Annotated in this window: 83 protein-coding genes (1 of these 83 running past the window's edge); 47 read left to right on the top strand and 36 right to left on the bottom strand. The window is 64.0% G+C overall.

What is annotated here, in order from left to right; all coding sequences use genetic code 11:
• The 5 genes from RBA41_RS08245 to RBA41_RS08225 form a co-directional block, all read left to right on the top strand.
• Positions 1–116: the final stretch of an RHS repeat domain-containing protein gene (locus RBA41_RS08245; RefSeq protein WP_306622939.1), read on the top strand. 1102 nt of this gene lie to the left of the window's left edge; the window shows 116 of its 1218 coding nt (coding positions 1103–1218); its start codon lies beyond the left edge, outside the window; it ends in the stop codon at positions 114–116.
• Between the two features lie 2 nt (positions 117–118).
• The gene (locus RBA41_RS08240; protein ID WP_306622937.1) at positions 119–439 is read left to right on the top strand and encodes a hypothetical protein; all 321 of its coding nucleotides are present in this window, start codon (positions 119–121) and stop codon (positions 437–439) included.
• A 341-nt stretch (positions 440–780) separates the two neighbouring features.
• Positions 781–993, top strand: coding sequence for a hypothetical protein (locus RBA41_RS08235; RefSeq protein ID WP_306622935.1), 213 nt, complete (start codon positions 781–783; stop codon positions 991–993).
• Positions 994–1676: 683 nt separating this feature from the next.
• Positions 1677–11261 carry a polymorphic toxin-type HINT domain-containing protein gene (locus RBA41_RS08230; RefSeq protein ID WP_306622933.1) on the top strand — a complete coding sequence of 3195 codons (9585 nt, stop codon included), beginning with the start codon at positions 1677–1679 and terminating at the stop codon, positions 11259–11261.
• A gap of 17 nt (positions 11262–11278) precedes the next feature.
• Positions 11279–11830, top strand: a complete 552-nt coding sequence (locus RBA41_RS08225) for a CPCC family cysteine-rich protein (protein ID WP_306622930.1) — start codon at positions 11279–11281, stop codon at positions 11828–11830.
• Between the two features lie 55 nt (positions 11831–11885).
• On the opposite strand, the gene RBA41_RS33455 is transcribed toward RBA41_RS08225, so the two are convergent.
• Positions 11886–12284: a transposase gene (locus RBA41_RS33455; protein ID WP_374709506.1), complete on the bottom strand. Its 399-nt coding sequence runs from the start codon at positions 12282–12284 to the stop codon at positions 11886–11888.
• 372 nt (positions 12285–12656) lie between these two features.
• Between RBA41_RS33455 and RBA41_RS08220 the strand changes: the two genes are divergently transcribed.
• From RBA41_RS08220 to RBA41_RS08205, 4 genes are all read left to right on the top strand, one after another.
• Positions 12657–21836, top strand: coding sequence for an Ig-like domain-containing protein (locus RBA41_RS08220; RefSeq protein WP_306622928.1), 9180 nt, complete (start codon positions 12657–12659; stop codon positions 21834–21836).
• Positions 21837–22799: 963 nt separating this feature from the next.
• A complete protein-coding gene (locus RBA41_RS08215) occupies positions 22800–23246 on the top strand; it encodes a hypothetical protein (RefSeq protein ID WP_306622925.1) in 447 nt (148 codons plus the stop codon).
• A 292-nt stretch (positions 23247–23538) separates the two neighbouring features.
• Positions 23539–24054 (top strand): hypothetical protein, encoded by a 516-nt coding sequence (locus RBA41_RS08210; RefSeq protein WP_306622923.1) that lies wholly within the window; start codon positions 23539–23541, stop codon positions 24052–24054.
• A 215-nt stretch (positions 24055–24269) separates the two neighbouring features.
• Positions 24270–24875, top strand: coding sequence for a hypothetical protein (locus RBA41_RS08205; protein WP_306622921.1), 606 nt, complete (start codon positions 24270–24272; stop codon positions 24873–24875).
• 33 nt (positions 24876–24908) lie between these two features.
• On the opposite strand, the gene RBA41_RS08200 is transcribed toward RBA41_RS08205, so the two are convergent.
• Complete coding sequence (locus RBA41_RS08200; protein WP_306622919.1) at positions 24909–25724, bottom strand: hypothetical protein; 816 nt, start codon at positions 25722–25724, stop codon at positions 24909–24911.
• Between the two features lie 423 nt (positions 25725–26147).
• Here RBA41_RS08200 and msrA point away from each other — a divergent pair, with 423 nt between their 5' ends.
• Positions 26148–26660, top strand: a complete 513-nt coding sequence (msrA, locus tag RBA41_RS08195) for a peptide-methionine (S)-S-oxide reductase MsrA (protein WP_306622918.1) — start codon at positions 26148–26150, stop codon at positions 26658–26660.
• Positions 26661–26713: 53 nt separating this feature from the next.
• Here msrA and RBA41_RS08190 read toward each other — a convergent pair whose 3' ends face one another.
• Positions 26714–27760, bottom strand: coding sequence for a DUF4349 domain-containing protein (locus RBA41_RS08190; RefSeq protein ID WP_306622915.1), 1047 nt, complete (start codon positions 27758–27760; stop codon positions 26714–26716).
• A 200-nt stretch (positions 27761–27960) separates the two neighbouring features.
• Complete coding sequence (locus tag RBA41_RS08185; RefSeq protein ID WP_306622913.1) at positions 27961–28653, bottom strand: hypothetical protein; 693 nt, start codon at positions 28651–28653, stop codon at positions 27961–27963.
• A 197-nt stretch (positions 28654–28850) separates the two neighbouring features.
• Here RBA41_RS08185 and RBA41_RS08180 point away from each other — a divergent pair, with 197 nt between their 5' ends.
• Positions 28851–29366 (top strand): lysozyme inhibitor LprI family protein, encoded by a 516-nt coding sequence (locus RBA41_RS08180; RefSeq protein WP_306622911.1) that lies wholly within the window; start codon positions 28851–28853, stop codon positions 29364–29366.
• Positions 29367–29491: 125 nt separating this feature from the next.
• Here the strand turns inward: RBA41_RS08180 and RBA41_RS08175 are convergent, their stop codons facing one another.
• The 4 genes from RBA41_RS08175 to RBA41_RS08160 all read right to left on the bottom strand — a co-directional run bounded on the left by RBA41_RS08175 (position 29492) and on the right by RBA41_RS08160 (position 33612).
• Positions 29492–29818 carry a cupin domain-containing protein gene (locus tag RBA41_RS08175; protein WP_306622909.1) on the bottom strand — a complete coding sequence of 109 codons (327 nt, stop codon included), beginning with the start codon at positions 29816–29818 and terminating at the stop codon, positions 29492–29494.
• 17 nt (positions 29819–29835) lie between these two features.
• Positions 29836–30315 (bottom strand): DUF2569 domain-containing protein, encoded by a 480-nt coding sequence (locus RBA41_RS08170; protein WP_306622907.1) that lies wholly within the window; start codon positions 30313–30315, stop codon positions 29836–29838.
• A gap of 237 nt (positions 30316–30552) precedes the next feature.
• Positions 30553–32823 carry a hypothetical protein gene (locus RBA41_RS08165; RefSeq protein WP_306622904.1) on the bottom strand — a complete coding sequence of 757 codons (2271 nt, stop codon included), beginning with the start codon at positions 32821–32823 and terminating at the stop codon, positions 30553–30555.
• Between the two features lie 3 nt (positions 32824–32826).
• Complete coding sequence (locus tag RBA41_RS08160; protein WP_306622902.1) at positions 32827–33612, bottom strand: hypothetical protein; 786 nt, start codon at positions 33610–33612, stop codon at positions 32827–32829.
• A 174-nt stretch (positions 33613–33786) separates the two neighbouring features.
• Between RBA41_RS08160 and RBA41_RS08155 the strand changes: the two genes are divergently transcribed.
• From RBA41_RS08155 to RBA41_RS08130, 6 genes are all read left to right on the top strand, one after another.
• Positions 33787–33981, top strand: coding sequence for a DUF3606 domain-containing protein (locus tag RBA41_RS08155; protein WP_306622900.1), 195 nt, complete (start codon positions 33787–33789; stop codon positions 33979–33981).
• Positions 33982–34285: 304 nt separating this feature from the next.
• Positions 34286–44743 (top strand): Ig-like domain-containing protein, encoded by a 10458-nt coding sequence (locus RBA41_RS08150; RefSeq protein WP_306622897.1) that lies wholly within the window; start codon positions 34286–34288, stop codon positions 44741–44743.
• 51 nt (positions 44744–44794) lie between these two features.
• Positions 44795–46306 carry a TolC family protein gene (locus RBA41_RS08145; protein WP_306622895.1) on the top strand — a complete coding sequence of 504 codons (1512 nt, stop codon included), beginning with the start codon at positions 44795–44797 and terminating at the stop codon, positions 46304–46306.
• A 59-nt stretch (positions 46307–46365) separates the two neighbouring features.
• Positions 46366–47064 carry an efflux RND transporter periplasmic adaptor subunit gene (locus RBA41_RS08140; RefSeq protein WP_306622893.1) on the top strand — a complete coding sequence of 233 codons (699 nt, stop codon included), beginning with the start codon at positions 46366–46368 and terminating at the stop codon, positions 47062–47064.
• The gene (locus RBA41_RS08135; RefSeq protein ID WP_306622891.1) at positions 47054–48406 is read left to right on the top strand and encodes an efflux RND transporter periplasmic adaptor subunit; all 1353 of its coding nucleotides are present in this window, start codon (positions 47054–47056) and stop codon (positions 48404–48406) included. The genes RBA41_RS08140 and RBA41_RS08135 overlap by 11 nt, the downstream gene beginning before the upstream one ends.
• Position 48407: 1 nt before the next feature.
• On the top strand, positions 48408–50513 hold the full coding sequence (locus tag RBA41_RS08130) for a site-2 protease family protein (RefSeq protein ID WP_306622889.1): 2106 nt from the start codon (positions 48408–48410) through the stop codon (positions 50511–50513).
• Here the strand turns inward: RBA41_RS08130 and RBA41_RS08125 are convergent.
• Positions 50510–51127, bottom strand: a complete 618-nt coding sequence (locus RBA41_RS08125; protein ID WP_306622887.1) for a LysE family translocator — start codon at positions 51125–51127, stop codon at positions 50510–50512. The genes RBA41_RS08130 and RBA41_RS08125 overlap by 4 nt on opposite strands.
• A gap of 109 nt (positions 51128–51236) precedes the next feature.
• On the opposite strand from RBA41_RS08125, the gene RBA41_RS08120 reads away from it, so the two are divergent.
• A complete protein-coding gene (locus RBA41_RS08120; protein WP_306623345.1) occupies positions 51237–51614 on the top strand; it encodes a carboxymuconolactone decarboxylase family protein in 378 nt (125 codons plus the stop codon).
• A 14-nt stretch (positions 51615–51628) separates the two neighbouring features.
• Here the strand turns inward: RBA41_RS08120 and RBA41_RS08115 are convergent, their stop codons facing one another.
• The 5 genes from RBA41_RS08115 to RBA41_RS08095 all read right to left on the bottom strand — a co-directional run bounded on the left by RBA41_RS08115 (position 51629) and on the right by RBA41_RS08095 (position 56209).
• Positions 51629–52459, bottom strand: a complete 831-nt coding sequence (locus RBA41_RS08115; protein WP_374709504.1) for a LytR/AlgR family response regulator transcription factor — start codon at positions 52457–52459, stop codon at positions 51629–51631.
• Positions 52387–53553 (bottom strand): sensor histidine kinase, encoded by a 1167-nt coding sequence (locus RBA41_RS08110; protein WP_306622885.1) that lies wholly within the window; start codon positions 53551–53553, stop codon positions 52387–52389. Before RBA41_RS08110 ends, RBA41_RS08115 begins: the two co-directional genes overlap by 73 nt.
• On the bottom strand, positions 53553–55049 hold the full coding sequence (locus RBA41_RS08105) for a carotenoid oxygenase family protein (protein WP_306622883.1): 1497 nt from the start codon (positions 55047–55049) through the stop codon (positions 53553–53555). Before RBA41_RS08105 ends, RBA41_RS08110 begins: the two co-directional genes overlap by 1 nt.
• Positions 55050–55062: 13 nt before the next feature.
• Positions 55063–55485, bottom strand: coding sequence for a DUF2141 domain-containing protein (locus RBA41_RS08100; protein WP_306622881.1), 423 nt, complete (start codon positions 55483–55485; stop codon positions 55063–55065).
• A gap of 163 nt (positions 55486–55648) precedes the next feature.
• Positions 55649–56209, bottom strand: coding sequence for a DUF2799 domain-containing protein (locus RBA41_RS08095; protein ID WP_306622879.1), 561 nt, complete (start codon positions 56207–56209; stop codon positions 55649–55651).
• Between RBA41_RS08095 and RBA41_RS08090 the strand changes: the two genes are divergently transcribed.
• Together RBA41_RS08090 and RBA41_RS08085 are read left to right on the top strand one after the other, a co-directional pair.
• Entirely contained in the window at positions 56208–56408 is a 201-nt protein-coding gene (locus RBA41_RS08090; protein WP_306622877.1) for a hypothetical protein, read from the top strand. The two genes, RBA41_RS08095 and RBA41_RS08090, sit on opposite strands and share 2 nt — an antisense overlap.
• Before the next feature lie 255 nt (positions 56409–56663).
• Positions 56664–57224, top strand: coding sequence for a hypothetical protein (locus RBA41_RS08085; protein WP_306622875.1), 561 nt, complete (start codon positions 56664–56666; stop codon positions 57222–57224).
• A gap of 74 nt (positions 57225–57298) precedes the next feature.
• Here the strand turns inward: RBA41_RS08085 and RBA41_RS08080 are convergent, their stop codons facing one another.
• Both RBA41_RS08080 and RBA41_RS08075 read right to left on the bottom strand, forming a co-directional pair.
• On the bottom strand, positions 57299–58792 hold the full coding sequence (locus tag RBA41_RS08080) for a DUF4832 domain-containing protein (protein ID WP_306622873.1): 1494 nt from the start codon (positions 58790–58792) through the stop codon (positions 57299–57301).
• A gap of 94 nt (positions 58793–58886) precedes the next feature.
• Entirely contained in the window at positions 58887–60185 is a 1299-nt protein-coding gene (locus RBA41_RS08075) for an NAD(P)/FAD-dependent oxidoreductase (protein ID WP_306622871.1), read from the bottom strand.
• 310 nt (positions 60186–60495) lie between these two features.
• Here RBA41_RS08075 and RBA41_RS08070 point away from each other — a divergent pair, with 310 nt between their 5' ends.
• The 3 genes from RBA41_RS08070 to RBA41_RS08060 all read left to right on the top strand — a co-directional run bounded on the left by RBA41_RS08070 (position 60496) and on the right by RBA41_RS08060 (position 63338).
• A complete protein-coding gene (locus tag RBA41_RS08070; RefSeq protein WP_306622869.1) occupies positions 60496–61293 on the top strand; it encodes a MipA/OmpV family protein in 798 nt (265 codons plus the stop codon).
• An 81-nt stretch (positions 61294–61374) separates the two neighbouring features.
• Positions 61375–62313 (top strand): LysR family transcriptional regulator, encoded by a 939-nt coding sequence (locus RBA41_RS08065; RefSeq protein ID WP_306622867.1) that lies wholly within the window; start codon positions 61375–61377, stop codon positions 62311–62313.
• Between the two features lie 653 nt (positions 62314–62966).
• Entirely contained in the window at positions 62967–63338 is a 372-nt protein-coding gene (locus RBA41_RS08060) for a hypothetical protein (RefSeq protein ID WP_306622865.1), read from the top strand.
• A gap of 86 nt (positions 63339–63424) precedes the next feature.
• Here the strand turns inward: RBA41_RS08060 and RBA41_RS08055 are convergent, their stop codons facing one another.
• Together RBA41_RS08055 and RBA41_RS08050 are read right to left on the bottom strand one after the other, a co-directional pair.
• Entirely contained in the window at positions 63425–64789 is a 1365-nt protein-coding gene (locus RBA41_RS08055) for a sensor histidine kinase (RefSeq protein WP_306622863.1), read from the bottom strand.
• Complete coding sequence (locus RBA41_RS08050; RefSeq protein WP_306622860.1) at positions 64783–65442, bottom strand: response regulator; 660 nt, start codon at positions 65440–65442, stop codon at positions 64783–64785. Before RBA41_RS08050 ends, RBA41_RS08055 begins: the two co-directional genes overlap by 7 nt.
• Positions 65443–65530: 88 nt before the next feature.
• On the opposite strand from RBA41_RS08050, the gene RBA41_RS08045 reads away from it, so the two are divergent.
• The 4 genes from RBA41_RS08045 to RBA41_RS08030 all read left to right on the top strand — a co-directional run bounded on the left by RBA41_RS08045 (position 65531) and on the right by RBA41_RS08030 (position 70660).
• Positions 65531–66760, top strand: a complete 1230-nt coding sequence (locus tag RBA41_RS08045; RefSeq protein ID WP_306622858.1) for a serine hydrolase domain-containing protein — start codon at positions 65531–65533, stop codon at positions 66758–66760.
• A 22-nt stretch (positions 66761–66782) separates the two neighbouring features.
• Positions 66783–67136, top strand: coding sequence for a PDDEXK nuclease domain-containing protein (locus RBA41_RS08040; RefSeq protein ID WP_306622856.1), 354 nt, complete (start codon positions 66783–66785; stop codon positions 67134–67136).
• A gap of 161 nt (positions 67137–67297) precedes the next feature.
• A complete protein-coding gene (locus tag RBA41_RS08035) occupies positions 67298–69349 on the top strand; it encodes a hypothetical protein (protein ID WP_306622854.1) in 2052 nt (683 codons plus the stop codon).
• 12 nt (positions 69350–69361) lie between these two features.
• A complete protein-coding gene (locus RBA41_RS08030) occupies positions 69362–70660 on the top strand; it encodes a membrane dipeptidase (RefSeq protein ID WP_306622852.1) in 1299 nt (432 codons plus the stop codon).
• A gap of 168 nt (positions 70661–70828) precedes the next feature.
• Here the strand turns inward: RBA41_RS08030 and RBA41_RS08025 are convergent, their stop codons facing one another.
• On the bottom strand, positions 70829–73279 hold the full coding sequence (locus RBA41_RS08025; protein ID WP_306622850.1) for a TonB-dependent receptor plug domain-containing protein: 2451 nt from the start codon (positions 73277–73279) through the stop codon (positions 70829–70831).
• A 579-nt stretch (positions 73280–73858) separates the two neighbouring features.
• Positions 73859–75040 carry a PepSY-associated TM helix domain-containing protein gene (locus RBA41_RS08020; protein WP_306622847.1) on the bottom strand — a complete coding sequence of 394 codons (1182 nt, stop codon included), beginning with the start codon at positions 75038–75040 and terminating at the stop codon, positions 73859–73861.
• Positions 75041–75169: 129 nt separating this feature from the next.
• Here RBA41_RS08020 and RBA41_RS08015 point away from each other — a divergent pair, with 129 nt between their 5' ends.
• Complete coding sequence (locus tag RBA41_RS08015; protein WP_306622845.1) at positions 75170–77308, top strand: TonB-dependent receptor; 2139 nt, start codon at positions 75170–75172, stop codon at positions 77306–77308.
• 48 nt (positions 77309–77356) lie between these two features.
• On the opposite strand, the gene RBA41_RS08010 is transcribed toward RBA41_RS08015, so the two are convergent.
• Positions 77357–78517 (bottom strand): glycerophosphodiester phosphodiesterase, encoded by a 1161-nt coding sequence (locus tag RBA41_RS08010; protein ID WP_306622843.1) that lies wholly within the window; start codon positions 78515–78517, stop codon positions 77357–77359.
• Positions 78518–78723: 206 nt separating this feature from the next.
• On the opposite strand from RBA41_RS08010, the gene RBA41_RS08005 reads away from it, so the two are divergent.
• Positions 78724–80478 carry a M4 family metallopeptidase gene (locus RBA41_RS08005; RefSeq protein ID WP_306622840.1) on the top strand — a complete coding sequence of 585 codons (1755 nt, stop codon included), beginning with the start codon at positions 78724–78726 and terminating at the stop codon, positions 80476–80478.
• 134 nt (positions 80479–80612) lie between these two features.
• The gene (locus tag RBA41_RS08000; protein WP_306622839.1) at positions 80613–81740 is read left to right on the top strand and encodes a hypothetical protein; all 1128 of its coding nucleotides are present in this window, start codon (positions 80613–80615) and stop codon (positions 81738–81740) included.
• On the opposite strand, the gene RBA41_RS07995 is transcribed toward RBA41_RS08000, so the two are convergent.
• Together RBA41_RS07995 and RBA41_RS07990 are read right to left on the bottom strand one after the other, a co-directional pair.
• Complete coding sequence (locus RBA41_RS07995) at positions 81741–82457, bottom strand: M23 family metallopeptidase (protein ID WP_306622837.1); 717 nt, start codon at positions 82455–82457, stop codon at positions 81741–81743.
• A 52-nt stretch (positions 82458–82509) separates the two neighbouring features.
• Positions 82510–83535: a L,D-transpeptidase family protein gene (locus RBA41_RS07990; protein WP_306622833.1), complete on the bottom strand. Its 1026-nt coding sequence runs from the start codon at positions 83533–83535 to the stop codon at positions 82510–82512.
• A 110-nt stretch (positions 83536–83645) separates the two neighbouring features.
• Between RBA41_RS07990 and RBA41_RS07985 the strand changes: the two genes are divergently transcribed.
• Positions 83646–83942 (top strand): 2Fe-2S iron-sulfur cluster-binding protein, encoded by a 297-nt coding sequence (locus tag RBA41_RS07985; protein WP_306622830.1) that lies wholly within the window; start codon positions 83646–83648, stop codon positions 83940–83942.
• On the opposite strand, the gene RBA41_RS07980 is transcribed toward RBA41_RS07985, so the two are convergent.
• Together RBA41_RS07980 and RBA41_RS07975 are read right to left on the bottom strand one after the other, a co-directional pair.
• On the bottom strand, positions 83929–85065 hold the full coding sequence (locus RBA41_RS07980; protein ID WP_306622828.1) for an MCP four helix bundle domain-containing protein: 1137 nt from the start codon (positions 85063–85065) through the stop codon (positions 83929–83931). The genes RBA41_RS07985 and RBA41_RS07980 overlap by 14 nt on opposite strands.
• Before the next feature lie 215 nt (positions 85066–85280).
• Positions 85281–86189 carry an alpha/beta hydrolase gene (locus RBA41_RS07975; protein ID WP_306622826.1) on the bottom strand — a complete coding sequence of 303 codons (909 nt, stop codon included), beginning with the start codon at positions 86187–86189 and terminating at the stop codon, positions 85281–85283.
• A 137-nt stretch (positions 86190–86326) separates the two neighbouring features.
• On the opposite strand from RBA41_RS07975, the gene RBA41_RS07970 reads away from it, so the two are divergent.
• Positions 86327–86599 carry a hypothetical protein gene (locus tag RBA41_RS07970; protein WP_306622824.1) on the top strand — a complete coding sequence of 91 codons (273 nt, stop codon included), beginning with the start codon at positions 86327–86329 and terminating at the stop codon, positions 86597–86599.
• A gap of 28 nt (positions 86600–86627) precedes the next feature.
• Here RBA41_RS07970 and RBA41_RS07965 read toward each other — a convergent pair whose 3' ends face one another.
• Positions 86628–87311 carry an SOS response-associated peptidase family protein gene (locus RBA41_RS07965; RefSeq protein WP_306622821.1) on the bottom strand — a complete coding sequence of 228 codons (684 nt, stop codon included), beginning with the start codon at positions 87309–87311 and terminating at the stop codon, positions 86628–86630.
• Between the two features lie 160 nt (positions 87312–87471).
• Here RBA41_RS07965 and RBA41_RS07960 point away from each other — a divergent pair, with 160 nt between their 5' ends.
• Positions 87472–87645, top strand: coding sequence for a hypothetical protein (locus RBA41_RS07960; RefSeq protein WP_306622819.1), 174 nt, complete (start codon positions 87472–87474; stop codon positions 87643–87645).
• Between the two features lie 81 nt (positions 87646–87726).
• Here RBA41_RS07960 and RBA41_RS07955 read toward each other — a convergent pair whose 3' ends face one another.
• Complete coding sequence (locus RBA41_RS07955) at positions 87727–88029, bottom strand: hypothetical protein (protein ID WP_306622817.1); 303 nt, start codon at positions 88027–88029, stop codon at positions 87727–87729.
• Between the two features lie 223 nt (positions 88030–88252).
• On the opposite strand from RBA41_RS07955, the gene RBA41_RS07950 reads away from it, so the two are divergent.
• Both RBA41_RS07950 and RBA41_RS07945 read left to right on the top strand, forming a co-directional pair.
• Positions 88253–88390 (top strand): hypothetical protein, encoded by a 138-nt coding sequence (locus tag RBA41_RS07950; RefSeq protein WP_167399967.1) that lies wholly within the window; start codon positions 88253–88255, stop codon positions 88388–88390.
• 97 nt (positions 88391–88487) lie between these two features.
• Entirely contained in the window at positions 88488–88838 is a 351-nt protein-coding gene (locus RBA41_RS07945) for a hypothetical protein (protein ID WP_306622814.1), read from the top strand.
• 377 nt (positions 88839–89215) lie between these two features.
• Here the strand turns inward: RBA41_RS07945 and RBA41_RS07940 are convergent, their stop codons facing one another.
• From RBA41_RS07940 to RBA41_RS07930, 3 genes are all read right to left on the bottom strand, one after another.
• On the bottom strand, positions 89216–89437 hold the full coding sequence (locus RBA41_RS07940) for a hypothetical protein (protein ID WP_306622812.1): 222 nt from the start codon (positions 89435–89437) through the stop codon (positions 89216–89218).
• A gap of 92 nt (positions 89438–89529) precedes the next feature.
• The gene (locus tag RBA41_RS07935) at positions 89530–92424 is read right to left on the bottom strand and encodes a bifunctional diguanylate cyclase/phosphodiesterase (RefSeq protein ID WP_306622810.1); all 2895 of its coding nucleotides are present in this window, start codon (positions 92422–92424) and stop codon (positions 89530–89532) included.
• 127 nt (positions 92425–92551) lie between these two features.
• Positions 92552–93388, bottom strand: a complete 837-nt coding sequence (locus RBA41_RS07930; protein ID WP_306622808.1) for a fused MFS/spermidine synthase — start codon at positions 93386–93388, stop codon at positions 92552–92554.
• A gap of 209 nt (positions 93389–93597) precedes the next feature.
• On the opposite strand from RBA41_RS07930, the gene RBA41_RS07925 reads away from it, so the two are divergent.
• The 6 genes from RBA41_RS07925 (at position 93598) to RBA41_RS07900 (ending at position 102300) form a co-directional block, all read left to right on the top strand.
• A complete protein-coding gene (locus RBA41_RS07925) occupies positions 93598–93873 on the top strand; it encodes a hypothetical protein (RefSeq protein WP_306622806.1) in 276 nt (91 codons plus the stop codon).
• Positions 93874–93890: 17 nt separating this feature from the next.
• Positions 93891–95087 (top strand): GGDEF domain-containing protein, encoded by a 1197-nt coding sequence (locus tag RBA41_RS07920; RefSeq protein ID WP_306622804.1) that lies wholly within the window; start codon positions 93891–93893, stop codon positions 95085–95087.
• 120 nt (positions 95088–95207) lie between these two features.
• Positions 95208–96677: a Ppx/GppA phosphatase family protein gene (locus RBA41_RS07915; protein ID WP_306622802.1), complete on the top strand. Its 1470-nt coding sequence runs from the start codon at positions 95208–95210 to the stop codon at positions 96675–96677.
• 116 nt (positions 96678–96793) lie between these two features.
• Positions 96794–100504, top strand: coding sequence for an ATP-binding protein (locus RBA41_RS07910; protein ID WP_306622800.1), 3711 nt, complete (start codon positions 96794–96796; stop codon positions 100502–100504).
• A 223-nt stretch (positions 100505–100727) separates the two neighbouring features.
• Positions 100728–101447, top strand: a complete 720-nt coding sequence (locus RBA41_RS07905) for a hypothetical protein (RefSeq protein ID WP_306622799.1) — start codon at positions 100728–100730, stop codon at positions 101445–101447.
• Between the two features lie 97 nt (positions 101448–101544).
• Positions 101545–102300 carry a GNAT family N-acetyltransferase gene (locus RBA41_RS07900; RefSeq protein ID WP_306622796.1) on the top strand — a complete coding sequence of 252 codons (756 nt, stop codon included), beginning with the start codon at positions 101545–101547 and terminating at the stop codon, positions 102298–102300.
• Positions 102301–102391: 91 nt separating this feature from the next.
• Here RBA41_RS07900 and RBA41_RS07895 read toward each other — a convergent pair whose 3' ends face one another.
• The 6 genes from RBA41_RS07895 to RBA41_RS07870 form a co-directional block, all read right to left on the bottom strand.
• Positions 102392–102679, bottom strand: a complete 288-nt coding sequence (locus RBA41_RS07895) for a hypothetical protein (protein ID WP_054263205.1) — start codon at positions 102677–102679, stop codon at positions 102392–102394.
• A gap of 175 nt (positions 102680–102854) precedes the next feature.
• Positions 102855–103511: an ABC transporter ATP-binding protein gene (locus tag RBA41_RS07890; RefSeq protein WP_306622792.1), complete on the bottom strand. Its 657-nt coding sequence runs from the start codon at positions 103509–103511 to the stop codon at positions 102855–102857.
• 39 nt (positions 103512–103550) lie between these two features.
• Entirely contained in the window at positions 103551–104345 is a 795-nt protein-coding gene (gene phnE, locus RBA41_RS07885; protein WP_306622787.1) for a phosphonate ABC transporter, permease protein PhnE, read from the bottom strand.
• Entirely contained in the window at positions 104342–105172 is an 831-nt protein-coding gene (locus RBA41_RS07880) for a PhnE/PtxC family ABC transporter permease (RefSeq protein ID WP_306622785.1), read from the bottom strand. The genes phnE and RBA41_RS07880 overlap by 4 nt, the downstream gene beginning before the upstream one ends.
• A gap of 3 nt (positions 105173–105175) precedes the next feature.
• Positions 105176–105991, bottom strand: a complete 816-nt coding sequence (locus RBA41_RS07875) for a phosphonate ABC transporter ATP-binding protein (protein WP_306622782.1) — start codon at positions 105989–105991, stop codon at positions 105176–105178.
• A 15-nt stretch (positions 105992–106006) separates the two neighbouring features.
• The gene (locus RBA41_RS07870) at positions 106007–106894 is read right to left on the bottom strand and encodes a putative selenate ABC transporter substrate-binding protein (protein ID WP_099880653.1); all 888 of its coding nucleotides are present in this window, start codon (positions 106892–106894) and stop codon (positions 106007–106009) included.
• Between the two features lie 136 nt (positions 106895–107030).
• On the opposite strand from RBA41_RS07870, the gene egtD reads away from it, so the two are divergent.
• From egtD to RBA41_RS07840, 6 genes are all read left to right on the top strand, one after another.
• On the top strand, positions 107031–107996 hold the full coding sequence (gene egtD / locus RBA41_RS07865; protein WP_306622778.1) for an L-histidine N(alpha)-methyltransferase: 966 nt from the start codon (positions 107031–107033) through the stop codon (positions 107994–107996).
• Positions 107997–107998: 2 nt separating this feature from the next.
• A complete protein-coding gene (gene egtB, locus RBA41_RS07860; protein WP_374709503.1) occupies positions 107999–109204 on the top strand; it encodes an ergothioneine biosynthesis protein EgtB in 1206 nt (401 codons plus the stop codon).
• Positions 109201–110136, top strand: a complete 936-nt coding sequence (locus RBA41_RS07855; protein ID WP_306622772.1) for a YihY/virulence factor BrkB family protein — start codon at positions 109201–109203, stop codon at positions 110134–110136. The genes egtB and RBA41_RS07855 overlap by 4 nt, the downstream gene beginning before the upstream one ends.
• A 589-nt stretch (positions 110137–110725) precedes the next feature.
• On the top strand, positions 110726–113035 hold the full coding sequence (locus tag RBA41_RS07850) for a type VI secretion system Vgr family protein (RefSeq protein ID WP_306622769.1): 2310 nt from the start codon (positions 110726–110728) through the stop codon (positions 113033–113035).
• Positions 113036–113095: 60 nt separating this feature from the next.
• Complete coding sequence (locus RBA41_RS07845; RefSeq protein ID WP_306622766.1) at positions 113096–114286, top strand: DUF2169 family type VI secretion system accessory protein; 1191 nt, start codon at positions 113096–113098, stop codon at positions 114284–114286.
• A 14-nt stretch (positions 114287–114300) separates the two neighbouring features.
• A partial coding sequence (locus tag RBA41_RS07840) for a PAAR domain-containing protein (RefSeq protein ID WP_510184549.1) occupies positions 114301–115343 on the top strand: 1043 nt, incomplete at its 3' end.

Here is a 115343-nt window from a genome sequence, read left to right as displayed (position 1 = left end):
AGCCGGATGTTGGACATGTTCCTGGGCAGCCAGTATGGATGCCGCCGCGCCCCGGGGTTACAGTACGTAATGAGCAAGCGGTTATCGCTTGCTCAGTAGTAAAGATCGGATGTTAAATATGGAAAATTTTGTTACTTGGCCTAGTGGGGATTGTAAGCCGGTTCTGGCAACGGAATTGGCGCCGGAGAATTTAGTCCGTGAGTTGGGAGTCGTGACCTTCAGAGATAAAGACGATTTAGATTGGTTTGAAGGTGCGTATCTGAATATCGATGAGATTGGATCCATTTTGATGATGAGGCATGATAATAATCCAAAAGGTTTGACTGCGTTTTACGTTGACTATGATTGTGATCCCATATTTGCGGAGATGCTGTTGATAAGGCATTTTAAATTATTGGAATGCAACATAGCTTGGAGATCGAGCGCAGACTTGCTTTAGCCGTGAAAAAAACCAGTTATTGCCTTGAAAAAAACCGCGTGCTTTTCGAAGCAAAATTGGGTCGAAAGGCGTGCCGCGCAGCGCGCTATAAAATAGGTAGGTGTAGGGGCCGGGGGCGGTAATTTACAGCAGAGGTCAGGAACATAGCGCTGCGAGGCCGACGGACCCTGTGCCCGATAGGTCAGCTCATCGCTCAGGTTGGCGGCGCCCTGTACCCGGGCCAGATTTTTCAGGGGGAGCGTTGGGCGCTACTGAGTCTTCCAGCGCAGGGGAAGAGTGTCGTGGTCTAATTTGCCCTGACACCTCGATAGGTGGACAATCCACCATCCGAGGAGCTTTGCATGACAAAGCAGCGCCGCAGGTTCGACATCAGCTTCAAGCTTGACGTCGTAAAAATGATCAAAGAACAGGGGCTCTGGTTGGTTGTGACCGTCCATGCATGCCGTACGGTGATCCGCATTAACTTTAATGATCGGACAGGGGCCCTATCTGACCCACGTGCTCAACGGCTTGGTGCCGATCGTCGTCACGCCGCCCGGTCGCTTCGATATTGACATTGCCTGATGAACTCGACGTAGGCTCACTACATGAGTGCCGAGAAACCGACATGGGCTAAGTGATGCGCTGGCGCATATGTTGGTCAACCGTTGCGCTGTCCAACGAACCGCATGTGGACGGTAAAGGCTATACAGCGGAGCGAGCTAGTCCAAGGTGTTCGCCCCCGCTTTGTTCCAGCCGTCTACGAATTTTCCAGAAACACAGTAGCTGCAGCACTTGCTTGACGAGCGCAGTATGGATGCTCGAACCACCTCCTGGTCGCACAAACTCCCACTCGGCGTGCCAAGAGGAATTTCGTGTGTGTTTTATGCATCAATTTCCTCTTCGGCAAATATATTTACCCATCAATCTTGCCAAATTCCAATCGTTTCTATATATTGCCAAATCGCAATTTGAACGCTAGTCCTTCCTCTTTCTTGCCGGCTCAACAGCTCCGGTAAATCGTCGACCTCTACGTCTTCCTGCACACGTCGCCGCGCCATCGCGGCAACGTGAGTCTGTCCCGATCTGGCCCCTGTCGTCCATGTCGTCATTGATCGCTGATGCCCAGCCACGGCTGTGCAATCGGCGTGCTGCGCGTCGTTGCCCGCAATGCGCATTTTAGTTTCTGGAGAGTACTTTGTTCTACGCCACGTCGTCGCAAGACCATCCCGCCATGTCGCCACGCCATGAAGGAGTTGTGCACACGCTGTCAGCCATGATGCGCAGCGGATTCGCTTCCTTCCTGTCCGCTTTGCTCATGCTGTGCCTGCTGGGCTTCATGTCCCTGGCCCATGCCGGCAACAATGCGCAATACGTGTGGAAGAGTATTCCGGGGTCGATGGAGCCCGGTCACGACTATCTGGTCATGGTGAAGATGAAGAACACGGGTACGACGACCTGGTACCGTGACAAGTTCTTTCTGGGCTCGGAAAATTACCGCGACAATACACTGTTGGGTGTGAAACGGGTTTCCTTGTCGCACGCCTGGGTCAATCCGGGTGACACGGAGGAGTTCGTATTCAGCATCCGGCGCCCAGTTGGCGGCGGGGTAGTGAATTTCCAATGGCGCATGGTGGAGGAGGATGTGGAATGGTTCGGCGATATGTCGGAAAATTTCCAGTACAACTTTCCGGTTGAGGTGCCGCCACCGACACCAGGACAGCCGGCGATGCCTGTCGTGACGATGACCTCGCCCGTGGTCGATGGCACCTATCAGGGCGGACAGTACTCGGGCACGGTCACGGTATCGGGAACCGCCACGGGCGGTCTGCCGATCATGCGGATGGAGATCCTTAATGGCTCAACTGTCGTCGCGCATACCTTCAACTATTCGAGCATTACGTATCCTGTGTTATTGGAAAGCGGTAAAACGCATTCGATCGCAATCAGGGCCATCGACACCTCCTACCGGCAGCATGAGGTGCGTACCAATGTGTATGTGGCCAAGCCTGGCCTGCCCGTGGGCAAGCTGGAAGCACCAGCGAAGTACGGACAGTACTATCTGAATAAAACCAATCCCAACGTGCCGGTCAAAGGATATGCGACGGCCTCGGGCGGGCTGTCGATTGTCAGGCTGGAATTGATGAACCTGACACAGGTTCTCGCCACCTACAACAACCCGGTGCTGAACCGGGTAGACAGCAATGTGTATTTGCCAAGAGGGACGTATCAGCTCTGGCTGCGGGCGACCGACAGCAGCGGACAGATGAGCGTAGTCAGTGAACATACGCTCATCGGTGTCGACGAGGCCGCGCCACCGACCATCGACTTCACTGGGCCGGAAGAAGGTGCCACCTTTTACGCCGCCGGCGGCGTGGCCCAGGTTCGGGTAACCGGTCGCGTGACGGCGACGGGTAGCCGCACCGCTCAGAAGATTGAGATATTGAATGGCGACACGGTTGTTGGCAGCTCGAATGAGATGAACATCAATATGACCGTGAGTGTTCCGGTCGGATCGGCGAGTCTGCGCATTCGGGTGACCGATGCTCTCGATATGGTGACCACCAGCGCGTCACGCACGATCAAGGTGGTGGCAGCCCTTGCCGGCGACAACGCGCAGTTCGTCAGCCAGGGTGCGCCCAAGGTACTGCGCCCGGGGCAGCCGTTCAATATGGGCATTACGATGAAAAACACCGGCTCGACCACCTGGACGCTCGGCAGCGCCGGCACAGGCTCGGGCTATGTGCTCAGTGCGCAAAATCCGCTCCGCACGCGTGTGTGGAACAGTGTGGGGACCAGCGCGCTTCCCGGCCCGATCGCCACGGGACAGGAAGTGTCGTTCGTTCCCCCGATTGTCGCGCCTTCGGTTCCGGGAAAATACAATCTGCAATGGCAGATGACCAACGCGGCGGGCCAGCCGTTTGGCGAACCCACGCCCAACATCGTGGTGGACGTGGTTGCCGATGGCGGTCCGACGGTCGAAATAACTGCAACGCCAACGAATGCGCGCGTCGCACCAAACGGGAGTGCGACCGTCACGCTGCGCGCCAACGCGTCCGGTAACGGACGCAATATCGTCAAGCTGCAGATTTTCCGCGGCACCGAGGCGGGCTATGAGTTTAATCCGATCCGCGAAGTCAACGGACCGGGCGAGGGACTGGGGACGGAGATGTCGATGCCGGTCGGCGTGGGTACGTACCGCTTCAAGGCGCGTGCCACCGACGACCAGGGAGCGTCGACGGATTCCGCTCCGGTCATGGTCAATATCACCAGCAATCCTATATTGGGCGAAGTCGCGGGCGTGCGCATCAATGCGGCCGGCGAGCCGCAACTGGTCGGCTGGGCGTGCGAAGGCGCGAGCGCGGAATTGCTCGCGTACGACGTCATGCTCGATGGGCCGACGGCCGCATTCGGCGGCACCTTGCTGACGTCCGGAACCGCCAACGTCACCACCGAGCCCGACAATGCCGCCATCATGGCAAAATGCCAGACGCCGGGAGTCGGGCATCATTTCGCGGTCAACCTGGGGCCGCACACGGCGACCTATGCGGGACGCCAGCTGTATGTCACGGCAAAGTCGGTGAAAAGCAACGTGAGCATCACCTTGCCGTGCAAGGATAACCACTGCACCATGCCGGGCAGTTTGCGTATCGGCTTGACGACACCGCTCAACAACGACAAGTACAACGCGCCCGGTCCGGTCTTCATGCGCGCGCGCATCAGCAATGCCGTCGGTCCCTACGACGAGGTATCGTTCGGCTTTAACGGCGAATGGATCGCCGGCATACCCGACAGCGAGCCGGACACGTATTACGCCAGCAAGGGCGACCTGACGGCCAGTGCCACGCCGGTGCCGGTGGTGGTGCGGGTACGCAAGGGCAAGACCACCGTGTACTCGATGACGAACATGATTACCATTTCCCAGGCAGCGGCGGATGTCGTGATGACGATGGTCAATCCGCTGGACGGCGCGGTGATCAGCAACGGCGAGAAAGTGGTCATGTCGGCCAAGGCCACGGGAACTACCGTCCACATCGGCAGCGTCAAGTTCTTCATCAACGGTGTCGCGGTCTCCAAGGCAACCGGCGCGAATGGCGTATGGACTGCCGCGCCGATGATCGTTCCGAACGGCAAGTTACAAATTTCGGCTGGCGCCTATGACGGTGGTGGCATCTTGATGGCCATGTCGAGGGTGTCGGCGGTGACGGTGTCCGGTTCGCCGGTCGACCTGAAGCCGATCCCGGTCGACATTACCCCACCGCACCTGGGCAACCCGGATGCCGGCACCTTGCCGGGCAGCCTGACTGTCGGCAAGAGCGGCAATGCAGAGTACGTGGTGCCGCTGGCGGTGCCTCCGGGCACGGGCGGCATGGCCCCCTCGCTGACCTTGAACTATTCGAGCGAAGGCAGCAACGGCATGCTGGGCCTGGGCTGGTCGCTGGGCGGTCTGACGACGATCAACCGCTGCCCCAAGACGATCGCCCAGGATGGTGTGCCTGGCCGCATCAGCTTCGACAATGCCGATCGCCTGTGCATCAACGGCCAGCGCCTGGTGCGTTCCGACGGGGCCAATCCGGGTAGCGACGTCGCTGCCATCGATGCCGCCTACTGGGCCGCGGGCGCGCAGTACCGCACCGAGCTGGAAAGCTTCAGCCGCTTTACCCGTCTGCCGAATGGCGGCTTCCTGATGGAAGCGAAGGATGGCTTGAAACACTACTACGGCACCAGCCCGGACAACGCGATCGCGCAGCCGAACGGCAAGGCCGAACAGCCCCTGCTGTGGGCGCTGGCGCGCACGGAAGATCGTCACAGCAATTACATGACGGTCGAGTACAACCAGGATGCCGTCACGGGCGAATACACGCCCAAGCAGATCCGTTATGGCGCCAACAGCGCGGCGGGGCAGTCGGCCAATTTGGCGGTACGCTTTGCTTACGAACCGCGCACCGATGCGCAGATTCAATACATCGGCGGCGGGCGCAATGATCTCCGTAGCAGGCTGACGGTGGTCTCGACCTTTACCAGTACTGCCGCTGACGGCAGCGGCGGTTCGCTGGTGCGCGATCACCGCCTGAATTACACGCATAGCGTCAACAGCGGGCGCAGCATGCTCGAGTCGATGGAAGCGTGTGCTATCAATCCGAATACGGGGGCTCGGGAATGCCTGCCGAAAACTACATTTGAGTGGGGGCAGGGACCTGCGCCAAGCTTTCGGCAGCTGCCATCAATTACCAATCCAACATTCTGGCCGAAAAGTTTTTATCCAAGGAACTATGAGGCCGATCTGGATGGGAGCGGTCGCGCAAGTTTCATTTCTGCCAATACATATGAGTATTGCTTGGGGGGATGCGCGAGTTCCGGGCCCAAACAATTTGACGACGTGGATTTCACAAACGCGCATGCTGTCATGGACGGGTCAATCCGCATCCTTTTGCCAGATGGACGAGTCATCGACAAAAAACTGCCTTTCTCGTTTCCAACAACTCAACTTCTGTTCGGGGACATTAACGGCGATGGTCGCGATGACTTGATCGCTTACAGCACCTTGAACGTCGTGGGCGAAGGCCCTCAATCTTATTGCCTGACTGTGCCCGCTGCCGATGGTACGGTCGACTTTAAGTGTAAGGACTGGCGCGCATCGGTGTGGCCGATTAGCTCGGGCGCCTTGCCGAGTTTAGTGACATTTAGCAATGACCGGAAAAAACATATCATGTTTGGCGTAGGCGGCGATTGTTTTTACGATGAAGCGGTCGACGATGTGAAGTGTGTGCAACGTAAAATTGAACATCGAACTGCACTTGCTCCTTATTATTCAAACCTGACAGAAAAAGGATTTTTCCAGCCGTCATCCGTTTCCGTAGGGCGCGAAGATGTTAGTGATTTCTACGCGGTTTGGAACAATAAAGAGGATAAGATAACGTATCAGGGTGTTACGGTTTGTTGGAATAGGAAAACAGTAATCTGTGAAACTGTTTTCCAAGAATATCAGCCCAATAAGACAACTTATTTAAGGGAACTTAACGCATCGAAATCGACGGGTGATTTGAACGGGGACGGGCTGGAAGACTTTGCGTATGCCGGCGGAAGTGCGGGCCCAACGGTATGCCTGAGTAAAGAAACTGGCATTGACTGCCAACGTACCGCGCGCATTGGCGATATTGGCGACTTCCTGGGGGATGGGATGACCTATACGCTGTCCGGCGATGCGCTTTGCCGCTACAATTCCGGGCAATTCATTTGCCATACAGTGGGCAACAAGCCGGCGTCCTATGGCGATACGCAGATTAATGTGAATGGCGATGGTGTTGTCGATCTTATTGATCGCTATGCTACCGGAGGTATTCGCACTGTTTGGACGTTGGCTGGGCCAGCGTGGCAGGATAAAATCATGGTGGTGACAAACGGCTTGGGACGACGCGATGAAGTCGAGTATAGCCGTGCCGATGATGCTGAAGTTTATCGGGGCTTTGATCCTTTCCCGACGTCGGCCACATCCGGCGATCTCTATGCCAGTTACGACCCTGAACCGGTATACCCTATGATGCCTCGTCGCCCTGGCGTCATGGTGAAGCAATTAAGGGCAAACAACGGGCAGGGCGGTTGGTTAAGGACCAACTATCGTTACAAAGGAGCGGTAGTTGACGCTTTCGGCCGCGGATCGAGTGGTTTCAGTACGGTGTGGTCGACGGATCTGCAGACGGGTATCGTCACTGCGACGAATTACAACCAGGTTTTCCCATTTACCGGCTCGGTTGCTCGTGTCAGCGTAACGACCCCAACCTTCGTTGCGTTAAGCGACTCAGAAAATTTTAACGATAAGCAGATCGTTGCGCACCCGAACGGTACGCAAACCAGTTTCGTTTATACAAGGAAAACGGTAACGAAAAAACGTGACCTGGATGGAAGCGATCTTGGAGTTGCCACAGTAACCAACGAGTATAAGGATGGCTGGGGTAACCTGACTCAAAAAGATACTGTTCTGGTGGGCGCAGGAGAGACATTCTCCACCAGCGTTAGTAACCAGTATACGAACGATAGTTCAGCTTGGCTTTTATCCAAGAAGACGCTCGAATACGAGACCCGCAAGCGCGCCGACGGTGTCGCGCTGACCCGCACGGTCGCGTATGCCTATCACCCTGTTACTGGAGCACTGTCGACAAAAACAGTGGAACCTGACGCGCCAGTCTACCGCGTTGCGACGACTTACGACCGGAGTGCCAATTCATTTGGCCTGGTTAACAAGCAAATTGAAACATGGCAGCAGCCGGACTGTGTTCCGCCCGCGGCCTGTTCGAACTCGCGGACCGTGAGTACCACAGGCTACGATACCAGGGGGCGCTTCCCCGAGACCTTGAAAAATGCACTTGGACATCAGGAAAACTATCTGTTTTACCCGGGAACCGGTGTGCGCAAGCGCTTGGTCGACTCCAATAATCTGATCACGACGTGGACCGCTGACGGATTCGGACGCGGCACTGAAGAGCGCCTGCCCGACGGTACCACGACGCGAGTCTACGTAAAGGCGTGCAATGGTGGTTGCCCGGCGGGCGCGACCGTTGCAGGTATTACCGACACCTTTAACGGAGTCAACCGTATACGGTCGCCGCTCGTCACTTACACAAACAGTCTCGGACAAACCGTGCAGAACATGACCTGGGGACTCGACGGCAATTCGGTTCGTGCAATTGTCGTCAATACCCGGTACGACCAGCGTGGTCGTGCCGTGGAGGTCGATCATCCACGTTTCGATAGCAACGTCGCGTATCTGTCCAGCCGTCATGGCTATGATGACCTGGACCGGAACACGAGCGTTGTGACGATGGATGAGGCGGGTACTCAACAGGGCACTACATTCATCTATAACGGAACCGTCACGACGGTAATCAACCCGAAACAACAGAGGCGCGTCGAGACAAAGAATATTGTCTGGCAAACGGTCGCGGTGAAAGATGCGAAAAATAAGACGACCAGGTTTGGGTACGAGCCGTTCGGAAATCTGGCCAGGACGGACGACCCCAGTGGAAATGTCATTCAAGTTTCCTACGATTTACTTGGCCGCAAGATCGGATTGGTTGATCCCGACCTGGGAACCATGACCTATTGGGTCGATCCGGTTGGGCGTATGTACCGCCAACAAAACCCGATGCAAAAGCAGCGCGGCCAGCAGACAACGCTTGTCCACGATATGCTCGACCGCATGACGCAGCGTCTGGAGCCAGACCTGTCGAGCTACTGGATTTTCGATACGGCGGCACGGGGCCTTGGCAAGCTGGCCGAAGCGTACACCATGACTGGCACGGCGAAGGATTATCGCCGGGTTCAGACCTACGATCACCTGGGCCGTCCTTATATGACGACCCAGACCCTGACTAACACCGATTACACGGTGGTGAACGAGCACGACGAGTGGGGCCGCCGGAGCAGTGAGGCGTACACACGGGGAAGCGGTCCGTCCAAGCGGTTCATGACCTACTATGGAAAAACGGGCGAGGTCGACCGGGTCCAGAGGGAAGCTGTTGTGCTGATGAAAATCGCGGCACAGGATGCTTCACGCCGCGTCACGGAAGTCGTCTTTGGAAATGGCTTGACGCAAAAGAAAAACTACAACCGTTACACCGGACGACTTGAGGACGGATCACTGCAAACGAGTGCCGGGGCAGCGCGCCTGACCGAGGGCTATCAGTACGACGTGATTGGCAGCGTGACGAACCGTACCCACTACTGGGATAACGTCGGCTTCCAAGAATCGTTCAAATATGACGAACTGAACCGCCTCAGTACAAGCCAGGTGGCGGGACAGCCTGAACAGACTTTTACGTATGATGACGCGGGCAACCTGAAAACGAAATCGAATGTCGGCGCTGGCAGCACCTACGTCTACCCGGCACCAGGCGCAAGTGCCGTGCGTCCGCATGCGGTGCAGAGCATTTCGGGCATCGGTACCTTCGGCTATGACGCCAACGGCAATCTGCTCAGTGGGGCAGGGAGGACGATCAGCTGGAACAGTTTTGACATGCCGATCCAGATTGACAAGGGTGGCATCAAGGCGAACTTCGTCTATGGCCCGGAACATCAGCGTACTCGGCAGAACCGCAGTGACGGCACGAGTGTTGTGTACGCGGGTGCGCAGGAAGTGGAAAGCAAGGCCAATGGCGAGTTGACGGTCAAAACCTACTGGCCGCAGGGAATCGGCGTCGAGATCGATATTGGCAGCGCTCTTACAGCCTTTCACTGGACCCATGATGACCACCTCGGCAGCCCAATCGGCATCAGCGATCAGAGTGGTAACCTTGAAGAGAAGCTCGCCTACGATGCGTGGGGCAAGCGACGTTCGCTGACTGGCGGGACGGTTGGGCAGACCATTACTGGCTGTGGCGCACTGCCAGCTGGCAACGTCACGCCGGACTGCATCGATGGCAAGGTCGACAATCGGGGCTTTACCGGTCATGAGATGTTGGATCAACTCGATCTGGTGCATATGAATGGCCGGGTGTACGATCCGTTGGTGGCGCGTTTCCTGTCGGGCGATGTGCTAATTGAAGATCCGATGAATGGGCAAAGTTACAACCGTTATAGCTACGTGTTGAATAACCCGACCAACCGGACCGATCCGACTGGTTTTGAATCCGCACCGGTACACCGGGATGGTGTGGGGCGCGAATCTGGTTCGATTTGCGGTGGAAGTAGCGGCAATTGCTCGACTTACATTGTCTCCGAAAGTTCCAATGGGACTGCTGCTCGGAAAACGGAAAATAATCAAAACCCACAAAACGGCGGGAATGCGACAACTAAGTCATCGGAAACTACCGAGTCAGGTGATAATGCGGGAAAAAAGAATGAGCCGAGCACCGAGAAAAGTACTTTAAGTAAAGTCCGCGATTATTTTGCAAAACTGTGGCAAGCGCAGGTTTCGGCCACGAAAAATGAAAAATTTTCCGATTTTATTGTAGAGAAAGTATTGCCTGCAATACCGGCAGAGGCTGGAGCCGTTAATGTAATTTCGGGGGCGGGTCGTTATATTTCCGCACTCGGTAAAGCAAGCGATGCATGCGGCTGTTGTTTCCGCGCCGGAACGCCGGTGCTTACGGAAAATGGGTCGACCCCAATTGAGCAGATAAAAATTGGACAACTTGTGCTCGCGCGAGATGCGCAAACAGGTGAGACGCAATTAAAGCCGGTAACGGACTTGATTGTTACTGATGAGAAGTCACTTTACGAATTGACTACTCGCTCAACAAATGGGGAAGTGGCTCGGCTGCAAGTAACCGATAATCATCCGTTCTGGGTAGATGGTGCCGGCTGGGTTGATGCGGAAAAACTTTCGCAGGGTACGGTTCTTGTCGACGCTGACAAGAAGCCTTTAAAAGTAGTTTCGCTGAAGCCGTTAGGGAAAATTGAAACAACCTACAATTTTACGGTAGCGGATTTCCACACCTATTTTGCTGGGCCGCAAAAAGCCTTTGTGCATAATACGTGTGCTTGTGCTACCGCAGCAGCGGCGCTTGCTAAGGAAGTAACTGGGCCGGGGCTAGCAGCCTCTACAGCGTGGAAAGGTTTTAGTAAAGGTAGTCTTGCGCCTCACTTCGAAAAACATGGGGCAGAATTTGGAAGAATCACGCAAAATGAATATTTCCGACAAGCAAAGGCATTCTCCGCTGAGACAGGTCGCTTTCTCGAGGAGAAGGTAGGCAATTTCATTGTCAAATATGATCCAGCAACCACGCGAACATTCGTTGGGCATGCCGGATCACGTGAAATTCGGACGTTCTATAAAGCAGATGCACGCTCTCCAAATCCGTTTCAGGACGCAATTGCGTTAGCACGCAAACTGAGTGGGCAGTAGGTAAAAAATGGTGAGTTATGACTAGAAATGAAGCAATTAAGCTGTTGGCACGACGGGACCTGGCTCGACTTTCCGAAGAGAAACGCGAGGCTTTGTTGCTTGACTGGTGGTACATTGATGCTGATGATCCTGAGTACGATGGTCTTCCTGATCTGTTGAAATCGATGATGGCCAGCTTCGATGTACCGGAAGACCCGACAAGGTCGATTTATGACCCGCTTCTGCAGATCGCTCTTGAATACTCATACATAGGGGTGGTCAACACGTATTTGAAAAGTCAAACCCAACTCCTGGGATGTGAAGAGGCGATCGAGGGTGACGTTGAGGATCTCAAGGCTTGTTCTTGTTGTGGCTACCGCAGCTTGCTAGAAGGTGGTTCCTATGAAATTTGCCGTGTCTGCTTTTGGGAGGATGACGGGACAACAGAATGTGACCGAATAAGCGCACCCAATCACATGACGTTGCGTGAGGCGCGCATTAATTTTCAACGAAGTGGCGCGGTTAGCGACGCATATCGACAGAACGTTCTTCCGGATGGTAAGGACAGATATGTATCAACCATTCCCTGATCTTGTCGAGGCGACGGCCTCAGTGCCGTGCCGACTAGGGTGTGTCTGACTGACTTCATAGGAGCCAGATCATCAATGTTGCAACAAGCACGGCCGTAAAGAGGTTGTGGCGGCGCTTGTTGCATCGTGTTGCGACGGCGCGGAAATCTTTTAGGTGGTTCATCGCTCGCTCTACGACATTGCGGCCTGTATAAGCTTCGCCGTCGCACCTTGGCGGCGAGCCTTCCCGGCGCCCTCGGCGTAGTCGGTTTTTTTTTGCGCCGAGACGCTCACGGGACACGCATCGGATGCCTCGTTTGATAAACCAGCTTAACGTTAAGGTTGGCTGGCACCCTGGATCACGGCCGCTGCGACAGTTTGGTTTGAAGGCCGCAGTCAAGTTGCACGGGCCACTTCCTTGTCGCAGCAATCCCAGCAGACATGCCAAGAGGAATTTCGTGTGTGTTTTATGCATCAATCTCCTCTTCGGCAAATATATTTGCACATCAATCTTGCCATATTCCAATCGTTTCTATATATTGCCTTTTCGCAATTTGAACGCTAGTCCTTCCTCTTTCTTGCCGGCGCGACTGCTCCGGTAAATCGTCGACCCCTACGTCTTCCTGCACATGATGCCGCGCCATCGCGGCAACGTGAGTCTGTCCCGATCTGGCCCCTGTCGTCCATGTCGTCATTGATCGCTGATGCCCAGCCCCCGCTGTGCATTCGGCGTGCTGCGCGTCGCTGTCAGCAATGCGCATTTTAGTTTCTGGAGAGTACTTTGTTCTACGCCCCGTCGTCGCAAGACCATCCCGCCATGTCGCCACGTCATGAAGGAGTTGCTCGCATGCTGTCAGTCATGATGCGCAGCGGATTCGCTTCTTTCCTGTCCGCTTTGCTCGTGCTGTGCCTGCTGGGCTTCATGTCCCTGGCCCATGCCGGCAACAATGCGCAGTACGTGTGGAAGAGTATTCCAGGCTCGATGGAGCCCGGCCAGGACTATCTGGTCATGGTGAAGATGAAGAACACGGGTACGACGACCTGGCGCCGTGGCAAGTTCTTTCTCGGTTCGGAAAATTACCGCGACAACACGCTGTTGGGTGTGAAACGGGTTCCCTTGGCGGTGGATTGGGTCAATCCGGGTGACACGGAGGAGTTCGTATTCAGCATCCGGCGCCCGGTTGGCGGCGGGGTAGTGAATTTCCAATGGCGCATGGTGGAGGAGGATGTGGAATGGTTCGGCGATATGTCGGAAAATTTCCAGTACAACTTTCCGGTTGAGGTGCCGCCACCGACACCAGGACAGCCGGCGATGCCTGTCGTGACGATGACCTCGCCCGTGGTCGATGGCACCTATCAGGGCGGACAGTACTCGGGCACGGTCACGGTATCGGGAACCGCCACGGGCGGTCTGCCGATCATGCGGATGGAGATCCTTAATGGCTCAACTGTCGTCGCGCATACCTTCAACTATTCGAGCATTACGTATCCTGTGTTATTGGAAAGCGGTAAAACGCATTCGATCGCAATCAGGGCCATCGACACCTCCTACCGGCAGCATGAGGTGCGTACCAATGTGTATGTGGCCAAGCCTGGCCTGCCCGTGGGCAAGCTGGAAGCACCAGCGAAGTACGGACAGTACTATCTGAATAAAACCAATCCCAACGTGCCGGTCAAAGGATATGCGACGGCCTCGGGCGGGCTGTCGATTGTCAGGCTGGAATTGATGAACCTGACACAGGTTCTCGCCACCTACAACAACCCGGTGCTGAACCGGGTAGACAGCAATGTGTATTTGCCAAGAGGGACGTATCAGCTCTGGCTGCGGGCGACCGACAGCAGCGGACAGATGAGCGTAGTCAGTGAACATACGCTCATCGGTGTCGACGAGGCCGCGCCACCGACCATCGACTTCACTGGGCCGGAAGAAGGTGCCACCTTTTACGCCGCCGGCGGCGTGGCCCAGGTTCGGGTAACCGGTCGCGTGACGGCGACGGGTAGCCGCACCGCTCAGAAGATTGAGATATTGAATGGCGACACGGTTGTTGGCAGCTCGAATGAGATGAACATCAATATGACCGTGAGTGTTCCGGTCGGATCGGCGAGTCTGCGCATTCGGGTGACCGATGCTCTCGATATGGTGACCACCAGCGCGTCACGCACGATCAAGGTGGTGGCAGCCCTTGCCGGCGACAACGCGCAGTTCGTCAGCCAGGGTGCGCCCAAGGTACTGCGCCCGGGGCAGCCGTTCAATATGGGCATTACGATGAAAAACACCGGCTCGACCACCTGGACGCTCGGCAGCGCCGGCACAGGCTCGGGCTATGTGCTCAGTGCGCAAAATCCGCTCCGCACGCGTGTGTGGAACAGTGTGGGGACCAGCGCGCTTCCCGGCCCGATCGCCACGGGACAGGAAGTGTCGTTCGTTCCCCCGATTGTCGCGCCTTCGGTTCCGGGAAAATACAATCTGCAATGGCAGATGACCAACGCGGCGGGCCAGCCGTTTGGCGAACCCACGCCCAACATCGTGGTGGACGTGGTTGCCGATGGCGGTCCGACGGTCGAAATAACTGCAACGCCAACGAATGCGCGCGTCGCACCAAACGGGAGTGCGACCGTCACGCTGCGCGCCAACGCGTCCGGTAACGGACGCAATATCGTCAAGCTGCAGATTTTCCGCGGCACCGAGGCGGGCTATGAGTTTAATCCGATCCGCGAAGTCAACGGACCGGGCGAGGGACTGGGGACGGAGATGTCGATGCCGGTCGGCGTGGGTACGTACCGCTTCAAGGCGCGTGCCACCGACGACCAGGGAGCGTCGACGGATTCCGCTCCGGTCATGGTCAATATCACCAGCAATCCTATATTGGGCGAAGTCGCGGGCGTGCGCATCAATGCGGCCGGCGAGCCGCAACTGGTCGGCTGGGCGTGCGAAGGCGCGAGCGCGGAATTGCTCGCGTACGACGTCATGCTCGATGGGCCGACGGCCGCATTCGGCGGCACCTTGCTGACGTCCGGAACCGCCAACGTCACCACCGAGCCCGACAATGCCGCCATCATGGCAAAATGCCAGACGCCGGGAGTCGGGCATCATTTCGCGGTCAACCTGGGGCCGCACACGGCGACCTATGCGGGACGCCAGCTGTATGTCACGGCAAAGTCGGTGAAAAGCAACGTGAGCATCACCTTGCCGTGCAAGGATAACCACTGCACCATGCCGGGCAGTTTGCGTATCGGCTTGACGACACCGCTCAACAACGACAAGTACAACGCGCCCGGTCCGGTCTTCATGCGCGCGCGCATCAGCAATGCCGTCGGTCCCTACGACGAGGTATCGTTCGGCTTTAACGGCGAATGGATCGCCGGAATACCCGACAGCGAGCCGGACACCTATTACGCCAGCAAGGGCGGCCTGACGGCCAGTGTCACGCCGATTCCGGTCGTGGTGCGGGTACGCAAGGGCAAGACCACCGTGTACTCGATGACGAACATGATTACCATCTCGCAGTCAGCGTCGGATGTCGCGATGACGATGGTCAATCCGCTGGACGGTGCTGTGATCAATAACGGCGAGAAAGTGGTCATGTCGGCCAAAGCCACGGGCACCACCGTTCACATTGGGAGCGTCAAGTTCTTCATCAATGGTCGCGCGGTCGCCACGGCCACCGGCGCCAACGGCGTATGGACTGCCGCGCCGTTCATCGTTCCGAACGGCAAGCTGCAAATTTCGGCCGGCGCCTATAACGGTAGTGGCATCCTGATGGCCATGTCGAGCGTGTCGGCGGTGACGGTGTCCGGCTCGCCGGTCGACCTGAAGCCGATCCCGGTCGACATCACGCCGCCGCATCTAAGCAACCAGGATGCCGGCACCTTGCCGGGCAGTCTGACTGTCGGCAAGAACGGTAATGCGGAGTACGTGGTGCCGCTGGCTGTGCCTCCGGGCACGGGCGGCATGGCCCCCTCGCTGACCTTGAACTATTCGAGCGAAGGCAGCAACGGCATGCTGGGCCTGGGCTGGTCGCTGGGCGGTCTGACGACGATTAACCGCTGCCCCAAGACGATTGCCCAGGATGGTGTGCCTGGCCGTATCAGCTTCGACAATGCCGACCGCCTGTGCATCAACGGCCAGCGCCTGGTGCGCTCCGACGGGGCCAATCCGGGGACCGACATTGCTGCCATCGATGCCGCCTACTGGGCCGCGGGCGCGCAGTACCGCACCGAGCTGGAAAGCTTCAGCCGCATTACCCGTCTGCCAAACGGCGGCTTCCTGATGGAAGCGAAGGACGGCTTGAAACACTACTACGGCATTAGCCCGGACAACGCGATCGCGCAGCCGAACGGCACGGCCGGAAAGCCCCTGCTGTGGGCGCTGGCGCGTACGGAAGATCGTCACAGCAATTACATGACGGTCGAGTACAACCAGGATGGCGTGACGGGCGAATACACGCCCAAGCAGATTCGTTATGGCGCCAATAGTGCGGCGGCGCAGTCGGCCGACTTGGCGGTGCGTTTTGTCTACGAAACGCGCAGCGATGCGCAGATTCAGTACATCGGTGGGGGGCGCAACGACTTGCGTACCCGCCTGAAGACGGTCTCCACTTATACAGGTACCGCCGCTGACGGTAGCGGAGGGGCACTGGTACGCGATCACAGCTTGAGCTACACGCAGAGCGTCAACAGCGGGCGCAGCATGCTCGCGTCGATGGAAGCGTGTGCGATCAATCCGAATACGGGTGCGCGCGAGTGTTTGCCGAAAACCACGTTCGAGTGGGGCGTGGCACCCGCGCCGGGCTTTCGTCAGTTGCCGCAAGTGCCGCATCCAGTCATCGTGGGTTCCAAAGCGCCGAGAAACTACAGCGGCAATCTGGATGGTAGTGGCAGGACGAGCTTTTTTACCGCGAATACCGTTCATTTCTGTTTCATGATCTGCGCGGAAGAGGGCAGCGGTCCGTCAAATGATTCGGAAGGCCGCAAAATTCATTATGTAATGAATGGCCCGGTTCTTATTGCACTGCCAAACGGCAGCGAAATTGCACGCACAATTAACTTTCCGGAACAAACCACACGGTTGCTGGTAGGCGACCTCAATGGCGACGGGCGCGACGATATCGTGGCTGCCAGTACCGTCCCTGGGCAGTTTGCGGTGGTGGGCTATTGTCTGAACGTCATGCCCGCTGACGGCACGGTTAATTTCCAGTGTAAAAATTGGAATGAGTCGATGACGAGCGGCTTTGAGGGCACGCTCCCAACCTTGGTCGATATCAATCACGACAGAAAGATCCATGTCGTCTTCGGCCTGAAGAAGGATTGCTTTTACGACAATGCAAGCGCTGGCATGAAGTGCATCGAACGCACAGTGGTGGATGTCACCCCACCAGAAAAAGGCTACGGCAAGCTTGAGAATAACCCCTACTTCCAACCGCAAGGGATTGAAATCGGTAGGCAGGACACCACCGATTTTTACTCGGTGTGGGTGAATAAACCTCAGGATCCGACCAGGCAGGGAATTACCGTCTGCAAGAACACGCAGTCAATCGTTTGCGAGACCTTATTTCAAGAGTCCTCTTCGCTTTCCTCTTCTATTCCGCCGCTGAGCAGGCTGTACGGTCCATCTGCTGGCGACATCAATGGCGATGGCTTGACTGACTTCTTCTATGGAAAGGGAGGGGCTTTCAATCTGTGCCTGAGCAAGGAGACTGGCATCGACTGCAAGCCTTCGCTTATTCGTGGTGGCATTTACGACTATCTCGGCGATGGTGTGGGACGGACATTAACGATCAGTTCGTTTGATGTACCTTGGAAAGGCGATCTTTGCCGTTATAACGACGGCGCGTATGTGTGTCAGCCGATCGTTTTCCCGGTCAAGGCGCCATCAATCGGGGAGCCCGCATCGACGCCGGAGCATGCTGGACTCGGGTCGGTTTCTTATGATACGACGGGCAATGGAACACTCGATTTTATCGGCCATCCGGTATCCGGTGCATCCGGTCCGCGTGCCGTATGGACATTGGCGGGCCCAGCCTGGCAAGACAAGATCATTGCGGCCGCCAACGGTCTGGGCCAACGTGAAGAGGTGACTTATGCACGTGCCGATGACAGCGAAGTCTATCGACGTTTCGATGCGGATGGCACTGCTGCACAAAATTCCCCGCCTGACCTGTATGCTGACTTTCAACTGCGCCCGCAGTATCCGCTCATGCACGTGAAGCCGAGCGTCATGGTGAAGCAGCTCAAGCGTGGCAATGGCAACGGTGGATGGCTGAGCACGGGCTACCGGTACAAGGGCGCGGTGAGTGATGCTTCCGGCCGGGGATTGAGTGGTTTCAGCACGGTATGGTCCACGGATATGCAGAGCGGCATCGTCACCGCAACGAAATCCAGTCTTGCCTTTCCATTCACCGGCATGCCGATTCGTATCACGATCACCACCCCCGCGCTTGTAGTACTGAGCGATGCTGAGATGATGAACGAGAAGCAAACGTTCACTCACCCAAGTGGCGTACAGACCAGTTTTGTCTTCAACAAACAGTCGACCACCAAAAGGCGCGACCTCAATGGAAGCGACTTGGGCATTGCTACCGCGACCGCCCAGTACCTTGATAACTGGGGTAATCTGACCCAGGAAGATACCGTGACGATTGGCACCGGCGGCACCTTTACGGCCAGTATCAATCGTCAGTTCCTTAACGACAGTTCCGCATGGCTACTGGGCAAGAACACGCTGGAAACCCATACGCGCAAAGGTGCTGATGGCATATCGCTGACCCGTACTGTCGCTTATGGCTATCATCCGTCCACTGGCGCGCAAACCACCAAAACAGTGGAACCGAATGACCCTGTCTACCGCGTGGTGACGACCTATGACCGGAGCGGCAATGCCTTCGGCCTGGTGAACAAGCAGATCGAAACGTGGCAGCCGTCTGGCTGCACGCCACCGGCTGCCTGCTCTGGCACACGTACCGTCAGCGACACGACCTACGACACCAAGGGGCGATTCGCATGGACAGTCAGGAATGCGCTCGGCCATCAGCAGACCGTGGAATATTATCCAGGCACGGGTGCGCGCAAGCGCCAGTTCGATATCAATAATTTAATTACGACATCGACGGCGGACGGCTTCGGGCGTACCAAGGAAGAGCGCCTTCCTGATGGCACATCAATCCGTTCCTATCTCAAGGTATGCAACGGTGGCTGCCCGGCAGGCGCGAGCACGGTCCAGATTGGTGAGATGTTCAACGGAATCAACCGCATCAAGGCGCCGGTCCTGGCGTACATGAATAGCGTCGGGCAGACTGTACAGAGCATGACATGGGGACTTGACGGCGCCTCGGTGCGCCCGATCGTCACCGACACCAGGTACGACCAGCGTGGCCGTGTGGCTGAAGCCGATCGTCCGCGCTTTGACGGCGGCACTGCTTATCTGAGCAGCCGCCATGGCTATGACGACCTGAACCGGACGACCAGCGTCACAACGTTGGACGAGGCTGGCAGTCAGCAAACGACCTCCACCACCTTCAACGGCGCCACGACCACGATAACGAATCCGAAACAGCAGTCGCGTGTCGAAACGAAAAATGTGATCGGGCAGATTATTTCGGTCCGAGATCCAAAAAGCAAGATTACAAGCTTCGAGTACCAACCGTTTGGCAAGCTGAGCAAGACCATTGACCCAACGGGTAATGTTATCCGGGTCGGCTACGATTTACTGGGCCGTAAAAAATTCCTGGTCGACCCCGACCTGGGGACCATTACGTACGACATCGACCCGATCGGGCGGGTATATCGCCAGCAAAATCCCTTGCAAAAGCAGCGCGGCCAGCAAACAACACTGGTCTACGATGCGCTCGACCGCATGACGCAGCGTCTGGAACCAGACCTGTCGAGCTACTGGATTTTCGATACGTCGGCGCGCGGTATTGGCAAGCTGGCCGAAGCGTACACCATGACAGGGACGCTCAAGGACTATCGCCGGGTGCATACCTACGATTACATGAGCCGCCCGTATATGACGACGCAGACCCTGAACGGCAGCGATTACACGGTGGTGGCCGAGCATGACGAGTGGGGGCGCCTGAGCAGCGAGTCGTACACGCGGGGAAGCAGTCCGTCGAAACGGTTCATGACCTATTACGGCAAAACGGGCGAGTTCGACCGGGTTCAGCGCGAAGCAGTTGTCCTGATGAAAATTGTGGCACAGGATGCCTCACGCCGAGCCACGGAAGTCGTTTTTGGAAATGGCTTGACGCAGAAGAAAAATTTCAACCGCTATACCGGACGGGTAGAGGCTGGAACCCTGCAGACCGGTGGCGGTGTAGTGCGCCTGCAGGAAGGCTATCAATATGATGTGATTGGTAGTGTGACGAACCGTACCCACTACTGGGACAACGTCGGTTTCCAGGAAACGTTCAAATATGATGAACTGAACCGGCTCGGTTCAAGCCAGGTGTCGGGCCAGCCGGAACAGACGTATACGTATGACGATGCTGGCAACCTGAAGACGAAATCGAATGTCGGCGGCGGCAGCACCTACGTGTATCCGGCACCAGGGGCGAGCGCCGTGCGTCCGCACGCGGTGCAGAGTATTTCGGGCATCGGCGCATTCGGCTATGACGCCAACGGTAACATGCTCACCGGGGCTGGGCGGACAATCAGCTGGAACAGTTTTGACATGCCGATCCAGATTGATAAGGGAGGCACCAAGGCGAACTTTGTCTATGGCACGGAGCATCAGCGTACCCGACAGAACCGCAGTGACGGCACCAGTGTTGTCTATGCGGGCTCCCAGGAAGTCGAGAGCAAGGCTAATGGAGAACTGACTGTCAAAACCTACTGGCCTCAGGGAATTGGCCTCGAGATCGATATCGGCAGCGCTCCCACGGCATTCCACTGGACACATGACGATCACCTCGGCAGCCCGATCGGCATCACCGATCAGGCGGGTAACCTGGAAGAGAAGCTCGCCTATGATGCGTGGGGCAAGCGGCGTTCGTTGACCGGGGGAACGGTTGGGCAGACCATTGCTGGATGTGGCGCGCTGCCTGCTGGCAACGTCACGCCGGATTGCATTGATGGCAAGGTCGACAACCGCGGCTTCACCGGCCATGAAATGCTCGATCAGCTCGATCTGGTGCACATGAATGGCCGGGTGTACGATCCATTGGTGGCACGCTTCCTGTCAGGCGATCTTCTGATCGAGGATCCGATGAACGGCCAGAGCTACAACCGTTATAGCTATGTGCTGAATAACCCGACCAATCTAACGGACCCGACTGGATTTGAATCCGCCCCTGTACACAGGGATGCCGTGATTCGCGAATCTGGTTCGATATGTAATAAAGTTGACACTTGCACGGTTCATAATATCTCTGAGAGTTCAAATGGCACGGCTGCTAAGAAAACTGAAAATACTCAAAATCCTCAAAACGGCGGCAATCGGTCACCAAGTTCTTCGGATTCCGCAAACAGTGACAAGCCGCTACAAGCGGCTGGCTGCGGCCAATGTAATCGGTTCCCAGACAAGAAAAATGAGACGTCGGAGCCCGAACAGCCAGGGCTTGTTGAAAAACACGTTAAAGACAACCCATGCCTTTACACGAAGTGCAATCCGTGGCAGCAGGCTCAAGCTGCCTTTACGGGTACGCACACTATGGTTGGGGAAGCTTGGGTTAAGTTTACGGGAACTGTTGGATCGGTGTTGCCTCTTGGTGGTGGTGGGCCTGTCGTCGTTGAAAAAGGCGTAGTGCCGATATTTTCGAACGGAATGAGCATCACGCAAGTTGGAGAGAAAGTAATTGGCTGGTCCAAGGGACCGAAGGGAGCGACGGAAGCGTTGTCGAATATGACTCCTCAGAGAGCGCGGGAGGTATTGCAACAAATAAGTCCAGCGGAAACCGCAGCAATTCGCGATTTCTATCGCCAGACGGAGAAATATTTAATGGTGAATAATCCGGCGGCCTTGAAGGCGACACCGACACCGACCTTGCGGGCAGAATTGGCTGAGAAGATTTTAAAACATGGCGGAAAGTGAATTATTTATGGGAGATGATCAATTCGAATCGAGCATCTTGATTTGCAATAATAGTGGGAATCTTTCGTATATCGCAATAGAGCCGTGGGGGGAAGAGATCTCACTTCAACCGGGTGATCAACTGGGTTTAGTGGCGCGTGGGCCAAAGGACGCAGGAGTTCTGAAACTTGAATACGAGGGAGACGCTTTGTTCTTGTATGCGTGGCCTGGTTCGATATTGAGTATCACGCTAAACGGCGAGGTTCTCAATACGGCATCTAGAGTTATTGCGGCCATCTGACGGTCGCAGGTATGTCCGGCAATCGGGCACGGGGTCAGATACCGTACCAGAATCCAGGCGATAGCGCTGGAACCGCAAGCAATAAGCAGCAGAATAAAGAGCAAGCTCAGAACGCTGGGGACTCGGCGAACAAGGGATCACAGGGCAAGAAGGATCCCGATAAACAGGCTCACCGCAGAGAGTTCGCCAAGTTAGGGATACCTTCCGAAGGTGCCTCCATGCGCGAAGCTGACTACCAGGATTGGGCTGCAGGCATAGGGTATATCAGCAGAGAGCAACATTCGGCGGGTATTAACGCGCGTGGCGTTGGGGGCAATTGGGGTCACGGTGGCTGCCACCGGTATTGTCGCCGTTGAAGCAGCCGAGGTTATTGCAGTAAGACGGTTGCAGAGTATGTCGGTGGAGCAACTAAAGAACGTAGTTAAGAGTCAGCCTGGTGGAGTTAGCATGCTAAATGCAAACGGTATATTTGGATCTGGATTGCCTGGCGCGCAAGCGGCGCTGACTAGGGCAATCCAGACTACGGTCGCTACGTCGGTGACGCCCATTCCAGTGGGCCTCTCGGCGAGAGCCTTGCAAGCCTATCGACTTATCGCGACGAATCCGAAGAATATCAATGTGCCAGTCCAGCAAGTGCGCGTGAAAGGAATCGATATCTATTTACGGGCGTTGGGGAGGAATCCATGAACATAGCCGTCATCAGGCAGAACGGATCTGTTACTCTGGTGAAGGGTGGTGCGAGTGATAAGATCGACGTGGCTGGGGAGCTATTTGTCCCTAAAAATACCCAGCCTGAATGGTTCGGATTCTATGATTGGTTGCGTACCTCCAAGGGAGAAGTGATTGGCGTACGGCTCCAATTGGACAGTCCACTTGATATTGACGCCGAGAGACTTAATTTGCTGTACTCCCTGGATGCTCGCAACTCTGCGGACGAACTGTATATTTTTTTTGGGCCGCAGCGCGAATTTGATGCTGAAATGTCGGACGATGCGGACTTCGGCCGTAATATTTTGTACATCGGTCAGCTTGGCTCGGTTGCAATTTCATTCAACAGCGCAGCATGTAGAGGAGCGAGCGGTGACGGGGACAGTTTCGACAAAGTCGATCCGGGTAAGGCAATCAGCTAGCCTACTCTTGATCGATCCGGGCGCTGGTAGTAGGTCGAAGGACTTCAGATTGCGGGCAAAGTAGGCCGACGCTTGGTCTGAATAGCCATATCTCGTACCGCTGTCGGTTGTTGTGCTCCAATCGCTTGAATTGGTCACGTTTTCGACATCGATGATATCGACCGCGGACTCTACCCAAACTCAGCCGAACGGATAGCCTACTTCGACGGTGCCTGACGCGCCCGTTTCACTCTGTACCGATGTAGAACTGTCCATCCGGACCTTTGACGCATTCAACGAAACGGATTCCACCATGAAACCACCACGCGCGCAGCACCAGCCAATCGAACTGCACCGTATCCACATTCCCGTGCCCTGTACCGCCTCATGGGAGGACATGACGGGCGATCACCGGGTCCGTCACTGCAAGGACTGCAACAAGAACGTCTTCAATCTCTCCGCCATGCCTGCCGTGGAAGGAGCCGCGCTCATCGCTGAGAACCTCAATGGAGATCTGTGTGTGCGGATGGACAAGCGCCAGGACGGCAGCGTCGTCTCCAGCGACTGCGGCGACAGCGCCCGCCCCACGGCGCGCCAGCCATGGCGCGGACTGCCGGCCATGGCTGGCGCTGCGGTGCTCGCCTTGTCCGCAGTCGGCTGTTCCACAAACGACCCCCAGCCCGTACCGGCAGTGTCTGCCGGCGCAACGGTCAACCCTGAACCACCCGTGACGGTTCTGATGGGCGCGCCGCCCGCGACCGCCCCGGCCCCCGGCCCCTGCGGTCATTGCGCCAACGATATCGTCCGTCGAGGGCGCGCGGCAGTGTGAAAAGGATGCTGAGATACAGCAACTGATCGGAAAGCCGGCAGCGGGACGTTCAATGCCGTCTGTACTGGTGGATAGTAAAGGCATGTGTACGCGTTGATCGGTCAAGCGGCCAATACCGCCCTTTTTCAAGCTCCACATCAGGAAAAACAAGCCGTCAATCGGCCGTTGCCGATCTGTCCAGTCAAATTCCTCAATCATCAGAAACGGATCTCAACATGCAGCAATCGAGCCTCCGCAAGCAGACGATCGCACTGCAGCGCGTCGACATCGCTTCCCCGTGTACGGTATCATGGGACAAGATGGCAGGTGACGATCGCGTCCGTCACTGCAACGACTGTAACAAGAACGTGTTCAATCTGTCGTCCATGCCGCAAGCCGACGCCGCTGCGCTGCTGGCGGATAACCATCACGGCGACCTGTGCGTCAGGTTTTACCGACGCCAGGACGGCACGGTCATGACCAGCGATTGCGGCGACAGCCCGCGCGCGGCCGTCCGCCAGGCGTGGCGCAAACTGCCTCACATGGCCGGTGCGGCCGTGCTGGCGTTGTCCGCCGCAGGCTGCTCCGCGAGCGACGCTGCGCCCGATGCCAAGGCGCATTCCCCGGTGCCGGGTGTGACGCCCACGCCCATGATCGTGACGATGGGGGCGCCGCCGCCAAGCATGCAGGGCGTGCCCGATGCCACGAAGCCGGCGCCGCCAGCCGGCCAGACTGGCCAGCAAGAGAAGAAAACCAAGTCGGCGGCATGGATGGGCAACGTCGCGGCGCCACGGGAGCCAGTCGAGCAACCGGCCAAGGGCGCGAACACGCCCGCGCGATAAGCTGCGAGCGGTCTGCCTGTACCCGGCTGCTGATCAATACGGGATAGATTGCTGCTGTCGCGCAATCAGTGCACGCAGCAGGTCGAACGACAGAATCGAACTCGGGTGAATCTTGTGAAACACCTTGCCATCGCCATCCATGATGCTCGATGTCTCTGTCCACAAATTGGTCTTAATATCGGCGATGCGGTCGATGCCGATGCTTTTCTGTCCGATCTGCAACTGGTGCGCGCTCAAGGTCATTTCAAAGGTGGGGAAGTTCATATTGCGCGAAGCGACCATGCTTTTCGATTGGGCCACACTGTCCTCGAGATAGCGGAAGACCGCAGGTTTTCCGGCCTGCAGTTGCTGGTGCAACACCTCGCCCCGGTGCGCCACCTGCAGGCTGCGCAAGCGTTCGCTCAATTCGCCGAACTTGTGGATGCGGCTGCCGATAAACGTCCACGGCGCATTCGCAGAGGCGCGATAGCCGATGCCGCCATAAAAGAAGGTGTACAGGTCTTCCAGATCGCGGTACAGGGTGACGTTTTCGCCGTCTGGCCCGCTCGCGCGGATGCCGTTGTCGAACAACTGGAAAGTTGGTTGCGATGCGGCCAGCCGCCAGATAAAGAATGCAATCGCCGCGCCAAGCGCCAGGGCGCCAAATCCGACCGTGTACAGCAGCGACACATCGCCGCTGAAACGGAAATTGGGGCCAATGCGGGTGGTTAGCCATAGCACAAAGACCCCGACCCCGGCGAACAGCGCCGCCATGAACCAGCCAACGAACAGGAATGAGCGGCTTTTGCCATACGTGGCGATCAGTGGCCCCAGCGCGTGCGCGCCGGGTGATTGTTCAATGTGTGTCATCGCTCGCTTTCGTCATCGGTTGTGAATGTGCCTTGCCTCAGGCCCAACGGTGCAACGTTGAAAAAACAATCAGCCGATTCTAGCAAACATGTACGGCACAAGCGCGATAAGCGCTGCACGCCCGTGACAGGCGAATTTTTTCGGCGTGTTTGACCCCGTTTGCGCGGGGAGGCCGTTTCAATAAGCAGCCGATAAGAATATGTCCAGTCGGGCCTCATGATCCATTGAAAAGAAGCGGATTTCACCATGAAACCATCGCGCACGCAGGACCAGCCGAAACCCTGCACATATTGACGATGCCAATCCCGATTTTACCAAGCCGGGCAATTGACCGGCCGCTCGTTTTCTGCCGCTCTATTGCAATTATCCGGTCGCGTCCCATCTATTCCGGATGCCGCAAAGCGGTGACAACGAAAGGCACACATGAAATCAGAACAAGCAATCCTGGCCGGCGGATGTTTTTGGGGCATGCAAGACTTGATCCGCAAAATGCCCGGCGTGACGTCCACCCGCGTCGGTTACGCGGGCGGCGACGTGCCCAACGCCACCTACCGCAACCACGGAACGCACGCGGAGGCGATCGAGATCGTGTTCGACCCTGACGTGCTCAGTTACCGCCAGTTGCTGGAATTTTTCTTCCAGATCCACGACCCTTCCACGGTCAATCGCCAGGGCAACGATACCGGCATGAGTTACCGCTCGGCCATTTTCTTCACCAGCGATGCGCAGAAGGCGACCGCGCTCGACACCATCGCCGACGTCGACGCCTCCGGCATGTGGCCCGGGAAAGTGGTCACCGAGCTGGCGCCGGCAGGGCCGTTCTGGGAAGCCGAACCGGAGCATCAGGACTATCTGGTGCGCAATCCGGCCGGCTACACCTGCCACTTCATCCGCAAGGACTGGCGCCTGCCGCGGCGCGGCCAGAGCGTGGCCTGAGCCTCGTCGACGTCCGGCGCATGACATCGGACGCGCTGCCGCCGCGCCAGCCCTCACTCCGGCGCGACAGCTTTTTTCTGACGCCGCAGGAAGCGCCGCAGCACCATGCTGCTTGCGGCGGCGATCAGCAATAGCGGCCACAGTCCGGCCAGCGCCAGGAAAAATGTCAACAAGCCTTCCCAGCCGCCGCGCAACCGATCGCGCAGCTGGCTGGCAAAGCCGGGACGGTACTGGCGGTACACGCTGTCCACATCCACGCGCTCGCTTTGCAGCACGCGCGATGGCTGGAGCAGTGTCAGGTCGATGGTGCTGAATGCGACCCGGTCCTCGAATTCCTTTTTCGCGAGCAGCGCGGCATCGCGCGTAGCCTTGACGTCGCTGCGCATGGCAATCGCGTCCGTTTTTTGCACCAGCTTGCCGCCATCCCGCACCGCGTCGCCCAGTTCGCCCTGGGTTTCGTGGTCGCGCATGGCTTGCAGCTGCTGGCGCAGCACGTCGAATTGCGCGTCGTGGGCGGCGTATTTACGTGCGTCCAGAAACACCACATGGCCGGCAATCGCACGCAGGAATTCCTGCGTCTTGGCACTGGGCACACGCACGATCAAATGCGCTTGCACGGTGTATTCGCTCAACTCGATCAACTTGCCGTCGCCGCCCGGATGGCGCTGCGTATTGGTGCTTTCGGTACTGATATCGTTCTTGACCACGAAACCGCCATGGCCGGCCACGGTGTCTTCGATCCCCAGTGCGGCCACATACACATCCTTGACGCGAAAGTGCGCGCTGGCCGTGCGGATGAACTTGCGCTCGCTGTCGGTGTAGGTGGGCGCGCCCCCGGCCATTTGCTCGCCGGCGCTTGCCGTGGTCAGGGCCCTGGCAGAGGCTGCTGGCACCGCCACATTTTCCGCCTGCCTCTGTCTACCCACGCGTAGCTCTGGCGGTGGTGGCGGCGCGCCAGCCGGCGCTACGACATTCTCGGCCAGCGGGGCGACGGCAGCGACTTCCGCCGTTCCCATCGCTTCTTTTTTCGAGCATGCCGCCATCAAGGCGAGCAGGGTGAGGCAGCCGGCGGCGCGCGTTACGGGTTTCAGGTCCATCATGGCAATCCTTGCGTTGTCGATCGAAGAAAGCAGCCATCCGGCGCATTGGCGGCTGCGGTAGAACGGGCAATTGCATCACCCTTGTTCTTTAAACGATGCAAGGAGGGAAACGGGGTTAAACGCGGCGTCAACAGCGCAGGCGGGAAGGGACGGGCTGGCGGCGCGGGCGCGAGGCCGCGCACCGCCGGCGAACGACGCGCTTATGCTACCAGGCGCACGCCCGGCAGTTTTTGCAGGGCAAGCTGTTGCAGCGGCTGGTCGTGCTGGTCGCAGCGCGCGCGCAGGACGGCCAGTTCGACAATTTCTGGCCGGATAGCAGGGGCGTTGAGCAGGTTCTTGTACCAAAACGCGTCCAGCGAGTCGCTGCTGTGCGCGCGCATCCGGTCGTCGATTTCCATCTGCAGGCTGGTCAGGCACTGATACGGATCGACCGCCACCCCAAAATGGCGCTTCATCATGTTGCGCACCTGGACGGTCGACGGGCTGACGACTTTCCTGTCAAAAATATAGGAACCGATCACAAGCGCGACCATAAGAAACATCGCCAGTCCGGAGAACGCCTTGATGCCGGTGTGCCTGGCCTGAAACGCCATCAAGAAGAACACAAACACCACCGGCAGCCACACGCGCATGTAGCCGCACAGGACCGATCGGACATTCATGTTGTTGAGCTCGAACGAAGCGCCGGTTTTGCCGTCGACATAATGGCTGCTCATCGGAAACAGGGGCAGATACCACAGGTGTCCGAAGACGGTTTTCACCGACGTGTCACCCACCTTGTGCACTGCACCATACGTGCGCTTACCCCATATGATCAACATGTTTTCTCCTGAATTGGTCCGCGTCCGGTTCGGGCGGATGACGAGTATGACTTGTCTGTACGCATTACTCAATGAGCAATGATGAATGCAAAATAGAAATATGCATTTCGGAAATTTCTTACCCAAAAATACAACATTGTCGTCCGGTATTTGCAACGGTGGCTGCGCGTTGTTCCCCTCGCTGCCGTTATTGAGGCCGTTTCCTCCCCTTAGTTAAATGATATTCTTGCGGATGCGATGTTGTTTAAAAATATTTAACGAGGATGCCGATGGGCTGTTTCAAGAAGTGGCCGCAAGGTCTTGCAAACCCGTCTGGCGACGCGGCCCTGGTCGACTGCGCCATGCGCACCTTGGCCAGGATCGTCCGCATGGCGCTGGTCGCATCGGCACTCGTCGCCGTGCCGGCCCGGGCAGCCGACGCGGTGCGCCAATTCGATGCGGCCGAGGAATGCAGCGAGTTTTCCCAGGCCGGCATACGCGAGTGCCTGGCCAAGAAGGCCATCGACAGCGCGGCATCGCTGAAAAAGGCCGAGGCCAGGGCTGCCGACGCGATTTCCAAATGGGACGAAGACGCCAACTACATCAAGGCGGCCAGGGCAAAGCTGCGGGCAGCCGGCGCCGCCTTTGCCGGTTACCGCCAGGCGCAGTGTGCCTTTGCCACCTCGCTCGCCGGCGGCGCCGTCGGCAATTCGCACGAGATCAGCCGGCTTGCCTGTGTGGCCGACATGAATGCGCAGCGCGCGATGGAACTGGTGCGTGAAACGCACACCCTGGCGCCGAGATAATCTGTTGGACCTTTGCATCAGGCGCCACCGAGCCGGCACCGGTGATCACCGGCCTTGCGCGCGCTGATCGGCTTCGTCAAAGTCTGACCTCACGCACCATGCCACGATGCACGGCGGGCAGGCGATCACGACAAGGAAGCGGTGAGCGGTTCCGGCGCAACGTCGATGATCACCAGGCTGCCGTGGCTGCCCGCCAGCACCGTGTGCGCGACGCCCGCCTCGACGAGGTACAGATAGCCGGCTTCCACCGTCACCGGCTGGCCCGCCACTTCCAACAGTATCCGTCCGGATATGACCAGCAGCGCCTCGGTATAGTCGTGCACTTCCTCGCCGTAGGCCATCTCGTCCATCCGCAGCAGCTTGACGCGGGCCGGGCCGACCCGGCCCAGGATGGTGGACTGCCACGCGCGCGGCAGCGCGCTGGCAAGGCTGGTGAGATCGCATAGCGGCATGTCCGGACTCCTTCAGTTCATTCCACAAACGTCTGTTCCACCCGGTCCGACACCAGCATGTACGGCACCCAGATCAGCGCCATGAGCAGCGAACGCACCAGGTCGCTAGCGGTGTCCGGGTCGAAGAGCGGCTCAGCGGGCAAGATCAGGTGAATGATCATGCTCTCGCACACGATAAACAAAATTCCGGCCACATGCAGCACGATGAAGAGCATCGGGAAGCCGCGTTTCTTGGAGAAAAACAGGTAGAGCAGAAGGAGCGATGCCAGCAGCATGCCGCAGTTGAACGCCACTTCCGTGAAAATAAGCGGCTTCCACGCCGAATGGTAGGTGCCGGTGCCGGGCGTAGTCATGTCGACCCAGTGGGCGCTGCCGAACAAATTCACATACAGTGCCGGGAATACATACAGCATGCGGAGCGGTGTGAGCAAGAGGCCAATTCCCACGATCAGCAGCCAGCCATTCAAGCCTTCCAGGTCTTTCTTCAGTTCGCTCACTTCCCACTTCTTTCATTTATCAGGCACGGCGGCATCTTATGTGATCTCACCGATAATGCCTAAAGAAAATTCGGTCGCTTCGCCGAGCGGGGCGGCCACGATCCTGTCGATCCCAACCATTTCCTTGCGGCAGATTGGCCCACGCATGAACATGCCCGGCTGCACGCGATGGCGGCGTTGTCCAGGCACAGGGGCGCGCTGATGCCGGCCAAACGATCGGCGCATGTTCAGGTCGCGTCAATAATAGTACTTGGTGGCCTTGGTCCATTTACTGGCCGGATACAGCTTATGCGCCACCTCATACGCTTCGCGCGAGTACCGTGCCCGCAATTGTTTTTCCTCGGGTACGGCGGTGCCGTACGGGCACTCCATGCGGGTCGATGCGACCAGGAAGTGCAGCGCTTTCGGTGCCTCCTCGTCCACCGGCCTGGTGCGTGCCCACTCCAGCAGGGCGGGCGCCAGGAACTCGGTGCGCAGGGGCAAGCGCAGCAGCATCTCTTGCTCCCTGGCCGCTTCCGCCGTGCGCTGCGCACCGAGGAAACGCGGCGCCGGCATCACCACGTGCGGCGCCACCGGCGGCCGGCCCGCCGTCCCGGCGCAACCCCAGTAGCGCGACTTGTCGTCCTTGTCGATTACCGACGGCTGCAGCTCGGGCGTGTTCACCAGAATCAGCGCGCCAGCGAGTCGACGTCCGGGGCCGCTCGCCGCCTTGCGGTAGCGCTCGTACAAATGCGCGGTGCTCTTGCGCGTTTTAGCCACCGCATCGAGCAGCCCGAGCGCGGTGTCCTCGTCGTTGAAAAGGAGCGCGCGCGTGAGCATGGTTTCCTGCAGCATGGGCTTCCACGCCGGCGGCAGCAGCGGATGCTTGAGCAGCACCTTCAGTTCCGCCATCGGCAGATGGCGCGAGACGGCGATGCCGAAGTCCTCATCGGTCTCTGCGGCATCCGCCGTGGCCGCCGCATCGATGGCCTCGCCCCGCTCGACCGGATCGGGACGGCGCCGCGCCGCCTTGAGGAAGTCATCCACCGTGCCGGCCGACACCATCTTGAGCGCGAGAAAGCGGTTGGTGGTGGCCACCGACATCTGCTTGCCGTAGGCCGACAGCAGGCGGTCGATATCCTTGTCCGCGCGCTCGGCCTGCTGTTCGAGCAGCGCCAGGCGCGCCAGGTGGTATTGCAGCGTCTGGTACAGTGGATGCGAGGCCGGCACGGCGGCTGCCGCCTTGCGCTCGGCCGCCGTCAGCTCGTTGGCGCGGGCCATGGTGAGCAGCGGCGCCAGCCAGAGTGGCTCTCCCTGCTTGAGCCAGCTCTTGCGCAGAGCGTCGATGGCGCCGGCGCGCTGCCGGGCCTGGTCCACCGACACGTCACCCGACCCGAGTCCGGCCTGCATGCTGGCAATCCAGGCCGTCATTGGCTCCGTGGCCGCGAGGGCGCTGTTCGGCTGCGTATCCATCATCTTGTCCATCAACACCAGATAGTCGCTCAGCATGCGCGGGGTATCCGGACCGAACGGTTCCTTGTCGAGCGCACGCGCCAGCGCGGCCAGCCGTTCGGCCGGGTTCAGGCGCGCCTCGACCAGGGTCACCATTTGCCGGGCCGGGCCGGGCGCCTGGGCCAGTGCATCGAGTTCCTGTTTGGCCTGCGCCAGCGCCTCGACGCGCTCGCGTGCCGCCGGCTGCTTCTCGCGCAGCGGATAATCCAGCACGGCCTTGCGGATCAGCGTGCGCGCGGCCAGGTAAGGCGCCAGCGCCTGCCATGGCGACTTGGGCTGGCGCGCGATCGCCTGGAATTGCGTGCGCGCCAGATCGAAGTTGCGCGCATAGAAATTGGCCGCGGCCGTCTGGTAGGCGTGGTCGTCCCTGAGCCAGTCCGGTGCGTTGGCCGGCAGCGGCGGCGGCAGCTTGACCACGCGTTTCGGCACCGGCTCGCCGAATCCGTGCGGCGGCTCTTCGCAGTTCGAGAACACCGCGTCCTGTCCCTGGAGCCACAGCTTGAACCAGGCATCGGGCTTGCCGCCCGCACCCAGGCGCGCGCGGGCGGCCATGGTGACGCCGGCCTGCCTGAACGCATCGGAATGGCAATTCAGATAGCTCTCGCTGTCGGCGGTGTCGGCGCTCGCGTCGATCCGGAGATCGGCCGGCAGCGCCGCTTGCGCCGCGTACGGCGCGCGCGCGGCCAGCCAGGTATCCGCGCTGTTTTTCTCGGGGTCCACGCCAGCCCATTCGCTGGAACGGCCCACGTGCCAGGTATTGAGGCCCAGTGCCGCCACCTGCTGCCTGGTCAGCGGCCGCCCGCGGGCGGCCTGGTACGCCAGGTAGTGGTACACGCGCCAGTAACTGCCCGGCACCACGCCCAGATTGCCGGAGGCGAACAGCTCGGCGTTGGCGGGCTGGAATTCGGAGGCGAAGCGGTTGGTCTGGAAGTCGTCGCCGCCGCTGGCCGAGGCGGGCAGGGTTGCCACCCACAGGAGGGCGGAGGCGAGGAGGGAACAGGTGCGGGATAGGCGCATGGCTTATGGTCTCGATGGAATGGATGAACGGGGAGCGCTGCGCAGCGCCTGCCAGCGGGCGGCGCTCCAGGCTTGCGGTGAAAAATAGTAGTGGCGGCCTTCACGCACCGCCATCATCGGTTCGTCGGTGGAAAAGCCGATGGCCGCGCCGCAGCGCGCGCGGGTAAAGCCGCGCTGCTGCAGCAGGCGGGCCCGCAGGGCGTGCTGGTCGGCTCCCATGCGAAAGGCCATCGGCACCACTTCGTCGGCGGCGATATCGTGCAGCCAGTAATCGTCCAGGCACCACGAGGCCAGCGCCGTGACCGACAGCGCGATGGCAGGGTCGAGACGGGCGCGGATGGCGCCGATGGTGCGCGCCAGGAAGGGGCGCTGCGAGCGGCGCACTTCGAAGTCGAGCTGCACCACCTGGCGGTTAGCGCGTCCGGCCAGGCGCAGCAGTTCGTCGGCGACGCGCCGGCTCTGGGCCTCGCTCAGCGCCGGCGGCTGGCGCCACGACATATCCACGTGCAGCACCGGCACCCGCGGCGCGCTGGCCGCCAGCAGCAGCGGCGCGGCGCGCCGGTACACCAGCGCTTCGTCGCCCTGCAGCAGCACGGTCGAGGCAACATAGGCCACGCCGACCCCGGCGGGCAGCCAGCGCAGGTCTTCCGGCCTCTCCCACGCCCAGATCATGTGGGCGGGCAGGGCGGCCAGTGCCGGATGGACAGGGGGCCGGCTGCTGGCGCTGCTGTCCATCCTGAGCGTCAGCAGCGCGAGAGAACTCAACAGTAGCGCTAGTGGGCGTCGCATGGTCGGTCGTGGCAGCATGATGAGGGCGGTATCTTACTCCGAGTTAGTCCGAGTCGCCTTGCCTTGTGAAAACTGCCCGGCGGCGCCATGCGTGCGTCATCGAACGGAGCTTGCCGGTGCTTGGTGCCAAGCTGTCGGACACGGACGCACTACCGCGCCACACCGGAGAACACCATGTCAGACAATCCGCTCGAACCGAATCCGCAGGACTACGACCGCATCAACGTCAATGTGGAGGCGGAGCTGGCCTACTGGACCGGCCAGTTCGGCGTCACCCGCGCGCGCCTGGCCGACGCCATTGAACAAGTCGGCCCGCGCGTGGTCGACTTGCAGAAATTCCTGGGCATACCGGTCGTCGGCACCGACTAAGCAGACCGCCGCGGCGGCAACCAACGCCGCTGTCCCCTGTCTTGCGCCCCCCGCCGCCAGCCGCGCGGCCGGGCGTTTTGCCACGTCCGTCCGCCATCCCATGCTGCACCGCAGCGCCACGATATCAAACTGGCAAATCCGTATGGCGTACGCGACAGTATTGCCAAAAACGTCGAGTCACACCACTGTATCCCACAAAATCTACGCTATATTTGTTTCCGTTGACACCCAACAAACCGTGTCCAGATTTTTGACCAGTCCGCCATCCGCGCGTGTGACCGGTCCCTTTGAAACGGAATCTCCGATGTCGACGAACCGCACGCCCGGCCTGAAGCGCCATGTTGAATTGTCCGCACTCGAACCGCGCATGTTGTTCGACGGGGCAGCGCTGGTAGCCTGGGATGCGGCCACGGCAGCGCCGCAAGCGCCACCGCCGGCCGACGCGCCCGCCGCAGCCGGACCGGTCCAGATCGTCTTCATCTCGCCGGAAGTCGCCGACCCGGCGCAGATCCGCCAGGCCTTCGGCGCGAATGCCGAAGTGATCGAGCTGGCGGCCGGGCGCGACGGCATCGACCAGATCAGCGACATCCTCGGCGCCCGCCAGGACGTGGCCGCCATCCACCTCATCTCGCACGGCTCGGACGCGTTTATCGCGCTGCCCGGCCAGGCGCTTACCAGTGCCACCCTCGACGCGCGCGCCGCCCAGGTGGCCGCGTGGTCGCACGCCTTGACTGCCGACGCCGACATCCTCGTCTACGGTTGCGATGTCGCCGCCGGCCAGGCCGGCGTGGCCCTGGCCGAGCGCCTCGCCGCGCTCACCGGCGCCGACGTGGCCGCCTCCACCAACGACAGCGGCGGCACCGCCGGCGCCGACTGGACGCTCGAATACCGCACCGGTGCGATTGCCGCCCCGGCCCTGTTCAGCCCCGGCCTGGGCGACGGCGCCAGCTATGCCAACCGCCTTGCCACGATCAACCTGTCGGGCTCCACCGGCTGGACCACGATCATGAAAGGCCCGGTGCGCGATCCCTTCAACGATACCCAGGCCGGCGCGGCCGACACCGACATCATCGGCGACGCCACCCACGGCTCGCTCTACACCGCCTACGACGACAAGGGCACGACGGCCACCGGCGACGATACGCTGGTGTTCCGCATGCGCATCGACAACCCGACCAGCGTCACCAATTTTTCGGGCGTGGCCATCGTCGGCATGGATGCCAACCGGGACGGGCGGGTCGACCTGTTCTTCTCGGTCGATGGACGCAACAACGGCCAGGCCGTGCGCCTGCTCGACCCCGGCACCGGCGCCAACATCTCGCCGAATACCACGTCCACCTCGGCCCTGCCGACCGGCTGGCTGCCGAACAATGGCGTGTACGCCTTCTCGCCATCCAACTATTCCGTGGTGGCGGTGTCGGCCGCAACAGATTCGGACTGGGCCCCGGCCGCCGTGCCCGCGCCCGGCAGCAGCAACAGCAACCTGACCGGCGCCAACGGCACCGACGTGTTCATCAACTGGCGCGTGCCGATCGCCGACATCGCCATCGTGCTGGCCAAACCATCGGCCACCGACCGCAGCGGCGTGGCCGGCCCGCGCGGCGCCGGCGGCATTGCCAACTACGGCAAGGACACGGTGGTGCAGTACATCAGCTTCACGCAAACCCAGACCGGTCCCATCAACGGCGACCTGAACGGGGTTGGCGCGGCCTACGACAAGAACGCCACCTTCGCCGCCCTGGGCGCATTCACGTCACCCATGTCGGCTGCCAATCCGGTGCCGGACGGGCTGTCGATCACCATCAACGAGCCGGTCGGCGATGGCAAACTGGCCGGCGCGCCGGGCGCCACGGAAGCTGCGGCAGTCACCCTGTCGGGCGGCACCAAGGCCGCGGCCGGCGCCACCGTCAGCCTGGTCATTACCGACAGCGGCGCTGGCACCACCAATGCCAGCGCCACCGTCGTCGCCGGCGTCAACGGGCTCAATACCTGGAGCGTATCGAACGTCAACCTGTCCGGCCTGGCCGAAGGTACGCTCAGCGTGGCCGCCTCGGTCACCGAAAGCGGCAGTACCGCGACCGATACCGCTACCGTCCTGCTCGACAAAACCGCGCCGCTGGTTGCCATCAACCAGCTCGCCACCACCACTGCCGGTACGCCGACCCTGAGCGGCACCTCCGACCTGCCCGACGGCGCAGTCGTGACCTTGACGCTCGACCCGGACAACAACCCCGCCACCGCCAACGTGCTGTACCAGGTGGTGGTGGCCGGCGGCGCCTGGACCCTCAATACCGCCACCGCCACGCCGCTCTCGGGCAGCCTGCCCGCTGGCGGCCTGACGCCGGCCACGAGAATCACGGCCTCGGCCACCGACGCCGCCGGCAATGTGGGCAACGCGGTCGGGCTGAACCGGCCCACCGTGACCAGCCAGAGCACCGGCTCGACCAGCCCGACCATCGGCGGCAGCTGGACCAACTTGGCCGGCGACACGCTCACTGTCAAGCTGTACACAAACAACGCGGGCAATCCCGGTACCTTGCTGGCCACGTACAGCCTGGCCCCGGCCGGCAACAGCTGGAGCGTCGACCTGGCCAGCGCCATCAAGGACGGCGGCGGCACCGTGGGCGCGCTCGCGCCCGACCAGACTTACCAGATCGTGGCCGAGGTCACGCGCGGTGGCGCCACTGTGGCCGACACCACCAGCGGCGAGCTGGTGATCATCGGCGGACCGAGCATCGATATCGTCGACAACGATGGTGTCAACGACGACAACGTCACTGTCACGGTGCCCAAACCCACCTTTGCCGGCACCTCGTCGGTGCTGAGCGGCTTCATCACGGTATCCATCGACCCGGCCGGCAATGGCACGGCCGACCGGATTACCTATTCGGTGCAGACCGATGCCAGCGGCAACTGGAGCCTGGACACCAGCGGCCCGTTGCAGCCGGTAGCCGGCGCGATGCCGGTAGCGGGCCTGTCGGGCAGCGCGGTGGTGGTGGCCAGCACCCCGCCCGACGCGAGCGGGCAGAGTGCCAGCAACACGCAAAACCTGAGCGTGGTCATCCCGGGCATCACGATCGGCAGCGCCGCCAACAACCTGACCGGCATCGAGACGACCATTGCCAACGGCGGCAGCCTTGCCGACATCATCACCGGTGACGGCATCTTCAACATGGCCGAAGACGATTCCGTCATCGTCAGCGGCACCACGACCAACGTGGCGCAGGGCAGTTCGGTGATCATCACCATCTCGGACGGCACGCTCGACTACACCAAGACCGCCGTGGTGGCCGCCAACGGCACCTTCACGCTGCTGTCGTCCGGCGCCGGCACGGCCAACGACGGCAACGCCTTCAATCTGTCGGGCCTGAACAGCGCCGGCCTGACCGTGACGGCGACGGTGCTCGGCACCAGTGCGCAAAAGGCCATCATCCACGACAAGATCGCACCGCAGATCGTGCTGACCACGCCGTCGATCATCAAGACCAGCTCCCCGGTCGTCACCGGCAACGCCAACCTCCCGGCCGGCTCGGTCATCTCGCTCGTCACCGACTTTCCGCAAACCGGCTTGAGCGCGACGGTCGACGCCAACGGGGATTTTTCGACTACGCTGAGCCTGAGCAGCAACGGCACCGTGAAGATCACCGCCTCGTCCAGCGCCACCGACCTGGCCGGCAACAAGGTCGCCAACGCGGAACAGACGGTGGCCTACCAGACCCCCAACACCAGCCCCCCGGTCGTGACCATCCTGACCATCAGCGGCACCAGCGGCACCGACACCACGCTCACCAGCGGCGATATTCTTGGCGGGGTGACGATTGGCGGCACCTTCGCCAATACCAAGACAACGGCCAGCGGCGCGCTGACGCTGTCGATCACCGACGGCGTGCACACCAAGACCAATGCCGACAGCGGCGTCACCCTGACCCGTAACATCAACGGTACCTGGAGCGCCGTGCTGACCGAGGCGGTGGTCAAGAGCTTCAACAACGGCCCCCTGATCGTGAAGGCCCAGCTGACCGATACGGTCGGCAGCGGCGCCGGCACCTTCTACACCGTCTCGGACGTGACCCAGCCGACGCTGCTGCTGGTGACCGGCACGCCGTCGGTCAGCATCACCGAGGTGGTCGATGCCAATGGCCTGATCAACGCCACCGAGGACGACAGCGTTGCCATCCGCGGGCGCGCCGTGAACGCCGCCGGCGGGGAGGTCAAGGTCACCGTCTCCGACGGCGACAACGCCACCGTCGACCCGACCGCCACCGCCACCGTGGCCGACGACGGCAGCTGGAGCGTGACCGGCATGAACCTGTCGGCCCTGAACGACGGCACGCTGACTGTGGCGGCCGTGGTCGACCCCGACCGCAACCCCGCCACCAGCGACAGCGCCAGCACCAGCACCACGACCGTGCATGACAAGACCGCGCCGGTGCTCAACATCACGGCGGCGGCCAGCGTGGCCAATAATCTGCCCCTGATCACCGGCACCAGCGCCGGCCTGGCCGCGGGTGCCGCCGTTACCGTCACCATCAACAGCGACCGCACCGGCGCCGTCGAAGCGACCTACAGCACCACGGTGCAGGCCGACGGCAGCTGGCGCGTGCAGTCGGCCATCCCGACCCCGGCCGACAGCATCATCATCGCCACCGCCAGCGACCCGGCCGGCAACGCCGCCAGCGTGGTGGCCACGTCGATCATGGCGATCAGCCCGGACAGCGGCACGCCGGCCGACTTCATCACCAACCAGCGCAACCTGGCCTTCAGCGGCAGCGCCGCACTGGGTGCGACCGTCACGCTGCGCCTGAATGGCGCCGTGATCGGCACGCCAGTGGCGGACCCGGTCACCGGCGTGTGGACCTTCAATTTCAGCGCCACCTCGCTGGCCAACGGCAGCTACACGCTGACCGCCGCCACCACCGTCAACGGCAACGGGGCGCTCAGCACCCAGACCATCGTCATCGATGCCCAGGCGCTGGCCATCGGCGGCATCAGCGACGACAGCGGCGCCGGCGCCGACTTCCTCACCAGCGACACCACGCTGGTGTTCAACGGCAGCGCGACAAGCGGCGCCATGGTGACCGTGACGCTGGAAGACGCCAGCGGCGCCGAAGTCTTCCGCCAGCTCGCCAGCGCTGCCGGCGGTGCTTGGTCGGTCGACCGCACCCTCGATGCCGCCCTGGGCGACGGCAGCTACACCCTGCGCGCCGCCGTCACCGACGCTTCCGGCGTCACCAGCACCGTCAGCCGCGCGATCGTGATCGACACGCGCGCTGACATCGGCATCACCACCAACTACAAGACGGCCGATACCAGCCCGGTCTTGCGCGGCACCACCGATATCGAAGCCGGCCGCGCGATCGCGGTCGATGTGGCCATCGTCGGCGGCGGCACCCTGAGCTACACCACCACGGTGGAGCCTGACGGCACCTGGAGCGTCGATACCGGTGTCGCGGTCCCGGCGGGCAGCGGCGGGCCGGTAGCGTTGTCCAACGGTGCGCAGCTGACCATTACCGCCAGCGGCACCGACCTGGCCGGCAACAGCGCCAGCAGCAGCAAGGCGATGGTGATCGACATCGCCGCGCCGGTCATCGCCATCACCACCGAACTCGATTACACCGGCAGCAATACCCCGAACGGCATCCTGGTCGCCAGCGAAGACACCAGCGTAATCCTGCGCGGCTCCACCAGCGGCGTGCCGGACGGCGCCACCCTGTCCATCACCATCACCGACGGCGTTACCACGCTGGCCGACACCGCTAGCGTCAGCGCCAACGCGTGGCAGCTGGCGCCGGCCAACCTGCGCGGGCTGGCCAACGGCACCATCACCGTTACCGCCACCTACCTCGACGCGGGCGGCACTCCGTACGTCGCGGTGGCCACCGTCCTGCACGACAAGAGCATCGCCGGCGCCAACGCCGCCATCGACAGCATCAGCACCGACAGCGCCATCGCGGGCGACTTCATCACCTTCGATAACACGCTGCTGTTCCGCGGCAGCGCGGCACCGGGCGCGCTGGTCAAGCTGGTGATGAGCGGTCCCGGCGCCGGCGGCAATGTGTTCGCCAACGGCCTGACCGTCACCGCCGATGGCGCCGGCAACTGGAGCTACGACTTCCAGGGCAGCACGCTCGCCGACGGCAGCTACGCCTTGAGCGCGCAGGTCGGCGTCGGCGCTATCGCCACGCAAACGGTGGTCGTCGACACCACGGCACCGAATGGCCAGGTGAGCGTGGCCCATCCGCTGGTCACGTCCGACAGCACGCCGCAAATTTCCGGCAGCGTCACCCTGGGCGCCGGCGAAACGCTCGCTGTCACCGTCAACGGCAAGACCTATCTTGCCGGCGATGGCCGCCTGAGCGTCACCGGCGCCACCTGGACGCTGGCCATTCCCGAGGCCGACGCCCTCACGCCCGCCAGTGCCGGCGCCGGCTTCGACGGCGTGTACCAGGTGGTGGCGACCATTCGCGACGTCGCCGGCAACGTCCTGACCGACAGCAGCAGCAACGAGCTGACCGTGCAGGATCTGGCCGCGCCGGTGATCGACCTGGCGCCCTCGAACGGCGCCACGCGCGATCGCAGCGTCGCCAGCATCAACGGCGGGGCGGTCAGCCTGGACGATGGCGCCGATCCCCTGACCCTGGTTGAAGCGAGCGACCGGCTGATGCGCCTCACGCTGGCCGTGGGCGGCCTGGCGGGGGCCGACGGCGCCAGCGAGAAGCTGGTGTTCGGCAGCACCGTGGTAGCCGCCGACGGCAGCGACAGCGTCACGACCCGTACCGACATCATGGTCGGCGGCGTGCGCGTGAATCTTTCTTACGCCGCCGGCGTCTTTTCCATCCAGCGCTACGATTTCGCCGCCATGAGTGCAGCCGAAGCCCAGGCCGTGGCACGCGATATCAGCTATCGGAACGATGCCGGCGCCGCCTCGACACTTGGCGCGCGCACGTTCGCATTCAGCGCGCGCGACGATGCCGGCAATGCCGCCGCCAGCGCCACGGCCACCGTCAACGTCAGCATCAATGCCAACGTGCCGGCGCAAACGGTGATTATCACCAGCATTGCCGACGACGTGGCGCCGGTCATCGGCACGGTGGCCAACGGCGGCGCCACCAATGACGCGGCGCCGGCGCTGGCCGGAACCATCTCGGCCGCGCTGGGCGCCAACGAGGTCGTGGGCGTGTACCGCAATGGCGTGCGGCTTGGCGACGCCACCGTCAGCGGCATCGGCTGGACCTACGCCGACAGCGGCCTGGCCGACGCTACCCACAGTTACACCGCGCAGGTGGAGAACTCGCTGGCCGGCACGGCTGGCACGGCATCGGGCGCATACGTCATCGTGCTCGATACCGGCGCGCCCGCGCAAAACGTCACGATTGTCTCGATGACGCGCGACAGCGGCACGCCGGGCGACTTCATCACCACCGACGGCGCCGCCGGGCGCACCGTGACCGGCACGCTGGGAAGTGCGCTCGCCAACGGCGAGGTGCTGGAATTGAGCTTCGACGGCGGCGCGAACTGGGTCGTGGCCAGCGTCGACGGCACCGGCTGGACGGCGCTCGACGCCGGCGTCCACACCGGCAACTGGACCATCACCAGCCGCATCGTCGATGCTGCCGGCAATACGGGTGGCGCGGCCACGCAGAACGTGGTGCTGCAAGGCGCTGGCGGCACCAGCGTGGCCATCACGGCGGTGACCGATGACGTGGCGCGCGTCACCGGCATCGTCGCCAGCGGCGGCGTCACCAACGACAATGCGCCGGCCATTTCGGGCACGCTGTCCGCGCCGCTTGGCGCGAACGAGGTAGTGTCCTTGTTGCGTGACGGGGTCAAGATCGGCAATGCAAGCGTCAGCGGCGCCACCTGGAACTTCACCGACAGTGCCCTGGCCAACGGCGCCACCTACAGCTACACCGCGCGCGTCGACAACACCGCTGCGCCGTCGACCGGCACGCCATCGAACGCCTACACGATCGTGGTCGATACCGCTGCGCCGGCGCAGGGCGTGGCCATCGCCGCCATGACGCGCGACAGCGGCATTGCGGGCGACTTCATCACCAGCGATGGCGCCGCGGGCCGCGTGGTCAGCGGCACGCTGACGGCGCCGCTGGGCAGCGGCGATGTGCTCGAAATCAGTCACGACGGCGGCGTCACCTGGAACGCCGCAAGCGTGACCGGCAGCGCCTGGGCAAGCACCGACAGCACGGCGCATGCCGCCGGCTGGACCATCTCGGCGCGCATCGTCGACAGCGCCGGCAATGTCGGCCCGGCCGTCAGCCGGGACGTCATTCTGTCCGGCGCGCCCGTGCAGACCGTGGCCGTTACCGCCATCGCCGACGATGTCGCGGCGCTGACCGGCACGGTCGCGAGCGGCGGCGTCACCAACGATACCGCGCCTGGCGTGAGCGGCACCATATCGGCGCCGCTGGGTGCGAACGAAGTACTGGCGGTGTACCGCAACGGCACCCGTATCGGTAACGCCAGCGTGCTGGGTGGCGCCTGGAGCTTCGCCGATGGCGGCCTGCTCGACGGCGCCAGCTACAGCTACACCGCCCAGGTGGAAAACCTGGTCACCACGCTGGCGGGCAGCGCTTCCGGCGCTTACGCGGTGAGTATCGACGCCAGCGCACCGGCGCAGGGCGTCGCCATCGTGGCGATGACGCGCGACAGCGGCATTGCCGGCGACTTTGTCACCGGCGACGGCAGCGCGGGACGCGTGGTGACGGGCACCTTGTCGTCGGCGCTGGGCACCGGCGAGGTGCTGCAGGCCAGCTTCGACGACGGCGCGAGCTGGGTCGTGGCCAGCGTCAGCGGCACCGGCTGGTCCGTCCTCGATGCGGCTACCCACGGCGCCAACTGGACCATCACGACGCGCATTGTCGACGCGGCCGGCAATACCGGCGGCGCCGCGGCGCGCGCGGTGCTGCTGCAGGCCGACCCGGTGCAGGCAGTCGGCATCAGCAGCATCACCGACGACCTTGCGCCTACGATCGGCTCGGTGGCCAGCGGCGGCACCAGCAACGACACCACGCCGCTGCTGGCCGGCACGCTGGCCCTGGCGCCGGGTGCGAACGAGGTGGTGGCGGTCTACCGCAACGGCACGCGCATCGGCAACGCCAGCGTCAGCGGCGCGGCATGGACGTATGCCGACAGCGGCCTGGCGGACGGCGCCACGTACGCCTACACGGCGCGTGTGGAAAACAGCGTCACAGGTATCGACAGCGCCGCCTCGGCCCCGTACAGCATCACGATCGACCTGGGTGCGCCGGCCCAAAGCGTGACCATCACGGCCATCCTTGACGATGTCGGCCCCGTGACCGGCACCGTCGCCAACGGCGGCGCTACCAACGATAGCGCGCCGGGCGTGAGCGGGGCGCTGTCCGCGGCACTCGGCGCGAATGAAGTGCTTGTGGTGTACCGCGACGGCGTACGCATCGGCACGGCCAGCGTCACCGGTACCGCCTGGAGCTACGCCGACAGCGCCCTGGCCGATGGCGCCAGCGTCAGCTACACGGCGCGCGTGGAAAACAGCGCGACCGGGCGCGCCGGCGCAGCGTCAGCCGGCTACGCGCTGCGCATCGATACCAGCGCGCCCGCGCAAACCGTCACCATCGAGACGATGGAACGCGACACCGACGCCGCCGGCGACTTCATTACCAGCGATGGCGGGGCAGGGCGCACCGTCAGCGGCACCGTATCGGCACCGCTGGCTGCCGGCGAGCTGCTGGAAGTGAGCTTTGACGGCGGCGCCAGCTGGGTGCCGGCGACGGTCAGCGGGACTGGCTGGAACGCGCCTGACACGGGCGCGCACGGCGGCAACTGGAGCATCGTCACGCGCCTGACCGATGCCGCCGGTAACGCGGGCGGCGCCAGCACGCGCGCCGTCACGCTGACCGATACCGGCATCGTCTTTACGCCCGATACCCTGCCGGCAGCCGAACCGCTGTTGGGCGCCGATGCAAATTCGACCGGCATCACTGCGCCTGTCGCACCCGTCATCGTCGCCGCGCCCGTGGCGCCGGATGCCGGGCCTGCGCAGGCGCAAGGCCCGGCGCCGCTCGACAGCGCGGTGCTGGCGCCGGGCGTGCCGCTGGTGGCGTCCGGCGTGCCGTCGCCGGTGCTGGCGAGCGGCTTGCGCGCCACTGGCCTGCTGACGCAGGAGCCGGTACCCGTCAGCGTGTTCGAAATCGAGACCGGCAACACCGTGACCGGTACCTCGCGCGTGGGCGAATCGTTCAACGTGAGCGACATCGGCGCCGGCTTCTCGATCAATGTGCGCCAGGCTGACGGCAGCGCCGCCGACAAGGATACGGTGCGGCTGGTCTCGGCCGTGGTGCGCATCGACGATGGCCTGGTGCCGCAGCGCGACCGGCTGGCCGTGACCGTCTCCTCGCCCAACATTACTTCGGTATTCGACGCCGCCACCGGCACCATGGTGCTGAGCGGCGGCGCCTCGGTGACAGAATACGAGAAAGTCATCCGCGGCCTCAAGCTGCGCGACGCCGATGGCAGCGACGTCAAAGCCAAGCGCACGATCCGCTTCACCATCAAGTCGGAAGCGGGCCAGGTCCAGCAGGGTGCCAAGGAGTATCGGGGCCCCGAGGCAGCGCTGGAGGGGGCACCGCCACGGCCTGGCGGTAGCGCCGATGCGGGCGAGGCTGCGCGCCCCGGCAAGACCGGTCTGGTGGCACAGATCGCCAATGCGCACGCCCGGCAAACGCAGGGACGCGACCAATTGCTGGCGCTTGCCGCGCGCCAGCGCTAACTCCGGAGAAGCCCGACCGACATGAACCAACCACACCACAGGGAACCTTCCATGCTCACCAAAGTGATGCCGCTTGCTCTCGCCGCCGCCATGCTGGCCGGTTGTACCGTCACCCCGGTTGTGACCACCGAAGCCGAGCGACAGACGCGCGTGAGCAGTGACCAGCAGGCGATGTTCCGCGACCAGGAGCCGGTCAGCGGTGAGCTCAGTTTCGCCGACGTGCTGGCGCGCGCCTACCAGTACAACCTGGAGAATCGCGTCAAGCTGATGGAAAACGCGCTGCTGAAAAGTCAGCTCGACCTGGGGTTCTACGACATGCTGCCGCGCCTGACCGCGGCGGCCGGCTACACCACCCGCAACAACGATCCCGGCGGCACCGCGATGAACCTGCGCACCGGCGTGGTCCAGACCGACGTGTCGGTGGCCCAGGAGCGCAGCCGCAACACCGACCAGCTGACCTTTTCGTGGAACGCGCTCGATTTCGGCCTGAGCTACGTGCGCGCGCAGCAAAGCGCCAACCAGGCGCTGATCGCCGAGGAACGGCGCCGCAAGACGCTGCAGAACATCACGCAGGAGGTCTACACCGCCTACTGGCGCGCGATGGCGGCGCAGCGCTGGACCGCGGAGATCGACCGCCTGCACGGCGTGGCCGAGGCGGCGCTGACCGATTCGAAGAAGATTGAAGAGAAGCGCCTGATGCCGCCGCTGCAGGCGCTGATCTACCAGCGCGGCCTGCTCGAAATCGTGCAGCAGTTGCGCAGCCGCCGCAACGAACTGGAAAGCGCGCGCATCGAACTGGCGGCGCTGATGAATCTGCGTCCGGGCATCGCGTTCCGCCTCAAGGACAGCGGCGACGAGCCGGCCATGCCGCCGATGCTGGACGTGGCCGCGTTGCCGCGCATGGAAGACTATGCACTGGTCAATCGCGCCGAACTGCGTGAAGAAGACTACCGCCTGCGTAACAGCGCGCTCGAAATGCGCAAGACGATGCTCAGCATCCTGCCCGGCCTGTCGTTCGACACGGGCTTCCAGTACGACTCGAACAAATACTTGTACCACAACAGCTGGTACGAATCGGGCCTGCGCGTCTCGTTCAACCTGTTCAAGGCGTTCTCGCTGCCGGCCGCGCGCCGCCAGCACGAGGCCCAGGTCAAGGTCGACGACACGCGCCGCGCGGCCCTGACCATGGCCGTGATGGCGCAGGTGCGCATCGCCGCCGAGCGCTATCGCCAGAGTATCGAGGAATTCGAACTGGCGCGCCGCCTCGACGGGATCGATCAACGCATCAACACGCAGATGGCGAACGCCGTCAAGAGTTCGGCCGAAAACGAGCTCGAAGCGATTCGCGCGCAGGCGCGTGCGGTGCTCTCCAGTCTCCAGCGCGCCAACTCGCAGGCCGCGATGCAGGCTGCACATGCGCGCATGCTCAATTCGATGGGCGTCGACCTGGCCATCCCGTCGCAGGCGGCCAGCCTTGCCGACTTCTCGGCGGGCCTGGACCGGAGCCTGCAACGCTGGAATGTCGACCAGATTCTGCGGGCCCAGGAGAGCCCCAAGCCATGACGCGCATGCCAATGGTATGCGCCTTATCGCTATGTGCCGTTCTTCTGCCGGCGCTGGTCATGGCCCAGACCAAGGCGCCCGCGCCCACGGCAAAAAGCGGCGATCCGATCCGGGTGCTGCTGGTGCCGGAAAACGAAGCGGTCATCTCCAGCCAGATCGCGGCGCGCATCGTGGCCTTGCCGGCGGCGCTGGGCAGCCGCATTCGCAAGGGTGATACGCTGGTGCGCTTCGATTGCGCCGAACAGGCCGCGCGCCTGAAGATGAGCGAATCGGAACTGGCCTCTGCACGCGAAACCAACGCCAGCAAGCAGGAACTGAAAAGCTACCGCTCGGCCAGCGAACTCGATGTACGCCTGGCCGCCAGCGCGGTCGACAAGGCGCTGGCCCAGGTGAACGTGGTCAAGGCGCAAATGGGTTACTGCAGCATCAGCGCGCCGTTTTCCGGGCGCCTGGTGCGCCTGCGCGCGCGCGCCCACGAAACCGTGGCCGCCGGCCAGCCCTTGCTGGAGCTGATCGACAACAGCGCCTTCCGCTTCCAGTTGCACGTGCCATCGCGCTGGCTCAGCTGGCTGGGGGAGGGGGCCGCGTTCACCATCGTCGTCGACGAAACCGGCAAGAGCTACCCGGCGCGCGTGCGTGTGATCAATGGGCGCGTCGATCCGGCGAGCCGCACGGTCGAACTGACCGGCGCGGTCGAAGGCAAGCATCCGGAACTCATCGCCGGCATGAGCGGGACGGCGCAGTTCAATGAACGCTAGCGTGGACGCGCGCGCCGACCTGCTGGCCGGCCTGCTGTCGCTGGCGCGCGACGTCAGCCAGGCGCGCAGCGAAGACCTGGCCGCGTACGCGATCGTCAACCAGACCTTCCAGCTGCTGCCCTACCATCTGGCGCTGCTGTGGCAACCTTCGGACGTTGGCGGCGGCAGGGTTACCCACGCTTCCGGCCTGGCGCGGATTGAAGGCGACAGCCCGTTCGTGCTGTGGATGAACGCCTTGGCCGCACACCGCGTCAATCAGGTGCCGGAAGCGCGCACGCAAGCCGCCGCACTGGGACCGGACGATTTTCCCGAGCGCCTGGCCAGTCAGTGGAGCGAGTGGTTGCCCGCGCATTTGCTGTGGCTTCCGTTGCCGTCGCCGGGCGAGCCGTGGCCGGGTGTCATGTGCCTGGCGCGCGCCACGCCGTTCGAGCCGCACGAGGTAGCGCTGCTGCAGGAAGCGGCCATCTTTCATGGCCACGCCTTGTGGGGATGGCAGCGCCAACACCGCAATTGGCGCGCGCGACTGCGCAAGCGCTGGAGCAGCCGCCGCCTGCGTTTCGGCGTGCTGGCGCTGTCGCTGCTGCTATTGCTGCCCCTGCGCATGTCGGTGGTGGTCAGCGGCGAAGTGGTGGCGCTGGCGCCGCTGGTGCTGGCCGCGCCGGCCGACGCGCCGATCAGCGCAGTGCTGGTGCGGCCCAACCAGGCCGTCAAGACGGGCCAGGCGCTGTTTGCCCTCGACGACACCGGGGTGCGCAACCGCCTCGCGGTGGCCGCCAAATCGCTCGACATCGCACGCGCGGACTGGCTGCGCTCGAGCCAGAAGGGTTTCAGCGACGACGGCTCGCGCGCCGACGTGGCCGCGTTGTCGGCGCGGATCGAGGAAAAACAGGCCGAGCTGGCGTATCTGGGCGAACTGGTTCAGCGCCTGACCGTCAAAGCCCCGGCCGACGGGGTGGTGGTGTTTTCGGACCCGCTCGACCTGGTAGGGAAGCCGGTCGTCACCGGCGAACATATCATGACCCTGGCCGACCCGGCCCGCGTGGCCCTGCAAGCCTGGCTGCCGCCGGCCGACGCGATCGCGCTCGTACCCGGCGCGCAAATGAGCCTGTCGCTGCATACCGCGCCGCTGGCATCGGTGCCGGCCACGCTCGACGACAGCAGCTACGAAACCGAAACCGCCCCCGAAGGCGGCAGTGCCTACCGGCTGCGCGGGCACTTCACGGCGCAGCCGCCCCAGCTCGGGCTCAAGGGAACGGTGCGCCTGTACGGCGAACGCGCGCCGCTGGCATACCACATGCTGCGCCGGCCGCTGGCGGCCCTGCGCCGGCTGATCGGCGTCTGACATGGCGCTGCCCGAGCACCTGCCGCCGCTGCGCGACGACATCGAGATCTTCGCCGCCGGGCCGTCGCCCTTGGGCACACCATCGTGGCGCCTGTACGACCCGTTGCGCAACCGCTTCTTCCAGATCGGCGAGGCCGAATTCCAGATGCTGGCGCACTGGCACCTTGGTTCCAGCGCGGCGGCCCTGGCGGCCTTGCAGGATGCGATGCCGCTCGCGCCGGAAGCGGCCAACCTGGAGGCGCTGCTTCTGTTCCTGCACCAGCATCAGCTGCTGGCGCGGCGCGAGCGCAGCGCCACCGCGGCGCTGGCCAGTCTCGCGCCGCCGCCCACGCCGTGGGGTAGCTGGCTACTGCACAATTATCTGTTCCTGCGCATCCCGCTGGCCAATCCCGACCGCTTCTATGGCTGGCTGGCGCCGCGCCTGGAGTTTCTCTTCCGACGGGCTTTCTGGATCGTCATCGCGCTGCTTGGGCTGATCGCCGTGGGGCAGGTGATGACCCAGACCGACCGCTTCGGCGCCACTTTCAGCTATGCCTTCAGTATCGAAGGGGCGCTGTGGATCGCGCTGTCGCTGGCCCTGCTCAAATCCACCCATGAAGTGGGCCATGGCGTAGCGGCCAAGCGCCAGGGCCTGCGCGTCACGCGCACCGGCGTGGCGCTGCTGGTGCTGTGGCCCGTGCTGTACACCGACGTGAACGACATCTGGAAACTGGCCGACTGGCGCGCGCGCCTGCAGGTGAGCGTGGCCGGCATTGCCACCGAGCTGGTATTTGCCGTGCTGGCGACCTGGGGCTGGCTGCTGCTGCCGGAAGGGCCGCTGCAAAGCGCGATGTTCATCATCGCCGGCACCGCATGGGTGCTGTCGCTGGTGATTAACCTCAATCCCTTCATGCGCTTCGACGGCTACTACCTGCTGTCGGACCTGCTCGATTATCCGAACCTGCAGGAAGCGTCGTTCCGCGCCGCGCGCATGGTGCTGCGGCGCTGGATCGGCTTGAACGAGCCCCCGGCGCCGCATGCCGGCCTGCCCCTGTGGGCGCTGGCTGGCTTCGGTTTCGGCACGGCCCTGTACCGGCTGGTGCTGTTTCTGGGGATCGCCTATTTTGTCTTTATCAGTTTTCCGCCGCTGCTCGGCGTGCCGCTGGCGGCAGTGGAAATCGGATGGTTCATCGTCAAACCGGTGGTGGCGGAGCTGGCGGCCATGTGGCCGCGCCGTAGCGAGATCACGCGCGCGCGGCGCCGCTGGTACGGCGCCGCGCTGGCCGGCCTGTTGCTGGTGATCGTGCTGCCCTGGTCGGCGCGGGTCGAAGCGCCCGCGTTCCTGACGGTGGCCGCGCGCCAGAACCTGTTCGTGCCGGCGAGTGCGCAGGTGCGCGCGCTGCGCGTGCGCAATGGGCAGCGCGTCAAGGCCGGCGACATCGTGCTCGAACTGGCCGCGCCGGAGCTGGCCCACCGGCTGGTGACGCTCGAAGCCCGCATCCGCGAAGCGCAGGCGCGCCTGGACAAGGCGGCCACCAACAGCAGCACGTTCGACCAGGCCGACGTGCTGCAGCAAACCCTGGCCGAGCGCATGGTCGAACGCGACAGCGTGCAGGCCGAGATCGCGCGCCTGACCGTGCGCGCCAGCCGCAATGCCATCGTGCGCGACCTGCCATCCCATATAGTCGAAGGGCGCTGGCTGCGCATGAACGAGAAGATTGCGACCCTGCTGCCGGCCGATGGCGCCACTCTGCAGGCGGTGGCGTATGTGCGCGAGGCCGATTTCCGGCGAGTGCGCAGTGGCGCGACGGTGCGCTTTTTCCCCGATGGCGACCCGTTCACGGTCATGCGTGGAACCGTGCGCGCCGTCAGCGTGGCGGCCAGCAGCTCGGCCGCCGAAAGAGCCTTGACATCGCTCTCGCACGGGCCGCTGCCGGCCGTGCAGACGCCCTCCGGCGAACGCCTGCACGGCGCGTTTTACGCGGTCGACGTCAACATCGATGCGCCGCAGGCCGCGCCCGCTCGCACCATGACGGGCAGCGTCAGGATCGTCTCGGAGTCGCACAACCCTGTGCTCGACCGCCTGACCGGCATGCTGGCCACCATCAACGCCTATCTTGGTTTTTAGCGGCGCGCCGCCAGCAGGCCCGCGCCCGCGCCGGCCAGCAGTACTGCGCAGCTGCGGTTGAAGATGCGCTGACGGCGCGGCTGGGCAAACCAGCGGCGCAGGTGCACGCCCATATAGGCGTAGGCGGCGATGGCGAGCAGTTCGAGCAGCAGGAACAGGATGCCGAGCACGGCAAACTGCGGCGCGGATGCTTCTGCGGGGCTGACGAACTGCGGCAGGAAGGCGGTGAAGATCAGGATCGCCTTGGGGTTGCCGGCAGCGACCAGGAACTCCTGGCGCGCAAGGCCGAATAAGCCGGATGCTGGCGACTGCGCGGCCTCCTGCGCCGCCGCTGGCGCGCGCCACAGTTGGACGGCCAGATAAAACAGATAGGCCGCGCCCACGATCTTGATCGCGTAGAACAGCAGTTCGGACGTGTGCAGGATCACCGCCAGGCCGGCGGAAGCGAGGACCAGCATCCCTGCGAATGCCACCAGCCTGCCCAGTCCCGCGGCGCACGACTGGCGAAAACCGTAGCGCGTCGCATTGCTCAGCGAGAGCAGGTTGTTGGGGCCCGGTGCCATATTCAACGCAAAGCAGGCGGGAACAAACAGCGTCAGTGTAGCGGCGTCCATGAGATATTCCTTGACGATTCGATACCGAAAAGGTATCACACAAACGGTATTGGACCGTCGCGCCGCCTGGCCCTACAGTCGCTCCATCAACCACCACAAGGAGAATACGATGGACAAGGACCGCTACGCACGCGGCTGGGCCAAGCTGAAGGAAATCGATGGCGAGCAGGGCGAAAGAGTGATCGCCAGCCTGGCCGGGATCGCGCCCGATTTCGGCCGGCTGCTGATTGAATTCGGCTTTGGCGATATCTATTCCCGTCCGGGCCTCGATTTGCGGTCACGCGAGATTGCCACGATCGCAGCCTTGTGCGCGCTCGGCACGGCGGCGCCGCAGCTGCGGGTGCATATTCATGGCGCGCTCAATGTCGGCTGCACGCGCGAGGAAATCGTGGAGGTGATGATGCAGATGGCCTTGTACGCGGGCTTTCCCGCTGCCCTCAATGGCCTTTTCGCAGCGAAGGAAGTCTTCGCCGAGCGCGCAGCTTGACGGCCATCGCACCGCTACATCTGCTTGAACTGCTCGGCGTAATTGCGGCTGACGGTGAGCTGCTCGCGCCGCTCCTTGAGCTTGACCACGAGGCGGCCGCGGAAATCGGTGTGGGTGCCGGCCACCGACTTGGCGGCGACGATCACGCTGCGGTGAATCTGCCAGAAGCGCGCCTCGTCGAGCTGCTCGCGCAGCTTGCTCAGCGGCGTGCGGATCAGGCACTCGCCGTCCTGCAAAAACACGCTGGTGTATTTGTCGTTGCTCTGGAAGTAAATCACTTCGTCGATGGCGATCAGGCGCGTCTCGTCGCCATGCGCGGCGCGTATCCATTGCAGCGGCGCGGCTACCGGCGCGGCAGGAACCGGCGCGGCAAGCTGCTGCAGCAGCGCGCGCAGGGCATCGGGCGCCACCGCCGGCGCGGGTGCACGCAGCGCCAGTTTGAGCTTGGCGACGGTCTTGGCCAGCCGCTCCGGCGTGGTCGGCTTGAGCAGGTAGTCGAGCGCCGCATGTTCAAAAGCGTCGACCGCGTACTCGTGATGCGCAGTGACGAACACGATGTGCGGCGCCTTGCCGTCCGCCGTCAGCCGTCCGGCCAGCGTGAGGCCGTTCAGGCCCGGCATCTGGATGTCGAGGAAGACCACGTCCGGCGCCAGCTCGTCGATCAGGCGTAGCGCTTCGATGCCGTTGCCGGCTTTGCCGACGATGCGCAACTGCGGCCATGCCGTGGCCAGCTGCGTTTGCAGGTAGTCGAGCAGGTGCGGTTCGTCGTCCGCTAGGAGGGCGCGTGGATGGTCGATGACGGCGTGTCTTTCAGTGGCAGCAGAAGGCGCACGGTGATCCCGCACGGTTCATTTTCGAGTAATTGTACCTGAGCCCCGGCGCCGTGGAGACTGCGCAGGCGCGCCCGCAGATTGGACAGGCCAACCCCGCCGCCCGGCTTGGGCGGGGCATTGCCCAGCCCCGCGCCGGTGTCGCTCACTTCGATGCACAGCTGCCCGTCGCGGCAGCTCGCGCGGATCACGATCTCGCCGCCCTCGACCTTCGGTTCGAGTCCGTGCGAGACCGCGTTTTCGACGATCGGCTGCAGCAGCATGGGCGCCATGCCGATCTCGCGGCAGCCATCGGCCTCGATGCGGTACGACAGGCGCGCGCCCATGCGTACCGCCAGCACGTCGAGGTAGGCGGCCACCAGGTCGAGTTCCGTGCCCAGGGTGGCCTGGTCGGCACGGCTGGCCGCGAGGCTGGCGCGCAGGTAGTCGATGAAGCGTTCGAGCATGTGGCGTGCTTTGGCGGGATTGGTGTCGATCAGGCCGACCACGTTGGCCAGGGTGTTGTACAAAAAATGCGGCTCGATCTGGGCCTGCAGTGCGCGCAGGCGCGCTTCGGCCAGCAACTGCGCGGCGCTGGCGATCTGCTCGCGCTGGCGCGCGGCCAGGATTTCGCTGGCGACGCGGCGCTCGCCGCTGACCAGCACAATGACCATGATCAGGGCCGTGAACAAGGCGAACGGCAGCAGCGGCGCCAGGTCCGCGCCGCCGGTCAGGTAGCGCAGCGGATTGACGCCTTTGAGCAGGCCGGTGCCGATGACGATGCCCATGACCACGCACAGCCCCACCGTGGTGAGGAAGTACAGGACGCGCGGCAGCCCGACGAGGCGCGACGGCCAGCCGCGCAGCAGCCAGTCGGCGCCGCTGAGCACCGCATGGATCAGGTAGCCCACCACGTTTGAAATCACCAGCGTCGGCCCGAAAAAATCGAGGAAGCCGTGGCCCTCGCCGCTGAACAGCATGTTCGCCGCCGTCAGGAAGATGGCGACCAGACTGTTCCAGATGCCGGTATAGAGCACGTCGCGCCACGGTGAGCAGGGCCAGCGCCGGAACAGGGGAATCACATCCAGCGGGTGCGACGAGGTGTGCGGAGGAGGTTGAATCATCGTCATCAGGCAGCCAGAAAATTACCGTGGAAGCAGTGCGGTGCGCGGTAGGGAAGGCGTGCCAGCGCCACCGGACCGGCCTTGACGCGGGCGGCGTCGAACACGGTCATCACGGTGTGCCCGCGCCTGGTGTCCTGCGCCACGCCGACCAGGTAACCGTCGGTTTCCGAGCGGGCGCCGGCACGCGGAACCAGCACGTGTTCTTCCACCTGCCAGCCGGCGTCGAAGCGGTAGCTGTCGGCCTTGCCCGTGTCGGTGCCGACCAGATTCACGGTGTCGAGCAAGATCGTCGTATTGCGGGATGAACTACTCAGCAGCGCAAGCTGGCGGTGGCGGCTCGATACTACCTGCGGCATCACGCGCGGGAATTCGCTGGCCCCGAACAGGCGCGCCGTGGTGGCCTTGCCGCTCGCGTAATCGAGCGTGACCTGGGCCGCGAAGCTGCGGTCGGACGAATTTTTCTGGCGCTCGCCGCGCATGACGCGACCGACGTCGGCCAGCGCATCGCCCTCGTGCAGCACCACGTCGAAGCGGGTGGTGGCGCCGTCGTCGAAGGCATTGCCGAAGTGGAAAACCATATGCGGCGGCAGTTCGAAGCTCTGGCGGATCTCCATGGTGGCCTTGGAGACGACCACCACCCGCAGCGGGCGCGCATCGGCGCCGCTGCCGGCCCAGTGGTGCTGCTCGGCGAAGCTCTTGTCGTCGGCCCTGATCATGTCATACGGCGGAATCAGGAAAATCAGATGGTTCGCGCTGACCACGAAGTCGTGCACCATGGCCAGTTGCGGCACGCTGACCATGGCAGTTTTAAGCACCTGGCCATCGGCGCCGATGCGGTACAGGGCCAGGCGGTTGCCGCCGGGGAGGGCGCCGAAATTCCACATGCCGCCATCCGGATCGATCTTGGGATGGGCCGAAAACGGCATCGACTTCATGTCCTCGTTCCAGGTCTTGATGCCGACCGTGGCCAGGGTCTGCGCATCGACCTCGGTGGCCGAGCCGCCTTCCCACAGGGCGTACACACGCCCGTTGAACGGCAGCAGGTTGGTATTGGCCGCATTCATGGTGTCGTTGGTCTTGACGCCGCGCCGGTCGAGATGCGTGCCGAAGGACGGATAGAGGAACTTGCCGGCGGCGTTTTCTTCGGTGAAGCGCTCGGTGTCGATAAATTTGCCGATGTGGCTCACGTTTCCGCCGGCGATCTGCCAGCGCTGGGCGAAGCCGTCGCCGTCGAACCAGTGGTGGTGGCGTTCGCCGCCCAGTTCGAAGCGCCCGGGGCCATTGCGGAAGAATACGCCGTTCAGGTCCGACGGGATACGCCCGACGATGCGCGCCGCGCCGGACTGCTGGCCCACCGTGTTGGCGTACACCGCCAGCGTGGGGTCGCGCTTGAGCGCCGCGTGGAAGCGTTGGAAAGTGGCGGCATCGGCCATGGCGCTGCCGGGAACGAGGCCGAGGGCGGCCAGGCTGGTGGCGCAGGTGAGGAAGGTGCGGCGTTGCATGGTGGTCTCCGGCTTAGTGTTTCAGGCTGACGGTGGCGTTCAGGCCAGCCGCTGGAAGGGTGAACATGGCGTCGTCGAATTTGGGTGGACCCATTTTACCGAGGGCGTTATTACTGAATGCGAAGTCCTCGGTCGGGATGCCCATCATGTTGGCATCCATCTTGCCATTGGCGTTGGCATCGTGGTAGATGGCGTAGGCGTAGGCGCCCGCTGGCAGGTCCTTGATGGTGATGGTGGTGCTGCCTTTGACGGCTTTTTCGCCGGCGGCGCCGACGGGTTTTTTGAGGAAACCGCCGGCCGAGTTATACAGGGCCACCATCACCGTGCCGTCGTCGCTGCGCACGTCGTCGATGCGGATGGTGAGGTCGGCAGCGCTGGACAGGGATGCGGTCAGCAGGGCGGCGGTGCAGAAGGCGGTAGCGAGCAGGTGGCGCATGGGGTTCTCCGGTGGGGTTGTGATGTCGATGAAGCGACTTTATCGACATCAAACCGGGGACAAGCGACTATGCGACGACATGCAGGGAAGCGGCGCGAAATGCAGCGGGGCGGCGCGAAATGCAGGGCGCCAGCCGGGATAAGGCCCGGGCCCGGCGCTACGCTTAGCGCAGTGTATCGACGAGATATTCGGCGGAGCGCAAGGCGTCGCGCGTGCCTTGCACCGAGCGGTCGATGTCGCGCAACTCATTGCGCAGGTGGCGCCTGCGCTCGTCGAATTCCCTGCGAATGCGCTTGCGCTCGTCGTCCTTGTCGCTGGCCGCCAGTTGCTTCGATTCGTCACTGTCGGCCTCGCGCAGTTTGCGTTGCAAACGATCGCTACGGCTATCGAACCCGCTGATCTCGTTGCGCAGGGTATAAACGGCGAATCCGGCCTGATGGCGGCGGCGGAACTCGAAGTCGAGCGGCGCCGGGCAGACACCGGCATAAGCGGTGCCGTTCAGGCCGAGCGGCGCGGCGTTCTCGAGCCGGCAAAAGGTCCGCAAGCCGCGTTCGCGGCCGGCGATGTAGCCGCCCGAATCGATCCCGGTGCCGGCCTTCGAGCAGGCTTTGGCGCGGTCTTCCAGCAGGGAGATGGGCTTTCCGGCCGCGCCGTCGCGCAGACCGATATCGCTCCAGTTGGCGGTCTTGCACTCGTCCGGCGTCATCGTGTCGCAGCCGGACATGAGCGCCCCCACCAGCAGCGCTGCGAATGGTCCAATCAAGCTCTTTGTCATCATTGTCCTTGGCGTTCGTGACCCGGAATCGATGCTATCACGGGAACGCTGCAAAGTGACGGGCATGTGGGTAGAAACGCACGTGGAGAAAATCGCCGCTTGCTTTCGGCGCGGCCAGGCACAGGGAAAGCGGACGATCGGGCGCTAATTGTCTTAATTGTTCTTCCGCGCTTCCCCGACCCCGCTTAGCCTTGTCTTGACCGGCAACGACCATTGGCCGTCCGCATCACTCCAACGATGTTCGTGAATCCAATTTCTACAGGGAAAAACAATGACTTTATCGAGACTGACTTTAGGTGCTTTGTCGAGAACGATGGTAGCGATCAGGGGGCCATTGCAAACCGGTGGAGCCCGCCGGACTCACGTATTTGTGTCAAGCAGCAATGGAGTACCCCAATATGTGGTGTCTGACGATGTCAGACAGATGAAGCTATATCACGCATCAGCCAATGGCCCGCTAGCGGCAGGAAAACTCCAACCGAAACGCATTGGCGGGGCGGTGAGCGCCAGCAAACAGCCGAACGAACTGCAGGCCGACGGCGGCAGCGGCGGTCCGCAAGCGTCCGAGGGCCTCAAGGCGGTAACCTTGTTCGCAGGGATGTTTCAAAACGCTAAGCTACACGCCTTTTACATGAATAGCCCGGCACGGGCGGCTTTCGAAGAAGCGAAACGTAGCGGCTTAAGCAATGAGTACTGGAAAGTCGCGCGCGCGGGCATGCAGTTTTCCTCCCAAAATGCCACAACCTTGGCTGAGAATGTCGTCACCGTGTTCCAACCGACGGATAAATTACATGCGAGCGATACGCATCATGTCGAACTTGTCCCCGAGCCCGATACGGTGATGGAAGCAGTGCGCGGCACCATGGTATTGGATGCGGCGAAGCTGCCTGCTGCCGGTGGCGGGATACGCAGTCGTAGCGATGTGCCTAACGCAAGGATCAACGCCGCCATTGCGCGAGCGTGATACCCCTGCGTCGGCCCTCCCGCGCGCTTGCGCGAGAAGCCGGCCGAGGCTCAGGCAAGGCGCGATGACGGGTTTCAGCGCCGGCGCAGGCTGCGCAAGGTCAGGCCGCCGTCGGCGTCGCGTTCACCCAACACCCATGCCAGGGGACGGCGCTGCTGGCCATCGGCGGGGCGGGCGTCGCGCGCGACCAGCCGCAGCGCGTAGGTGCCTGCCGCCAGCGCCGGCACCCGCCAGCTCGATTGCACTCTGGTGCTGACGCCGCCGCCGGCCAGGGCGTTCAACGCGACCGGCACGCTGCCCGACCAGCGCGCCACGCCGCTGGTGTCGACGATCTCCAGCCTGACGTTCCACGGCTCGTAGGTGGGCGCGTTGCCGCTGTTGCGGAAGGTGGCCGCCAGGGTCAGCTGGCCATCGCCGGTCAGGCTCACCCAGGTGCTGTCGACGCCGTAGCGGTAGCCCGCTTCGCGGCCCAGCATCAGCATGTCATGTCGTTCCGGGTCGCTCAGCGACAGCCAGCGTTGATCGTCCGGCTTGGACAGCGCGAAGTTCGCATTGCCCACCGAGGAGATGTGAAATTCGCTGGCCTGGGCGCGCGCCGTCGCCGGGCCGTTGGTCGCGTGGCCGCTTTCAAACGGGCAGAATTCGGCGATGAAGGGCGCTTTGCGCCATTGGTCGGCGAACTGGCGCCACTCGTCCGCGTGATCGGTCCACTGCCTGAAGTAGCCCGCCTGGGCCAGGCAGTCGGCACGCAGGCCCACCGGTTTGCTGGTGATGGTCTGTTCGAGCAGGGCGTAGCGCAGCGCGTCGCGGTTCGCGTACGGGATGAACATGACGAATTGCTGGGTGGGGAAGGCCTCGAAATGCATTTTCGCGAGCGCGCGCCGGGTGTCCGTGGTGGCTTCCTCGATGCCGGCCGGGCGGTTGGTGTAGACGCTCTTGCGGATCGCCCATTCGCCGTACTGCCCGTACAGGCCGACGTCGATCCAGGCGATGCTGGCGGCGTTGCCGGAAGCGGCGATCGCTTGCGCCAGCGCCTGCAGCAGCGCGCGCGAACGCGCCAGGACAAACGGATCGTTCCAGTCGGGCACCCAGGTCTTGCCGGAAGCGGCGCCGGCGTCGGCCCAGAAGCCGCAACCGTGCAGGCAGGATGCGTTGCCGGCCAGGTAGGCAGGGGCATACAGCTGACCGTCGTCGTAGCCGGCCATCATGCGCAGCCTGAACGCGTACTTGCGGCCCTGGTCGCGCGCCGTCTTCAGGTCGGCCAGGATGGCGCCGAACGTGAACTGGCCTTGTACCCCTTCGAGGTCGCGCCAGTGGTAGCGGCGGAAGGCGTCGCGGGCGGGCGCCGCCTGCGGCACCAGTTCCTGGTTTTGCCAGCGGTGGTAGCCGCGCAGGGGGTTGACGGTGTCGTCGCTTTCCACCGGAATGGTGTTGTATGTACGCGACGCCGAGACGGTCTCCCAGTTGCCCGCGTGGGCCGTACCGGCTGCGCCGATGGCGGCGAAGAGGGCGCAGGCGAGGCGCCGGCGCGCCGGCGCGGGCAGGCCGAGGGGGGGCGGATGCGGCATGGCGATCTCCTTTGTCCGTGCATGTCAATGATCTTGAACATCAGCCCTGACTATAAACCCAAGCGGCGGGCGCCGGCAATCGTCGCGGCGCGCCTTAATGCAGCTTGACCGCCGGCGAGAGCTTCTCGCGAATCCAGTCCGCCACCGTCTGCGCCGACATCCTCACCACCCCGTGCAGCGCCATCTGGTGCTTGCGGTACATCAGCGAATACAACAACCTGGCCAGCACGCCGCCCACCGGGTATTTGCGTCCGCCGGCCGTGCGCGTGAGCACACCGACCGCCGCCAGTGGCCCGAGCGACACCAGCGAGCCGTAATCGCGGTAGGCAAACGGCGCCTTGGGCGGCGCCGCCTGCGCCAGCACCTGCGCCAGATACATGGCCTGCTGGTGCGCGGCCTGCGCGCGTGGCGGTACCTTGCCCATGATCGGGCACACAAAATTGGCGCAGTCGCCGATCGCATACACGTCCGGGTCTTCCAGCGCCTGCAGCGAGGGCGCCACCGCGATCTGGCGCAGGCGGTTGGTGGTCAATCCCAGCGTGGCGCACAGCGGCGGCGCTTCCACACCCGCCGCCCACAGGGTGATCGCCGACGGGTAGGTGCAGCCCTCCGTATCGAGCACCGCGCCGGCATCGACGCGCGCCACGGCGGTGTCAAGCAGCACCTTGATCCCGAGCGCGCGCAGATGGCGCGCGGCGCGCTTGGACAGGCGCGGATGCAGGTGCGGCAGCAGCAGCGAACCGCGCTCCAGGATGCGGATGCGCACATGGCGCACCGGGTCGAGCGCATGCACATTGTATTTGGCCAGCGTGCGCGCGCTGTGGCTCAATTCGGCCGCCAGCTCCACGCCGGTGGCGCCGCCGCCGACGATCACGATGTCGATCCCGGGATTGAGCTGGCCGCCGGCGGCCTGGCGCGCGCTGGCCTGGATGCAGCCGTCCACGAAGCGCTGGCGGAACGTTTCGGCCTGCGCCACGTCGTCCAGGGTCAGCACGTGCTGCTCGGCGCCGGGCACGCCGAAGAAGTTGGTGACCGACCCGAGTGCCAGTACCAGCTTGTCGTAGCCGATCGAGCGCGCGGGGAGCACTTCGGCGCCGTCGTCGGCGATCCACGGCGCCAGCGACACGCGCCGCGTTTCACGGTCCACGCCCAGCACTTCGCCGCGCGCGAATTCGAAGCCGTGTTCGGACGCCTGCGCCGCGTAGTCGATCGCCATCACCTGGGGATCGTGCTTGCCCGAAGCGACCGTGTGCAGCAGCGGCTTCCAGAAATGGGTGGGCCAGCGGTCGACCAGTACGACGCGTGCGCGGCCTGCCTTGCCGGCGCTGTTGCCGAGCCGGGTGGCCAGTTCCAGCCCTCCGGCGCCGCCGCCGACGATGACGATGGTTTCCATGGTGTCTCCTCCTGTAGGTGTCGCGATGTGAAAGTGCGTTGACCGGATGTCAATATAGTGGCGCACGCTACAAAAGAAAAATCAGACATTTGTGGATATCCATAAGCCGAGACTTATTCGTATGCATGTGCCGGCGGCATGACCGGTATCAAGGACAGGGACTGAAAGTACCTCCTGGCGCTACGTTTCAGGGCGCGGTTCGGTACACCCGAGGATTGCATGGTGCAGCTTTGGAAAGGTTGCGACACTCCGGCCCGTTGTTTCAATTAACAAGCAAACACCGCCAACTTTCTACTCCAAGGACACACTCATGTTACGTTTTCGCCACGCCGCCATCATCCTGCTGAGCACGCTTGCTCCCACCCTTCATGCCGCCGAGATGGGCGTCGCGCCCGCCAAGCCGGGCGAATCGACCATGACCCTGGGCCTGGGCGTGGCAGCCATTCCCGAGTACTCCGGCAGCGACAAGAACCGGGCAGTGCCGGTACTGGTGGCCGACTATCAGCACAGCAGCGGATTTTTCGCCAGCACGGTGAGCGGCATTGGCTACAAGACCAAGTTCGGGCCGGTGTCGCTGAGCGGCGCGCTCGGCGTCGCGCCGAGCCGCAGCGACCGCGATCACGGCATCTCGCAGGGATCCGACGCGCTCAGGGGCATGGGCGAAATCAAGACCTCGGCGCTGGGCGTGTTCGGTGTCGGCTATGAGTTCGACGGCGGCATCGGCATCGGCATGCGCGCCATGATGGCACTCACGCACCGCGAACGCGGCAACAGCTATGAGTTCGGCGCGCAGGCACCTTTGATCAAGAGCGAAGCGAACCAGGTGGGCCTGTTCGTGTCGGCCACCTACAGCGACAAAAAGAACATGCAGGCGTTCTATGGCGTTACCGCGGCCCAGAGCCTGACGTCCGGCTACAAGCGTTACGACACCAAGGCCGGTTTCTCGCGCGTGAACGCGGGCGTGAACTGGAACCATAAGCTGAACAAGGCATGGTCGGTCAACACCATGGCCGGCGTGATCAGCATCGTGGGCGACGCCGCCGACAGCCCGATCGTCAAGCGCAAGACGGCGCCGCTGCTGGCGGTGACGGTCAATTACGCATTCTGAACCGGGCCGCGCCAACTGGTCTATCATGGCGTGGCCGAGACGGGTTTATCGCGTAATTCACATATCGATAGGGAATAGCTTATGTATCACGCCAGCTTCCGCCAGCTCCAGTCGCTGGTTCTCGTGGCCAGGCACGAGAGCGTGTCGAAAGCGGCGGAGGCCATGCACGTGACGCAGCCGGCGGTGTCGCTCCAACTGCGCACGCTGGAAAGCATCACCGGCGTGGCGCTGGTGCGCAAGGACGGGCGCGGCATCCAGTTGACCGCGGCCGGCGAGGTGATGGTCGATTTCGCCGAACGCATCCTGCGTCTGTGGGAGCACGCCGGCGAAGAGCTGTCGGCGCTGCAGGGCGTCACCAGCGGCACGCTGCGCATCGGCGCGGTTACCACGGCCGAGCATTTGCTGCCGCCGCTGCTGGTGCCGTTCACGCTGGAGCGGCCCGACGTGCGCCTGAAACTCCAGGTCGGCAACCGGGTTGAAATCGTCAACATGCTGGCGCGCCAGGAGATCGACGTGGCCATCATGGGCACGCCGCCGCGCGAACTGCGCACCAACGCGGCCCGCTTCGCGCGCCATCCGATGGGCTTCGTGGCCGCCGCCGACCATCCATTGATGAAGAAGCGCAAGCTGACGCTGGCCGATGTGGTGGGCGCCAACCTGATGGTGCGCGAGCGCGGCTCGGGCACGCGCACGGCGGTGGAGCGGCTGTTCAAGGAGGGCGGGCACGCGCTCAATTTCGGCTCCGAAGTGTCGTCCAACGAGGCGATCAAGCGCATGGTGTCGGCGGGCCTGGGCGTGGGCTTTTTGTCGGTGCACGCCTGCGCGCTCGAATTCAAATCCGGCTTGCTGCGCATGCTGCCGCTCAAGGGCAATCCGGTCGACGCCGACTGGCAGGTGATGCACCTGGCCGGCCAGCCGATCCCCAAGGTGGCCGCCGCGTTCCAGGATTTTGTGATCGAACACGGCCAGGAACTGGTGCGCAGCGAGCTGGAAGGATTTTACCAGCGCAGCGCCAGTTAGTCCGGCCGCATCCTCCCTACTGTACGATGGCATGCCGTCTGTCCACGGTCAAGTCAGAGAAATGTAGTCTCCACATGGCAAAAGCAGGATCATCTCAAGCGGTACCGGAAGAGTTATTGCTGAAGTAAGTGAGATCGCGTGCGCAACGCCGCGTTCTTTTGCCGCATGGCGATGGCACCTGACGGCTGAGCACCGTATAGCTCAGGAATTCCCCTCTCCGATCCACGTATTGCTTTTCCTTGGCGGCACAGCCCGCCTCGAAAAGCCGGGCAGCGCCTTGCCTCCGGTTGACAGCGGCCGTGTCGGCACACCGGTGCCACGGCTGGTTGAACTGGCCTCGTGCGCCGGCTTATCCTCGCCGCTCCGCGCACCCCGTAAAACGCATCAGATTGATTGAGCTGTCCCAACGGAGGCTTGAAAGATCGCGACATGATGGGAACTAACTCCGGGTGCCATGGCGTGATGCGAGAACCATGGATCGAATCAGAAGCGCTGTACGAGCGGTACGACGAGGAGAGCCTGGTTCAATCGCCACCGTCGGCCTGGGAGCACCAGCAGGGGGAGGATTCATCTCAATTGAATATATCTCGAGAAAGTCAGCCAACCCGCGCTCTGAAAGCGTGGTTCGTGTACCTGGAAAAAAGGGAGTCATCATGTCTAAGCAAATCACCCTGAAAGCCGTTGTGTTGACGGTTACAATGTTCGCGTTAGCTGGATCAATGCACTCTGCGTGGGCACAAAACGCCAAGACTTGCCGTTCATCCGAGGGGCGCTGCCAAACCGGTACCGTCAATGCTGGTGCGGACAAAACGATCGCTTACCGGTGCACGATCAATATCGCATACGCTCCCGATCTTGGTCATTGCAGGATCGTCGATGCCGAAACCGGCAGGTTTGTCTTGAGCGACAACTTCAGAGGTGATACCAATGACCATGAAGTCAAAACCCGCACGACAGGTGCGCATTATTGCGTAGTAGACGCACTCGGACCGGACAGGGGAACTGTGTACTGCAAAATTCAATAGGCGCGTGTAATTCGTCAGCTATCGGCCTGGAACGCCAGGCACCCTTGAACCGGCACGGCAGCCGCGCAAGTCATCGGCGGTTCCCATCATGGCGGCGCCGCGATCCGCACGACGAAGCGGCAACCGCGCCCGCCCGGACCTGGCATCAGCGTGACCGTGCCGTTCATCCGCAAGGCGGCCTGCTTGACGATCGCCAGGCCGAGGCCCGAGCCGGTCTTGTCCTGCGACCTGGCGCGGTAAAAGCGCTCGAAGATATGCGCCCGGTCCGGCTCCGCGATACCCGGCCCGTCATCGGCAACGGCGAGCGTCAGATAGCCGTTGTCCTGATCCAGTTCGACGCCGATATTGGCGCCGGCATGCGCGTAGCGCAGCGCGTTGTCCAACAGGTTGTTCAGGATCGATTGAAACGCATGCACCTCGAGTGTGAACGGCAAGCGCTCGGGCGCCTCCAACGCCAGTTCGATGCCGTTTTCCATCGCTGTCGGCGCCGCCCGCGCCAGTTCGTGGCGCACCAGATGGGCCACGTCGATGGTACCGGTGTCGCCGATGTGCGTGCTGTCCACCCGCGCCAGCGCCAACAACTGCGCAATCAGGTGCGATCCGCGCGCAATCGCCTGATCGAGATGGCGCTGCGCCTCGCGCCGCCCCTCCAGTTCAGGCTCGACGGCCAGTACGTGGGCCTGGGCGGAGATGACTGCCATCGGCGTGCGCAGTTCATGCGCGGCGTCCTGGACGAAGCCATGTTCGCGGGCGATTTTCTCGCGCAGTTGCGCAAGCAGGCGGTCCAGCGCACCCGCCAGCGGCGTCAGCTCGGCATAGATCGGATCGACGCCGGTGGGCGACATGTCGTCGGTGCCGCGCGCGGCGATCCGCTTGCTCATTTGCCGCAGCGGGCGCATGCCGCGCGAGACGGCAATCCAGACCGGCAGCAGAATGCAGGGAAAGGCGATCAGCAGATAATAGACCAGGTCGCGCGTGATCGACATCAGCAAAAAGCTGTCGTCCACCCTCGACCCGGCCACCGTGACCGTCCAGCGCCCGGCCGTGCCCTTGAAAACCCGGAACGACCTGCCATCGACACGTGCCGTCGTCAGCGCGCCGAGGTCGCCGTCCGGCAGGGCGGGGCCGGCCGCGGGGGATGAATACAAGCGCGTTCCATCCTGATCGTTCAGCTGGATCAGCATGAGTGCCGGAATGTCGTAGGTGCGGTAGAGCCGCTCGATCTGTTCCGATGTGGCTGCGGCGACGGCGCGTGCTTCTCCCGCATTGTCGAGCCGCGCCAGCGATGCGCCCAGTCCCTGTCCCACCTCCTGGATGCTCTTGTCCGTGACGGCCGGATCTACCGCCTCGATGAATATCACCGCCAACAACAACATCCAGGCGATGAAAAACGCCATCATCAGCGCCAGGACCACGCGCCTGACCAGCGTAGGGCGCAGAAAATTCAGCATGGGACGAGCATGTAGCCAACCCCGCGCACGGTGCGAATCCGGTGCCCGCCTATCTTGCTGCGCAGGTTAAAGATATGCACGTCGATGGCGCCAAAGTTGACCGGCTCGCCGAGCGGTTCGAGGCGCTCGGACAGGGCGCTTTTCGACACCACGACGCCCGGTTCGCGCGCCAGTTCCAGCATCAGCTGAAATTCGCGGCGCGACAAATCGACGGGATTTCCGGCCAGCCGCGCCAGATAGGACTTCGGCTCCAGTTCCAGATCGCCGATGGTCCACACTTGCGTGGACTGCTGCGCATAGCGGCGCAGCACGGCGCGCATGCGGGAGGCCAGTTCCACCGTGGCGAAAGGCTTGACGATGAAATCGTCCGCACCGCCGTCGAGTCCCGCGATGCGCTCTTCCAGTGCGCCGCGTGCCGTCATGATAATGATGGGAATTGCCACGCCCTCGCTGCGCCAGCGGGCCAGCAGCGTTTGCCCGTCGCCGTCCGGCAGCGACAGGTCCAGCAGAATACAGGCGTAATGGAGGCCTTCGAACGAGCGGGGCGCGTCGACGGCCTGGCGCAGCCACTCGCTGCTGAAACCTTCCAGACGGAGCGCTTTCTGCAGGGCTCGACCGAGGTCGAGATCGTCTTCAATGATCAGTATGTGCATCGCGCATTATAGATTGTGCCGTCTTAAGATTTGCAAAAGATGACTGTTGCGATAATCGCGTCTTACTTTGAACCGAAGAAGGAGTCGCATGAAATTGTTATCGTATCTACCTGGCGCAACGCAGTCCGTCACTGGCGCCGCTTTCATTGCCGTGCTGGCCGGATGTGGCGGCGGAAGCAGTGGCGTCGTAACGTCGAATGCCGGCAAATCGCTCACTTGCGCGGCGCAGCGGCCCGGCGCATCGGTGGCCGAAGTGCTTGCTTGCAGCAACGATCTGAATGGCAAACTCGACGCCGCCATGAAGCCTTTCATGGCCGCCAACGGCATCACCGCCGCCACGGTGGCGGTGGCCAAGGATGGCGTCATGCTCGCCGAGCGTGGCTATGGCCATCGCGATAGCGCCGGCCAGGTTGCCCTGCCGGCCGATGCCCTGTTCATCACCGCCAGCATCGTCAAGCCGGTCACCGCCGCGGCGATCCAGACACTGGCGCGCGAGCGCAAGCTCGCCCTCACCGACCATGTGTTTTGTACCGGGCTCAACGCACCATGCTGGCTGGCGCGCGAACTGCAGCCGGCGTTGCCCGATGCCCGGGCAGGCGCGATCACCATCGCGCAGCTGCTGGAACATCAAGGTGGCTGGGATGCCGACATCAGCGGCGACCCGATGCAATCCGAGTTCGATATCCAGCAATCGCTCGGCTTGTCGGCGCCGCCGCAACAGGACGATATCATTCGCTATGTCCTGCGCCAGCAACTCGATTTCGTCCCCGGTACCAAAACGGCTTATTCGAATTTTGGCTATCTGTTACTCGGACAGATCATCGAAAAGGCGTCCGGGGCGGGCTACGTACGCTACGTTCAAGAAAACATCATGGGGCCGCTGGGCGTTCCAAAGGACGATTTCCAGGTGATGCGCTCGCTGATACGCGACCGGCATCCGCGCGAACCGCAGTACATCACCACGATCATGGCGCCCAGCGTCTTTTTCCCGGGCACCACTGTCCTGGCGCTCGACGGCGCCGTCCGGGCCGAGAATTGGGCCCCGGCCGGCCAGATCATCTCCACGGCGAAGGCGATGACGCTGTTCGCGGCCCACTACCGCATGCCGGACGGCGTGCCGCTCGCCGGCGCGACACATAATGGTGGATTCAGCGGCGCCGATCCCGGTGTTTCAACCGTGCTGCGCCAACTCTCCTCAGGCATCAGTTATACGGTGATGATGAATAAGCTGGCCGACAACAATCCGTCAGGCGACGCATCGTATCAGCTCCAGGCGCTGCATCGGATCGAGGCGGCGCTCAAGGACGCGGGCCTGTAGCGCCGCGCGGATCGTCGCGCAGGTGGCCAATTCGGGACGCTGTGCGTACCGAATCGAGTTGGACCACTTACCGCACGCTGCTCCTTGTCGACAGCGACACGGCCAGGGTGTGGTACATGGACGAAGCGGCCGCGCAGCACTGGAGTTCGCGCGCGCTCGAACGCTCAGGCGCGGGCCGGACGACAATCCGACTGTCGGCATCATTCTATGCAGCCACAAGGACGCGTCCATTGTGCGCTATTCCGTCCTGCACGGTAATGAGCAATTGTTTGCCAGCAAATACAAACTGGTACTGCCCAGCGAGGATGAACTCCGGGCCGAACTCGACCGCGCCCAGCTGCAACAGGCGCAACAAGTACGACAGGCACAACACTGAACGCCATGCGCGTGGCTGCCGGCCGCGCGCGGTTCGTCCGGCTGTGTTTGATAGCCCTCAACCGCTCGGCGACACCGGGGCTGTAGTCTGGAACCTGAACCTGGGGGGACAGTATGGCTTCGCTTTGGCGCACTTTGGCATTACTTCTTGCGGTCTCGGGTATGGCCGCTTTTCCAACCCGGCTGGCGGCGCAATCGACCATCGCCGAGTCCGGGCGGCGCCTGCTGCCGCCTCCGGACTGGCTACCGCGGCAACCCGAGCCGCGGATCGACATCTCGCGCCAGATGCCCCGGCACTGGGACTTCGAAGACGGCACCCTGCAAGGATTCACCTTCGAAGCGGTCGGGCGCGACACCGGCAGCGCTTTCCACAATCAGCCCACCTTCGGCGATAACGTCTCCAGCAGGCGGGCCCTGAACACGGCGTCGCTGCGCCTGCCGCCAGACCCCTGCGCCGGCCTGGTCCTGGACGAGGCGATCACCTGCGAATTTGGCGCGGGCGCGCAATTATCCTACCTCAAACGGCTCAACGTCGATTTCACGCGTCTGCGCAACAATCTTGCGACGGTGGGCGGCAATTACGCAAATGCACCTTTCCCGATCGGAAAGAAAGGCCTGTACTGGCTCGGCACCGCGGAACACCGGCCCTCCGCCTATGCCAAGGCCAACAACATGCGCCATGCCATCCCCTCGCATCTGCCCCCGATTGGCTGGGGTGACATGCAGGATGAGCGCCGCGTGGGACGCATCGTGTCACCGGAGATCGAACTGCAGCACGACTATTTCCACCTGCTGGTGGGCGGGGGCTGCACGTCCGATGTCGGCGTGTATCTCCAGCACCGCCGCCCGGTGCTGGGCGAGGGGGCGATCGGCCGCGACGACCTGCCCGGCCTGCGCGGCCTGCCGGGCACCGGCGGCGGCGGGCGCAGCGCACCGGCCTTGTCCTTTGTCTGGGAGACGCTGCTTGACCGTGGCGGGCAGCCGGTTGCCGCGCGCGGCCACTGCATCGAAAACATGGTCCGGGTGTCGTTCAACATCGGCAATTTGCGGGGAACCAGGGCGCGCATCATGATCGAGGACCGGGCCACCGGCCCCTGGGGCCACATCAACGTGGACGACATTTGGCTGAGCAATACCGCGCCGGCGCCAAGCTCGCGCGATACCGATCCGGTATGGGGCGTGGCCGACCTGCATGCCCATCTGATGAACGAGAAAGCATTCACCGCCTACGGCGCGAATGGCCGCATTCCGGAAGCGCGCGCGCTGTGGGGCAGCGCGTTCGGCCCCATCAGTTCATTGGGTAACTGCAACGACACCCATACCACCAATGACCTCCATTTCAACCCGCACCAGGACGAACTCCTGGGCACCACCTACACGCTGTGCCGCGATGTCTGCCTGAATTTGCTCGAAGGCGCCGGCGTGCCCGACCTGCCGGGCGACCAGCTGTCGCAGGACGGCGTGTTCAAGGGCTATCACAACAACCACGAAAGCGGCTACCCGACCTTCAGGAACTGGCCGATGTGGTATTCGTCCATCCACCAGCAGATGCACTGGACCTGGGTCGAGCGCGCCTACCGGGGTGGCGTGAGGCTGATGGTGGCGGCAGTGGGCAACTCGGAAGTTGTTTCCTTTGCCATGGTCAAGGAGAAAAACCTGCCGTTCAGCTCCGACCAGGACGCGCTGGCGCTGCAAATTCCTGCCATTAAGGAATTCGCGCGCCTCAATGCCAGTTGGGCGCAGGTCGCCTACACGCCGCAGGAGGCACGCCGCATCATCAACAGCGGAAAGCTGGCGATCGTCATCGGCGTCGAGCTCGACCACATCATGGACAGCAAGCACTGCGATCCCGGCGTCACCACGCTCGCCCACCACACGGCGCGCGAATACGCCCACCCCGGCCCATGGGCGTCGCAAATGGGCGTGGCCCTGGGCTCCGGGGGCAGCATCGCGTCGGCCACGCAGCTCATCGGTGCATCGACCCGCGTCATGCACACCGACGCGCATCCCCAAACCTGTACGCCATCCCAGATCGAGTCGCGCGTCGATGCGCTATACCGAGAAGGTGTGCGTCATGTCATTCCGCTCCACTTTGCCGACAGCATGCTGGGCGGCTATGCAATCACGGGCGACCTGTTCGTCGCCAGCACCATCTTCGGCGACCCTTCGGCCCGCCTGCCCACGCTGATGACGCAGGACGAGCTGACCGCATAGTACGGCAACAGCGTGCGCCCGTTCGTGCCCTTGCCGCGCGAAATCTATCCTGGCGAGAATCGCGACCGCGAGGAGCGCTGGCGGCGCGCGCTCCCGCTGTCGTTCAAATTGTCGGAAGTGACGGTGCCGATCTGGGCGAAGCTCGCCCCCGAGAGCATTCTCGACGGCAGTCTTGTCCCGCCGGGAATCGGGCGCACGATTGTTCAGCACGTGACCGGACAATGCATCGACGATGACGTCGGACGCGGAATCGCCGCCTTCTTCTCTCTCGGCGCGAGCGAACTGTCGTGCGCGTTGTCGACCCTGACGGCCGCGGCCATCGACGCCGCGCGCAACACCCTTCCGTATGAAGGTGCGACCGATACGCCCGCCATGGTGCCGCTCGCCCTGGATCGGGTGAAACGCGACCTGCCGTTTCACGTCAACGCGCGCGGCCTGAGCGGCGATGGCGAACGCTTCGTGCGCGCGATGATGCGCCGCGCAATGCTGATCGACATCCAGCACGCATCCGAACGCACCAAGAATGGCATCCTGGCAGTGACCGGCCCTTATCCCGTCATGGCATCGCATGGCGGCGTACAAATCGGCCAGACGCGCCACACCGAGAACGTCCTGTCGCGCACGCAGATGCGCGACGTCTACGCGCCGCCCGGCGGCTTCACGCCCGGGATCGTGGGGCTCGGCATGCAGTCGTCGAGTGCATTGGTGGAGCAGATCAGGGAAGTGGCCACGGGCGGCTCGCCGTCCGAAGCACAGCGGAACATAGCGCTGCAAACGCGCGGCGTGGCGCTCGGCAGCGATTTCAACGGCCTGGACTGGCACGCCGCCCCGCGCTTCGGCCGCTTCGCGTTCTATCACGGCACCGGCAGCGGCAACCCGGCGCGCGAGCGCAGCGAACGGCAGCGGGCCGGGCGCCATGGCGGCATCGGCAACCGGGTCAACTATGCCCCCTATCCGGCCGCGACCAATCCGTGGGCAGGCACCGTGCCGGAATGCGATCCTCCCTGCCGCAGCTGGAGCGCCCGCGCGTCCACGCACACGCCGCTGAACGCCCACCAGGTGACCCGCAATGGCGTGACGACGCGCAGTTTCGACATCAATTACGACGGGCTGGCGCACTACGGCATGATCCCCGACTTCCTGCAGGAGCTGACAGTGCTTGGCACCCGTGCCGAAGAAATGGGCACGTTGTTCCGTTCGGCCGAATCAATGATCAAAATGTGGGAAGAATCGTGTTTTCTGGCGTATCAGGAGGGCACTACCCCGGCGAGCCTGGTGCGCGGATGTGGAAAACGCCGCTTGTACGAATAGGCCGCCATTGGTGCACCGCCCGCATGGGCAGGTGTGTACGCAATGTACAGGGAGATGAGGCAGGAACCGGTCGGCGGTGCGCTGGATGTGTTTTCCAGCGCACCGCTAACCAGGCATGCCCCGCCGGTTCAAGACGTGAACATCTTTACCGGCGCGATCATCGAATGATCAGAAGCGCACGTTGAGCGACATATTGTACGCGCGGCCCAGCTGGCTGAAATGCGAGCCATCGTAGGTCACGATCGGGTAGCGTCCGTTGAAGGTGATCAGGTTGACCTGGGTTTCGCGCGGCGTCATGCCGGTCTTCGGATCCTTGGTCGTGCTGTTCAGGATGTCGTTGCCCTTGGCGGTGTTGTTGACCGGCTTCAGTTCCCACTTCGGCAGCACATCGAACATATTGTTGACGTTGAACGACAGGGTGGTGTTGTTCGTCAACTGGTAGTTGAGCGCGAAATCGGTCACGGTGCGGGTCTTGAACTTGACCATCAGATTGTCGTCCAGGCCCGCATTGCGGAACTGGGTCGGGCCGTACAGCGTGTTGTTGAGCGAAAAGTTCAACTTGCTGTAATCCAGATCGAGGCCGAGCACCGTCTTGTGCTTCGGACGCGAGGTGAACATCAGCGCTTCCTGGGTCGCGTCGAGCACCGACTGGCGCGCGGCGGCAATCGCCGGCGGGTTGTTGATGTCGCCGTCACGCTCGTTTTTCAGCGTGTAGTTACCCGACAGGTTCACCGCCAGCTTGCCGTCCAGGGCAGGGATATTCCTGCGGCTGACCACATAGTCGATGCCGGACGTCTGGCTGTCGAGCGCATTGGCGAAGAAACTGAGCGAGACCACGCCGCCGGCGGCGAGGATCTTGTCCAGTTCCTGCGCCGAATCGCCCGTCGGCTTGATTTCCTTGCCCAGGATGATGCGGTCTTTCAGCGAGATATGGTAGTAGTCGAGCGTGACGCTGGTGTTGGCATCGGGCGTCAGGCCCAGGCCCAGGGTCAGGTTTTTCGACTTTTCCGCTTTCAGCTGCGGCACGTTGAGCGCGCGCGCTTCGGACGACATATTGTTGGTCAGGCCCGATACCTGGATGCCCGAGCCGGGCACGAAGGCGTACTGCTTCTTCTGGGTGTAAATCTGGTGCAGCGACGGTGCCCGGAAGCCGCTCGAGAGCGAGCCGCGCAGCGTGACCATGTCGCTGACCTTGTAGCGGGTGCTCAGCTTGCCGACGGTGGCGTTGCCGAAGTCGCTGTATTTTTCGTAGCGGCCGGTCAGGTCGATCAGCCACTGCTTGGTGATGTCGAACATGCTGCCGCCGTAGACACCGTAGTTCTTGCGGTCGGCCGACAGGGCATTTTCCGGCATGTTGCCGGCATACGAATCGGCGCCGCCTGCGGTGTAGGAAGCGAACTCGCCGGCGATGACGTCATACTTTTCCCTGCGCAGCTCGGTTCCGGCATACACATTGATGGAATCGCTGACCTGCTTGGAAACGTCGGCATTGACGACCGTGTGGCGAAAGCGCGTGCCGCCGGCGTCGAAACTGGTCGGCGAACGCGGGCCCGGGGTCTGGCCCGCGGCGATGGCGTCGAGGCGCGCGTTTTCGATGCCGCGGTTGACCGAGTTGTGCACTTCATAGGCTTGCTTGTTGCCGCCGATGGTCAGGCTGATGTCGCCGTTCCAGTCGCCCACGGAAAACTTGGCGCCCAGGGTCGCGTTGTAGTCGTCGAGCTTGCCGATGAAATCGGGCACATAGCCGACATACGGCTGGTCGGCCGCATGCAGCAGGCCGAAGTCGGTCGGACGCCAGTACGGCGTGCGGTAGTTGGCGAAGCTGTTGACCTGCTTCTTGACGTAGGCCGCGTTGCCGTAAATGCTGAACTCGTCGGTGATGTCGAGACGGCTGTTGACCAGGAACTTGTTGGCCTTGGTTTCAGGCGAGCCGTTGATGTTGCCGGCGGTCGGGTACTTGGCCAGGAAGGGCAGCACGTCCTTTTGCAGGTCGGCGCCGAAGTCGGCGGCGTCGCCGCGCCCGTCGACGATGCCCGAGCGTTCGGCCAGGCCGACCTTCGAGACGTCGATGGTGTAGTTGACGAAGCCCTTGTCGGACAGGCGTATGCCATGGTTCAGGCTCAGGGCCCCCATCTTGCCATCGCCTTCGTGGGTCATGCCGGCGCGCGCGGTCAGCGAGCCGCCTTCGGGATTGTCTTTCAGGATGATGTTGACCACGCCCGAAATCGCGTCGGAGCCGTATTGGGCCGACGCGCCGTCGCGCAGCACTTCGATGCGCTTGATCGCGTCTTGCGGAATGGCGGAAATGTCGGAACCGCTTTCGCCCCGGCCTGGCGAGGTCTGGGTGTAAATCAGCGCGCTCGAATTCTTGCGCTTGCCGTTAATCAGGATCAGGGAACGGCTCGGGCCCATGTTGCGGATCTCGTAAGGATCGAGCAGGGAGGTGGCGTCATTGACCGGGGTCTGCACGGTGTTAAACGATGGCACGCGCATGCCAAGGGCCTTGTCCAGCGAGATCTGGCCAGTCTTGTTCAGGTCTTTGGTGTTGATGATGTCGACCGGCACCGGGGCATCGACGACGGTGCGCTGCGAACCGCGGCTGCCGGTTGAAACAATCACGACTTTCTGAATTTCTTCCGCAGGGGCTGCGGCGGGGGCGGCAGTATCGGGAGCGGATGGTTGAGGCGGAGGGCTTTGCGCGACGGCGGCGCCGGTGGATAACAACATGACTGCAATTGGAAAAGTCTTTTTCATTAAAATCTCTCTTAGCGGATGCAGTTCGATCAAGAAAAGTTAAAGCGGTCGCCTCACCCTGGATGGGAACGGGTGAAAAACAGGCGACCTTTGCAGCCTTGTTGCGTGAGGTGGATTTGTTTCAGATGTGCCTGCCGTGGCGTGATCTGCCTCGGATGCAGCGAAAAACGCGGACACCTCCCCCATGTTCAATGTTTGTTTTGTGGAAAATTAATTAACAACGATTGCCGCATCTAATCTATAGACAGAATGTAAGAATGTCCATGAAATTGGACTGTGGGGCAGGTGGAGTGAACAGAATACAACGAGGGTAGGCAGGCCGGCTTGTCAGCCGGAGAATGCAAGTTTCGCGAAAGGTAAACCGTATAACGTGTTTGTCCGATGCCGCCGGCGTCGGTGGCCAACGGGACATCGCGCCATGGATGGCGCAACATCACCGTCAGCTCAAGCGGCGAGGGGCTTGGCCTTGCGCTTTTTGGGGCGGTGCAGCTTGATCCAGATAACCAGCCCGGTCACGAAGAACATCAGCGGCACCACGCCGAAGATGCTGATAAAGGTGCGCCCCGCGATGCCGAACGCTTCGCCGGTGTGCAGCGGGAACATCCAGCTCAAGAATGTATCGCCGGCCGGGGCGCGCTGCGGGTCGACCGTGCGCAGCACGCTGGCGTCGCCGGCGTCGATCGACACGCGCGTGGCGCCGTCGCCGGCGCGCAGTTCGCTTGGTTGGCGCAGGCGGATTTCATAAGGCTGGCCGGGCTTGGCCGGCAGCGCCAGGCGCGACACGCGTGCGTTCGGGAACTGCGCCTGCGCCACCGCCATCGCCTCCGATGGGGCAATCGGCGCCGCCTCCGGCGCGCTGCGGTTGACCGGCTTGGCGGCGGGGGACAAAGTGGCCACCGCGCCCACCACCGGCAGCACCCATTGCGGCAGATTGAAGTACACGCCCGACACCGCCAGCACCAGCAGCACCGGCGCGGCAAAAAAGCCGCCGGCGCGATGCAGCTGGAAGTTAAAGCGCGGCCAGTTGCCGCCATGGCGCACCGTCAGCGCGCCCTTGATGGCGGACGCCGTCATGCGCGGCCACCACAGCACGATGCCGGTGATCGAGAGCAGCAGCAGCGCCACCCCGGTCACCCCGATCACGGTCTTGCCGGTGTCGCCCGCCACCAGGTAGCGGTGAATGTGGAACAGGGTCGACATCAGCTGCGGGCGCGAGAAAGCGAAACCGCCCCAGGTGCGCTCGCCGGTCACGGCCAGGGTGGCCGGGTCCAGCATCACCTGGCGCGACACGGCCACGTTCCAGGTCGACGCCTGCTGCTTCGGATCGCGGTACCAGGCCACGAACACGTCGCCGGCACGTTCCGGGAACATCAGCTGGCTGGGACGCCCGTACTGCGGATCGCGCAGCAGGCGCTCGGTGGCCGCCTGCACGGTGGCCGGCGCCACGCGCATGGGGGCGCCGCGCGCCATGCCGGGCGGCGGCGCGACCTGCAGCAGGGTGGGATTGAGCAGCACATCGAGTTCGTGCATCCATGCCAGCGCGCTGCCGGTCAGGCCGAGGACGACGAGGATGGTCCCGAAAATCAGTCCGGCCCACAGGTGGACAAAGCGGATGGCGGGTTTCATGGGAAGGAACAATCGAGGGCAGGGCACATCGTATTTAATGCTTCTTGAATAATTGAATGGGAATCGTTATCATTCACATTGTACTCCGAATGTCAACACATCTGTCCCACCATCAAGGATTTTCCCCGTATGACCACATTGACGCCCCTTTCCCGCGCGGTTGCGCTGGCCTGCCTGCTGATGGCGAACACCGAGGCGCTGGCCCAGCAAGGCGCCGGCGCCGAGGCCGCATCCTCCGGCACGGTGGTGGTCACGGCCACGCGCGGCGCCAAGGCCGTGGACAAGATCCCGGGTGCGATTTCGGTCATCGGCCAGCAGGAACTGGCATCGCAATACCTGATCGCCGACGATCCCTCGCAGGCGCTGGCGACCTACGTGCCGGGCTACGCGCCGAGCCGGCAGAAAATGACCTCGACCGGCGAATCGCTGCGCGGACGCCAGCCGCTGATCCTGCTCGACGGCATACCGCAATCGAACCCGCTGCGCGCCGGCTCGCGCGAGGGCTACTTTGCCGACAGCGCCATCATCGAGCGCATCGAAGTGATCAACGGCGCCTCGGCCATGCAGGGCATGGGCGCGACCGGCGGCATCATCAACTACATCACCAGGACCGCGCGCGCCGACGGCACCACGCATGGCCTGAACGTGCGCGCCTCGAGCCAGCTGCGCTCCGATAACCTGGACTGGAAAACCGGCTACAGCGTCACCCACAAGGATGGCGGCTTCGACCTGCTCGGCTACGTCGGCCTGCAGCGGCGCGGCATGGGCTACGACGGCAACAAGCGCCGCCTCGGCATCGACAACGTCCAGGGCGATACTCTCGACAGCCGCGGCGACGACCTGTTCCTCAAGATCGGCCAGCGCTTCGGCGCCCAGCGCGTTCAATTGAGCCTGAACCGCTTCAACCTGCGCGGCGAGGGCGACTACAAGAACGAGCCGGGCGTGGTGGCCGCCGGCGTGACGACGACATCGCTGCCGGGCCGGGCGCCGGGCGAGCCGCCGCGTAACAAGGTGCGCAGCGCCAGCCTCGATTACCGCCACGATGAACTGTTCGGCGGCGCGTTCAGCGCGCAGCTGTTCAGCCACGATTTTGAAGCGCTGTACGGCGCCACGCCGGTGGCGACCTTCCAGGATGTGCGCCTGGCGCCGGTCGGCACCCTGTGGGACCAGTCGCAGATCGTGGCCGACAAGCGCGGCGCGCGCATGACCTGGGTGCGGCCCGACATGCTGGCCGATGGGCTGGAAATGACGGTCGGCCTGGACATCCTGCACGACAATACCCTGCAGCGCCTGGCCGCCACCAAGCGCACCTGGGTGCCGCAGCTGCAATTCACATCGACGGCGCCGTTCGCGCAGCTCGAATATGAGATCGGCCCGGTGACGCTGCGCGGCGGCGTGCGCCATGAGCAGGCCAGGCTCACGGTCGACACCTACACCACCCTGGCGGCCTACGGCAGCCGGACGGTGGTGGGCGGCGAAACCGAGTTCTCGAAGTCGATCAGGAATATCGGCGCGGTGTGGCGCTTCGCGCCGCGCTGGTCGGCCTTCGTGGCCAGTTCGGAAGGCTTCGGCCTGCCCGACGTCGGCCTGGTGCTGCGCGGCGTGAACACCAGCGGCAAGTCGGTGGCGACCCTGATCGACCTCAAACCGATCATCACGCGCAACAACGAAGTGGGCGTCAACTGGCGCGGCGCGCAAGGGCAGGTGGGCCTGTCGCGCTACGATTCGCGCTCGAAGCTGGGCAGCGTGCTGCGCGTGAACGCGGCCGGCATCGGCTCGGTCGAGCGGGTGCCGACGGTGGTCAAGGGCTGGGAAGTGTCGGGCGACTGGCGGCCGGTGAAGACGGTGTCGGTGTTCGGCAGCTACGCCGTCACCGACGGCAAGACGGCGGCCAGCCAGGGCGCGCCGCTCGACCTGGCGCTGTCGGCGCGCTCGCAGGGGCCGGACAAGGGTGTGCTCGGCGCGAACTGGCAGTTCGCGCCCAAGGCCCAGCTGCGCGTGCAGGCGAGCCACCTGCGCGACCGCGACATCAACATCGGACGCAGGGTCGGCACCAGCAACCTGGAAGAGCACTTCAAGGGCTACACCCTGGCCGACATGGCGCTGATTGTCGACAGCGCGTACGGGCGCATCGGGGTAAGCGTGGAAAATGTGCTCGACAAGCAGTATGTCGGCTACTACTCGCAGTCGGCGGCGGCGCTCGATGCGACCGGGACGTTTGCCGGCCGCGGGCGCACCCTGGCGGTGAGCTGGAACCGCACCTGGTAACACTGCGCGTCGTCTGCCGCTGCCGGCACCAGCGACGCGCTGTGCCGATTATTTTTTGAACTGGGCGACGGCCGCACGGCCCACGGCCGGATCGTCGGTGAAGAAGCCGTCGATGCCGGCGTTCAGGTAGGCCGTGATTTCAGCCACGGCGTCACCGCGCTCGCTCGGCGAGGCCGCGTTCCCGCGCCGCATGCTCGGCGGCAGGAACGGGTTTTCCGGACGCAGGGTCCAGGTGTGCACTTTCAGGCCGGCGGCGTGGGCATCGGCCACGAAGCTGGTCGGCGTGCCCAGTTCATTGGCGGCGGTGCGCGCGATGATGACTTCCTTGTAGGGCGAGACGGCATCGGCATAGGTGGCGATCTCTTTCAGGCCGGCCGGCGTGGTCAGGTCCTTGTAGGTTTTTTTGCTGCCGGCGGCGACGAAGTCGTAGGGCGCATTGCGCGGCGCGCCATTGGGCGCCGGCGGGTTGGCCGGATTGTCGATCAGCTGCACGATGCGCATGTCGGTCAGCTTGCGCAGTTCCTTCAGGTTGGCCACTTCAAACGATTGCAGGAACACCGCGGCGTCCTTGCCGCGGTAGCCATTGGCCACCAGCAGGTCGACCAGGCGCTTTTCGAGCGGCAGGCCGATGCCCTTGAAGTAGGTCGGGTGCTTGGTCTCGGGGTAGATGCCGATGGTCTTGTGGCGCGCCTGGCTTTCCTTCTTCACCAGGTCGATCACTTCCTGCAGGGTCGGCACCTCGAACTGGCCGTCGAACGCGGTGTTGGCCGGGCGGTTGGCGGGAATGCGCTCCTTGGCGCGCAGGGTTTTCAGTTCGGCCAGGGTAAAGTCTTCCGTGAACCAGCCGCTGACGGGAATGCCGTCGATGGTCTTGGTGGCCTTGCGGCTGGCGAACTGCGGCAGCGCCGCGACGTTGGTCGTGCCAGAGATCTCGTTTTCGTGGCGCGCCACCAGCACGCCATCTTTTGTCGCCACCAGGTCCGGCTCGACCATGTCGGCGCCATCCTCGATCGCCTTCCGGTACGAGGCCAAGGTGTGCTCCGGACGCAGGGCCGAGGCGCCGCGGTGCGCGGTCACGGTCGGCTGCGGCGGCCAGCTGGCGCCGGGATTTTGCAGCTCGGGGGTGTCGTCGCCGCCGCAAGCGGTCATCAAGGCCGCAACGCTGGCGGCGCACATCAGGGACAGGGTGGTACGGGACACGTGGTACATCGCAATAGGCTCCGGGTTGGTGGGAACAAGTGTTGACACTGCAAAAAAGCAGAGCGTAGCAAGCTTGCATGACCGTACGATGACGGCGAGCGCAGCGGATTTCGGCTTTTCTTTGCGTTTGAGCAAATTCTTCATGGAGTTCTGCTGTGACAATCGGTGTTGCCTGCGCCGTTTCCGGGGTAGGGCCTTTTCACTGGAGATGCCTGATGACAATTCGTCCGATCCTGCTGGCTGTTGCGCTCGCTGTTCACCTGGCCGGCGCCGCCGCGCCGCCATTGATGAACGGCCCCGTGACGGCGGCGCCGAACGCCGCCGCGCTGGTCGGCCAGCTGGCCGCGCAGCGGGCCCGGCACGGGCTGGACGCCGACCACCATTTCCTGCTCGCTTCCCAGCATCCAGGCTTGCAGGGTAGCACGGTGGTGCGCGCCCACCATACGTACAAAGGCGTACGCGTGTTCGGTTCGGAATCGGTGCTGGTGGCCGATGGGGCCGGCAACATCGTGCGCGAATCGGTCTCGGCGCGGCGCGTCCACCTCGGGCGCGGCAGCGCCAACCAGCTGGGCGCGGCCACGGCCGGGTTCGATGTGAAGCCGGCGCTGACGGCGCTTGACGCCATCGCGCTGGTGCTGCGCTCGGTGCGCGCCGGCGCCGTGGCCGAGACGCCGCCGGCGGCCGAACTGATCGTCTTTCCGCTGGTCCGGAGCGAACGCCTGCCGGCCGCGCTGGGCAAGGCCGACAGCGCCCTCAACGCGCTCGACATGGCCGACGTGGTGGCCGGCTACGAGCTGGCCTGGCTGGTCGGCACGCGCCTGCGCGCCGGCCCGCTGCCGGTCTACCACGACACCATCGTCAGCGCCCGCAACGGGCGCATCCTGGCGCAGTGGAGCATGCTGCAAAGCGCCGCCGGCACCGGCAAGAGCCAGTACAGCGGCGAGGTGCCGCTCAGCACCAGCGAGGGCGGCGCCGGCTTTCGCATGATCGATCCGCTGCGCGCCAAGGGCGGCAAGTTCGGCGGGCTGGCGGTGACCAACGCCAATCACGGCAGCAGCGCCGGGGAAGTGTTCACCAACAGCAGCAATACCTGGGGCGACGGCAAGCAGTACATCGCCGGCGGCAGCACCACCGACGCCAACGGCCAGACCGCGGCGGTCAACGCCATGTGGGGGCTGGCCAGCACCTACGACATGCTCAGGAACGCGCTGGGCTGGCATTCGCTGGACGGGCAGGACACCGCCACCTACATCGCCGCCCACGTGAACACCGCCTACGACAACGCCTACTACAGCGACACCTGCAAATGCATGTTCATCGGCGACGGCTCGACCTTCAACAGCCTGGGCGCGCTCGACGTGGTGGGCCACGAAATGGGCCATGGCGTGACCGACGCCACCTCGCGCCTGGTGTACGCGGGCGAGTCGGGCGGCTTGAACGAATCGTCGTCCGACATCACCGGCGAAGTGGTGGAAGCGTATGCGCGCGCCGGCGCCGGCGGCGCGCTGATTCCCGCCGGCGGCAACGACTGGATGATCGGCAAGGACATCAGCAAGACCGGCACGCCCTTGCGCTACATGATTCGCCCGAGCAAGGACGGCACCAGTCCGGATGCCTGGTCGTCCAGGCTCAGGCGCCTGGACGTGCATTACAGCAGCGGCCCGAACAACCGCATGTTCTATTTCCTGGCGCAGGGCTCGCACGCCGATCCGGCCAGCGACGCCCACAGCGCCTATCTCAGCGGCACGCCGCGGGCGATGAGCGGCATCGGCCTGGACAAGGCGTACCGCATCTGGTTCAACGCCGCCACCACGCGCTTTACCTCCAGCACCGACTACAAGGATGCGCGCGCCAAGATGCTGGCCGCGGCCGAGGAACTGTATGGCAAGAACAGCAAGGAGGCGGTGGCCGTGCAGCGCGCCTACGCGGCAGTCAATGTGGGGGGCGATATCGACGAACAGTTGCCTTAACCCACCCTCCGGGGTGGTGTGTACGCTTGGAACTATTTTTACGGACAACATAATGTGCGTTAGGAAATCCGGATTAGAATCGACGCACGCGTCCAGGGCGCCTGGCGCGTCTGTTCATCGTTCTGGAGTCCCTCATGCCCATTACCCCGCGTCTGTTGCAGCTTGGTCTGCTATCCGTCTTCCTGATCCCGGCTGCCGCACAGGCCGCGCCCTTATATTCCGTCAAAAACCTGGGTACGCTCGGCGGCGACAGCGGCGACGTGCGCGCCATCAATAGCAGCGGCGCTGTCGTCGGCTACTCGCTCAACAGCAACAACATCAGCAGCGCCTACGTCTCGCGCGGCGGCGCCATGCAAAGCCTGAGTCCCGACACGTCGACGCGCAGCTTCGCCAGCGGCATCAACGACGCCGGCGTGGCGGCCGGCCAGGTACTGAGCGGCAGCGGCGAATCGCGCGCGGTCACTTTTAGCGGCGGCAAGATCGATACCCTCGGCACCCTGGGCGGCGGCAACAGTTCCGCCAGGGGCATCAACAATGCCGGCCAGGTCGGCGGCAGCGCCGACCGCGCCGACGGCACCCAGGGCGCCTTCCGCTATACGCCCGGCGGCCAGATGCGCGACCTCGGCACCCTGGGCGGCGACAGCAGCCTCGGCACGGACATCAATAACAGCGGGGTGGTGGTGGGGCGCTCCGACCTGGCCAACGGGCAGTATCACGCTTTCCGCGCCGATGACAGCGGCATGCGCGACCTCGGCACCCTGGGCGGCAACTACAGCGAAGCGAACCGGATCAACGACCGCGGCGCGGTGGTGGGCTTTTCCTACCTGGCGGGCGACGCCAACTCGCATGCGTTCATGTACGACAATGGCGTGATGATCGACCTGAACACCCTGGGCGGCGCCAACAGCGTCAGTTACGGGATCAACAATGCGGGCCATGCGGTGGGCAGTTCCGACATCGCCGGCGGCAAGGCCGTGCACGCCTTCCTGTACGCGGATGGCACGATGCTCGATTTGAATGCGCTGGTGGGGCCGGGCTTCGGCTGGACCCTCAACTACGCGGCCGATATCAACGACCTGGGGCAGATCACGGCGCACGGTTGCAATACGGCCGGCCTGTGCCGCGGCTTCCTGCTCACCCCGGACGATGGCGTGGCCAAGGTGTCCGAACCGGCCACGCCGGCGATCCTGGCGCTGGGAGCAGGCATGATGCTGCTCGGCATGCAGCGCGGACGGCGCGTGCGCGCCATCCGCCAGAGCTGATTACTCGCCCAGCAAGGGGAAGGGGTTGATGGGCGTGCCTTTCCACCATTTCTTTTCGGCGGTCAGTTCGACCACGGCAAAGTGCAGGTGGGGTGCGTTCGGGTCCGAATTGCCGGTCACGCCGACATAGCCGACCAGATCGCCCCGCTTGAGCTCCATGCCTTCTTTCACGCCTTCGGCGTAACGGTCCAGGTGCGCGTAGTAATACGCGTATTTTTCGCTCGGATCGAACTGGTACACCGTCAGGCCGCCCGGCTTGCTGTTGAACAGCTTGACCAGTTTGCCGTCGCTGACCGCCAGTACCTTGCTACCCTTGGGCGCCATGATGTCCAGCGCTTCATGGTGACGGTCGGCGCCGCGCGGCTGGTCGAAATTGTCGCGCAGGCTGGCCAGCTTGACGCCCTCGACCGGCACCATCAGCTTGCCGGTGGCCGGCACGGCGGCCGCGTTGGCGCCATTCGCGGCGGGCGCGGCGATCTCGCTGGCGGCCGGACGCAGCGGCAAATCGAGCTCGCTCAGGTCGGTGCTCACCACCGGGGCGCCGGGCAGGTCGGAGACCGGCAGGGACACGCCGCACGGGGGAGCTGCTGCGGCCGGTGCCGGCACCGCAGGCGCCACCACGACCACCTCCGCCGGCTTGGGCACCGCGCGCAAGTAGACGAACAGGGAGCCTGCGCCGAGCAGCAAGCCTGCCAGGAAAGTAAGAAGCCATTTCATAAAATTATCCTTTTTCGTTGTGATGGGTGTGACGGGCAATTTTTCTCTTGCTTCATTCCTGCAGCAGCACGTCGGTGCCGTAGCCGACCGACTCGGTCAGCGTGGCCACATCCCAGTTGGTCAGGCGGATGCAACCGTGCGACTGGGTCTTGCCGATCGAGGCCGGCACCGGGGTGCCGTGGATGCCGTAATGGTCTTTCGACAGATCGACCCAGGCCACGCCCACCGGGTTGTTGGGGCCGGCCGGCAGCTTGGCTTTCTTGTCGCCCGGGCTGGCATCCCAGAACAGTTTCGGGTTGTAGTGGTAGACCGGATGGCGCGCCACGCCATTGACCTTCCAGCTGCCGATCGGCAGCGGATCGTGCGAACTGCCGGTCGATGCGGGGAACTGGGCCAGGACCTTGCCCTCGGCGTCGAGCAGGGTCAGCGAGCGGTCCGAGCGGTCCACCACGATCCTGGCCGCTTTCGGCAGCGGCTCGGTGTCGAGCACGTTCGGCACGACGATGGCCTCGCCGGCGCGGCCGAGATCCTTGCCTGGGTTAAGGCGCGCCAGCAGGGCCGGGCTGACGTGGAATTTTTCGCCCAGCGCTTCGGCCGCGCTGCTGTAGCCGAGCGCGGTCATCTTGGCTTTCTCGGCCATGCTCTCGGGGATGGCTTGAAACGGACCGGCCACATCGGCGTCGCTCAGGGTGTAGCTGACCAGGGCGTCGGCCGTGTCGGCGTTCAGCGCGGCCCAGGTCGCTTCGTCAAGCGTGCCGGATGGTTCGAGGCCGGCTTTCTTCTGGAAGCCGGACAGCGCCAGGCGCATGTTCGAACCCGAGGCGGCATCGATCTCGCCGCTCGAAAAGCGCGCGCGGTCGAGCAGGACCTGGGCGCGCAGCAGGGCCGGCGCCGCCAGCTTGCCCGCTTTCGCGCCCTTGGCCGGCTTGGCCGGCGCGGCTGCCGGGTCAGCCGTCTTGCCCGCCGCATTGACAGCCTCGATCGTCAGGGCGGACGGCGCGCTGGCGGCCATGGCGGTGGGAATGGTGGCCGCGCCTGCAAACATGGCGGCGATCAGGCAAAGCGAAGATGGTTTCAATTAAAGCCCCTTGGGAATCGGATAGCCTAGATTAGTTCCGGTCGGATATATAGTCTGTGCGGCAGCGTACTAAGGGCTGGAAGGGCAGGCGGGCCGGGTACAATGCGCGCATGGACAGTTATCTGATTACCGTGCAGCCGGCCGGCTGGCGCTTCGAGGCGGGCGAAGGGCGCGCGCTGCTGCTGGCGGCCGGGGAGGCCGGCATCGTGCTGCCCAGCTCATGCCGCAACGGCACCTGCCGCACCTGCCTGTGCCGGGTGGCGGCGGGCCAGGTGGCATACCTGATCGACTGGCCCGGCCTGAGCGCGGACGAACGGCGCGCCGGCGAGACCTTGCCGTGCGTGGCGGTGGCGCGCTCCGACCTGGTTCTGTGGGCGCCGGCGGCGCGCCGCGTCACAGCAGCGTAAGCGCCGGCGCCGCGTCCGGTGAGCGTGCCCGCGCGGGCACCGGCATGGCCATGCGCGCCCCATCCTCGTTGCCCAGCTTGAAGATGCCGACCACGTGCGCCAGGTGGGCCGCCCGCTCCTGCATCGACCCGGCCGCCGCGGCCGCCTGCTCGACCAGTGCCGCAGTTTGCCGGGTCACTTCATCCATCCGGGTGATCGCCATGTTCACCTGCCCGATGCCGGTGGTCTGTTCCCCGGTGCGCGAGGCCAGGTTCAGCTTGCCGGCCGCGATCTGGCCGGATGCGGCGGCAATGGTGCCGCTGCCGCTGCGCACCTGGGCCACGATCTTCACCAGCGCGGCGCGCATGGTTTTCATCGCGTGCAGCAGGCTGTCGTTGGCGCCGGGGCGGGTCCGGATCACGGTCGACAGTGTGCCCTCGGCCAGCGCGCCGGCCGCCTGCACCGGGCAGATCGGCGCGCCGCCCGGCTGGCGCGTCAGGCCGCGCGTGATCCAGAAGCCCAGCCCCACGCCCGTGCCCAGGCTGCCGAGCGCCAGGGCCACCATCAGCGCCTGGCTGCCCTGGTAGCGCTGGCTCGATGCGGCGGCCAGTTGGGCGGATCGCTTTTCTTTCTGGTGGGCCAGCGCGGAGAGCCGGTCGTCGACGATGTTGGCCTTGGCCGCCAGCGGACCGAGCGCAAATTCGGCCGCCGCGGTCTTGCCCTCGGGCGTGAGATCCTGCGCCCGTGTCAGTAATTCCGGCAGCATGGCCTCGTAGTCCGCCACGCCGCGGTCGACCTCGGCCAGCAGCCTTTTACCCATCTCAAGCGTATAGCGCGGGCGCGCCTGGTCCAGATTCTTGTGCAACCGGCGCCGTCCGTTGTCGAGCTGGTCGCTGAAGCGGCGCACCTGATCGGGCGTCGTGGCAACGAGCACGCCGCGCGCGGCCCGTCCGATAGAGATCAGCTTGATGTTCGCTTCCTTGGCATGGGACAGGCCGAGCAGTTCCTCATCGTGGGTGCGCTCGGCCTGCTCGTTCATGGTGGCCATGTTGACGATGCCGATGGCGGCCACGATGGCGCCCAGGATGGCGACGGTCAGGAAAGCGGTCAGCAGGCGCGTGCCTGCCTTCAGATTGTCGAGCATGCGATTCTCCGTAAAACGTCTGGACGTGATCGGGCGACGACGGCGGTGCTGGTTGTGCTGGTGTGTGCTGGACGTGCCGGGACAGCGCGGATCGGTGTGCCCTGAGTGACACGCTACGCGAAGCGGGTGTAACTGTTAATCGTTTTTCGTGGGTGACTGCGGTTTCCGGCACATTGTGGCGGCGCCGGGCAAGGTTCGCCGCCCGGTCGCGCCGCTTACTTGCCCATGCCGAGTGCGCTTTCGATCAATGGCAGGATCAGTTTCCACGATGGCGAGCTGGCCGCGATTTCATCGTAGTGGCTGGCGCCGGGCAGGATCAGCACCTCGGCGCGGTCGCCGGCGGCGCGCGCCCGCGCCGCGTAATCGTGGGCCGCGCGCGGCGGCGAGATGGTGTCGAGTTCACCCGTGACGAGCACGGTGCGGCTGCCGTTGGGCATCAGCTCGGCGGCGTTGGTATCGGCGAAGATGTCGGGCCGGCTGGCGCTCGGCGTGCCGGCCAGTTGCGCCAGGTCGCGCCCGCAGCTGGCCTTGATCAGCGCCTGCTCGTGGCGCAGGTCGGCCAGGCCGCCCAGGCTGATCACCTCGCGCACCGGCAAGGGGCTGGGCTGGAACAGCGGACTGCTGGCCGGAATCCGGCTGCGTCCCGCGATCCACTGCACCAGCTGGCCGCCGGCCGAATGGCCGAGCGCGACGATGCGGCTGGTGTCGAGCTGGTGGGCGGGCGCTTCGGCGGCCAGCTTGTCGAGCGCGGCGTTCATGTCCAGGTAGGTGCCGGGATAGCCGCCGCCTTGCTCGTCGACGCGGCGGTATTCCACGTTCCACACGGCGATGCCGCGCGCGGCCAGGGCGCCGGCCACATTGTGCATCTGGCTGATGCCGCCGTATTCCACCGTCCAGCAGCCGCCGTGCACCAGCACCACCACCGGAAACGGCCCGGGGCCGGCCGGGCGGAACAGTTCGGCGAATTGCGAGGGCGCGCTGCCGTAGGCGATTCTGGCGGTCGGCGGCGGGCCGCTCAAGGCCAGGTAATCGGCCAGGGTCATCGGCGCGGCAAGGGCGCCGCCGGAGGCGAGCACGGCGGGCACCAGAAGGGCGGGGACCAGGGACGGCAGGGCAGTCTTCATCGTGGGCAGGCGGGAGCGGAGGGAACTGCCACTATACCGGGTCCGGCATGCGCCGGGGAGGGGGGCGGCGCACGATTGGCGCGCCGGCGCCATGCAGGCGGCCTTCATGCTAGGCTGCGAACAACAATGAGGATGATATGCAAATCACAACGGACGAATACAAGGGTTTTACCATCGTGGTCACGCCGATCAAGGATTGCGCCGACCAGTGGGATTTTGAATACCGCATCACCAAGACCGGGCAGGGCGGGCAGGATACCGATCCCGCGCCAGCGCTCACGCGCAGCCAGACGGCCGGCGGCTATGCCACCCCGGAGGTGGCTTGCCTTGCCGGCGTGGAAGTAGCGCGCATCGAGATCGACAACCTGCTGGCCATGGCGCGCGAGCCCGAGCGCGAGCCCGAGCGCTGATCCGGCGCGCCCCGTGCCGGATCAGGGGTCAGGCCAGCAGATCGCGCCGGGCCGCCAGGTGCGGGCCGTCGTTGCTGGCGCGGCCCACGTCCCTGGCGACCGGATGCCACTCGAAGGCGTCGGGGCCGAGCGCCACCGAGCGTGCCAGCTGTTCGGCTTGCTGGGCGGACAGGTCCGGGTCGAGCCACAGGGCGGCGTCTTCGGCGCTGAAGACGATCGGGCGGCGGTCGTGCACATCGACCATGCCGCCCTCGGCATCGGCGGTGACGATCACGAAGCCCGACTCGGCCGCCTGCTCGCGCTCGCTGCCGCAGGCGCCGATGGCCGCCATGAACAGCGGCTCGCGCGTCTTGAGGTGGATGTGCCAGGGCTGCTTCTTGCCCTTGTCGCCGGTCCATTCGTACCAGCCGTCCGCCGGCACGATGGCGCGCCCGGCCTTGAGCAGGGGCGTCCAGTAGCGGTTGCCGAGTTTTTCGAGGCGCGCATTGATGGCGATGGGCAGCTTGTCCGCGGCCCACGAGGCGCGGTAGCCCCAGAAGGCATCCTCGACGACGAGCTGGTCGCCGACGACGCGCATCAGCGCTCGCCAGGTGCCGGGTGGCGCGTTGTAGCTGGGCGCGGCCTGGCTGGCGACGCGGGGTTCGGCGCCGCGCCAGTGCAGCGCCGCGACGTATTCAATGGCGGTATGGTTTTGATCGAGACGTCCGCACATGCGCTATGCCCTTTGGCTGAGGTTGTGGTGATCCCGGGGCGTGGCGTCCGGAAGGATCAACGATACCGCAAAAGGCAGGTTTGCCGCGCGCGCAGGGCGTTCATCGCCCCATGGCAGCGCGGTGTTGACATTCGCATTCACACTTGAAGAAAGGCATTCCATGACCAGCAACGAGAACCCTTCCACAGCGCCGCAGCGCGCCCATTCGACCCCCGATCCGGACGGCGTGCCGCCCACCGATCCGAAGCCGATCCCGGTTCCGGACGATGTGCCGCCGCCGGTCAACGCGCCCGTCGAAGAGCCGGTCATGCCAGAGCCGCCGATCAAGGCGTAACGGGCACACCTCGGCAGGCATCGGCAGGCATCGGCAGGTACTGGCTGGCAGCGGCACGCCAGGACCAGCCGGGCTGGATGCTTACTGGCCCTTGGGCGGGACCGGATCGAGCTGGTTGAGCTGTTCGCTTGGCTCATCGCGTTCGAGCGAGGCGTCATGCTCGCGCTTGTCGCGGTTCTCGCCGCCGTCGAGCTGGTTGGCGGCGGCCGAGGTGGCATTGTCGCTATCGGCATCGTTCTGGTCCGATGGCGGCAGGGGCGGAATCTGGCGGATGATGGCCTCGGTTTCGATTTGCGAAGGCGGTTTTTCGCCGCTGCCGATGTCGGCCTCGTCGACAAGCGATTTGGCGTCGGCCGGGTCGGGGAAGGATTTGGTGGCGTGCATGGGATTCTCCAATCGGTAAGGAGGTGCCGCACTGGCGCGGCGCGCTCGCAACGATGCTAACATTGCAAGGGATCGGCTGGCGCGCAGTAGGCCGTGGCGGCGGCGGCCGGCAGTGTTGCTCTCAGTCTACATTTGTTATTATTTGTGTCCCACATCACAACCGGAATGGCGCCTGCTTCCTATAATTAATCCATCAACCGTTGTTTTGTTCCGGGAGAACATGATGGGCAATTCCTTACACAACAAGATCTACCTTGGCCGCTCTTCGGTACTGCGTTCGCGCCCGATGCAGGTGGTGCTGCTGGTCAGCGCATTGATCAGTATCGGCGTTGTCTGGTTCCTGTTCCGCACAGTAAAGTAACCGTTGTCAGCGAATGCAGGTTGCCGCGGGCAGCCTGCGCGGTTACCATGGGGGCCGAAAATTGGCCACATGGAAAGCAGCAATGAAGAACGAGAAATTGACCACAGACGAATACGACGCGCTCGGGCACATCCTGGGTGGGGCGAAGCATGACCGCTTCAACGCCTGCGTCGGGCGCAACGCCAAGCGTCTGGCGGGCCTGAAGATGATCCAGTACAGCAAGGATGGCAAGCTGGCGCTGACGGACAAGGGGCAGCAGGTCTTGTTCCTGCGCCGCTGCATCGCCGGCCTGCGCGCGCTGCTGGCCGACCCGGCGGCGGTGGTTGACGCCGACGTGCTGGTCTTCCTCGGCAAAAAATCCCACATCGCCGCGCTCGAGGCGGGCGGCCACGGCGTGACCGACAAAGGCCGCGAATCGCTGGCCGACATCGACGCCCAGGACAAATAAGTCCCCCGCCTCTCGCCCCGGCACCGACTGCCGCACCCCACACCGGGGTCAGAGCTCTGACTAGCAACATTTAACATTCTTTCTTAGCCGGGGTCAGACCTCGGTTAGGAAACGTTTCTGCCCTCAAGCGTCTCGTCCATGCATCGCGACTCCGAAAATACCATCATCCTCCCGCATGAAAATGCTGCCGGGACGTCGACGCATCCGCCTGCCCGGACAAGTGTTTCCTAATTGAGGTCTGACCCCGGTTAAGAAATAATTGCTCGATTTGCAACGAAGGCGGGCGTGGATTTAACAATGTTTCGAGTCAGAGCTCTGACCCCGGTTGTAGGTGTCTTTGACCGGCGGTGCGGGCGGAGGAGGGATGGAGACGGGCGCTACGGTTCGTCGCGGCGCGTGCCTTTGTAGATCAGCGTGCGGATCGCCACTTCGGGCGGCACGTTCATCGCCGCCAGGTATTCGGCCGCTTGCTGCACGCCCAGCGTCGGAATCGCGGCGATCGCCTGGTTGACCACGTCACGCGTGCGGAAATCGGTGCGCGGACTGGTCGCTTCGCTACCGCGCGCATCGGCCCGCTGGCGCTGGAATTCTTCACTCATGTGTGTCGCTTGGCTCAAAAATGGCTGTCAGTCGACGATGATAGTCTATTTTTGAACAAAGATGTCGATCTGACACGAGTACTGCCGCATCCTTACACTTCGGCCGCCGCATCCTGCACAGCCGCGAGCGCCGTCGGCGCCAGGCTGGCACGCTCGCGCAGCAAGGCTTCAAAGGCGTGCGCGGCCAGCGGGCGGCTGAAGAAGTAGCCCTGCATTTCGTCGCAGCCGTGGCGCCGCAGGTAGTCGAGCTGCTCGGCCGTCTCCACTCCCTCGGCAATCACCGACAGCTTCAGGTTGTGCGCCAGCGCGATGATCGAGGCCACGATCGCGGCATCGTTGGCGTCGCGCGTGATGTCGGAGACGAACGAGCGGTCGATCTTGAGCACGTCGATCGGGAAGCGCGACAGATACGACAGGCTCGAATACCCCGTGCCGAAGTCGTCGATCGACAGATTCACGCCCAGCGACTTCATGCTGTGCAGCAGTTCGACCGCGAGCGTGACGTCGCTCATGAACAGGCTTTCGGTCAGTTCGATCTCCAGCAGCGAGGGCGCCAGACCGGTCTGGGCCAGCACGGCGCGGATGTCGGCCAGCAGGTTGGGCGCGCCGAACTGGCGCGCCGACAGGTTCACGGCCACCCGCAGCATGCCCAGCCCGGCATCCTGCCAGGCCTTGTTCTGGGCGCAGGCGGTGCGCATGACCCAGGCGCCGATCGGCACGATCAGCCCGGTTTCTTCGGCCACCGAGATGAAGCGGTCCGGCGCCACCACGCCCAGTTCCGGATGCTGCCAGCGGATCAGCGCTTCCATGCCGACGATCTCGCCGCTGGCCAGGTTGACCTGCGGCTGGTAGTGCAACACGAATTCGTTGCGCTCGAGCGCACTGCGCAGCGCGCTTTCGATGCGTACCCGTTCCTGGGATTCGTCGTTCATGGCCGGGGTGTAGAACTGGAAGTTGTTGCGTCCCAGTTTCTTGGCGCGGTACATGGCGATGTCGGCGTGTTCGATCAGGCTGCCGGCCGGGGTGTCGGGGGTGGGGAACACGGCCACGCCGATGCTGCAGGTGACGAAAAATTCCTTGTTTCCGAGCGGCACCGGCTGCGCCACCGCATCCATCAGGTGCTGCACCACGTCGGCCTGCAGGCGTTCTTCGGCGTGCTCGCTGAGGATGACGACGAATTCGTCGCCCGACAGGCGCGCCACGGTGTCGCTTTCGCGCAGGGCCGCGCGCAGGCGCGCCGCGACCGTCATCAGGACCACGTCGCCCGCCTTGTGGCCCATGCTGTCGTTGACGAATTTGAAACGGTCCAGATCGATCAGCAAGACCCACACCGGCCGCTCGCAGCGCTGCGAATACGCCACCGCCTGGCTCAGGCGGTCCTGCAGCAGGCTGCGGTTGGGCAGGCCGGTGAGCACGTCGTGATGGGCGATGTGGTGGATGCGTTGTTCGGTCACCTTGCGGGCGGTGATGTCGGTGCCGGTGCCGCGGTAGCCGCGGAACACGCCGCCGGCGTCGAATACCGGTTCGCCGTTGATGCTGAACCAGCGCGCCTCGCCCTGTTCGTCGACGGTTTCGTATTCGAGTTCGGCGAACGCTTCGCGCGCCAGCAGTTGCGCCATGTGGGCCTTGCCCCAGTCGCTGTCCTGCATGCCGGCCACGGTTTCCCAGCGCGTGCGGCCGATCAGGCGCCCGGCCGCCACGCCGCCTTTTTCGCCGGCCCCGCCGGTGATGTCGACAAAGCGCAGTTCGGCATCCTGCTCCCAGTACCAGTCGGACGACATGGTGACCAGCTGGCGGAAGCGCTGTTCGCTTTCCTGCAGCGCCGCTTCGGTGCGGCGGCGTGCCAGCACGTCGTCGATCAGGCGCTGGTTCGACAGTTTCAGGTCGGCGGTGCGTTCGTTGACCAGCAGCTGGACCCGGCGCGAGCGCTGCACCAGGGTTTGCACGAAGGCGGCGATCAGCAAGGTAAACAGCAGGCCGCCGGCCAGGGTGAACATGGAACCGGGATGGTTGTGCAAAAACGGACGCGGAGCGGCGCTGACCACGACGGTCCAGGGCTGGCCGGCCACGCTCAGCGCGGCGCTGTGGCGTTCGCGGTGGCGCGCGGTGGTCCAGCGGCGCACGGGGCCGAGGGAGGCGTGCTCGCGCACGGCGGCATCGAGCCCGGCGCTGGCGTAGACCAGGTGCGCCGGGTCGCTGCCGGCATTGGCGTAGACCGCCAGGTGCACGCCCTGGTCGGCGTGCAGGTCGGCGCCGCGCAGGATCTTGTCGACCAGTTCGCGCGCGCGGATGATGGCGGCGGTGTCGCCGATCAGGGCGGCGCGCCGTTCGGCGGCGCTGCCGAGCGGCGCGCCCGGCCGGTACACCGGCATGATGACTTCGAAGCCGCCCTGCGGGCGCTTGTCCTGCGCCAGGCTGAGCAGGCCGGTGGCGACCGCGCGCCCGCTGACGGTGGCTTGATCGAGCGCGTTCATGACTTGCGCGTTGATGCCGACGGACAGGCCGAAGGCCGCTTCGTTGCCTTGCATCGGTTCCAGGTAGTCGACCACGCTGTACTGGGCGCGCGGCGGCGCCAGGCGGCGCCCCTGCGGCCCCATTTCGGTGATGCGCGTGCCCGGCACCACTTGCTGCAGCTCGGCCTCGGCCGCTTCGCGCGCGGCGCCGCTGACCAGCCGGTGGTAGTTGAAGGCCTGGATGAAGGGGTAGCGCTGCAGCAGCGGCTGGGTGAAATCGTGGAATTGGCGGCGCGTGACCGGGTGCACCGTGGCAAACAGCTGGTTGGTCACGGTCACCACTTCGACCGCTTCGTCGAGCCCCTGGCGGATGGCGGCCACGCGCACGGTGGCGCGTTGCTGGAAGGCGAGCGCGTGCTTGTCGTCTTCGAGCCGGGCCACGGCCACCGCCAGCAGCGCGGTGGCGGCCAGGCCGCCGCCGAGAGTGAGTGCCGCCGCGACGGAGAGCGAGAACGGCAAGCGACGACGCAACATTTCCTGTTTCCTAAAAGAAGAGGGCGGCGCCCGGAGCGCCGGTGTGGATGCGGCCTTAGTTTGTCACAAATTGATAAAAATCGGTAAGTCGATTGATCTTCAGCAACTAAAAAGCGACGTTCCCGTGCTAAGGCGACATGTATTTGGAACGATTGAACGGGTGTTGCAGCCATGCCACGACGGCGCGCGCCAGCAGGCGGTTCAGTACGCTGTGGCCCAGGCCCTGGCGCCGCGCCACCCAGCGCTGCAGGCGCAGGACGCGCGGCAGCCGGGCGGCGGGGTCGAGCCGGGCCGGGGCCTTGACGGCGAACAGGATGCGGTTATTGCCGGCGATGCGCTCGAACCAGCAGACGCGGTCGTTGAACATCAGGCGCAGGCGCTCCAGCATGCCGGCGTAGCGCGGGTCGTAGCTGAAGATGTTGGCCACCAGCACGCCACCCTCGCGCAGGGCGGCGCGGCAGTCGCCGTAGAAGCGCGCCGTGCCCAGCGCCGGCGGCAGGCCGGCGGTGTCGAAGCCGTCGATCACCAGCACGTCGGCGCAGGCGGGGTGGCCGGCCAGCCAGTCGACCGCGTCGGCATGGACCACGGTGAAGCGCGCGTCGTCGGGCGGCACGCAGAACTGCTCGCGCAGGGCGATGACGTCGGCGCGCAGCTCGATGACGGTGATGCGCGCGCGCGGAAAGTGGCGGTAGCAGAATTTGGCCAGCGAGCCGCCGCCCAGCCCGACCATGACGATGGCGCGCGGGCGCGGCACGAACAGGGCAAAGCACATGATGGCGCGGCAGTAGGCCAGCACCAGCGCGGCCGGGCGCGACAGGCGCATTTCGGACTGCACGTCGCCGGGCGTGAATTCGAGGGTGCGGCGGTCGCCGCGGGTGTGCACCAGCGGCGCGCCGCAGGCCGTTGCACGCTCGGGCGACGGCGCGTGCAACGGCGGAGGCGATTGGTCGGTCAGTGGCGGCATGGCGGTCCGGGGCAGGCTGGGCTGGCGCCAGTATAGCGGAGCGCGGCGCAAGCGCGTGGCGCAAGCGCGCGACGCAAGCGCGTGGCCCAAGCGCACGGCCCAAGCGCGCCCCTGTTGCGCCCCATCGGTTTCTGATAAGCTGATCCTGCCCCGGCTGTGTGTGGCCGGCATCAGCGGCCAGCCTGCGGCGCGGCCAACCCGGAGAAACTATGTTTTTAGACCATCCCACCATCACCGCGACCAACAGTTTCACCGAGCCCGACCGCATTGAGCGGCTGACCCGGGTATACGGCTATGTGGTGGCGCTGGCCGACCTGGCCGGTGTCGAGGGCTTCATCGAGAAGTTCACCCAGATCCACGATCACAAGGGTACCCTGATCGTGTTCTGGAACGACCTGCCCAATGACATCGAAAAGCAGTTTTTCGCGCAAGCCTGGGCCAGCAAGATCGGTGACGGCAGCAGCAACGTCGAACACGAAGTCTGACGCCCCCAGGCGCGGCCATGGACATCACGACGATGTTGTTTGCGCTCGCGCTGGGCAACCTGAGCCTGGCGGCGGCGCTGTTTTTCTACGAATACGAACGCGGCAAGTCGCTCAGCTGGTCGACCTGGGCCATCGCCAAGCAGTGCCAGGCGGTGGCGTGGCTGCTGTTGTATTTCAACGCCAGCGGGGTGCTGCCCGATGCGGTAGCGGTTCCGGCCGGCTACGCGGTGCTGTTCGCCGGGGTCGGCCTGGAAGCCGGTGCGCTGTGGGAAGCGGTCGGGCGCCTGGCCTGGCGCCGCGTCGCCTATCCTGTCATCGGCTTGTCGGTGGCGCTGTTCCTGGTCTGCTACGTGATCGACGAAGCGGGGATGCGGGTGGTGGCCGGCGCGCTGATCCTCGGTGGCCTGCACCTGGCCAGCGCGGCGGCGCTGGTGCGCGGCTGGCGCGGCGGCAGCATGCTGCACCGCTTCCTGGTGATCGCCATGACGCTGCTGGCGCTGCTGGTGGCGGCGCGCGGCATCCTGGTATTGACCATGCCGGGCGGCTGGGGCTGGCTGAGCAAGGGCTTGCTGCAGGTGCTGACCTCGGGCGCGCTGTACTTGCTGATGTTATTGAATGGCTTCGGCTTCCTGCTGCTGGCGCGCGAGCAGCAGCGGCACGAACTGGACCGCCTGGCGCTGGTCGATCCCTTGACCGACCTGCCCAACCGGCGCAGCTTTTTCGCCGCCCTGGCGCCGTGGATGGCGCTGGCGCGCCGGCCGGGCCAGCCGAGCGCGCTGGTGATGCTCGACTTCGACCAGTTCAGGCGCGTCAACGACAGTTATGGCCACCCGGCCGGCGACACGGTGCTGCGCAGCGTGGCCGAGGTGTGCAAGCGCCAGTTGCGCGACAGCGACCAGCTGGGCCGCCTGGTGGGGGTGGAGTTTGCCCTGTTGCTGCCGCGCACCGGCCTCGATGAGGCGCTGCTGGTGGCCGAGCGCATCCGCGCCGCGGTCGAGGCCAGTCCGGTCAAGACCGAACGTGCGATGATTTCGATGACAGCCAGTTTCGGCGTGACCGTGATCCGTCCGGACGACAGCATGGTGAGCCTGTTCAAGCGCGCCGACGAGGCCCTGCGCGCGGCCAAGCAGGGCGGGCGCAACAAGGTCGTGGCCGCGCCCACCGGAGAGGCGCCCGGCGTGGATTCGCCCGGCGTGGATTCGCCGCCCGTGTAGCGCGGATGGCATACTGCGCTTGCCGAAGGCGCCGGTCATGACCGCGTCATACAACTCCGTTACTGTGATTGGTTTTGCAGCGGGAGAGCCTTGATGACAACAATACAGAAAGAGGCTTCGATGTACGCTGCCGTAGATTTAGGTTCCAACAGTTTTCGCTTGCATATCGGCAAGCACGATGGCGATGCGATCCGCGTGCTCAAGAGCGTGCGCGAGCCGATCCGCCTGGCCGCCGGGCTCGACGCCAAGGGCAACCTGACCGAGGCGGCCATGCAGTCGGCCCTGGCCTGCCTGCGCAATTTCCAGACGGTGCTCGCCGCTTACCGCTTCGACCCGCAGCTCGATGCGGTGCGCGTGGTCGCTACCTCCACCTTGCGCGTGGCGCGCAACGGCGCGGCATTCCTGCCGGCCGCCGAGCAAGCCATCGGCTATCCGATCGAAATCATCTCGGGCGAGGAAGAGGGGCGCCTGATCTACATGGGCGTGGCCAGCACCCTGGCCGACGCCTCGGAGCGGCGCCTGGTGATCGACATCGGCGGCGGCTCGACCGAAATCATTCTCGGGCACGGCCCTGACATCGAGCGGGTCGAGTCGTTCAGCGTCGGCACGGTCAAGCAAAGCCTGTCGTTTTTCGTCGGCGGGCGGATCGACGCGGTGTCGTTCGAGGCGGCCATCCTGTCGGCGCGCAGCCACTTCGAGGATGCCGCGCCGCCCTACCATCCGCAGTTCTGGAAGCAGGCCTACGGCTCCTCGGGCACGATCCGGGCGATCGCCGACATCATCGCCAAGAACAACCTGGGCGACGGCAAACTCTCCGCCGCCGGACTCGATGCGCTCAAGCTGCGCTTCATCGCGTTCGGGCAGGTGGCGCGCATCGACATGCCGGGCCTGCGCCCGGAGCGCGCCAGCACCATCATCGGCGGGCTGGCGATCCTGATCGCGCTGCTGCGCGAACTCGATATCGATGTCATGCAGCCGGTCGAGGCGGGCCTGCGCATGGGCGTCATGTGGGACCTGTACCTGCGCTCGATGCAGCGCGACCGGCGCGAGGAATCGGTGGTCGCGCTGGCGCGCAAGTTCCATGTCGACGACGAACGCGGCGGGCGCGTGGCGGCGCTGGCCAGCGCCATGTACACGCAACTCAAGCCGGCCGGCGACGGCTGCGCCAAGCTGCTGCGCTGGAGCGCGCTGCTGCACGAAATGGGCATGGTGGTGTCGCAGACCGGCTACCACAAGCATGCAGCCTACATGATCGAGAACGCCGACCTGCCGGGGTTTACCACGCGCGAGCAGCGCATCATGGGCAAATTGATCCTGGCCCAGAAGGGCAACCTGCGCAAGGTGGCCGAGGCGCTGACCGACCTTGACTTCGCCAAGGCGGTGCTGGCGCTGCGCGTGGCGATCCTGCTGATGCATGCGCGCATCGACGCCGACGCCGATGAACTCAAGCTGCGCATGAAGAACCGCATCGACCTCGAGATCCGGCGCGAATGGGTGGGCAGCCACCCGACCGTGTCGTACTGGATCGAAAAGGAGCAGGAATGGTGGGACGAGGTGGGCATCGATTTCAGCGTGCGCAGCGTAACCTAGCAGTTTGACGAGGTAGGTCGGCACCGGATTTTTGTATCAAACATCCATCAGTAGTGGCATAATTGCCAACGCCTGAACGGAGAGCGGCGTTTGTACGACAAAAACAAGAGGTGACCTTGATCCAGGCCCCGGACGGATACACCGTGATCGATACCTTGCGCGCGGACGAGCAGTTCGTCCTGCTGCGCGCGGCGCGCGACGCCGACCGCTTACCGGTGCTGCTGCTGGCAGCGCACGGCGCGGCCCCCCATGCTACTACGCTCCTGGAGCACGAATACGCCCTGCGCGAGGTGCTCGACGGCGCCTGGGCCGCCACGCCGCTGGCGCTGCTGCATGCTCACGCCAGCGCCACCCTGGTGCTGGCCGACAGCGGCGGCGCGCCGCTCGACCTGTCCGCAACTCCCCTCGATCTGGCCGATTTCCTGGCGCAGGCGGCCGCGATCACGCTGGCAGTGTCGTATTCGCACCACAGTCGCCTGGTCCACCGCGACCTCGCCGCCCACCATATCCTGTTCGATCCGGCCACCGCCGGGGTGCGCCTGACCGGCTTCGGCATGGCCACGCCGCTGGGCGGTCCGGACGACCCCCAGGCCGACCTGTATCGCCTCGGCCTGATCCTGTATCACATGCTGTGCGGCGCCGCGGCGCAGGCCGGCGCCGACGGCACGCCCGAGCCGCTCGCGCCGCACCGGCGCCGTCCGGGCGTGGACCGCATCTGTTCTTCCATCGTCGCGCGGCTGCTGGCCGCCGACCCGGCGCAGCGCTACCAGAGCGCGGCCGGGCTGTACGCCGACCTGCAGCACTGCCGTTCGATGCTCGAAGCGCAGGGCCGGGTCGAGCCCTTCGTGCTGGGCTGCCACGACGGCGCCCTGCGCGTGCGCATTCCGGCGGCGCTGGTCGGCCGCGCGCCGCAACTGGCGCTGCTGGACGAATCCTTGCGCCACGCGGCCGCCGGCGGCGCGCCCCAGCTGGTACTGGTGTCGGGGCGCGCCGGTACCGGCAAGTCGGCCCTGGTGGCGGCCCTGCGCCGCTCCGAAGCGGCCCAGGGCGCCACCATCATCGCCGGCAAATTCGACCAGCGCCAGCGCGACATCCCGTACGCCACCCTGGCCCAGGCTTTCCAGGGGCTGGTGCGCGAACGCCTGCGCGACGAGCCGGCCGCGCTGGCGGCCTGGCGCGCCGCGCTGCGGGAGGCCCTCGGCCCCAACGCGCGCCTGATGCTCGACCTCATTCCCGAGCTGGCGCTGGTGATCGGCGAGCACGCCAGCCCGCCGCCGCTGGCGCCCCCGGAGGCGCAGAGCCGCTTCGATGGCGTGTTCCGGCGCTTCCTGCAAGCCTGCCGCCGTCCCGGCACGGCACTGCTGCTATGTCTTGACGACGTCCAGTGGATCGATCCGGCCAGCCTGAAACTGCTGTCGCACCTGCTGACCCACCGCGGCATGGACCACATGCTGGCGATCTGCGCCTGGCGCACGCGCGAGGCGAGCGGCGCGCATCCGATGGCGCTGCCGCGCGACGCCATGCTGGCCAACGGCGCGCAGGTGCGCGAGGTGGTGCTCGAAGCGCTCGACCGCGCCGAGGCGTGCGAACTGGTGGCCGCGGCGCTCGATTGCGATAACGCCGAAGCGTCCCCGCTGGCGGCGCTGGTGTTCCCCAAGACGGCCGGCAATCCGTTTTTTACTCTGCAGTTCCTGACCCGCCTGGGCGAAAACCGCCTGCTGCGCTTCAACGACAGCGCCGCCTGCTGGGAGTGGGATGCGCAAGCGATCCAGGCCAGGGAGTTCTCCGACAACGTGGTCGAGCTGATGGTGGCGCGCCTGGGCCAGCTGCCAGGCTGCACGCTCGACCTGGTCAAGCTGCTGGCCTGCCTGGGACCCGATTGCGGGCTCGATACGATCGCGCTGGTGTCGGGCATGTCGCTGCTGGAAACGGACGAATATCTGTGGCCGGCCGCGCGCCTCGGGCTGATCGTGCGCGAGCCGGGCAACTACCGCTTTGCCCACGACCGGGTGCAGGAAGGCGCGTATTCGATGATCGCGGCGTCCTCGCTGCCCGAGCGCCACCTGCATATCGGACGCCTGCTGCTGGAGAACGTGGTGCCCGGATCGCTCGACAAGCACGTGTTCGACATCGTGCACCACCTGAACCGCGCGCGCGCGGCCATGCGCGACACGGCCGAACTGCGCGAGCTGGCGCGCCTGAACGCGCTGGCCGGGACGCGCGCGCGCAACGCCATCGCCTACGATTCGGCGCGCAATTACTTTTCGCTGGCGGCCGCGCTGACGCCGGCGCGCGCCTGGAAAGATGACCTCGACGGCACTTACGCCATGTACGCGGCGCTGGCCGAATGCGAATACCTGTGCGGCCACCTGGAGCGCGCCGGGCGCCTGTTCGAGCTGCTGGTCGAGCAGTCCCGTTCGCGCATCGACCTGGCGCGCGTGGCGCTGCTGCGCGTGGCCGTGTACCAGCTGCGCGAACGCTTCGACCAGGCGGTGTCGGTGGCCCTCGATGCGCTGGCCCTGTTCGGGGTGACCTTCCCGGCCACGCGCGCCGAAATCGACTGGGCCCTGCGCGAGGAACGCACCGCCATCGACGCGCGCATGGCCGGGCGCAGCATCGAGAGCCTGCGCGACGAGCCGGCCAGCACCGACCCGGAAGTGGCGATCGTGACCGAGCTGCTGTCCGATATCGGTTCGCCCGTGTTCGCGGTGCGTCCGGAACTGTATTTCCTGCTGGCGGCCAAGGCGCTCAATTACACGCTCACGCACGGAAGCACCGAGTCGAGCTGCATGATCTATTCGCGCTACGCGATCCTGCTGGTGTCGCTGGGCGCGATCGAGGATGCGTTTGCATTTTCGGCGCTGGCCATCGAGCAGGTGCAGTTCAGTGCGCCGCCGTCCAAGCGCAGCGGGCGCCTGCGCTTCGTGCACGCAGCCTATATCCACCCGTGGCGCGACCCGATCGCCGCCAGCGTCGCGCCGCTCGAACAGGCTTATGCCAGCTGCGAGCGCGCCGGCGACCTGCCGCACGCCGGTTATTCAAGCCACGTCGCGACCTGGAATGCGTTCGAGGCGGGGCTGCCGCTGCCTGAGGTGCGCCGGATGGCGGAGCACTACCAGGGCTTTGCGCGGCGCCACGGCAACCACGCGCTGGTGCGCCTGTTGCGCGGCTACGAGCAATTGACGCTGACGCTGATGGGCGAGGATGGCTTTGGCGAAGATGGCGCGGCCGGCGCCATTGCCGTCTTCGGCCAGGGCAGTTTCGGCGCGGCGCGCGCGCGCTACCTGCTGATGCAGCAGGTGCTGGCCTTCACCTTCGGGCGCTACGACGAGGCCCTGGCGGCATCCGAGGCAGCGGCGGCCAACCTGCATTTTTTCCTCGCTTCGCTCAACGAAACCACGCACCACTTCTACCATGCGCTGGCGATGACGGCCGTGTACACGACAGCGGCGCCGGCGCGGCGGCGGCGCCTGCTCGAAGCGGTGTGCGACAAGCACGCGCTGCTGGGCGGCTGGGCCGCGTCGTGCCCTGTCAATTTCGCCAACCGCCACCTGCTGGTCGGCGCCGAACTGGCGCGCATCGATGGCAATCCGGCCGGCGCCATGCGCGGCTACGAGGATGCCATCGCAGAGGCCATGGAGGGCGGTTTCGTGCAGAACGCGGCGCTGGCCTGCGAACTGGCGGCGGCCTGCTGCCGCGAACGCGGGGCCGCCTTTGATGCCATCGACTACGGCCGGCGCGCGCTGCGGGCCTGGGATGCCTGGGGCGCCCAGGCCAAGGTGCGCGACCTGCTGCTGCGCTTCCCGGAACTGGCGGCGGACGCCTGAGTTGGCGAAGCGACATGCGGGCGCGCGGCGAAGTGACGTCAGCGTGCAAATATTTCCTTATGGAATGTGATCCACCTCAATATCCGGAGCTTGGTGCGGCCATTTGTGCGATATTCGGCGTCAAGTTGCCGTAAGGTTGTACGAACTCAAGAAAAGTGCTGCGCGTCGGCAATTGAGTAAATCGTATATACTGTTTAAATCGATATCAAGACGGAGTTATTCAATGGCCAAGACTGCAAGCGAAAAAACCAACGGACACACGATCGCGGAGCTGAAGGCGGCTGCCCCGGCAACGCGCGCTGTCAAGACGGCGCCGAAAAAGACGACTGGCGCCGCGGCGCCAGCGGCGAAGAAGGCGCTACCTGCCCGGACCCCCGCCAAGGCCAAGGCCGAGGCCGAGGCCGAGGCCGAGGTCAAGCCGGCCGCGCGCAAGAGCGCAGCAGCCAAGGAGCCGGTGAAGGCGATTGCGCCTGCACGCGCCAAGGCGGCAGCGAAGGCAGTACCGAAAACGGCAGCGAAGGCGGCAGCGAAGGCAGCACCGAAGGCGGCAGAGAAGGCAGCGCCGAAGGCGGCATCGAAGGCGCCAGCGCCTGCGCCGGCAAAAACTGCGGCCAAGCCGGCGCCGAAAATCATCGCCGGCAAGGCCGCCAAGCCGGCGCCGAAGCTGGCAGCGGGTGTCGCGCCGGATGGCGATGCCGACGTCGGCACGCGCGACAAGGCGCGCAAGGCCAAGCTGGTACGCGACAGCTTCACCATGCCGGAGCAGGAGTACGCGGTGCTCGGCCAGGTCAAGAAAGCCTGCCTGAAAGCCGGCTTCGAGATCAAGAAAAGCGAATTGCTGCGCATCGGCGTGGCGCTGATCAGCGACCTCGATATCGCCACCCTGCAAAAGGTGCTGTCGAGCCTTCCGCAGCTCAAGACCGGCCGCCCGAAAAGCGAATAAGCCGCGCGCCGCGTGTCATCTGCCTGACACGCGGCTGTCACTTGCCTGACAAATTACGCAGTTAGGCTGTGCTTCGTCGCCACTGAAAGGACGAAGCATGCAAAACCTCCATCCCGCCCTGGATACGAAACCGGCCGCGCCGCGGCTGCTCCTGAGCCTGGCGTCGACGCCGGCCGAAGTGCGCGAAGTGCAGCGCCTGCGCTACAAGGTTTTCATCGAAACGATGGGCTTGTCCGCGCTGGCCAATGCCGAGCGGCTCGACCGCGATGAATTCGACGAGCACTGCGAACACCTGATCGTACGCGACGCGTCCACCCTCAAGGTGGTGGGCACCTACCGCGTATTGAGTCCGTCGAGGGCGCGCCGGACCGGCCGCCTGTACGCCGAAAACGAATTCGACCTGGGCCGCCTGAACCATCTGCGCAACCGCATCATCGAAGCGGGGCGCGCCTGCATCCACCCCAAATACCGCGGTGGCAGCGTGATCATGCTGCTATGGGCCGGCCTGGCCGAATGCATGCGGCGCGAGCGCTGCGATTTCCTGGCCGGCTGCGCCAGCATGAGCGTGGCCGACGGCGGCCACAACGCGGCCGGCGTGTACCGGTCGCTGATCGGCAAGCACGCCGCGCCGGCCGAATACCGGGTCACGCCGCACCTGCCGTTTCCGGTGGGGGCATTGGAAGCGGCCGGCGAGGTGCAGGTGCCGGCGCTGGTCAAGGGCTATGTGCGCTCGGGCGCGTGGCTGTGCGGCGAGCCGGCCTGGGATCCTGATTTCGAGAGTGCGGATTTGTTCTTGCTGCTGCCGCTGGCGAACCTGGACAGCCGCTACGCGAAGCACTACGGGATGGAATAGCTGGTGTCCGCACGGGGGCTCGGTGGGGATGCAGCGATACAACGGGCGCCGGACAATGCGCTGCCGGCGCCAGGCAGCTGTGCAAAACTGCCTAGTGCATTGACGCGTTGGACAAATCCTTCAAGTCGCGGATACTCATATCCGACTTTTCGTGCATGCGCAGCAAAATCGTCGCACCCACGGCCAGTTTTCGATGACGGATCTTGCTGATGATTGGCGGCTGGACCTCCAGCACGCGGCACAACTCCGCATCGTTCTTGAGGTTCATTTTTTCGATCAAGGTGTCGAGCAGCTTGTTCGGCACAAAGCTCGATGGTTCGAGCGCTCGAGCGCGGTTCATCGCCTCGATCATTTCCAGTTTCTTTTGCCGTACGTTCATCGTACTCCTCCAAAGATTATTTTTTCATTGATGGGGGACTGATCGACTGTTGGTCAACTTCAACCCGCTTGTTACATTCTGATATATTTCATGCACCACGGGTTTGTTCCGATGATACTACCGAAAGAATATACTCGCAGCAAAGTTGATAAATTAAACGATGGAAATGCGGCTTTTAGCGCACATCTTGCACAAAATGCAATCCTGAGCGGGTCAAAATGAGGGTTTGGTCCGCTTGCGCGGCTGCGGCGTGAGAATGTGTGACCATTATTGCACTGGCGCCGCTCGCCTTTACTTCATCGCGCAGCAAGGCCAGGATGCTGCCGGCGGTTTCCGGATCGAGGTTGCCGGTCGGTTCATCGGCCAGTACCAGGGCCGGGCGGTGCACCAGTGCGCGCGCGATCGCCACGCGCTGCATTTCGCCGCCGGACAGCTGGCGCGGAAAATCGCCGCCCCGTCCGCCCAGGCCGACCGCGGCCAGCATGGCGCCGGCGCGTTCCTGGCTCTGGCCATTCAATAACAGGGGCAGGGCCACGTTCTGCTCCAGGGTCAGGTGCGGCAGCACGTGGAAGGCCTGGAAGATGAAGCCCATGCGGGTGCGGCGCAGGCCGGTGGCGGCATTGTCGTCGAGCGCCGACATCGGCTGGCCGTCGATCACGATGTCGCCGCTGTCGGGCGCATCGAGGCCGGCGATGAGGTTGAGCAGGGTCGACTTGCCGACCCCCGACTCGCCCATGATGGCGACGAATTCGCCGGCCTTGAATTGATGCGAGAGGCGGTTGAGCACCGGACGGCCGTTGTAGGTTTTGGCGAGATCGCGCAGTTCGAGCATGAGGAATACCTGGTGACGGAGGGTGGGCTGGCCGCAGGCCTAGCGGGTGAGGGCGCGCCGCAGCGCAAAGCTGGCGGCGTCGACCAGCGCGACGAGCAGCAGCATGGCGATGATGACGGTGGCCGCGTTTTGCATCTGGAACAGCGACAGGTGAAACTTGAGCATCTGACCGAGTCCGCCGGCGCCGACCACGCCGAGCACCGCGGCGGCGCGGATATTGTTCTCCCAGCGGTACAGGGTGTACGACAGCATCTGGGGCAGCGTTTGCGGCATGGTGGCATACAAGAAGGCCGCCGCCGGCGCGGCGCCATTGGTGAGCAGGGTGGCTTCGGGATGCGGGTCGGCGTTTTCGAGCGCGTCGGCGAACAGGCGTCCGAGCACGCCGCTGGTGTGCGCGGCCAGCGCCAGGGTGCCGGCGAACGGCCCCAGGCCGGCCGCCACCAGCAGCAGCGAGGCCCACACCAGTTCCGGAATCGAGCGCAGTACGTTGAGCAGGCCGCGCGCGAGGACGCGCTGCACCTTGCCCAGGCGCCCGGCGCCGGCGATCGCCAGCGCCATGCCGCCGGCGACCGCCAGCAAGGTGCCGATGGCCGACATCGACAGCGTCTCGGCGGCGGCCAGCGCGGTCTTGCGCAGGAAGGCCGGGGCGGTTTCGGGCGGGGTAAAGCCGGCCAGGAATTCGCTGGTCACCGCGAGCGCGTCGGGCGAGAAGAAGGCCGACCATTGCAGCTGCAGCGAGGCGAAGCTGGCGACGACGAGCGCCACGATGGCCCCCGCCAGCAGCCAGGTGGAGAGGCGGCGCGGCGGCGCCGGGGGCAGGGGGCGCGCGCTCATCCGAGCCTGCGGCGCAGCAGCTTGGACACGGCATCGGCCAGGGCGACCAGCAGCACGAACACGATCAGCATGGTGCACACTTCGCCGCCGGCCATCATGCGGGTCGATTCATCCATGCGCTGACCGAGCCCGCCGGCGCCGACAAAGCCGATCACCGCCGAGCCGCGGATGGCGCACTCCCAGCGGTACACGGTGTACGAGACCAGTTCGGCGCTCGATTCCGGCAGCGCCCCGTACAGGAGCGCGGCCAGGCGCGAACTGCCGTTGGCCAGCAGCGCCCCGGTGGCCTGGGCGTCGGTCGATTCCAGAATTTCGGCGTACACCTTGCCCAGCATGCCGCTGTAGGTGAGCGCGATGGCCAGCACGCCGGCGGTCGGACCGAGGCCGACCACGCGCACGAACAGGATGGCCCACACCAGTTCGGGCACGCTGCGCAGCAGCACCAGCACCCAGCGCACCAGTTGGCGCAGCAGGCGGGCGGCCCAGCGCATGCGCCGTGTGCCCAGGCGCGAGATGGACAGGCGTTCGGTGATGATCAGGGTCGCCGGAATGGCCCCGAGCAGGGCCAGGGTCAGGCCGGCGGTGGCAATGGCCACCGTCTGCCAGGTTTCGCGCAGCACCATCGCCAGGAATTCGGGTTCCAGCGCTGGCTTGAGAAAGCCGGCCAGGAAGTGGCTGGCCGCGGCCAGGCTTTGCAGGTCGAACAGGATCCAGGGCTTGAATTCGCTGAACACCAGGGCGGGCCACAGCACGGCCGTGCCGATGGCGAGCATGGCCAGGCGCGCGCGCCAGGCCGGATCGGGATGGTGGACGGTTGCCGCGGGCATGCGTCAGAAGCAGGCGCCGACGGCCAGCCGTTCGGGCGTTTCGTGCGGCTGCGGCATGTGCTGCACCATGGCTTCGTTCTGGTAGAGCGCCGCGATCATCGCGTCGCTGACGTCTTCGCGCGCGGCGTCGAACACGATGCGCCCGTCGCGCAGCCCGACGATGCGGGGGAAATGGGCGCGCGCCATGTCGACCTGGTGCAGGCTGCATATCAGCGTGGCATTGCGGCGCGCCGCTTCCTGCTGCAGGGTGGCCAGGGTCATCCGGGACAGCGCCGGGTCGAGTGCGGAGAGCGGCTCGTCGACCAGGAACACGCGGGCCGACGACAGCAGCAGGCGCGCCAGGCCGCAGCGCTGGCGCTCGCCGCCGGAGAGGCGGTCGACGCGCGCATACAGTTTGTCGCCCAGGCCGAAGCGCACCAGGGCCGCGTGGGCGGCATCGGGATCGGCCGGCTTGAACAGGGAAGCGAGCGCCTGGCCCAGGGTCCATTCGGGCAGGCGCGCCGCCAGCACCGCCGTGACCACGCGCTGGCGTGGCGGCAGGGGCGGCGTTTGCGGCGCCAGGAACAGGCTGGCGCGCAGCTTGTGGCGCGCCGCGCCGGGCAGGGTCCAGGGATCCTGGCCGAGCACCTGCAGGGTGCCGCCGGCCGGCGCGTGGGCGCAGGCGAGGGTGGCCAGCAGGGTGGTCTTGCCGGCCCCGGACGGACCGATCACGGCCAGCTGCTCGCCCTGCGCCACCGCCAGGTCGATCTCGTGCAGGGCAGGCGCCTGCGCGCCGGCCAGGTGACGCACGGTGAGCTTGCCGAGGCGGTAGGAGTCCATGCGCGCGTATCCTGCTTACTTGAGCAGCTTGGCGCTGCGCGCGGCCGCTTCGATGGCGCTGTAGTTTTCCGGCTTGGTCGGCACGAACTTGCTGGCTTTTTGCAGTTCGAGGATTTCCTTGCCTTCCGGGGTCGACTTGTCGAGTGCCAGGAAGGCGTCGGTCAGCTTCTTCTTCATCGGCGCGGGCATGTCGGCGTGCACGGTCCAGTTGTAGTCGAAGTAGCCCGGGGTGGTGTAGAACACGCGCACGGCGGCCGGGTCGACCTTCTTCTCGGCGACCAGCTTTTCCCATACCGAGATATTCAGCGCGCCGGCATCGACCTTGCCGCCGGCGACAGCGGCCACGGTGGCGTCGTGCGCGCCGGAGTAGGCCACGCGCTTGAGATCCGCGTCCGGATCGATTTTCGCGGCCAGCATGTAGGAGCGCGGCATCAGGTGGCCCGAGGTGGACGACTCGGAACCGAAGCTGAGGGTCTTGCCCTTGAGATCATCGAGTTTCGTGATGTCGGCCTTGGTGGTGACGAACACCGAGCGGAAGGCGGTGTCTTCCTGGCGCTGCACCAGCGGCGTGACCTTGCCCTTGCTGCGCACATTGGCCTGCACAAAGGTAAAGCCGCCGAACCAGACCAGGTCGAGGCGCTTGTTGACCAGTCCCTCGACCGCGGCCGGGTAATCGGTCACCGGCGTGAATTCGACTTTCAGGCCGGTGGCCTTGGCCAGGTAGTCGCCCAGCGGCTTGAACTTGCGCTGCAATTCGGTCGGCGCTTCGTCGGGAATGGCGGATACGCGCAGCACGCCCGGCGTGACCTGGGCGATGGCACTGGCACTGGCCAGCAGCGCGGTGGCGGCCAATGATGCAGCCAGCATGGACTTGAGGGTGCGCAGGGCGGAGAAATGGGTCATGGTTGCCTATCGTAGGGATGTGGGGTAGACGCCGGCCAGCGAGCACGCTTGAACGCCGGGTGGGCCGTAAAATACGGGATATTCAGCTATGATAGCAAAAACACCAACGCAGCGATTTCGATTGACCACTACTCCTATGCCGACTTCCAGTCTTGCCCAAGCGCGCGATGCCCGCGCCAGTAGCGCCGTCGTGTCCGAACTGACTGCCGGCCTGCTCGGCAGGAGCGCGGCGATCTCGCCCAAATTTCTCTACGACGCCCTAGGTTCCCGGCTGTTCGAGGCGATCTGCGAGCTGCCCGAATATTATCCGACCCGTACCGAAGCGGCCATCGTGGCTCGCCACGGCGCCGACATCGCACGCGCCGTGGGCGTGGGCAGCACGCTGATCGACCTGGGCGCGGGTAATTGCGCCAAGGCGGCGCGCCTGTTCCCGCTGCTGCATCCGGCCCAGTATGTGGCGATCGACATCTCCTACGATTTCCTGCGCGAGTCGATCGAACGCTTGCAGCAGCGCTTTCCGCATATCGAGATGACGGGGCTGGGACTGGATTTTTCGAGCCATCTCGATCTGCCGGGCGTGGTACGGCCCGGCAAGCGCCTGTTCTTTTACCCTGGTTCCTCGATCGGCAATTACACGCCGGACGAAGCACGCGCCTTTCTGCGCCGCGCGCGCGCCGAGTGCGAGGACGACGGCGCGCTGCTGATCGGGATCGACCTGGTCAAGGATGCGGCCACGCTCGACGCGGCCTATGACGACGCCATCGGCGTTACGGCGGCCTTCAACCTGAACATCCTGCGCCACGTGAACCTGCTGATCGGCGCCGACTTCAACGTGGCGCAGTGGCGCCACCGCGGCTTTTTCAACGCCGACGAAAGCCGGGTCGAGATGCACCTCGAAGCGCGCGAAGCGTTGACCGTGCGCTGGCCGGGCGGGGAGCGCCGTTTTAGCGCGGGCGAGTCGATTCATACCGAAAACAGCTACAAGTACCGCCAGAGCGCGGCGGTGGGCCTGCTTGAACAATCCGGCTTTCAGAGCGTGCATGTGTGGACCGATCCGGACCAGTGGTTCGCGGTCATTTATGCGCGCGCCATTCCCCGATGAGCATGCGCGACCTTTACGACGGCGTGCGCAAACGCTCGCTGATGCTGGCGGAACCCTTGTCGGACGAAGACTGCGGCGCGCAGTCGATGGCGGACGCCAGTCCCGTCAAGTGGCACCTGGCGCATACCACGTGGTTTTTCGAGACCTTTATCCTGGAACGCTTCGAGGAAGGTTTCGCGCCGTTTCATCCGGCCTTCCGGGTGCTGTTCAACTCCTATTACAACGGTATCGGCGAGCGCCATCCGCGTGCCCAGCGCGGCGCGCTGACACGTCCCGCCATGCGCGAGGTGCGCGCCTACCGCGCCAATGTCGATGCGCGCGTGGCGCGCCTGCTGGCGGCGCAGCCGGGCGACGAGCTGCCTGGCTTGCTGGAACTGGGCTTGCAGCATGAGCAGCAGCACCAGGAACTGATCCTCACCGACGTCAAGCACCTGCTGGCGCAGAACGCCATGTGGCCGGCCTATGTGGATAGTGCCCTGCCGCGCGCGCAGGCCGGCGCGCCGCTGGCGTGGATTGGCTTTGACGGCGGCCTGGCCGATATCGGCCACGCGGACGCCAGCTTCAGTTTCGACAACGAGCTGCCGCGCCATCGCCAGTATGTGGCGCCGTTTACGCTGGCCTCGCGCCTGGTGACCAATGGCGAGTACCTGGCGTTCATCGAGGCGGGTGGTTATCGCGAGCCGGGCCTGTGGCTGTCCGAGGGCTGGGACTGCGTGAGCAATCTGAAACTGGCGCACCCGCTGTACTGGCAGCGCGACACGCACGGGCAGTGGCACGAATTTACGCTGCACGGATTGCAGCCGCTCGATGCGGCGCGTCCGGTGACGCATCTGTCGCTGTATGAGGCGGACGCGTTCGCGCACTGGATGCAAGCGCGCCTGCCGACCGAGGCGGAGTGGGAAGTGGCCGCCGCCGGCATCGGCGCGGCGACGGGCGGCCTGCATCCGGCCGGCGCGCCGCAGGGCGCGGGGCTGACGCAAATGTTCGGCGAGTGCTGGCAGTGGACCAGCAGCAGCTATGCGCCGTATCCCGGCTATGCCTGCGCGCCCGGCGCGCTGGGCGAATACAACGGTAAATTCATGTTAAACCAGTATGTCCTGCGCGGTTCTTCGTGCGCCACGCCGCCCGGTCATGCGCGCGCCAGCTACCGCAACTTCTTCCCGGCCGGTGCGCGCTGGCAGTTCACCGGTATCAGGCTGGCGCGATGAAGGGGTCCAAGGGCCTGCGCTTGCGTATCTTGAACCGCCGCGCCAACGCGTACGTGCTTGGCCATCCGCTCGCATTCGCGTGGCAGACGCTCAAGGGCTTCAAGGCCAACCAGGGCTTGCTGCTGGCTGGCGCGGTGGCGTATTACGCGCTGCTGTCGATCGTGCCGTTCCTGATGCTGGTGGTGGTGGCGCTGTCGCACTTCATCGACCAGGCCGAGTTGTTGTCGACGCTGGCGCGCTATCTGGAGTGGCTGGTGCCGGGGCAGTCCAACGCCATCGTGAAAGAACTGTCGCACTTCATGGACGACCGCGACCTGGTCACCTGGGTGCTGTTTGCCAGCATGCTGTTTTTTAGCTCGCTCGCGTTCACCGCGCTGGAAAATGCGATGAGCGTGATCTTCCATCACCGGGTGGCGATCCGGCGGCGGCACTTTTTGATCTCGGCCATCCTGCCTTACTGTTATATCCTGGCGCTCGGCGCCGGCATCATGATCGTCACGCTGGTGGCGGGCACGCTGCAGGTGATGGGCGAGGAGAGCGTGTGGTTTCTCGGCTACGAGTGGTCGCTCAACGGCGTGTCCGGGGTGCTGCTGTACTGCCTGGGGCTGACCGGCGAGATCCTGGTGCTCAGTTCCATCTACCTGGTGATGCCGGTGGGGCGGCTGTCGCTGTCGCACGCGCTCATTGGCGGCGTGACGGCGGCACTGCTGTGGGAAATCGCGCGCCATGTGCTGGTCTGGTACTTTTCGACCCTGTCGCAGGTGAACATGGTGTACGGCTCGATGACCACCGCCATCGTGGTCATGTTCAGTCTGGAGATCGGCGCGACCTTGCTGCTGTTCGGCGCGCAGGTGATTTCGGAATACGAGCGGGCAGGGCGTAACGAGCAGCACAAGGAACCGATCCCGATGACCACACGCCCGGCGCAATAATGCGATAAAGTTTGCTGCATCGCACAAACGTGTGATACACTACGTTCAGTGGTGAGGTTCAAACGAACCGAAACACTATCCAGAGCCTGCACCGCCGCGCAATATGTGTAATGTCGCAAAGGTAGATGGTTGCAACCGCATGGATTTGTAATTCCGAATACGGTAGTCGATTTACACGTCAGGGCACCACGCAGATAGCATGGGCGCCTGGGACACGATTAAAGCATTGGTAATACATTGGATTAGAGCTCGCTTCGGCGGGCTTTTTTTTCGTCTGAAATTCCGTCTCTGCCGTCGCCGATAATTAAAAAAGCGACAATTTTTCGCTCGATTTTTGTTGTCTAATCTGCTATAATTGTGATCTTTTAGATCACAAAGACATTAAACCCTCACGCTGATTGAATTGCCATTTCGTGAAGCCCATCAGGCATTGCGTTGTGCATCCTCAGCGACGTCGTTGTTGATTCCTTGTACGTTTGTGAGCCGGCATCCCGGCCGTCTTCTACTCATCATCGTTCCCTGTCCGGCCGTGCCCATGCGGACGGCCTGGGGCGACTGCGCGTTCAAATTATCGCCCATCAGGAATCTTATGACTACAGCGTTATCCGCCTTGCAAGAACTCATCAGCGGACGCCAGCACAAGCGTCTCTTGCGCCTGTCGTTTCCCGGCAATGACGGGCCGCCCGCCCAGTTGTTGGTCAACAAGCTGGAAGCGGTGGAAAGTTTGTCGCGGCCGTTTGAGTTCACAGTCGAATTGCTGTCGGATGACCCGAACATCGCCCTGAAGGATTTGCAGGGCAAGATGATGTGCGTGCAACTGGTGCGCAGGGATGGCAGCATGCGCTACTTTACCGGCCGCGTGTTCAGCTTTGGCCTCAAGACCGTTGACGGCGGCATGTCATATTACGAAGCCAGACTCGGGCCCTGGTACAAGTATCTGAGCATGCGCAAGGATAATTATCTGTTCCATTACACGACCATGTATCAGCAGAGCGCCAGCATCTTCGGTGACTATGGCAGTTTGGCGGACTGGGATTGGCGCGTGCAGGGAGCGACCGGGGTGATGAGCGATTGCTGCCAGTTCGATGAAAGCGACCGCAATTTCCTCGAGCGGCGCTGGGCTGCGGCCGGTATTGTGTATTGGTTCGAGCACAGCGCCAGCGGCCACAAACTGATCCTGTCGGACGATACGACCAGCGCCGAGGCGATCGATGGCAATCCGGAAGTGCCGTTCCAGCGTCACGGCGGAACGGTGATCGACGATGGCATTGGCGAATGGTCGCCGGCCCGCCACATCATGCAGGGCACGGTGGCGCTGGCATCGTACGACTTCAAATCGCCGCATCCGGCCGTGACGTCCTTGCCGACCGTGAACCGGCAGGGCGATGTGCCGAATATCGAATCGTATGAGTACACGGGCGCCTTCGGCTTTGGCGGCGGAGCGCGGGCCTTGGCCCAGTTGCGCATGGAAGAAGTGGAAGCGGCCGGAAAACAGTTCGACGGCACCGGCAATTGCCGCTACCTGATGCCCGGGCGCTGGTTCCGGCTCACTGGCCACTTCGATGCCTGCGACAGGAGCGACGATGCGCAAGCGCGCGAGTTCCTGGTAACGGCTGTTCATCACATCGCCAGCAACAATTACCACATCAAGGACACGGCAGAGTCGCACTATGAAAACAAGCTGACCTGCATTCGCAAGATCATCCCGTTCCGGGCCGGGCGCGATCACAACAGCGTTGAGACCAAAATCCACGGCATCCAGAGCGCGACCGTCGTCGGTCCTGCCGGCGAAGAAATCCACACCGATGAATTTGGCCGCGTGCGGGTGCAGTTCCATTGGGACCGGGTTGGCGCCAGCGATGAAAAAAGCTCGGCCTGGATTCGGGTGGCGACGCCGTGGGCAGGAGCCAACTTCGGCATGACGTCGATTCCGCGTATCGGTACCGAAGTGCTGGTGCAGTTCATGGACGGCAATCCCGACCGGCCGATCATTACCGGCATGGTGCCCAATGCCGACACCATGCCGCCCTGGAATCTGCCGGCTAATAAGACCCAGAGCGGCATCCTGTCGCGTTCGACGCCGGGCGGCAGCTACGACAATGCCAACGCCTTGCGTTTCGAGGACAAGAAGGGGCAGGAGCAGCTGTGGCTGCATGCCGAGAAAGACCAGTTGACCGAGGTCGAGCACGACGAGGACAAGTGGGTCGGCAACGACCGCCGCAAGACGATCGACCGCGATGAAACCAGTCACATCAAGCGCGACCGCGCCGAAACGGTGGACCGCGACGAGACGATCACCGTGCATCACGACCGCACCGAGACGGTCGGCAACGACGAGAGCATCACCATCCACAACAACCGTCGCGAGCGCGTGGACCATGATGAAACGATCAGCATCGGCGAGAACCGCACGGAAGATGTGGGCAAGAACGAGGCGCTGAGTATTGGCGCCAACCGCAGCAAAACCGTGGGCAAGAATCAGCAAGACAAGATCGGCAAGAACTGGTCGATCAATGTGGCCAAGATGAAGACCGAAACGATCGGCATGGCCTACATGCAAAACGTGGGCATGGGCCGCATGGACACGGTCGGCATGGGCTACAACCTGAATGTCGGCATGATCATGGCGACCATGGTGGGGCAGAGCCAGACCACGACCGTGGGAAAAACGGTGGCAATTTCCGCTGGCGAGCGGATCGAACTGGTGTGCGGGAAATCGAAATTCGTGATGACGCCCGATGCCATTTACCTCGAGAGCAAGGAGGTTCACATCAAGACCGGCAGCAAAGTGCATATCGATGGCCCCGATGACGTGGCGCTCAACTCGGGTACGGCCAAATCGCCGCCGGGCGCTGACGAATCCGCTCCTGCTGCGAAGCCCCCCGGTGGATGTTTCTGACATGGGCTTCCCTGCTAATCAGCGCGGCTGCGGCCGCCGCTTGCCGTGAAAGGAATACGCATGATGCAGCCGCGAGCACGTGAACTGGCCAGCCTGAATGCCCCCTGCGCCACGGTCACCAATCACACAGGTGTTCCCCATTTCTGGTTCGAACAAACCGGGCCAGAGGGTGAGCGGCTCGATGTGCTGGTGGTACGCGCGACCTTCGAATTTGCATCCTGCGGCGCGGTAATGACACTGGCGCAGACGCAGCAGGAGATCGTGCTGGGCGACGTCTACGCAGGCACCGACGGCAGCGCGGTGATGCGCGCAGTGGTCACCGACGATGGCGACGTGCTGCCGTACAAGCCGGGCACCGATGTGCTGGTCACCGGCAGCGCGAGCGCGCCGGATGGGATCGCGGCGAAGGAATGGATTGCGGGCATCCGCGTAGGTATGCTCAAGAAGATGTTGCGTCTGCACGGTCCGCGTCAGTTTCGCAGGCAGATGATGGGGTGGCGTCTGGGGCCGGCGCAGGCCGTGACAGAGGTAGCGCTCGATTATCGCCTCGCTTACGGGGGCTGCATCGATATTCCTGCTGCGGTGACTGAGGCCGGGGAAGCAGATTGGGTAGGGCATCCGGGCAACCCGGCCGGCTGCGGCTGGCTGCCGGAGGCGGGGGCATACGCCCACCTGCCGCGGCGGGCACGCGCGCACGTCGGGAAATGGATCGCCGCGCAGAAGGAATTGGCGGCGCCCCAGATCGAGGATGCCGTCGAGGCTGTCGGCAATCCCTATGCGAACCTCGCACCGCAAGGATTCAGCGCTACCGCGCGCTGGTGGGCACCGCGGGTGGAGATGCAAGGCAAGTATGACGATATGTGGCGCAGCACCCGCTACCCTTTGTTGCCGAAGGAATTCGATTCGCGCTTTTTTCAGTGCGCGTCGCCCGGGCTGGTTGCCACGCCCCATCTGAAAGGCGATGAGACCGTCACGATGCTCGGCCTGCTGCCAGCCCGCTGCGAAATGACTTTGCCCGGTTGGAAGATCATTGTTGCCGTTACCCGGGCCAGTGGTGTTGAGGAAATCAGCTTGCCCTTGCTCGATACGCTGCGGTTTGACCTTGCCACGCGGCAGGCGTCGCTCGTGTGGCGTACCCATTTCGATGTTGACGATCCGGTGCTCGATATTGTGATCGCAGCCACCACGGCGCAGATCGTCAGTAACGGTGTGGTGATTGGTAATGCGGTAGCAGCCAAGGAGGGCGGATGAGTGCTGGAAATGGTATGGACGCACTGAAGTTATCTGTCCCGTCTGGAAAGGACCCGAAGGGCAACGTTGCCTTCCCTGTGAAGACGGTTGAAGACAGGATCGCTGAGACTCGTGCCTTAAGTGACGCAAAGCAGCGGCTTCAAGAGGTGCAGCAGAACGTGAATGAGCTTACGGATGTGCTCGACAAGCAGGAGCAAGCAGGCAAGCAGAAAAAAGAGCAAGTAAAGCAGGGCACGCCGAAGAAAGCCGCCCAGACACGCCACATTGCGCACGTCGGAAATTGGCGTGCCGTGGCGATCGAGCCCGATCTGTGCCGCATCGGGAAATGTGTTGTTGCGTTTAACAGCTATTCGATCCTGCCTGAAATGACCGCAGGCGCGCCGAATGTCAAAGCGTGCGGAACCCGCGTGCTGCGCAAGGGAGATCTCATCAAGGGTGTGGAGGCGAATGCCGGCCAGAACATCGCGTCAGGGAGATCGCTCGACACGGGTTACCTCGCCATTCTCGAGGGGCACCGGAATGTGAAGAGCAACGGCTTGCCGGTCGCCCGCCACAACAGCTTGTGCAGGATTAACACCAATGAAAGCGGCGCGGTGGGGCCGCTTGCCAGGATGATGACCGTGGCTAAACCAGTTGCGGCTGCGCCGGTGGCCGTGGCCGAGGAGCCGCCCCCTGGCAAGCGCACGAGCAAGCGGCTGGAGGAACTGAAGGCGGAGAAAGCGAAGGTTGACGACGGGTTGCTCAACTTCGATACGTCGGACGAGTTCATCCGGTTCAAAGATCTCAATGCGATGGCGAATGACGCGATCGGGCAGATCAAGGCCGAACCTGGAACGTTACTGGATCACGGCGCACAGGCGGTGCGAGGGGGCGCGGGTTTTGTAAAGGATGTGTTCCTGGGAGTAGGCGAACTGGGATATGAGGGTGCCAAGGCAGTTCCGAAAACGCTGCAAAGCCGGTTCACGCCGTCGGGCTTCGCATCCGACATGCTGGATAATGCCATTTTGCTGGAGAATCTGCGGATCGGTAATATCACGGCCGGCACCATCGGGCAGAG

Origin of the sequence: Massilia scottii (assembly GCF_030846495.1) — a bacterium.
Taxonomy (GTDB): domain Bacteria; phylum Pseudomonadota; class Gammaproteobacteria; order Burkholderiales; family Burkholderiaceae_D; genus Telluria_A; species Telluria_A violaceinigra.
Note: the sequence above shows the minus strand (reverse complement) of the source record. Positions and strands in the feature narration are given on the sequence as shown.

Coding starts and splice junctions, on each gene's coding strand:
- RBA41_RS08240 (WP_306622937.1), top strand. CDS start 119: ATGGAAAATTTTGTTACTTGGCCTAGTGGGGATTGTAAGCCGGTTCTG.
- RBA41_RS08235 (WP_306622935.1), top strand. CDS start 781: ATGACAAAGCAGCGCCGCAGGTTCGACATCAGCTTCAAGCTTGACGTC.
- RBA41_RS08225 (WP_306622930.1), top strand. CDS start 11,279: ATGACTAGAAATGAAGCAATTAAGCTGTTGGCACGACGGGACCTGGCT.
- RBA41_RS33455 (WP_374709506.1), bottom strand. CDS start 12,284: ATGCATAAAACACACACGAAATTCCTCTTGGCATGTCTGCTGGGATTG.
- RBA41_RS08220 (WP_306622928.1), top strand. CDS start 12,657: ATGCTGTCAGTCATGATGCGCAGCGGATTCGCTTCTTTCCTGTCCGCT.
- RBA41_RS08215 (WP_306622925.1), top strand. CDS start 22,800: ATGAACATAGCCGTCATCAGGCAGAACGGATCTGTTACTCTGGTGAAG.
- RBA41_RS08210 (WP_306622923.1), top strand. CDS start 23,539: ATGAAACCACCACGCGCGCAGCACCAGCCAATCGAACTGCACCGTATC.
- RBA41_RS08205 (WP_306622921.1), top strand. CDS start 24,270: ATGCAGCAATCGAGCCTCCGCAAGCAGACGATCGCACTGCAGCGCGTC.
- RBA41_RS08200 (WP_306622919.1), bottom strand. CDS start 25,724: ATGACACACATTGAACAATCACCCGGCGCGCACGCGCTGGGGCCACTG.
- msrA (WP_306622918.1), top strand. CDS start 26,148: ATGAAATCAGAACAAGCAATCCTGGCCGGCGGATGTTTTTGGGGCATG.
- RBA41_RS08190 (WP_306622915.1), bottom strand. CDS start 27,760: ATGATGGACCTGAAACCCGTAACGCGCGCCGCCGGCTGCCTCACCCTG.
- RBA41_RS08180 (WP_306622911.1), top strand. CDS start 28,851: ATGGGCTGTTTCAAGAAGTGGCCGCAAGGTCTTGCAAACCCGTCTGGC.
- RBA41_RS08175 (WP_306622909.1), bottom strand. CDS start 29,818: ATGCCGCTATGCGATCTCACCAGCCTTGCCAGCGCGCTGCCGCGCGCG.
- RBA41_RS08165 (WP_306622904.1), bottom strand. CDS start 32,823: ATGCGCCTATCCCGCACCTGTTCCCTCCTCGCCTCCGCCCTCCTGTGG.
- RBA41_RS08160 (WP_306622902.1), bottom strand. CDS start 33,612: ATGCGACGCCCACTAGCGCTACTGTTGAGTTCTCTCGCGCTGCTGACG.
- RBA41_RS08155 (WP_306622900.1), top strand. CDS start 33,787: ATGTCAGACAATCCGCTCGAACCGAATCCGCAGGACTACGACCGCATC.
- RBA41_RS08150 (WP_306622897.1), top strand. CDS start 34,286: ATGTCGACGAACCGCACGCCCGGCCTGAAGCGCCATGTTGAATTGTCC.
- RBA41_RS08145 (WP_306622895.1), top strand. CDS start 44,795: ATGCTCACCAAAGTGATGCCGCTTGCTCTCGCCGCCGCCATGCTGGCC.
- RBA41_RS08140 (WP_306622893.1), top strand. CDS start 46,366: ATGGCCCAGACCAAGGCGCCCGCGCCCACGGCAAAAAGCGGCGATCCG.
- RBA41_RS08135 (WP_306622891.1), top strand. CDS start 47,054: ATGAACGCTAGCGTGGACGCGCGCGCCGACCTGCTGGCCGGCCTGCTG.
- RBA41_RS08130 (WP_306622889.1), top strand. CDS start 48,408: ATGGCGCTGCCCGAGCACCTGCCGCCGCTGCGCGACGACATCGAGATC.
- RBA41_RS08125 (WP_306622887.1), bottom strand. CDS start 51,127: ATGGACGCCGCTACACTGACGCTGTTTGTTCCCGCCTGCTTTGCGTTG.
- RBA41_RS08120 (WP_306623345.1), top strand. CDS start 51,237: ATGGACAAGGACCGCTACGCACGCGGCTGGGCCAAGCTGAAGGAAATC.
- RBA41_RS08110 (WP_306622885.1), bottom strand. CDS start 53,553: ATGACGATGATTCAACCTCCTCCGCACACCTCGTCGCACCCGCTGGAT.
- RBA41_RS08105 (WP_306622883.1), bottom strand. CDS start 55,049: ATGCAACGCCGCACCTTCCTCACCTGCGCCACCAGCCTGGCCGCCCTC.
- RBA41_RS08100 (WP_306622881.1), bottom strand. CDS start 55,485: ATGCGCCACCTGCTCGCTACCGCCTTCTGCACCGCCGCCCTGCTGACC.
- RBA41_RS08090 (WP_306622877.1), top strand. CDS start 56,208: ATGAGCGCCCCCACCAGCAGCGCTGCGAATGGTCCAATCAAGCTCTTT.
- RBA41_RS08095 (WP_306622879.1), bottom strand. CDS start 56,209: ATGTCCGGCTGCGACACGATGACGCCGGACGAGTGCAAGACCGCCAAC.
- RBA41_RS08080 (WP_306622873.1), bottom strand. CDS start 58,792: ATGCCGCATCCGCCCCCCCTCGGCCTGCCCGCGCCGGCGCGCCGGCGC.
- RBA41_RS08075 (WP_306622871.1), bottom strand. CDS start 60,185: ATGGAAACCATCGTCATCGTCGGCGGCGGCGCCGGAGGGCTGGAACTG.
- RBA41_RS08070 (WP_306622869.1), top strand. CDS start 60,496: ATGTTACGTTTTCGCCACGCCGCCATCATCCTGCTGAGCACGCTTGCT.
- RBA41_RS08065 (WP_306622867.1), top strand. CDS start 61,375: ATGTATCACGCCAGCTTCCGCCAGCTCCAGTCGCTGGTTCTCGTGGCC.
- RBA41_RS08060 (WP_306622865.1), top strand. CDS start 62,967: ATGTCTAAGCAAATCACCCTGAAAGCCGTTGTGTTGACGGTTACAATG.
- RBA41_RS08055 (WP_306622863.1), bottom strand. CDS start 64,789: ATGCTGAATTTTCTGCGCCCTACGCTGGTCAGGCGCGTGGTCCTGGCG.
- RBA41_RS08050 (WP_306622860.1), bottom strand. CDS start 65,442: ATGCACATACTGATCATTGAAGACGATCTCGACCTCGGTCGAGCCCTG.
- RBA41_RS08045 (WP_306622858.1), top strand. CDS start 65,531: ATGAAATTGTTATCGTATCTACCTGGCGCAACGCAGTCCGTCACTGGC.
- RBA41_RS08035 (WP_306622854.1), top strand. CDS start 67,298: ATGGCCGCTTTTCCAACCCGGCTGGCGGCGCAATCGACCATCGCCGAG.
- RBA41_RS08020 (WP_306622847.1), bottom strand. CDS start 75,040: ATGAAACCCGCCATCCGCTTTGTCCACCTGTGGGCCGGACTGATTTTC.
- RBA41_RS08015 (WP_306622845.1), top strand. CDS start 75,170: ATGACCACATTGACGCCCCTTTCCCGCGCGGTTGCGCTGGCCTGCCTG.
- RBA41_RS08010 (WP_306622843.1), bottom strand. CDS start 78,517: ATGTACCACGTGTCCCGTACCACCCTGTCCCTGATGTGCGCCGCCAGC.
- RBA41_RS08005 (WP_306622840.1), top strand. CDS start 78,724: ATGACAATTCGTCCGATCCTGCTGGCTGTTGCGCTCGCTGTTCACCTG.
- RBA41_RS08000 (WP_306622839.1), top strand. CDS start 80,613: ATGCCCATTACCCCGCGTCTGTTGCAGCTTGGTCTGCTATCCGTCTTC.
- RBA41_RS07995 (WP_306622837.1), bottom strand. CDS start 82,457: ATGAAATGGCTTCTTACTTTCCTGGCAGGCTTGCTGCTCGGCGCAGGC.
- RBA41_RS07985 (WP_306622830.1), top strand. CDS start 83,646: ATGGACAGTTATCTGATTACCGTGCAGCCGGCCGGCTGGCGCTTCGAG.
- RBA41_RS07980 (WP_306622828.1), bottom strand. CDS start 85,065: ATGCTCGACAATCTGAAGGCAGGCACGCGCCTGCTGACCGCTTTCCTG.
- RBA41_RS07975 (WP_306622826.1), bottom strand. CDS start 86,189: ATGAAGACTGCCCTGCCGTCCCTGGTCCCCGCCCTTCTGGTGCCCGCC.
- RBA41_RS07970 (WP_306622824.1), top strand. CDS start 86,327: ATGCAAATCACAACGGACGAATACAAGGGTTTTACCATCGTGGTCACG.
- RBA41_RS07965 (WP_306622821.1), bottom strand. CDS start 87,311: ATGTGCGGACGTCTCGATCAAAACCATACCGCCATTGAATACGTCGCG.
- RBA41_RS07960 (WP_306622819.1), top strand. CDS start 87,472: ATGACCAGCAACGAGAACCCTTCCACAGCGCCGCAGCGCGCCCATTCG.
- RBA41_RS07955 (WP_306622817.1), bottom strand. CDS start 88,029: ATGCACGCCACCAAATCCTTCCCCGACCCGGCCGACGCCAAATCGCTT.
- RBA41_RS07950 (WP_167399967.1), top strand. CDS start 88,253: ATGGGCAATTCCTTACACAACAAGATCTACCTTGGCCGCTCTTCGGTA.
- RBA41_RS07940 (WP_306622812.1), bottom strand. CDS start 89,437: ATGAGTGAAGAATTCCAGCGCCAGCGGGCCGATGCGCGCGGTAGCGAA.
- RBA41_RS07935 (WP_306622810.1), bottom strand. CDS start 92,424: ATGTTGCGTCGTCGCTTGCCGTTCTCGCTCTCCGTCGCGGCGGCACTC.
- RBA41_RS07930 (WP_306622808.1), bottom strand. CDS start 93,388: ATGCCGCCACTGACCGACCAATCGCCTCCGCCGTTGCACGCGCCGTCG.
- RBA41_RS07925 (WP_306622806.1), top strand. CDS start 93,598: ATGTTTTTAGACCATCCCACCATCACCGCGACCAACAGTTTCACCGAG.
- RBA41_RS07920 (WP_306622804.1), top strand. CDS start 93,891: ATGGACATCACGACGATGTTGTTTGCGCTCGCGCTGGGCAACCTGAGC.
- RBA41_RS07915 (WP_306622802.1), top strand. CDS start 95,208: ATGTACGCTGCCGTAGATTTAGGTTCCAACAGTTTTCGCTTGCATATC.
- RBA41_RS07905 (WP_306622799.1), top strand. CDS start 100,728: ATGGCCAAGACTGCAAGCGAAAAAACCAACGGACACACGATCGCGGAG.
- RBA41_RS07900 (WP_306622796.1), top strand. CDS start 101,545: ATGCAAAACCTCCATCCCGCCCTGGATACGAAACCGGCCGCGCCGCGG.
- RBA41_RS07895 (WP_054263205.1), bottom strand. CDS start 102,679: ATGAACGTACGGCAAAAGAAACTGGAAATGATCGAGGCGATGAACCGC.
- RBA41_RS07890 (WP_306622792.1), bottom strand. CDS start 103,511: ATGCTCGAACTGCGCGATCTCGCCAAAACCTACAACGGCCGTCCGGTG.
- phnE (WP_306622787.1), bottom strand. CDS start 104,345: ATGAGCGCGCGCCCCCTGCCCCCGGCGCCGCCGCGCCGCCTCTCCACC.
- RBA41_RS07880 (WP_306622785.1), bottom strand. CDS start 105,172: ATGCCCGCGGCAACCGTCCACCATCCCGATCCGGCCTGGCGCGCGCGC.
- RBA41_RS07875 (WP_306622782.1), bottom strand. CDS start 105,991: ATGGACTCCTACCGCCTCGGCAAGCTCACCGTGCGTCACCTGGCCGGC.
- RBA41_RS07870 (WP_099880653.1), bottom strand. CDS start 106,894: ATGACCCATTTCTCCGCCCTGCGCACCCTCAAGTCCATGCTGGCTGCA.
- egtD (WP_306622778.1), top strand. CDS start 107,031: ATGCCGACTTCCAGTCTTGCCCAAGCGCGCGATGCCCGCGCCAGTAGC.
- egtB (WP_374709503.1), top strand. CDS start 107,999: ATGCGCGACCTTTACGACGGCGTGCGCAAACGCTCGCTGATGCTGGCG.
- RBA41_RS07855 (WP_306622772.1), top strand. CDS start 109,201: ATGAAGGGGTCCAAGGGCCTGCGCTTGCGTATCTTGAACCGCCGCGCC.
- RBA41_RS07850 (WP_306622769.1), top strand. CDS start 110,726: ATGACTACAGCGTTATCCGCCTTGCAAGAACTCATCAGCGGACGCCAG.
- RBA41_RS07845 (WP_306622766.1), top strand. CDS start 113,096: ATGATGCAGCCGCGAGCACGTGAACTGGCCAGCCTGAATGCCCCCTGC.